We start from the raw sequence: 84,779 nt of genomic DNA on the forward strand, positions 1-84,779 counted from the left end.
CGCCCGCTTTGCCGGCCCTCCCTGCCATGAACGGAGGCTCCCGTGCTTGAGCTGCTGATCGTTGCCTTCCTGATCGTCATCAACGCCTTCTTCGCCTTGTCGGAGATGGCCCTGATGACCTCGCGCAAACTCAAACTGAAACAGATGGCGCAGGAAAGCCGCGGCGCCCGCGTCGCCCTGCACCTGGCCGAGCATCCGGACAACCTGCTGTCGACCGTGCAGGTGGGCATCACCGGCCTGGGCATCCTGACCGGCATGTTCGGTGGCGACGCCATCGGCCAGATGATCGCGACCTGGCTGTCCGGCATCTGGCCGGACGCGCAGCGCTACACCACGGCCATCGGTACCGCATCGGCGGTCACGCTGATCACCGCCAGTTCGGTGATCTTCGGCGAACTGATCCCCAAGCGCCTGGCACTGACCAATGCGGAGGTCATCGCGTCGGCGGTGGCCATTCCGCTGGACTGGCTGTCGCGCATCGCGCGGCCGGTGGTGTTCGTGCTGGGCGCGATCAACCGCGGCGTGCTGCGCATGCTCGGTATCCGCGACGACAACCGCAATGCCGTCACCGAAGAAGAGATCCGCATGCTGGTGACCGAGAGCCACGAGCAGGGCGTGATCGACGTCGACGAGCGCAACATGATGAACCGCGTGCTGCGCCTGGGCGACCGCACCGCCGACAGCCTGATGACGCCGCGCAAGAAGATCACCTGGCTGGATGTGGCCGCCAGCTACAGCGAGAACCTGGAAACGATGCGCGAATCGCAGTTCTCGCGATTCCCCGTCTATCGCGGCAGCGACCAGGACGTGGTCGGCGTGCTGGAGGTGAAGACGCTGCTGGACCGCTTCGCCGATCCGTCGCCGGAGATCTTCCGCGACCTGCGCGATCCGCTGTTCGTGTCCGAATCCACCCACGCGATGAAGCTGCTGGAGATCTTCCGCGAGGAACAGCAGTCGCTGGCGCTGGTGGTCGACGAGTACGGCGAGATCCAGGGACTGGTGACGCTGAGCGACCTGATGGGCGCCGTCGTCGGCCGCCTGCAGGCCAGCGAGAACACCGAGGACGCGCCGCTGGTGGTGGTGCGCGAGGACGGTTCGCTGCTGGTCGATGGCTCACTGCCCAACGACGACCTGCGCGAACTGCTGGGTGGCGTCGCGCTGCCGGACGACGACGAGTACAACACCGTCGCCGGCATGATGATCGAGCGCTTCGGCCGCATCCCGCATGTCGGCGAGCGCGTGGACTGGGCGGGCTGGCGCTTCGAGGTGGTCGACCTGGACGGCGCCCGCATCGACAAGCTGCTGCTGCAGAAGCTGCCCGAGACCGACGGCGAAGACCTGGCGGTCTGACATGCCCGTCGACGAAACACCCCACCACACCAGCACCGCCGCGCTGCTCGACGGCTTCGCGGCCGGCGATCCGGACGAAGTGCTGCGGATCGGCGACCTGCTGAAGGATTTCGGCCCCGCCGCCTTTGGCATGCTGCTCTTCATCGGCGTGCTGCCGGCCTTCATCCCCGTGCCCGGCGTCGGCGGCGCGATCGGTGGCCCCATGGTGGTGCTGGTGGGCGTGCAGTTGCTGCTCGGCATGCGCAAGGTCTGGCTGCCCAGGTTCCTCGCTCGGCGCGGTCCGCATCGCAGCTCCATGATCCGCTTCCGCCAGCGCATGGCGCCGTGGCTGCGCCGGCTGGAGAAGCTGGTGCGGCCGCGCATGGCGGGCTTCCTCGACAACCGCATTGCGCTCAGCTTCACCGGCCTGCTGCTGGTCCTGCTGGGCATCCTGCTGGCGCTGCCGATCCCGTTCACCAACTACGTGTTCGGCTTCCTGTTGCTGCTGTTCGCGCTGGCGCTGCTGGAACGCGACGGCGCGCTGCTGCTGCTGGCGTGGATCGCCGGCGGTATTGCCGTGGTGGTGTTCGGGTTCCTGTCGGGCAACCTGGTGGAAGCGACCAGTGCGCTGATTGCGCGGTGGTTCTAAGCCACCGCGTCCGGCGTCGGCAGGAATGTCGGGTGTGGGAGCGACGTAAGTCGCGATGAGGAGCCGGTGAGAAAAAGCTCGCGACTTACGTCGCTCCCACAGGCAGCATCCCGGATGTTTCAGGCCACCAGCTGCGCGAACTCGGCCGCGGTGACCGGGTAGCCCAGCCAGTAGCCCTGCGCCAGGTCGCAGCCGCGCTCGCGCAGCAGGTTGAACTGGCCTTCCTTCTCCACGCCCTCGGCAACGACGGTGATGCCCAGCGAGTGCGCCATTGCGATGATCGCGGTGGTCAGCGCCAGGTCGTCGGGGTCGCGCAGCATGTCGGCGATGAAACTGCGATCGATCTTCACTCCGTCCACCGGCACGCGGCGCAGGTGGCTGAGGCCCGAGAAGCCGGTGCCGAAATCGTCCAGCCACACCTTCACGCCGGTGCGGTGCAGCGTGGCGAGCAGCGCGCTGGCATGCGCCTCGTCGCTGATGACGGCGGTTTCGGTGAGCTCCAGGTGCAGGCGTGAGGCGGCCAGCCCGGTGTCGCGCAGGCACTCGGCCACCACGTCGGGCAGGTCGCCGCTGCGCAGCTGGCGCGGCGAGACGTTGACCGACACGAACAGCGGATCCAGCGCGTCGCGATCCGTGCCCCACCGCGCGGCCGCCGTGCACGCCGCCCGCAGCACGCGCGGACCGATGCTCTCGATCAACCCGCTCTGCTCGGCCACGTCGATGAACACCGACGGCGCCACCATGCCCAGCTCCGGATGTTGCCAGCGCAGCAGCGCTTCGGCGCCGACGATGCGGCTGTCGGCCATGCGGAACACCGGCTGGTACATCAGGCTCAGTTCGCCGCGCTCCCAGGCGCCGCGCAGTTCCTGCTCCATGCGCACGCGGCGCTCGACGGCCTGGTCCATCGCGCGGCTGTAGAAGCGGTAGCAGTTCTTGCCCGCCACCTTGGCCTGGTACATCGCGATGTCGCCGTTCTTCATCAGCGCGGTCGCGCCGGAGGCGTCTTCCGGGAACAGGGTGATGCCGATGGACGTGCCCAGGAACACCTGGCGGTCCTGCACCACGATGGGACGCCCCAGCTCGGCCACCAGCTTTTCCGCCAGGCGGGTGGCGCTGCCGCGCACGTCGCCGTCCTGGATCAGGATGACGAATTCGTCTCCGCCGAAGCGCGCCAGCAAGGCGTCGTCGCCGCCCATCAGCTCCACCGCGTCGCGGATGCGGTGCGCGAACTGCTGCAATACCTCGTCGCCGGCTTCGTGGCCCAGCGTGTCGTTGACGCGCTTGAAGTCGTCGATATCGGCGAACAGCAGCGCCAGCTGGCGGCCGGCGCCGCGCAGCATCATCAGCCGGTGGTCCAGGCTCTCGCGGAACGCCAGCCGGTTGGTCAGGCCGGTCAGCGAGTCGGTGTAGGCCATGCGCCGCACGTCGCGGTCGTGCCGCGCGATGCTGTCGCTCATGGTGCCGAAGGCGCGCACCAGTTCGCCGACTTCGTCCTGGCGCTCGCTGGACATGCGTTCGCCGTTGTAATTGCCCACTTCGATATCGTGCGCGGCGCGGGCCAGCTGGCGGATCGGCCGGACCAGCGTGCGCTGCGCGTACAGCATGATCGCCACGCAGACCGCCACCAGCGCCGCCAACAGCAGAGCGATCCAGCCCAGGTGGCGCGCACCCAGTTCGTTGAGGCGCTCGCGGGCCGCGGTGACCGCCTTCTCTTCGTAGGCACGCACCGACGCCACCGAATACCCCACGCGCACGCCGCCGATGCGCTCGCTGCCGATCATGATGGGTTCGGACACGTCCACGATCTGCGCCGACCACTGCGTGTGCATGCTGCGCGCGTTGACCGCTTCGTACGCCAGCGGATCGGTCATGGTCTGGCCGTACACCGCGATGTCGGCGGTGCCGTCGTGGATGATCCGGCCCTGGTTGTCGTACACCAGCACGTAGCTGACGTCGGGCTCCTTCTGCGCCGAACGCACGATGCTGCCGATCGTATCGAGGTCGAAGTAGTACAGCGGGTTGGCCAGCGCATCGCCCAACTGGTCCACCGTGGCTTCGCCGTGGCGGCGCAGGCTGTCCTCGACCATGCCGTGCATGGCGTCGCGGCCGAGGTCGGCGACCTCCTGCTGCATCACCTTCTGCCGGTGCAGCAGCGTGCCCAGCAGCGCGATCACCACCACCAGCATCAACGCCATCGCCGCCAGGAAGCGGGCCTGCAGGCCGAAGCGCATCGGCTTCATTCGACCAGCTCCCGGACGCGGGTCACGCCACCACGCAGCTCATCCAGTGCCGCCTGCGACGCCGGGTCCACCGGCAGGAAGCGGGTGGTGCGGAAGAACACGTTCAGCGCATCGCGCGCGGCGGGATCGCCGGCGGCCTCCATCAGCACCTCGCGCAGGCGCGCCTCGATCTTCGGGTCGAGGTCGCCCCGCACCATTTCCAGCGCGCGCGGGAAATCCTGCGTCTCGTGGATCACCCGGAAGTCGCGACGGAACGCCGGCGGCATGCGGCGCACGTCGTCCCAGTCCAGGTTGCTGACCACACCGGCATCGACCAGGCGCTTGTGCACCCAGGCGGCGATGTTGAGTTCGGAGCGGGCGAACACGTAGCCCACTGAATCGGCCGACGGCCGGTCCATCGGCGACAGCAGGATCTCCATCCGCTGGCCGGCGTCCAGCAACGCCACCGACGGCGCGAAGTAGGCGCTGGTCGAGGCCGTGTTCTGGAACGCCACCGTCCGTCCCTTCAGGTCGGCCAGCCGTTCCAGGCCACTGTCGCGGCGGACGAAGAACACGCCGTGGTAGCGGCTCACGCCACCGCGCTCGGTCAGCAGCATGGGGCGCGCGCCGGCGCGTTCCTGCAGCCGCATGCCGGTGCCGGCGGTCTCGGTGACCCAGTCCACCCGGCCGCGGCGCAGGTAGCTGGTCATCTGCTGCGCGTCGCGCGCCATCAGGATGCGGCCTTCGGTGATGCCGACATCGCGCATCCGCGGCACCACGTAGTCCAGCAGCGGCTTGAGCTGTTCGTAGTGCGCCTTGGGGTCGTCGCTGATGCGACCGAGGACCAGGACGCGTTCATCGCCGGCGGCGCTGGCCGGGGCGACGGCAGCGGCCAGCATGGCGGCCCCGAGGGCGAGCAGCGCAAGGCGGAACCAGGTTGTACGCAACGATAGGCGCCCGCCAGAACGATGGCGGCAGCCTATCGGAAAACGTGAGTTCAAGACAGTGATCCGTCCCCGCGACCGCCCGCCAGCCGGGCCATGCGCTGGGCATCGGCAAGGATGCCGCGCAGCAGCCGCACCTCCTGCTCGTTCAGGTCGGCCTTGGCGAACAGCCGCCGCAACTTGCGCATGGCCGAGTCCGGCGTGCGGCCCTTGTGGAAGTCGATCGCGTCCAGCGTGTCGCCCAACTGGGCGAAGAAGCCTTCCATGTGCGCATGGCTGGCCGGCACGTCGTCCGGGTGGACCGGCTCCGCCTGCACAGGCGCGACACCTTCCAGCAACGCGAGCCTCAGCTCGTAGGCCAGTACCTGCACGGCGGCGGCCAGGTTCAAGGAGCTGTATTCGGGATTCGCCGGGATATGCACGGCGGCGTGGCAGAGCTGCAGTTCCTCGTTGCTCAGGCCGGTGCGCTCGCGACCGAACACCAGCGCCACTTCGCCGCCGGCCGCGGCCCGCGCCACGGCCAGCGCGGCGGCCTGGCGTGGCGCATGTTCCTCCAACTGGACGCGGCGGCTGCGCGCGGTGCATCCGAGCACGAGGTGGCAGTCGGCCACCGCCTCGGCCAGGGTGGCCACCACGGGCGCGTCGCCGAGCAGGTCGTCGGCACCGGCCGCGCGCCGGAACGCCTCTTCGGCGGGATAGTCCTCGGGGGCTACCAGCACCAGCCGGGCCAGCCCCATCGTCTTCAGGGCGCGCGCGGCGGCGCCGATGTTGCCTGGGTGCTGGGTGCCGACCAGCACCACGCGCAGGCGGGCGGCGGTGGCCGCGGAGAGGGAATCGGTAACGGAAACGGGCGTGTTCATGGGGGCAAATGGTAAACTGCGCGGGCCGGCCTCCGCGCCGTGCCGCTCTTTTCCACTTGTTCGCCCTACCCCACGCCTGTCCGAGGTTCGTTCGCATGCAGAAGCCCGTCGTCACCGTCATGACCAAGGCCGCCCGCCTCGCCGGCAACGTGCTGTTGCGCAGTATCAACAAGCTGGATGCGCTGAACGTGGTGCAGAAGGAGCGGATGGACTACGCGAGCGAAGTCGATGCCGATGCCGAGAAGGTCATCATCAAGGAACTGCGCCGCGCCTACCCGGACTACGGGTTCGTGGGCGAGGAAAGCGGCGCCCAGATCAACGGCCGCTACACCTTCGTGATCGACCCGCTGGACGGCACCAGCAACTACCTGCGCGGCTTCCCGCACTACTGCGTCTCCATCGCCTTGGTGGACAACGGCGAGCCGACCGACGCGGTGATCTTCGACCCGCTGCGCAACGACCTGTTCACCGCCAGCCGCGGCGCGGGCGCCCAGCTCAACGAGCGCCGCATCCGCGTGGCCGACCGCAAGGACCTGGCCGGCACCGTCGTCACCACCGGCTTCCCGCCGCGCGAGCGCGCCCGCGCCGGGGCGCAGCTGGAATGCGTGCGCGAACTGCTGGTGCATGCCGAGGACATCCGCCGCACCGGTTCGGCCGCACTGGACCTGGCCTACGTGGCCTGCGGGCGCTCGGACGCCTACTTCGAAGCCGGTGTGAAGGACTGGGACATCGCCGCCGGCGTGCTGCTGGTGCGTGAGGCCGGAGGCAAGGTCTGCGACTTCCGTGGCGCCGCGCTCGGCAAGATAGACGGCCGCACCGCCCTGCCCCGCCAGATCGTCGCCGGCAACCTCAAGGTCGCCGAAGCGTTGCAGAAGACCATCGTGTCGTCGGGTTACGCCGCCTCGTTCAACGGCTGACCGATGCCTGTCGCTGTAGGAGCGACGTCAGTCGCGACCGGAAACCGGAACACGCAGGAACGGTCGGCCAAGCGCTCGTCTGGCCTGATCGACCGTCGCCAGATCATTTGATCCTGTCGACCTGATCGTGCGGTCGCGACTGACGTCGCTCCTACAGAATCGACGCCCCACAAAAAAGGCCACGCATTGCGTGGCCTTTTTCGTTCCCTGGCTGCCAGAGTTTACGGACGCCGCGCCAGCAGCGCTTCGTCCTTGGCCTTGGGCATCAGATCCTGCTTGGTGACCGTCAGGAAGCCGATGGTCAGCAGCGGGCAGGCCACGAAGATCGACGAGACCGTGCCCAGCACGATGCCGATCATCTGCGACAGCGCCATGCCTTCCAGCGAACCGCCGCCGTACAGGTACAGGGCGAACACGGTCAGGAAGGCGACGAACGAGGTGATGATCGTGCGCGACAGCGTCTGGTTGATCGAGCGGTTCAGGATCTCCATCGGCTCGGCGCGCAGGTTGCGGAAGTTCTCGCGCACGCGGTCGAACACCACGATCTTGTCGTTGATCGAGAAGCCCATCACCGACAGCAGGCCCGCCAGGATGGTCAGGTCGAACTCGATGCCGCTGGCAGCGAAGAAGCCGGCCACGATCAGCACGTCGGCCAGGGTGGTGACGATGGCCGAGACGGCGAACTTCCATTCGAAGCGCACCGCGATGTAGATCAGGAAGCCGACCACCACGAACAGCAGCGTGTACAGGCCATTGAGCGCGAGCTCCTTGCCGACCTGCGGGCCGACGAACTCGCTGCGCATCACGGTCGCGGCATTGCCCTCGCTCGACGCCAGGCGCAGCACGTCGGCCGCCGTGCGGTTGCTGGCCTCGGCGTCGGCGGCCGTACCGGCGTCCTCGCGGGGCTGCAGCCGCACCAGCAGGTCGCTGCCGGTGCCGAAGGTCTGCACCTGCGCACTGCCGTAGCCACCGGCCTGCAGGCGCTCGCGCACGGCGTCCACGTCGGGCGGCGCCTGGAAGCGCAGTTCGACCACGGTGCCGCCGGTGAAGTCCAGCGCGAAGTTGAAGCTCTTGAACGCGATGGCGCCGATCGCGGCGATCACCAGCAGTGCCGCGATGCCGATCGACACCCAGCGCACGCGCATGAAGTTGAAGTTGGTGGTGTGCGGAATCAGCCGCAACGGGAAAAGGCTCATCTTCTGTCTCCCGTCAGATGGCGATGGACTTGATCTTGCGGCGGCCGCCGTAGATCAGGGTGGCGATGCCGCGCGACACGGTGACGGCGGTGAACACGGAGGTCAGGATGCCGATGACCATCGTCACCGCGAAGCCCTTCAACGGGCCGGTGCCGAAGGCATACAGCGCCACGCCCGCCAGCAGCGCAGTCATGTTGGAGTCGAAGATGGTGCCCGACGCCTTGTCGTAACCGGTCGCGATGGCCGCCTGCGGTGGCACGCCCGCCCGCAGTTCCTCGCGTATGCGCTCGTTGATCAGCACGTTGGCGTCCACCGACATGCCGATGGTCAGCGCCAGGCCGGCGAAGCCGGGCAAGGTCATCGTCGCGCCGAACAGCGACATCACCGCCACCACCATCACCAGGTTGAGCAGCAGCGCGATGCAGGTGATCAGGCCGAACATGCGGTAGTACACCAGGAAGAACGCCAGCGCGAAGATGAAGGAGAACACCACGGCCTTGGTGCCGCGCTCCACGTTTTCCTTGCCCAGGCTGGGGCCGACCACGCGCTCTTCGATGAAGTCCATCGGCGCTGCCAGCGAACCGGCGCGCAGCAGCTTGGCCAGGTTGTCGGCTTCGGTCTTCTCCAGGCCGGTGGTCTGGAAGTTCTTGCCGAACACGCCGGCGATGCGCGTCGGCGACAATGCCTCTTCGCGCACGCGCACGCTGCGCACTTCCTTGCCGTCGACCATGGTCACGGTGGGCACGCGCTCGATGTAGACCACCGACATCAGCTTGCCGACATTGGCGCTGGTGTAGTCGAACATGCGCTGACCGGCGATGTTGTTGAGGGTCACGTCGACCGCCGGCAGGCCGTTGTTGTCCACGCCCACGCGGGCATTGACCATCTCGTCGCCGGACGCCAGCACGCGCTTGTTGAGCAGCACCGGGCCTGCGTTGTCGCGCAACTGGTAGACCTTGGCCTCCGGCGGGATGCGGCCGCTGGCCACGGCGTCGGCGGCATTGCCTTCCACCACGGCGCGGAATTCCAGCGTCGCGGTCGCGCCGATCAGGCGCTTGGCCTCGGCGGTGTCCTGCACGCCGGGCAGCTGCACCACCACACGGTCGTCGCCCTGGCGCTGGATGATCGGCTCGGACACGCCGATCTCGTTGATGCGGTTGCGCAGCGTGGTGAGGTTCTGCTCGATCGCCTCGCTAGCGATCTGCTCCAGCTCCGCCTGCGGCAGGCCGATGGTGATCTGCTGGCCGGTGGCCTGGTAGGTCAGGCCGGACCCCGTGGCCAGCGTGCCGGCATTGTTGCCGCGCGAGCTGAGGGTCTGCGCCAGCGCCTGCTGCGCCGCGGCCACGTCCTCACCGTCGGCCAGCGTCACCACGATGCTGTTGTTCGGACGGCGTTCGACCGAGGTGTAGCGGATGCGCTTGTCGCGCAGGGTGACGCGGGTGTCTTCCACGTAGCCGTCCACGCGCTTGTCCAGCGCCGCCTTCTGGTCGACCTGCAGCACGAAGTGCACGCCGCCCTGCAGGTCCAGGCCCTGCACCATCGGCCGGGCACCGGTCGCGCCCAGCCAGTCCGGCACGGTGGACGCCAGGCTCAACGCGACCAGATAGTCGTCGCCCAGCGCCTTGCGCAGCGCGTCGTTGGCCGTGGTCTGCGCTTCCAGGCTGGGCAGGCGCACCAGCATGCTGGCGGCCTCGGTGTCGACCTCCTTGGCCTGCACGCCCGCGTCCTTCAGCGCGGCATCGACGCGACCGCGCAGGGCGGCGTCGATGGCGAAGCCGCGGTTGGCGGTGATCTGCACGGAGGGATCCTGCGGGTACAGGTTGGGCAGCGCGTACAGCGCGCTCGCCAACACGACGATCAGGATCAGGGCGTATTTCCAGCGAGGGAATTCAAGCATCGTGGCGACCCGCGCAGGCCCTTCCCGGGCATGCGCTCAACAATGGTTCGGAAACAGCGGAATCCGCACCGCCACCGGGGCGGCGGCACGGAGGAGACGGATCAGGCGGACTTCAGCGTGCCCTTCGGCAGCACGTTGCCCACGGCGGCCTTCTGCACGCGCACGCGCACGTTGTCGGCCACTTCCAGGGTCACGAAGTTGTCGCCGATGTCGGTGACGGTGCCGGCGATGCCGCCGGAGGTGATGACTTCGTCGCCCTTGGACAGCTTGTCCAGCATGGAGCGGTGCTCCTTGGCGCGCTTCATCTGCGGGCGGATCATCAGGAAGTACATGATGGCGATCAGCGCGATCGGCATCAGCAGGCCGAAGCCGCCCATGCCCTGCTGGGCCGGTGCGGCCTGGGCGATCACGGGGGCAACGAAGAAATCAAGCAGATTCATGGACTTGTCCATTGGGTATGAAAAGCAGCCGGGGATTATGCCACGCGTCGGGAAGCCCCGCCCGGGCTTCCCCGCAGGCCCGGACCGGAAAAGACCGCATCGGCGCCGGATGGTTCCCGGCCGGGGGTGGAAACCGCCCTGCGCCGGGGCGCCGTGGACCCGTCTGCAATGCTCGTCTGTCTCCTGTAGGAGCGCCCCATGGGCGCGATGCTCTTTCCGCCGACTGCGGGAAAGGCATCGCGGGCATGGCCCGCTCCTACAAAGCCTCTCGGGTGACGCATCGAGGACGCGGCCCGGGTACGGCGACTATGGCGCGGGGTCGATCCCACGGGCCGCGTAAAAGGCGGTCCGGAAATCGGAGAACCGCCCCTCCGCGATGGCCGCCCGCATCTGCGCCATCACCTGCTGGTAGTACCAGAGGTTGTGCAGGGTGCCCAGCATCGGCGCCAACATCTCGTTGCAGCGGTCCAGGTGCCGCAGGTAACTGCGGGTGAAGCCGTTGCGGCACGCGTAGCAGCCACAGCCGGGCTCGATCGGCTGCAGGTCGTGCTCGTACTTCGCGTTGCGGATGCGTACCGTGCCGGCCGAGGTGAAGTAGTGGCCGTTGCGCGCGTTGCGGGTCGGCATGACGCAGTCGAACATGTCCACGCCGCGCGCCACCGCTTCCACCAGGTCTTCCGGCCGGCCCACGCCCATCAGGTAGCGCGGCTGGTCCGCAGGCAGTTGCGGGCAGGTGTGTTCGAGCGTGGTGTTGCGCTCCTGCTCGGTCTCGCCGACCGCCAGGCCACCGATCGCATAGCCGTCGAAGCCGATCGCCTTCAGACCCTCCGCCGAGCGCGAGCGCAGGTCGTGGTGTACGCCGCCCTGCACGATGCCGAACAGGGCGGCGTCGTTGCCTTCGTGCGCGCGCCTGGAGCGCTCGGCCCAGCGCAGCGACAGCTCCATCGAACGCTCGATGACGCGCGGATCGACCGGCTTGCCATCGATGTTCACCGGCGGGCATTCGTCGAAGATCATGACGATGTCCGATCCCAGCACACGCTGGATGTTCATGCTTTCCTCGGGACCGAGGAACACCTTGCTGCCGTCCACCGGCGAGGCGAACGTCACGCCCTGCTCGGTGATCTTGCGCCGGTGCGCCAGCGAGAACACCTGGAACCCACCGGAATCGGTGAGGATCGGCTTGTCCCAGCGCGCGAACCCGTGCAAGCCGCCATGCGCACCGATCACGTCCAGGCCGGGCCGGAGGTACAGATGGAAGGTGTTGCCGAGGATGATCTCGGCCCCCAGGTCCTCGACGTGTTCCGGCAGGATGCCCTTCACCGAGCCGTAGGTGCCCACCGGCATGAACGCCGGCGTTTCGATGGTGCCGCGCGGGAACGTCAGTCGCCCGCGGCGCGCAGCGCCGTCGGTGGCCAGCAGGTCGAAGGACATGCGGCTCATGCGGCCACCCTGCCGCGCGACCCATCCCCGTCATTCCGGCGAAAGCCGGAATCTATTTTGCTGTTGGTGTTGCGGCTGAAAGCCAAAATCAAAATGGTTTCCGGCTTTCGCCGGAATGACGATCCGATTTCTGGCGCGACACGGGCACGACTCACTTGGCTTCCTCCGGAAACAACAGCATCGCGTCCCCATAGGAAAAGAACCGGTACTGCTCGCGCACCGCATGCGCGTAGGCGGCCATGATCCGGTCCTTGCCGGCGAACGCGCTGACCAGCATCAGCAACGTGCTTTCCGGCAGGTGGAAGTTGGTGACCATCGCATCGACGCTGCGGATGCGGTAGCCGGGGAAGATGAAGATCTGCGTCTCGCCTGCGAACGGTTGCAGCTCGCCATCGCGCATCGCCGATTCAAGCGCGCGCACGACCGTCGTGCCCACCGCGATCACGCGGCCGCCACGGGCACGCGCGGCACGTACCTGCTCGACCAGCGCCGCACCGACGTTGAGCCATTCGCTGTGCATGCGGTGCTCGTGGATGTCGTCCACTCGCATCGGCTGGAAGGTGCCGGCGCCGACGTGCAGGGTCACGTGGCCGAAGTCCACGCCGCGATCGCGCAAGGTCGCCAGCAGTGCGTCGTCGAAATGCAGGCCGGCGGTCGGCGCCGCCACCGCACCCAGTTCGCGCGCGAATACGGTCTGGTAGCGCTCGTCGTCGTCCTGCCCGGGCGCACGCTGGATGTACGGCGGCAACGGCAACCGGCCCGCCTTCTGCAGCCAGCTTTCCAGCGCGCCGGGCACATGGAAGCGCAGCTGGTAGAACTCGCCATCGCGGCCGATCACCTCCGCTTCGCCGCCGGCGTCCAGCTGGATGCGGCTGCCCGGCTTGGGCGACTTGCTTGCGCCGACCTGCGCACGCGCGGCGTTGTCCGGCAGCAGGCGCTCGATCAGGATTTCCACCCGGCCGCCGCTTTCCTTCTGGCCGAACAGGCGCGCCGGGATCACGCGGGTGTCGTTGAACACCAGCAGGTCGCCCGGCTGCAGCCATTCCGGCAGGTCGCGCACGTGGCGATCGACGAACGGCGCAGCGCCCGGCGGCACCACCAGCAGCCGGCTGGCGGAGCGCTCCGGCAGCGGCGCCTGGGCGATCAGCGCCTCGGGCAGGTCGAAATGGAAGTCGGACTTCTTCACGGTCGGGGCCTTGCGGGGGCGTGCATTGTACGGGAGCCCGCCGGAGCGCTCCGTCGTCAGCGCTCGAACTTGGTCGACAGCACGATGGACGAGGTGGTGCGCTCCACGCCTTCGAGCGCACCGATGCGGTCGGTCAGCACGTCCATGTCGCCGACGGTCGGCACCGCGCCGACCGCGATCAGGTCGTGGCTGCCGCTGACCGAGTGCAGCACGCGCAGTTCCGGCATCGCGCGCAGGGCGGCGACCACCGAGGTCATCTGCTTGGGATGCACGGCGATCATGATGTGCGCACGCAGGTGGCTGCGGTCGTATTCGTCGTGCACGCGCACCGTGTAGCCGCTGATCACGCCCTCGCGCTCCAGCCGCTCGATCCGGCTCTGCACCGTGGTCCGCGACAGGTTCAGCCGCCGCGCGATCTGGGCGGTGGAGGCACGCGCGTTCTCACGGAGCATTGAGAGCAGTTGCTGGTCGGCGTCGGTGAGCTTCATTGAACAGGCGCAATTCGTCGAATCGACGAAATATCCTCCAAATTCGCGCAGTTCACAACTGTCAAACGACGAATTAATCCCGATAATACGGGTTTGCCGTTTCCTGCCGGAGGATTGCCATGGCCCTGATCGACCATCTCGCCCCGTTGCGCGCCCACCCGGGCCAGCGCCTGACCCGCGGCCTGGACGACACCGCCATCGAACGACTGGCGAAGGGCCATCCGGACCTGGTCGCCGTGATCGAAGCCGCCGCCGCCGAACACGCGCGCCTGCACGACGAGTTCTCCGAGCTGCTGGCGATGGACGAAGCCGAACAACTGCGCGTGGTGCAGTCCGGCTACGTCAACTTCTACGCCGACGACGCCATCAACCCCTACATCGCGCTCGCCGCGCGCGGCCCGTGGGTGGTCACGCTCAAGGGCGCCGTGCTGTACGACGCCGGCGGCTACGGCATGCTCGGCTTCGGCCACACGCCCGGCGCCGTGCTGGACGCGATGGCGCGCCCGCAGGTGATGGCCAACATCATGACCCCCAGCCTGTCGCAGCTGCGCTTCGACCGCGCCCTGCGCAAGGAGATCGGCCATACCCGCGGCGGCTGCCCGTTCGCCAAGTTCCTGTGCCTGAACTCCGGCTCGGAGTCCGTCGGCCTGGCCGCGCGCATCGCCGACATCAACAGCAAGCTGATGACCGATCCGGACGGCCGCCACGCCGGCCGCACCATCAAGCGCATCGTGGTGAAAGGCAGCTTCCATGGTCGCACCGAGCGCCCGGCGCTGTATTCGGATTCGTCCCGCAAGTCCTACCAGCAGCACCTGGCCAGCTACCGTGGCGAGGATTCGGTCATCGCCATCCCGCCGTACGACGTGGATGCGCTGAAGCAGGCCTTCGCCGATGCGGAGACCAAGGGTTGGTTCGTCGAGGCCGTGTTCCTGGAGCCGGTGATGGGCGAAGGCGACCCGGGCCGCTCGGTGCCGCCGGCGTTCTACGCCGCCGCGCGCGAACTGACCCGCAGCCACGGCAGCCTGTTCCTGGTGGACTCCATCCAGGCCGGCCTGCGCGCGCACGGCGTGCTGTCCATCGTCGACTACCCGGGCTTCGAGGGCATGGACGCGCCGGACATGGAGACCTACTCCAAGGCGCTGAATGCCGCGCAGTACCCGCTGTCGGTGCTGGCCGTGAACGAACGCGCCGCCGGCCTGTACCGCAAGGGCGTGTACGGCAACACCATGACCACCAACCCGCGCGCACTGGACGTGGCCTGCGCCACGCTGGCCCAGCTCACCCCGCAGGTGCGCCAGAACATCCGCAAGCGCGGCGCCGAGGCGGTGCAGAAACTGCAGCAGTTGCAGGGCGAACTCGGCAGCCTGATCACCAACGTGCAGGGCACCGGCCTGCTGTTCTCGTGCGAACTGTCGCCGGCGTTCAAGTGCTACGGCACCGGATCGACCGAAGAGTGGCTGCGCCAGCAGGGCCTGAACGTCATCCACGGCGGCGCCAACTCGCTGCGCTTCACCCCGCACTTCGCCATCGACGGCGAGGAGCTGGACCTGCTGGTCGGCATGGTCGGCAAGGCGCTGCGCGAAGGGCCGCGGATCAGCCAGGCCGCGGCGGCCTGATCCATTCGACCCGCGCGACGGAGAAGGCGAGCCCCGGCTCGCCTTTTTTGTAGGGTGGGCCTTGGCCCACCATCCACATGCCGGATCGACGGTGGGCCAAGGCCCACCCTACGGTTGTGTGAAGCGCTCCAGCGATTCGCGGATCAGCGCCTTCGCTTCCTTCGCATCGCCGTAGCCGTTGAGCTGCACCGGATTGCGGCCTTTCGGCAGATCCTTGTAAACCCGGAAGAAGGCCTCGATGCGATCGCGTTCGATCTGCGGCAGGTCGGCCAGGTCGCGGATGCCGGCGTAGGTCGGATCGACCTTGTCGGTGGGCACGCCGATGATCTTCTCGTCGTGCTTGCCGTCATCGAGCATGCGCAGCACGCCGATCGGCCGGAATTTCACCAGCACGCCGGGATGCAGCGGTTCGCGCGTCAGCACCAGCGCGTCCAGCGGATCGCCGTCGCCAGCCAGCGTGCGCGGCATCGAGCCGTAGTTGCCGGGATACGCCACCGGCATCGACTGGAAGCGGTCGACGAAGACCAGGCCTTCCTCGTTGATCTCGTACTTGGTCATGCTGCCAGCCGGGATTTCCACCGCCAGCAGCACCTCCTCCGGCGCGGCCTTGGGCTGCTGGGCGAGGAACGGATGGCGGATATGGGACTCGCGGGCATGTGCGGTGGTGCACACGAAGAGCAACGCGATGGCGAGAACACGCTTCATGAGGGATTCCTGCGTAGAGCGGAGCTTGCTCCGCTGCTTTTGAACGGATTGGCGATGCGTGAAGCCCGGCTCTACAACGAAGGACTTATTCCCAGCAGCGGTCGGTGCGGCCCTTGAGGGTTTCGGCACGGGTACACGTGCGTTCGTCGATACGGCCTTCCGCGTGCTCGACCAGTTGCTTGCCCGCCGCACCATCGTCGACGAGATCGAACGCATCGTACAAACGCCCCGTTGCCGTGCGCGCCTCGTAGCGCAGGCGCGCGCCATCGAAGCGCACCACCTGGAACAGCTGCGTGTCCTCGGCGACCGGCCGCATGGTCTTGCGCGCTTCGTCCGAGAGCCGGTACTGCTTGGCGCCGGTGACCGACACCACGAAGACCGGCGTCGGCACTTCGTTCTTCAGGCGGCCGTAGACGTGGTCATGCCCCTGCAGCACCAGATCGACCTTGCGCTTGCGGATCACCGGCAGCAGGTGCTGGCGCAGCAGCACGTTGTCGCGCCCTTCGCGCGGCGAGAAGAATGGCTGGTGGGTCAGCACGATGCTCCAGCGCTTCGGATTGGCGGCAAGCACGCCGTCCAGCCATCTCGCCTGCGCCTTCGCCGTGCCCAGGTCGAGCGCCGAGGTGCCGTCGATCACCACCACGCGCACATCCTGGTAGTCGAACCAGTACGTGGTCCGCTTCGCCTGCGTCACGCCGTTGCCAGGCAGTGCGAACGTCACCGGCCAGTGCGCGCCCAGCACGCGGCGCTCCTGCGGCGTGTCCTCGAACTCCTCGAAATACTCGTGGTTGCCCGGTGCCGGCGCGACGACCAGCGAGGTCGGCAGCCCTTCGTTGGCCTCGAACCACTCGCCCCACTCGTTGTCGTCCTCGCCATCGCCGCCACTGACCAGGTCGCCGGCATACAGCGCAAGCCGCGCGTCCGGCGCATGCCGCATCGCTTCGCGCACCACGCGCGTGGTCAGGCTGACGTTCTTGTTCTGGGTGTCGCCGAAATACAGCAGGGTCAACGGCGAACCCGCCGACGGCGCCGTGCGCGTGTGGTGCCATGCGCTCCAGGTGCGGTCGCCCTGCACGCGCCAGGCATACAGCGTGTCCGGCTGCAGGCCGTCGACATCCGCACGATGGTGATGGGCTTCGCCGTTCTCGGTGTTCAACGGCGTGCTGGTCGCGCCGACCGTGCGCGGCTCGCCCATGTCGGGCGAATCCCCCGCGACCACGACCTCCAGCCTGGGCGAACGGACCGTCGTGCCGGTACGCCACGCGACCGAGAAGCCGGTCGCCGCATCCTGCGCCGGCGAGGCCACGATGCGGTCCGGAAAACCGCTCGGCGCATAGCGCAGCACGCCCTGCGGCACGCGCGTGTTCGGCTCGTGCTGGCGTACCGTCGCTTCCTGCGCGAGTGTCGTCGCGCAGGTCCCCAGCAACAGCACCGCCAGCACGCACTTCATCACCGCATCCCCTGCATGCTTCATTCGACGCGGCACTCCGGCAGCGACAGGGCCTTGGCGATGTCGCGCCAGTCGAACGCCGCCACGGCCTGGTCGTCGTCGACCGCATAGAACGCGCCCTGCGGGAAGCGCGCATCGGCGCTCTGGTCCAGCCACACGCCATCGGTGTTCGCGGTCCGGTTGCCGGCGAACGCGCCCTTGTAGTCCAGCGTCAGGCGGTCGAACACGTGAAACACGCTGCGGTCCTTGAACTGGTCGGTGGCGATCCAGTAACCGCTGCCGGCCGCGCACTGCGCCAGCGCCATGCCCTCGGCCTGCGCCTTGAACAGGCCCGCGCCGATGTCGCGCCCGCGATACGTGCCGTCCAGCCCATACTCGCGCAGGCGCGTGCCGACGGCGACATCCTCTTCGGCCAACAGCAGGCGGTCGTTGGCCGCATCGCCGAACACGGATTCGGCGATGCGGATCGCCCCCGCCTCGCCGGTGTCGCCGAAGGTGCCGGCCGAGGTAGCTTTCCAGCCACCGTCGGCGCGCTGCAGGTGATAGCGTTTGAAGCGCTGGCCCAGTTCGGCCAGCGGCGGCGGCACGTCCTCGTTCTGCGGCGACATGTAGTTGTCGCTGACGATGACCTCGTACGCATCCTTCTGCGGACGCACCCACAGGCCGTACGGCTGCTTCAGCGCGTCGGCACCGAACACCAGCAGCGGCTTGAAGTCCGGCAGCTGGAAGACCTGCACGCGGCGGTTGTCGCGCTCGACCACCAGCACCAGGTCGTCGATCACGGCGATGCCGTTCGGCCGCTGCATCTGCCCCAGCTCGCTACCGGGGCCGGAGACGGTGCGCAATTGCTTGCCGGTGCTGCCGTCGTACACCACCAGGCGGTGCGTGTCCTTCGCGGTGGCGATCAGCCAGCGCGTGCCATCGGGCGAGCGCCAGCTGGCGGGCGAATCGACGTTCTCGGCCGGAGTGGCCGCGGTGATGAACGCTTCCGGCACCACCACGTGGGCGATCTTCGCCTCGCTCAGCAGCGGATCCTTCTCGACGTTCTCGTCAGGCTCTTTCTCGCGCACAGGTGTCTCCGCCACGGCAGCAGACGGCACGGGCGCATCGGGTTTGCCGCCGCAGGCGGCGAGCAGGAAAGGAATCGCAAGCAAGGCAAGGCGTGGTTTCACCGGGTTCCCCATGACATGAAGGCGTCAACAAACTGCCATGTTCTACGCAGCCGCCATGACATTTTCGTGTCAGCGCACTGCACGCGAATACCTGTCACCGCACGGGAACCTCGCTGTCATGTTGCCGCCATGTGACGTGCTTACAAAGTGCCGTTTACTTTCGTCACGGGGACGACACACGATGAAACGCAATGCCTTGGCCGCCTCGCTCTCGCAGGTGCTGTTCTGCGCTGCCCTGCTGCCGGCCAGCCTCGCCGCCACCGCCCAGAACCAGGCGCCGGACGCGGGCACCGCCGGCGATCCCAAGCAACTGGACACCGTGGTGGTGCAGGCCGAGATCGCCTACCGCGACCGCACCGACGACATCGCGCCCACGCTGGTCTACGACCTGGAATACTTCCAGCGCTTCGAGCCCAACACCGTTGGCGACATGCTCAAGCGCGTGCCGGGCGTGGGCTTCGTCGGCTCGGACATCATGGAATACGACGGCGTGCAGCTGCGCGGCCTCGGCGGCGGTTACACCCAGGTGCTGATCAACGGCAAGAAGGTGCCGGGCGCCGGCGACGACCGCTCGTTCTACGTCGACCGCATCCCGGCCGAGATGGTCGACCACATCGAGATCAAGCGCAGCGCCAGCGCCAACCGCAGCGGCGACGCCATGGCCGGCGCCATCAACATCGTGCTGCGCGACGCGTACGAGTTCACCGGCAGCTACATCCGCGTGGGCGTGAACCGCTGGGACGATGGTGAGGTCAACCCGACCTTCGGCGCGGTGACCTCGTTCGAGGCGCTCGGTGGCCGCCTGCTGGCCGGCGTCAACGTGCAGGACCGCTACCGCGCCAAGACCAAGCGTTCCGACCGTTTCACCGACAACACCCAGGAAGAGAAGGTCAGCTGGGAAGACCAGACCGAGGTGAAGGACGGACGCGACTACTCGGCCAACCTGTCCTACACCGCCGACGTGGGCGATACCGGCCGCTTCAGCGTCGACGCCTTCTACGTCAAGACCGATCGCGACGTGACCGAAGTGTCGTTCGAGGAGGAACTGGACGACGACGAAACCATCAACGTGCTCGTCCCCGGCCGCGACCCGTACGACCAGAAGAACTACGGCATCGGTGCCGAATACAGGTTCGACATGGGCGGCGGCACCACCGAGGTGAGCGTGGACCACGCGCGCTTCGAGAATTCGCAGGCCACCACCGAGGGCGAACAGGTCTACGTCAGCGGCGCGGAGAACTGGGACGACAGCTGGAGCATCCCGGCAGACGCCGAGTGGGACGAAACCGTCTATGAAGCCGAATCGGTGACCGCCAAGGACGCCGAAACCGGCTTCCGCCTGAGCCATGTGCGCCCGGTGGGTGGCGCCGAGCTGGAGTTCGGCGTGGACTACCGCACCAAGAAGCGCGAAGGTCTGCTCGTCAGCTACGAGTGGGAAGCCGAAGAGGAAGGCGAAACCCCGAACTCGCTGGCGGACTACGAGCTGGATGGCAGCGTCGCCTCGGTGATCGAGGAAAAGCGCCTCGACCCGTACATCATGCTCAGCAGCAAGGGCGAGGCCTTCTCGTGGGAAGCCGGCCTGCGTTACGAGACCACCAAGTCCGACGTGGAATACCTGGAGGACGAGGAAAGTGAAGGCCGCGTCAGCAAGGACTACAACGAGTTGCTGCCGTCGGTGAACCTGCGCTGGAACCTGGGCGACGCCGATCGCATCAGCCTGTCGCTGGCCAAGACGATCAAGCGCCCGAACTTCAACGAGCTGCTGCCGGCCCTGCTGGATGGCGAGTTCGGCGACAACGACTACATCGGCAATCCCGAGCTGGACCCTGAGACCGCCAACGGCCTGGACCTCGGCTTCGAGCACCGCCTGGGCCGCAAGGGCGTGGTCGGGCTGAACTTCTTCTATCGCGACGTCAAGGACCTCATCGAGATCGTCAACACCGGCGAGCCCAGCGAAGAGATGCAGGACGTCTGGGACGAGCTGATCGAGGACGGCGACGCGGTCGACCTGGCCGATGCGATGGCGCAGGAACCGGCCTCGAGCTTCCTGTACACCTCGGCCAATGTCGGCGACGGCAAGGTCTACGGCTTCGAGTTCGATGTCTCCACGCCGCTGTCGGCCATCGGCCTGGACAACACGGGCGTGTTCGCCAACTACTCGTGGGTGAAGTCCAAGGTCGATGACTTCCTGGGCGAACGCCGCTTCAACGACCAGGCCAAGTCGGTCTACAACATCGGTTTCATCCACGACATCCCGAGCTGGGGCGCGAGCTTCGGTGCGACCTACCGCAAGCAGGGCGACGCCTACACGCGCCTGCTGGCCGAGGAAGTGCTCATCCGCTACGGCGGTGAGCTGGACGTCTTCGTCGAGAAGCGCTTCGGCACCAGCCTGTCCGTGCGCCTGAGCGCCAACAATCTGCTGGATGCCAGCAAGGATGAGTTCTTCGACAAGTTCAACACCCTGCAGGACCAGATCGACCGCGACTACGACGAGTACGAGCTGGAGACCGAAGAGGCCGGTCCGAGCTACCAGGTGGTGATGCGCTGGGCGTTCTGATCGACGCCGTCGCCATGCTCCACGCGGGAAGCCGGCGCATGCCGGCTTCCTGCTTTGTGGGACCCCGGGGTTTGATGCAGACTTCCCGCATCTCCCCTCGCCGCGCCCCGCCATGAAGACCGTCGAAGTCCGCCACCCCCTCGTGCAGCACAAGATCGGCCTGCTGCGCAACGCCAGCCTCAACACGAAGGACTTCCGCGAACTTGTCACCGAGCTGGGCACGCTGCTCGCCTACGAGGCGACGGCGGACCTGGAACTGACCAGCGAAACGATGGCGGGCTGGGCGGGGCCGGTACAGGTGAAGAAGATCGCCGGCGCCAAGATCACCCTGGTGCCGATCCTGCGCGCCGGCCTGGGCATGCTGCCCGGCGTGCTGGCGCTGATCCCCACCGCCCGCGTCAGCGTGGTCGGCCTGCAGCGCGACGAGGAAACGCTGCAGCCGGTGCCCTACTTCGAGAAGCTGACCGGCCGGCTGGAAGAACGCGACGCCCTGATCCTGGACCCGATGCTGGCCACTGGCGGCACCCTGATCGCCACCATCGACATGCTCAAGCGCGCCGGCGCGAAGCGGATCAAGGGCATCTTCCTGGTCGCCGCGCCGGAAGGCCTGAAAGCACTGGAAGCCGCACACCCCGATGTCGAGGTCTATACCGCCGCCATCGACGCACACCTCAACGACAAGGGCTACATCCTGCCGGGCCTGGGCGACGCGGGCGACCGCATATTCGGCACGCGGGTGGGGTAACGTAGTTCGTAGAGTCGAGCTTGCTCGACCGCTTGATCCCAGAGCCCCCACATCGGCGACCGCAAGAACAGCGGAGCGAGCTCCGCTCTACAGGGTGAGGCGTGGTTTCTCACAGATCCTCTTCACCGCAAATCCAGGTGCAGATCCCGACCTCGTGCGGGCACAGACCTAAGCTTTTCGGAAGCAGCGCGCAGAGTCGAGCTTGCTCGACTCCTTGATCCCAGAGCCCCCACGCCGGCGCCCGCAAGAGCAGCGGAGCGAGCTCCGCTCTACAGGGTGAGGCGTGGTTTCTCACAAATCCTCTTCACCGCGAATCCAGGTGCAGTACCAGTACGGGTAATCCTCCAGCCGGGCGACCAGCCCACGACGGAGTGGATTGGCAACAAGGTAACGCGCTTGCGCGGCCAGGTCCTCGTCATGCCGAATCCGATGATCGTAGTAGCCGGCCTGCCAGACAGGACCAGAGGACATGCGCGCCTCGTTGAGGCGACGAGCGACGCGCGACTTGAATGCCTGTACAGACATCCCGAGAGCACCTTCGCGCAGCTGAAACAGCCAGTGGACATGATCAGGCATGACAACCCAGGCGAGATTCCCGACCCGCTGCTCGGCCTCGCAGCGAGCCAACTCCTGCATGACCAAGGTGGCGTTGCCGGCGTCGGCCAACAAGGGGACTCTTCCGCGGATGACCGACGTGATCGCGTAGATAGCACCACTGCAGGAATGGCGGCCGATCATGAGGCGAGGACTTGGCATGCGCTTTACTGTGCGCTGCCCGTGCCCGTACCTGTATCGGAGAACCCGCGGCCGGACTGTCGGGTTTCTCCATCCGACCAATCGAACGCTTTCATCCTACGTAGAGTCGAGCTTGCTCGACTCCGCCATGGCTCCGTCCCCATCCGGAAACGGACAAAGCAGCGGAGCAAGCTCCGCTCTACGCCGCCAACGGACGCGCGTGCAGTTCCGCGACTTCGTGGACCACGCCAAACTTGCCCTTCTCGTCGCGGGTGACTTGCGCCAGGGCGCAGCCGGGGTCGTGGGTGAAGAAAAGATGGACGTTGCGGGCGAGCTTGTCGTCGAGGAAGGCGCGCTTCTCGTCGATCAGCAGTTCGGCGTTGCGGTCGTAGCCCATGGTGATGGGCACATGCACCCAGGAACGACCGGGAATCAGGTCCGCGCAGAACACCACGCCACCGTGCGCCTGCCCGTCCACCACCTCCGGTCCGACGATTTCCGCCAGCATCAGGCCCGGCGTGTGGCCGTCGCTGAAGGTGAAGCGCACGGATTCGCCGAGCACGTTTGAGTGGTCGCCGGACACGAGCTCCAGTCGCCCGCTGGCTTCCAGCAATGGCTGCAGTTCGGGAATGAAGCTAGCGCGATCGCGGGGATGCGGCTTCAGGGCGCGCTGCCAGTGCTCGGCGCCGACGACGAACGTCGCGTTGGGGAACAGCAGTTCCGGCGCCCTGCCCTCCTGCCATGGCGCCAGCAGGCCACCGGCGTGGTCGAAGTGCAGGTGGCTGAGCACCACCACCTCGATGTCCTCGTGCGAGAAGCCGGCCGCCTGCAGCGAATCGAGCAGCACGTGGCAGTCTTCCTGCACGCCGAAGCGGGCGCGCATCTTCGGCTCGAAGAACGCGCCGATGCCGGTCTCGAACAGCACCGTCCTGCCGTTCAACGGTTGCGCCAGCAGCGCGCGGCAGGCCAGTTCGATGCGGTTCTCCGCATCCGGCGGCGACCACTTCTCCCACATGGCGCGCGGCGCGTTGCCGAACATCGCGCCCCCATCGAGTTTCTGGGAATTGCCCAGCAGCGACCAGAGTTTCATGGGGCCGATTCTACGCCCCGTTTTCTGTGGGAGCGACGTCAGTCGCGATGACGCTCCCGGGAAGCCTTTCGCGACTCACGTCGCTCCCACAAGACAGATTTCAGGGCTTCGCAGCGGATTCAACCACCTTCGCCGCCCCCACCGAATTGCGCGGATCGCTGCCACCCCGCAGCGTGTTGGTGGCCTTGTCCCACTCCACAGTCTGCAGGTTGCCCCAGACATGGCTGGAGCCGCGGCCGCCCTGCGCGCTGTTGCCGCGCACCTTGAACGCGTGGCCCATGGCTTCCAGCGCCTGTTGCGACGCAGGCGTCAGCGCGTCGGTCTCCATCTCGATCAGGTCGGGCATCCACTGATGGTGGAAACGCGGCAGCGCCGCGACCGCCTGCGGATCCAGGCCGGCGTCGTAACCCAGCACGCCCAGCAGCACCATGGTGATGATGCGGCTGCCACCGGGCGTGCCCAGCACCGCGACCTTGTCCGGCGATGCCAGGAAGGTCGGCGTCATCGAGCTGAGCATGCGCTTGCCCGGTTGCGGGGCATTGGCCTCGTAACCCATCACGCCGAACGCATTCGGCGTACCCGGCTTCAACGCGAAGTCGTCCATCTCGTTGTTCAGCAGCACGCCGGTGCCCGGCGGCACCAGGCCCGAGCCGAACAGCAGATTGACCGTCTGGGTACCGGCCACGCGGTTGCCTTCGGCATCGATGATGGAGAAGTGCGTGGTTTCTTCGTCTTCCAGCGGCGTCTGCCGGCCCGACAGCTGATCGCTGGGCGTGGCCTTGTCCGGATTGATCGTCGCGCGCAGGCCGGCCGCGTAGTACGGGCTGGTCAGCGTCTTCATGGGGATATCGACGAAGTCGGGATCGCCCAGATAGAACGTGCGGTCACGGAACGCGCGGCGCATCGCTTCCACCACCAGGTGGGTGCGCTGCGCCTCGTCCAGCTTCGACAGATCGTAGGCGTCGAGGATCTGCAGCATCTGCGCCAGCGCCACGCCGCCGGACGACGGCGGCGGTGCGGTCGTCACCTGCCACTCGTTGTACTTGAACGTCAGCGGTTCGCGCTCGCGCACGCTGTAGCCGGCCAGTTCCTTCGCCGTCCATTGACCGCCTTCGGCTTTCACGCCGGCCAGCAGCAGCTTCGCCGTCTCGCCGCGGTAGAAGCCGTCGAAACCCTGCGCCGCCAGACGTTCCAGCGTGCGTGCCAGGTCGGGCTGCTTGAAGACGTCGCCTTCCTTGATCGGCTGGCCATTGGCCAGGAACACCGAACGCGTGCCCTTGTAGCGCTCCATCACCTCGCGGCGCGCCTGATAACCGCGCGCCATCCGCGCGTAGACCGGAAACCCGTCGCGCGCCACCCGGATCGCCGGCGCCAGCGAAGTCTTCAGCGGCAGCTTGCCGTACTTCTCCGCCAGGTGGACGAACGCGGCGGGCAGGCCGGGAATGCCGGCCGCCCACGGACCGTTCTCGGCGCGGTCGCGGTTGAAGTCGCCGTTCGCCAGCAGGTACTTGTCCGGCGTGGCCGCAGCGGGCGCGGTCTCGCGCGCATCGATGAAGACCTCCTTGCCGGTCTTGCCGTCATGCAGCAGGAAGAAGCCGCCACCGCCCAGCCCGGAACTGATCGGCTCCACCACCGACAGCGTCGAGGACACCGCGATGGCCGCGTCGAAGGCGTTGCCGCCCTGCGCGATGACATCCAGCCCCGCCTGCGTGGCGAGCGAATGCGCACTGGCGATGGCGGCACCGGGCGGATGCGGAGGGGATGCAGGGGTGCGGGCGGCGTCGGCGGCCAGGGTGGCGGGCGCGAACGCGACAACGAACAACAGGGCGAACAGACGGCGATGGATCACGACTTCTCCTGGACAGCTACCGGGACGAAGCACGCGCCGTGGCGGAATCAGCCGACCTGCAGCCGGAGCATCTTCGCCAGCAGTACTTCGTGGGTCTCAGGATACGCCGGATCGGGGTCGATGCATTCCACCGGGCACACGACGACGCATTGCGGCTCGTCATGATGGCCGACGCATTCGGTGCAGCGCGCCGGATCGATCACATAGATCGTCTCGCCCATCGAGATGGCCTGGTTCGGGCAGGCGGGCTCGCAGACATCACAGTTGACGCAGAGTTCGTTGATCTTGAGGGACATGACTTCCATTGCTCCCGTCGAAACGGGACTCAGTGACGGCTAGAAGTCACTGGATCCCCGCCTTCGCGGGGATGACCTTTCCGCAAAGGCGTGGCCGCCACCGGCGGCCACGCGCGGAAAGGTCACTTGGCTTCGACGAAGACGTATTCGGCGCTGCTCGGGGTGACGGCGGCCTTGACCCGCTCGCTGTCCTCGGCCTTGCCGATGAACAGCACGCGCACGCCCTTGAACGAGTCGACGGCGGCGCCTTCAAACGCGGCCACGGCCAGGTCGGCGATCTTGGTGCTGTTCGGCGAGCCGAACGCGATCAGGTTGCCGCTGCTCACGCCACGGGCCACGGCGCCCTTGGCCTGCTCCAGCTGGCGGCCGTACTTGGCGTCGAACTCCGGGTCGGTCTCGGCCGGCAGGTAGTACACGTACGGGGTGCTGGTGATCGTGCCCATGTTGGCGTCGACCACCTTGCTCAGGTATTCCTTCCACGGACCGTCTTCGGCGGTGGTCGGCGCGACCAGCGCGACTTCGGCCGGCTCGGCCGGGGCTTCGTCCTGCTTCTTGCATGCCGCGAACGGCAGCACGAGGCAGGCGGTGAGCAGCATGCGGGTTGCGATCTTCTTCATGGGTAATCCCCCTCCTGGTGAAACGGTTGTCGAAACGGTGGGGCGCTCAGGCGCCCTGCTTGTCTTGCTGCCATTGCGCCTTGAGCGCCGCGGTGACCGCCGGCGGCACGAAGCCGGAGACGTCGCCGCCCAGCCGGGCGATCTCGCGCACCAGCGACGAGGAAATGAAGCCGTACTGCTCGGCCGGGGTCAGGAACAGCGTCTCGACCTCCGGGATCAGGTGGCGGTTCATGCTGGCCAGCTGGAATTCGTATTCGAAGTCGGACACCGCGCGCAGGCCGCGCAGCAGCACACCGCCGCCGACCGCCTTGACGAAGTGCGCCAGCAGGCCGTCGAAGCCCTGCACTTCCACATGCGGGTGCCGGGCCACGGCCTCGCGGGCCAGCGCGACCCGCTGCGCCAGCGGCAGCGCCGGTCCCTTGCCCGGGCTCTCGGCCACGCCGATGATCACGCGCTCGAACAGCGGCGCGGCCCGGTCGATCAGGTCGATATGGCCGTTGGTGATGGGGTCGAACGTGCCGGGGTACACGGCCGTCCGGGTGCGCGCCACAGTCATTCAGTCGTCGCCGGCGGGTCGTCGGGCCGAAGTGTAACAGCGGCGTGATGGCCCGGGGCGCGATACAGCGCGTAGCGGACCTCGCGCGTCCGGCCCTCCCGGTGCAGGGCCCAGTCCGGTGGAACCGCCGGCACGACGTCCACCGGCGATTCCACGTAGATCCAGGCCCCGGGCGCCAGCCGCGGCACCAGCGCCTCCAGCGCGCGGTCCCACAGGCCGTCGGCGAACGGCGGGTCCAGGAACACCAGATCGAAGGCCTCTTGGCGGCCGCCCAGCCAGGCCAGCGCATCCGCCGCATGCACCTCGGCCGGCGCGGCCAGCTTCGCCACCGCCTCGCGCAGCGCGGCGGCGAGGCCGGGGTCGCGTTCCACCAGCATCGCCTGCGCGGCCCCGCGCGACAGGGCTTCGAGCCCCAGCACGCCGGTGCCGGCGAACAGGTCGAGCACGCGCGCACCCGGCAGGGCCGGCATCAGCCAGTTGAACAGGGTCTCGCGCACGCGGTCGCTGCTGGGCCGCAGGCCGGGACGCTCCGGCACCGCCAGCTTCGTGCCACGCCAGCGCCCGCCGATGATCCGGACCTGGCCGGTACCGCGCGGGGCGGCGGCAGGCGCGGCAGGGGGGCGACGAACGTTGCGGGGCATCGGAAAGCCGGGAGCGGAAGGCTCCGCATGATACGACCCCGACGCGCCCTTCCTGCAGGACATCGCGGGTTGAAATCGGCCGCCCCACCCATATACCGGGAGCCATCGGCCGCGCCGGCGGCCCGCATGACGATCCAAGGAGCACGTCCACGATGACCACCGAAACCCGCAAGGAAACACTGGGCTTCCAGGCCGAAGTGAAGCAGCTGCTGCAGCTGATGATCCACTCGCTGTATTCGAACAAGGAGATCTTCCTGCGTGAGCTGGTCTCCAATGCCGCCGACGCCGCCGACAAGCTGCGCTTCGAGGCGCTGAAAGACCCGAAGCTGCTGGAGGAAGACCCCACCCTGCGCATCCGCATCGGCTTCGATGCCGCTGCGCGCACGGTGACCATCGACGACAACGGCATCGGCATGAGCCGCGACGAAGCCATCGCCCACCTCGGCACCATCGCCAAGTCGGGTACCGGCGAGTTCCTGCGCGCGATGTCCGGCGACCAGAAGAAGGACGCCAACCTGATCGGCCAGTTCGGCGTGGGCTTCTACAGCGCCTTCATCGTGGCCGACAGCGTCGACGTGTTCAGCCGTCGCGCCGGTCTGCCCGCCGGCGAGGGCGTGCACTGGTCCAGCGCCGGCGAAGGCGATTTCGAGGTCGCCACCGTCGACAAGCCCGAGCGCGGCACCCGCATCGTGCTGCACCTGAAGGACGGCGAGGAAGGCTTCGCCGACGGCTGGAAGCTGCGCGGCATCATCAAGAAGTATTCCGACCACGTCGGCCTGCCGATCGAGATGCCGAAGGAGCATCACGGCGAAGATGCGCCCGCAGCTCCCGAATGGGAAGCGGTCAACAAGGCCAGCGCGCTGTGGACGCGTGCGAAGTCCGAGATCAAGGACGAGGAATACACCGAGTTCTACAAGCACATCGCCCACGACTTCACCGACCCGGTGGCGTGGAGCCACAACAAGGTCGAAGGCAAGCTGGAATACACCTCCCTGCTGTACGTGCCCGGTCGCGCGCCGTTCGACCTGTACCACCGCGACGGCGCCAAGGGCCTCAAACTCTACGTGCAGCGCGTCTTCATCATGGACCAGGCCGAGCAGTTCCTGCCGCTGTACCTGCGCTTCCTGCGCGGCGTGGTGGATTCGTCCGACCTGTCGCTCAATGTCTCGCGCGAGATCCTGCAGTCGGGGCCGGTAGTGGACTCGATGCGCTCGGCGCTGACCAAGCGCGCGCTCGACATGCTGGAGAAGCTGGCCAGGGACAAGCCCGAGGACTACAAGGCGTTCTGGACCCACTTCGGCCAGGTGCTGAAGGAGGGCCCGGCCGAGGACTACGCCAACCGCGAGAAGATCGCCGGCCTGCTGCGCTTCGCCTCCACCCACGACGCCGCCGGCGAGCCAAGTGTCTCCTTGGCGGACTACGTGGGCCGCATGAAGGAAGGCCAGGACAAGCTGTACTACCTGACCGGCGACACCCACGCGCAGATCAAGGACAGCCCGCACCTGGAGATCTTCCGCAAGAAGGGCATCGAGGTGCTGCTGCTCACCGACCGCATCGACGAATGGCTGATGGGCTACCTGACCGAGTTCGACAGCAAGTCCTTCGTCGACGTGGCCCGCGGCGACCTGGACCTGGGCGCGCTGGACAGCGAGGACGACAAGAAGGCGCAGGAAGAAAGCGCCAAGGCGAAGGAAGCGCTGACCAGCCGCATCAAGACCGTGCTGGGCCTGGACGTGGCCGACGTGCGCGTCTCGCACCGCCTGACCGACTCGCCCGCCATCCTCGCCATCGGCCAGGGCGATCTCGGCCTGCAGATGCGACAGTTGCTGGAAGCCAGCGGCCAGCAGGTGCCGGAGAGCAAGCCGGTGTTCGAGTACAACCCCGACCACCCGCTGATCGCCAAGCTCGACGCCGAAAGCGACGCGAACCGCTTCGCCAGCCTCACCCGCGTGCTGTTCGACCAGGCCGCGCTGGCCGCCGGCGAAAGCCTCAAGGACCCGGCCGGCTACGTGAAGCGGCTCAACGCGCTGCTGCTTGAGCTGTCGGCCTGAGGGATCCCTTCTCCCCGCATGCGGGGAGAAGGTGCCCGAAGGGCGGATGAGGGGCGAGCGCAGCTCCGTAGCCCGGGTAGAGCGCAGCGAAACCCGGGGGCTGTTTGCGTAGAGGGCTTCGACAGCGCATCGGAGATCGCGTGGTCCCGGGTTTCGCTGCGCTCTACCCGGGCTACGGGGTGCAATTCAGGCGCTGACGTCCAGCAACCCGCCCAGCGTCTGGTCCGCCACCTTCAGCACGAACAGGTTGGCGCCGGCCATCGCCTTGTAGGTCAGCATCGCGGCGACGTCCTCGATCGGGGCGCCGGGATCGGCGGGCGCCGCGACCACGCGCGCGGACACACCGCCCACCTCGGCCGACAGCGCCACCGACTGCCGCGTGGCATCGGGCGTGGCCAGGTTGGCGATGTTGTGCGCCGCGGCCTGCATGCCGAGCGAGGCGGCGCGCAGGCCCGAGGTGGCGATGCCGGTGATGGCGTTCATGCGGGGACTCCGGGTTCTCCGCCCTCGATATCGGCCATCCCCGGCCCCACTTGAGTCCTGTGTCCAAGCGCCCGACAGCCGGGTGGTAGCATGTCGCCCTCTTCGAGATACCCCCTGCAATGATCGGTTTTTTCCGCCGCAAGAAGCCCCAGGACGGTGCCGACACCGCCCAGACCCGTCCCAGCATCGAGGAACTCGCCGCCGCCTTCCCGCGCGCGCCCAGCGAGTCGCTGCCGGAAGACACGGCTCCGCCTTCTGCCCCCTCGACGGGCGAGCACGTGCCGCAGGCGGATCAGGGGGAAAGCCAGGCAGCCGCGCCGGCGCCAGTGGCGGCGCCCGCCACCACGCCCGAGCCATCGCCCGCGCAAGCGCAAGCGCTGGACAGTGAGCCTGGAGTCGATGCCGCTCCTGCTGCCCCGGCCGGCAAGCCCGGCTGGCGCGATCGTCTGCGCCGCACCAGCGCCGCGCTGGGCCTGGCCGGCCTGTTCACGCGCAACCCGCGCCTGGACGACGACCTGCTGGATGAGATCGAGACCGCGCTGCTGACCGCCGACGTCGGCGTGCCGGCGACCACCGCCATCATCGAAGACCTGCGCAAGCGGATGAAGGCGCGCGAATTCGCCGACGCCCAGGCCTTGCTGAAGGCGCTGCGCGCCGACCTCATCGCGCTGATCGCGCCGGTCGCCAGACCGCTGGTCATCGATGCCAGCCGCAAGCCCTTCGTCGTGCTGACCGTGGGCGTCAACGGCGTGGGCAAGACCACCACCATCGGCAAGCTGGCGCGCCGCTTCAAGCAGGACGGCCACAGCCTGATGCTGGCCGCCGGCGACACCTTCCGCGCCGCCGCGGTCGCGCAGCTGCAGACCTGGGGCGAACGCAACGGCGTGCCCGTGGTCGCGCAGGGCCAGGATGCGGATGCCGCGTCGGTCGCCTTCGATGCCCTGCAGTCGGCCAAGTCGCGCGGCACCGATGTGCTGATCGCCGACACCGCCGGCCGCCTGCACACGCAGACCGGGCTGATGAACGAACTGGGCAAGATCCGCCGCGTGCTCGGCAAGATCGACGCAAGCGCACCGCACGAAGTGCTGATGGTGATCGACGGCACCACCGGCCAGAACGCGCTCTCGCAGCTGCGCCAGTTCCATGCCGCCGTCGGCGTCACCGGCCTGGTGGTCACCAAGCTCGACGGCACGGCGAAGGGCGGCGTGGTGTTCGCGCTGGCACGCGAGTTCGGCATCCCGATCCGCTACGCCGGCATCGGCGAGCGCGTGGAAGACCTGCGCGTGTTCGATGCGGAATCGTTCGTCGATGCGCTGTTGCCGGAAGCGCTGGGTGGCAGCTGACATCGGAGCCTCTGCTGTTGTGGGAGCGACGTCAGTCGCGATGACGCCATCGCAGTGGTCGATCGCGGCTGACGTTGCTCCCACAGGACGCTGCACGTGAGCGCTGACTCCTTCGCCTCCCGCCTGCTGGCGTGGTTCGACGATCACGGCCGCCACGATCTGCCCTGGCAGTATCCGCGCACGCCTTATCGCGTGTGGCTGTCGGAAATCATGCTGCAGCAGACGCAGGTGACCACCGTCATCCCGTACTTCCTGCGCTTCGTCGAGCGCTTCCCGACCCTGCCCGACCTGGCGGCCGCGTCCACCGACGACGTGATGGCGCACTGGGCCGGGCTGGGCTACTACGCCCGCGCACGCAACCTGCATGCCGCGGCGAAAGCCTGCGTCGCCGCGCACGGCGGCGAACTGCCGCGCGATTTCGACGCCCTGCATGCGCTGCCCGGCATCGGCCGCAGCACCGCAGGCGCGATCCTCTCGCAGGCGTGGAACGACCGCTTCCCCATCCTCGATGGCAACGTCAAGCGCGTGCTGACGCGTCTGCATGGCGTCGTCGGCTGGCCCGGCCTGCCGGCGGTGGAAAAGCGGTTGTGGACGCTGGCCGACGAACATCTGCACGACGTACCCGACGGTCGCCTGGCCGACTACACGCAGGCGCAGATGGATTTCGGCGCCACCCTGTGCACGCGCGCCAAGCCGGCCTGCGTGGTGTGTCCCGTGCAGGACGATTGCGTGGCGCGTCGCGACGGTCTTACCGCCGCGCTGCCGACCTCGAAGCCATCCAAGGTGTTGCCCGAACGCGAGGCCGTGGCGCTGTGGCTGGAGAACGCGGAAGGCGACATCCTGCTGCAGCGGCGGCCGGAGACCGGCATCTGGGCGTCGCTGTGGACGCTGCCGCAGGCGGATACCGATGCGGGCATGCGCGAGTGGTTCGCGCGCGAGGTCAAGGGAAACTACGACGCCGCGGAAGAACTGCCCGTCATCGTGCATACCTTCAGCCACTACCGCCTGCATCTGCAGCTGCAGCGCCTGCGCAAGATCGCCCTGCGCGACGTGGTGCGCGACAATGACGGTCTGCGCTGGGTGGCGCGTGGCGATTTGGCCGCGCTGGGCCTGCCGGCGCCGATCCGCAAACTGCTAGGGAATTGACCGATGCCGCGCACCGTCTTCTGCCAGTACGAACAACGCGAAACGGAAGGGCTCGACTTCGTCCCCTACCCCGGCGAGCTGGGCAAGCGCATCTACACCGATATCGGCAAGCCCGCCTGGGCGGCGTGGCTGGCGCACCAGACCATGCTGATCAACGAGAACCGGCTGTCGCCGCGCGATCCCAAGCATCGCGCCTTCCTGGAGACCGAACTGGAGAAGTTCCTGTTCGGCGGCGGCGCGGACAAGCCGGCCGGTTACGTGCCCACGCCGTAATCGGGACCGGCTTCGTTCTCAGCTCTTCGCTTCGCGCTCCACCGCGGCGGCTTCGCGCAGTTCTTTCTGGCTGGCGCGCAGGGCCTTCACGTCCAGTGGGCGGATGGTCTGGATACGACAGGGAACCTTGATGCTGGACGTGCCTGCGCCCAGCGGAATCACGTCGTCGAAGCGCGCCGAGACCCGACTGCCGAAGTGGGTGATGCGGATGGCCGCGGCGTAGTCGAGGTCCAGGCAAGGCCCGGACAGCTCCAGCAGGAAGGCCTCGCTGGGTTTGGTCCACACCGCCAGCGCGCCATCGCCCAAGGGGGACCAGCCATTGATGGCGCCGAAATAGCGGAAGTCCTTGACCGGCTCGCCGGCGTGGCTGCGGTAGAAGGCCAACTTTTCCGCATCCGTCTGCTGGGGGCCGGTGGCGCAGGCGGCCAGCATCGTCGCCATCAGCAGGGCAAGAAGCGTCGCGTGTTTCATGGTCGGTTACCTGTCGGTGCGTGGAGGGGCACACTTCCGGACGCATGATGCCCCCGCCCCGGCGGGCCCGCGGCAGCCCGAAGACCCGCCATTCAGCGCCTGTCCGGCTTGCCATCGCCCCGGGGGGTCCGTATCATTGCGCCTCTTCCCGCCGTACGTCCGTACCGCGAAAGACCTTGGCCTGGTAGCTCAGTTGGTAGAGCAGCGGATTGAAAATCCGCGTGTCGGTGGTTCGAATCCGCCCCGGGCCACCATATCGTTTACGGAAGGCCTGCAGCGATGCAGGCCTTTTTCGTGCCCGTCAGGAGCACCGCACTTGTCCATGCCCGAGCCCATCCGCCTTGCCAAGCGTGTCGCCGAACTGACGGGGTGTTCGCGCGCGGAGGCCGATCAGTACATCGAAGGCGGCTGGGTCACGGTCGACGGTGAGACGGTGGAAGCACCCCAGCACCCGGTCACCGACGAGCGCGTCGAGATCGATCCCGCCGCGAAACTCACCGCCAGCGAACCGGCCACACTGCTGCTGCACAAGCCCGAAGGCGTCGCCTGGCAGGACGCCGCCGCGCTGGCCGTGCCGGCCACGCACATCGCCGACGACGACAGTGGCGTTCGCCCGCTGAAGCGCCACCTGCAGCGGCTGACCGCGCTGATGCCGTTGGACACGGAGGCGAGCGGACTGATCGTACTCAGCCAGGATGGACGCGTGTGGCGTCGCCTGACCGAGGACTATGCGCAGATCGAGCAGGAATTCGTGGTGGAGATCCGCGGCGAGACCGGTCCCTACACGCTGAGCCGCATCGGCCATGTACCCACCTACCAGGGACGCGGCCTGGCGCCCTGCAAGGTCAGTTGGCAGAACGAGGTGCGGCTGCGCTTCGCGATCAAGGACGTGCAGCCCGGCGAGCTGCGCCACCGCTGCCGGGAAGGTGGACTGGACGTGGTGTCGATCCGGCGCCTGCGGGTGGGTCGTGTCGCCCTGTCCAAGATGCCCGCCGGGCAGTGGCGCTACCTGCCGACCGGTACGCGCTTCTAGGCCGACTACGGCGGACGCATCCGCTGTCCGCAGGGGAGTCCGCAAGCGGGCACAGCGTGGAGCGGCTGCCCACGCGCGCGCCACGCCGCTTCACATGCCTGTGCACGCATGACGACTAGGCTGGCCGCAGGTTTTCCGAGGATCGGCCATGCGACTGCCCACCCTGTTGTGCGTCTTCCTGCTCACTGCCTGCGGTAGCGGTGCCGCTGCGCGTGGCGGCGATGCGCCCACCTGTGCCAGTGTTGCCGCCAAGCAGCGGGCTGCCGAGAACGTGGACGAAGCCTACGAAGAGATCCGCCAGCGCACGGTGACGTCGCCTACCGAAAAGAACCAGCAGAAGCTGTCGGAAGCCGCGACTGAATCGGCCGCCGCCAATGCAGCACTGGAGGCGGCGAAAGCCGAGCAGGCGGCCGGACGTTGTCCGCCGGATTAACTGCCTGGCGCAGTAGCGGCGATGCGGGTCGTGCGCGGCGCCGCATCTTCCACCGTCATCGCGGCGTCGCGCGATGTCGCGTCCTGATGGCAGATTGAGCAGTCGTGCACTTCGTGGACCGAGCCGAGCGCCGGTTCACAGCCTGACCGACCCTGGTCCGGGCCTTTGCCATTGCCATGCAACCAGGTGGCCAGCAGCACGACGGCCACGACGCACCACCCGAGGATGGATCGGGAGTTTGAATCAAGCGGCATGATGGAAAGCTCGTTGTGGCGAATCTGCGCCCGCGACTGCACGGGGTGTGCATGGGCTGGGGTCGACATGTGATATCGCCGCGCGTGCATCAATCCGGACAACGGCGGGCGCGATGGACCGACAGACGGAATCGCGGACAGGGTCCATTCACTGGCAGCCGCACTTTGCCGCATCGGGCGAGTCGCGTTTCACGGCACCGCTCTCGCGGACACCAGGCATGCCCCTGCCTATCCTTCGGGATCCATTCCTGCAGGCCGCCCATGACGCACGTTTCCACTTCCTACGCGATTGGCCAACGCTGGCGCTGCCTCGGGCGCCATGCCGCCGAAACGCCGGTACTGACCATCAACCGCATCGATCAGCATCCGCTGGGCGGCGAGATCCTGCACGTCAGCGTCACCAATGCGCACATCCGCCACCCCGGCCTGCGCAATGGCGTCATCACCACCTTCGCCCACCTTCCGATCATCGGCCAGGTACTGGAGCGCAGCGATGCGGAACTGGTCGGCCAGGGCATGCCCGACCCCGCCTATCTGGACGGCTACCACCAATGGAAGCAGGCCTTCGACGCCGGTCATGCCGGGTCCTACGGCATACCGCTGGCCGAGATCCTGGATCTGATCGAAATGATGCTGGCCAAGCGCGATACCGGCCGCTGACGCTGCAGGGCACTCACGGGATCGCCGGTCGTGGTGCCGGTTTCGGTATGTCCGCCTTCGGTGCGCGACCGGAACCGATCATCGCCACCGCGCGCATTTCCACCACCGCCCCCGGCGCCAACAGCGCACTGGTACCCACGGCGCTCCACGCGGGGTAGTGCGTCGGGAAGAACGCGTGGTGGATCGGTGCGAAGCGGGCGAATTCGGCCTGGAAGCCCTGCGGGTCGGTGGGCCCGGTGTGGAAGGTGGTCAGTTCCACCACGTCGGCATAGGTGGCGCCCGCCTGCGCCAGTTGCTTGCCCAGCGCCTCGAACATGCGCCGCACTTTGTCTTCATAGGTGCCCGGGCCGGCCGCCGGAATGCCGGAGACGATCACCATGTCGCCCACCTTCACGACCGGCGTGTAGTGCCAGTCGTGGTAGGCGGCCTCGTGACCGGGCGGAGCGAAGTGCTCGCGCGTCGGCGCATCCTGCGCATGGATGACCGGTGCGGCCAGGCACAGCAGCAGGCAGGACGTCAGGCGGATCATGTCGGGCACCTCGGGTCGGAACCGCAGTCTTGCGCCACATGCTCCGCTCGCCATGTCCCATCCGTCACGTGGCCATGACGCCGGTCACCCTGCGCTGAATGCCGGGCGCAGTGAGCATCGGCCGCCGCATGCCTTGACGCTGCTTCGACGCGGCCTGCCGCAAGGTCGGCGCACTCCTTCTTTTCCGGAATCATCGAGTGAACATCGTCATGAAGACGGCATCGCATGTCCTTCCCGATCGCTTCACCTGGCTGCGCACGGATGTCGGCCACGACCTGTATGTGGACGACACGCTGATCGCCGAGATTCGCCCCGTCAACGCCGGCCTGATGTTGCGCGTGCGCGTGGACATGGGCGACATCGCCCCGTTCGAGATGGCGGTGCGCTGCGAGGAGCGCGCGATCGGCTGGGCCACACAATGGGCTAGGCAGCGCGCCGGCCTGTTGTGCCGCTACGCCGACCGCCGGCGTACTGCGGCGGCGCCCGCCGGGCTGGCGTTGGCCAGCTGAGCCGCGCTCACTTTGCGGAAGCAGGGTCCTGTGCCAGTCCCTGCAGGAAAGCGACGCTGCGCTCCATGGCCTGGCGCCCCGCTTCGTTGTCCAGGTTGAACTGGTATTCGTGCGGAAGTGCAGGCGTGTAGTCCTTCGGAAAGAACAGCGCATCCACCTTCACCCCCTTCGCTTCGAGCGCAGCAGCGAGCGTGCGCGAATGCGGCTCCAGCGGATCGGCATTGCCTGCACTGATGAAGGAAGGAGGAAACGCGGGGGTGACATGGCGCGCAACCGAGAATGCATCCAGCCGCGGCTCGTCGTGGAAATCCTTGCGGCCGAGATAGGACCACAGCACGGTGCGCATGAAGGCGGCGAAGGGGCTGTCCCACTGCACCAGGCCCGCATCGTACGGACCACAGAACAGCACCGTGCCGGCGAGCTGACCGGGTTGCAGTGCGGGCACCAGGCCGACACGCTCCGCGTGAGCTGGCGAGGTGGTGGCATTGGCCACTTCGGCCGCGATCTGTGCACCCGCCGAATCCCCGGCCAGGACGATGCGGTTGCCGTCGATGTTCAGTTCACCAGCGTGTGCCTGCAGGTAGGCGAGCGCGCCATTGATCTGACGCGCAGGCGTGGGCCAGGTCGCCCCGGGCGCAATGGCGTAGTCCACATTGACCACCACGAAGCCGCGCGCGGCCAGGATGCGCAGGTAATTGGCGATGTCGCCGCGGCGCCCGGAAACGAACCCGCCGCCATGTATCCAGACGACCGTGGTCAATCGCTGCGCACTGCCCTGCACCTGCGCGGGAAAGTAGACGTCCAGCAGCGCATCCGGGTCCGCCGCGTCATACGCAAGGCCGCGCCGCTCGGTGACGCCCGGCGGCAGGTGCTTGCGCAGGGCGTCGGAGGCCTCGGCCGCGCCCTTGTCGAACGCCCAGCGGATCAGCAGGACGGACGGCCACGGACTCAGCTGGAACGCCGCCCAGGTGCCGGCCCCCAGCACCGTCAGCCCAAGCAGCACGCGCAGCGCCCAGCGACGCCCTGTTCCGCCCCGCCTCGCCGTCGCCATCGCCGCCTCCCTCGCCCAGGAGCCTCTGTGCGTTGGTGGGTTTTACACCCGGCGCCCGGCAAAAGAAAAGCCACCGGGCCGGAGAGTGGCCCGATGGCTTGGAGGATGCGCGCCGCCCTCTCTCCGGCGCGCACCACACTCAGTGGCCGCTGCTGGCGGCGAGCTTGTCCAGGTCGATGCCCTGCTTGCGCAACGTGCGGGTGGCCGCGATGGCGTAGAACGCCAGGTAGGCGAAACACACCACGCCGACGATGAAGCTGAAATGCACGCCCACCTGATCCGCCAGTGCGCCCTGCGCAAGGCTGACAAAGCCGCCGCCCATGATCATCATGATCAGCAGGCTGCTGCCTTGGTTGGTCTTGTTGCCCAGGCCGGTGATGGCCAGCGCAAAGATGCACGGCCACATCGTGCTGCAGAACAGACCCACGCTGATGAACGCCACCACGCTTGTCCAGCCGGTGGTGAACATGCCGATCAGCAGCGCGGCAATGCCGCAGATGGCGAAGTACAGCAGCATGCGCGCCGGGTTGCCCTTGCTCGCCAGCGTGGCCAGGATCATCAGCACGATGACGGCGGCGTAGCCGAAGAACTGCGAGACCTCATGCTTCATGATCGCGTTGACGGCCAGGAACACGCCGAACGCGACGTACGGCAGCAGCAGCGTCAGCCAGCGCTTGGCACCGGAACCGACGTTGAACGCTCCGGCCGCGCCGCCCCAGCGGCCGATCATCAGGCTGGCCCAGTACAGCGACACGAACGGCGCGATCTGCGAAGTCTCCAGGCCCAAGCCCTCAGGCGATTCCAGGTAGGCCGGCAGGTTGCTGATGGTCGACACTTCCACGCCCACGTACACGAAGATGGCAATCATGCCCAGCACCAGCTGCGGATAGCCCAGTGCCGACTTCTTGTGGATGAGCTTGCTGGTGTCCTGCGCTTCCGACTCCGAAAGCTTCTCCAGGTCGATGTGATTAGGCACCGAAGAGAACTTCAGGAAGATCGCCACCAGAATGAAGGCCACGCCCAGCACCAGGTACGGCGTCTTGACGCTTTCGATGCTGGCTTCGGTGCCGCCCGACAGCACGCTGCCGAAGATCGCCACGCTGACCAGCAGCGGGCCGATGGTGGTGCCGAAGTTGTTGATGCCGCCGGCCAGCGTCAGCCGCTGCGCACCGGTCTTGGGATCACCGATGACAATGGCCAGCGGGTTGGCCGCGATCTGCTGCAGCGAGAAACCGAGGCCGACGATGAAGAGTCCCGACAGCATCAGGCCGAAGGAACCGCTGTTGGCGGCCGGGTAGAACAGCAGCGTGCCGAGCGCGGAGATCACCAGGCCCAGGCAGATGCCGTTCTTGTAGCCGATCTTGTTGAGCAGATCGAGACCGATGATCTTGGAGACCGCCACATAGATCAGCGACCCCACGGTATAGGCCACGTAGAAGGCCACGGCGACGTACTGGCTCTGCGCCTGCGTCAGGTTGAAGGCTTTCTTGAACACCGGGATCAGGATGTCGTTGCTGGCGGCAACGAAACCCCAGAAGAAGAACACGGTGATCAGCACGCCGAACTGCGACCATCGGGTCGTTTGGGTGGTCATGGATTGGTATGCCTGCTGGTATGGAATCCGGACGGAGCGGCCAGCCTACGGAGCCGCCGCGCGATTGCAACTTGCACTGCGTCAGCGCCCCGCGGTGTCGCCACGGGGCGCCGGTAAACCCTGGCTACTGCGCGCACCTCACCGCGTCGGGCGCATCGGCCGCGCCGGCCACCACCTGGATGTTGGTGAAGGCGGCGGCAAACGGCGTATCAGCGGTGATGCTGAAAGGCGTATCCACGCCACTCAGATCGGCGCCCAGCTTGCCGAAGCAGACCAGCGGCACCTTGACCGTCTGCTTCCTGCCGACAGCGTCGCCGGAGAACGTCGCGGTCAGATCCAGGCTGGCGCCGCAGTTCGCCCCGCAGCCGACGGTGAACTGCACCGGCCTGGTGGGCGCCTGCCTGACGATCACGTCGAACTGCACGGCACCGCGGGCGGCCGCCATCGAGGTGAGGTTGTTCTTCGACGGGTTTCGCGCGAAGAAGCGCGCCGGTGCCAGCCAGGTCACTTCCTTGGCGTCCTGCTGCGTGTTGACCTGCACCGTGGCGACCTGCAGCGCGGGCTTGGCCTGCGGCCAGCGCTGGATGGCGTTCATGTCCGAACCCACCGCCTGCTCTTCGCTGCCAGCGGCCATCTGCAACGTGAAAGGCGCGATATCGGACTGGTTGAACACGCCCATCGCGGTGGCGTCACCGCAGCTGGCCGTCGCATCTTCCGGCAACTTGCCGACGTTGCTGCGGTCGCCATAGCGCAGGCCGGTGTCCAGCGAGAACTGCGGCGTGCTGTCGGCCTTCGGACAGGCGACGGCCGGCCATGGGAAGGTCAGCTTGCCGCGGAAATCGTGCGCCGGCTTGCCATCGATACCGGCCACCAGCACGTCGGTGACGCCCTTGCCTTCCGTGCCCGGCAGCCAGGCAGCGACGAAGCTGCTGGACAGGTTGATCAGGTCGTTGGCGTACAGCGGGCGACCGGACAGGAACACGGTGACGACCGGCTTGCCGGTGGCGGCCGCCGCCTTCAGCGTGGCCAGGTCTTCCGGGTGGCGACGGCTGTGCGCCACGGTGTCGGACGGCACGATATCGCCGTTGGTTTCCGCATACGGGGTTTCGCCGATCGCGGCGACGATGACGTCATAACTGGCCGGATCCACGCCCTCGGCACTGTCGCGCAGCTGCACGTTCGCCTCGCCCAGCTGCTCGCGCAGGCCGGCGGCGATGCTGTCGGCGTTGGGGAAGTCGGCGTTGGTGTTGTCGGTGCCCTGCCAGGTCAGCGACCAGCCGCCGGTCTGGTTGGAAATGCTGTCGGCGCTCTTGCCGACCAGCAGCACGCGCTGCCCCCTCTTCAGTGGCAGTGCGCCACCGTCGTTCTTGAGCAGCACCAGCGATTCGCGCGCCGCGCGGCGTGCCAGGTCGCGATGCACCAATGCCTCCGGCTTGCCCGCATGCTGGCTGGCCGACGGCTTGTGTTCCCACAGACCGGCGCGCAGCTTGACGCGCAGGATGCGCATGACCGCGTCGTCGATGCGGGCCTGCGGAATTTCGCCGGACTTCACCTGGGCGATCGTGTTGGTGATGAAGGACTTCCACTTGTCCGGCACCATCACCATGTCGATGCCGGCATTGATCGCCTGCGCACAGTTGTCGTCGCTGCAACCGGCGACCTGGCCGATGCCGTTCCAGTCGGAGACGACAAAGCCGTCGAAGCCCATCTTCTCCTTCAGCGCGACCGTCAGCAGGTCGCGCGTGCCGTGCATCTTGCCGTAGTCCTTGGCGGCGGCCACGTCATTCCAGCTGTTGAACGACGCCATGACCGTCTGCACGCCGGCTTCGATCGCGCCGTAGTAGCCCTGGCCGTGGACGTTGATCATCTGCGACTGCGTGACCGTGGCGTTGCCCTGGTCCTTGCCGCCGTCGGTGGCGCCGTCGCCGATGAAGTGCTTGGCGGTGGCGACGACGTTGCCGTCCTTGTCCAGCAGGCCCTGCATGCCCTTGACGTAGGCGGCGGCGTACTCGCGGATCAGCGCCGGCTGCGAGGAATAGCTCTCGTAGGTGCGGCCCCAGCGCGCGTCCTGCGCCACGGCGACCGTGGGTGCGAAGGTCCACGACACGCCGGTGGCGCGGGTGGACTGGCCGGTGGCTTCGGCGATGCGCTCGATCAGTTCGACGTCGTGCGCGGCACCCAGGCCGATGTTGTGCGGGAAGATCGTCGCGCCGTAGACATTGCTGTGCCCATGCACGGCGTCCGTGCCCCATATCACCGGCACCGGTATCTTCGCATCGGTGGACATCGACGCGTCGTAGTAGGCATCGGCCAGCCTGACCCAGTCCTCGACCTTGGCGCGCTTGTTCATCGCCGGCCAGGAACCGCCACCGTTGAGCACCGAACCGATGTAGTACGTGCGCACCTCGGCCGGCGTGATCGACTTGATCTCCGGCTGCACCATCTGGCCGATCTTCTGTTCCAGCGTCATGCTGGCGAGGATCTCCGCGGCGCGCGCTTCGACGGCAGGATCCCGCGCGAAGCTGCTCTTCAGCGCCGGCCAGTCCTTCAGTTCGGCGGCATCGCGCGTGGCCGCAGCGGCGGGCGCCAGTTCGGGTTCCTTCTGGGCGCTACACGACAGGCAGGCCAGCAGGCTGGCCCCCAGCAGGGTCACTCGGATCGGATTCACTCACTTCTCCCTTTGGATGACGGCGCACTTCGCATCTTTGCGAAGCACGCCTGATGGATGCCGGGCGCATGCATCGTCCACGCGCGCTCCGGCACCGACAAAGACCTTCTGGAACCCCTCGGCCCGGGTCGGCGGCACCGACAACCGCGTGCAGACCTCCGTGGCCCCACTCGGTTGACAGCGCTGTCATATCCAAGCCACGGAAGGGTGTCAACCAAAATCCCGTTCCAGGCGCCGCGTCGGCGAGGCAAGTGGCGGATTGGCGGGATCGAGGCTCACCGCGATCTTCCGGATTCGCTGCATCGCAACATCCTCCTGCGTGACGATTCCGCCTCCGGCGCACCATCCCGCTCGCCATACGCCGTAGTATCCTGCCGCATCCCCTATGGAGCGGCGGCATGATGCGACGTACTTCCCTGCTGGCACTTCTCGCGGCGACGGCCCTGCTGGCCGGTTGCGGCGATGGCATGGTCCGGCGGGTCTCCGATCCCGCGGTGAGCGTGCAGCAGCTGACCGTGAAGGCCGATGGCCAGTGGGCGGTGGACCTGCGCCTGCAGAACTACAGCAGCATCCCGATGCGCTTCGACACCGTGGAGGTCGACGTGCAGGTCGGCGAGCAGGAGGCCGGCAAGCTGCGCGCCTCGCCCGGCCTGTCGGTCGGCCCGGAGTCGGCGGACGTGGTCACGGTCGCCTTCTCGCCCACCAGCGCCGGCCGCATCGCGGTGGCGGATGCGCTCGCCAGCCGCCGCACCCTGCCGTACACGTTGAAGGGCAGCGCCGGGGCGACGCCGGAAGAAGCCAAGCAGCGCACCTTCGACATCGACACCCGCAACACCCTCAACCCCGTCCCCGGCCTGGACGGCGTGCTGCGCTGAGCGCGGCGCCTCCCCTCATCCGCGATTCCGAGAACCCGCATGCCCGCGTCCTACAAAGCCCCCCTGACCGATCTCCGCTTCGCCCTGTACGACGTGCTGGGCGTCGAAGCCTTGTTCCAGCGCCTCGGCTACACCGAGGCCACCCGCGACATCCTCGATGCCGTACTCGACGAGGCGGCGCGCTTCACCGAAACCGTGCTCGCCCCCCTCAACAGCGTGGGCGACGAGATCGGCAGCCAGCTTGACAAGGCGACCGGCGAGGTCACCACGCCGCCCGGCTTCAAGGCCGCGTATGCGCAGTTCGTGGAAGGCGGCTGGACCGGCCTGACCTCGTCGCCGGACTTCGGCGGCCAGGGCCTGCCGCACACCATGGGCGTGCCGCTCAACGAACTGGTCAATGCCAGCAACCTGGCCTGGGGCAACTTCCCGCTGCTGTCGCATGGCGCGGTGGAAGCGCTCAAGCACCATGGCGAGGCCTGGCAGCAGGAGGTCTTCCTCAAGCCGCTGGTCGATGGCCGCTGGACCGGCACCATGTGCCTGACCGAACCGCATTGCGGCACCGACCTCGGCCTGCTGAAGACCAAGGCCGAGCCGAATGCCGACGGCAGCTACGCCATCACCGGCACCAAGATCTTCATCACCGCCGGCGAGCACGACCTGACCGACAACATCGTGCACCTGGTACTGGCCAAACTGCCCGACGCGCCGCCCGGCGCGAAGGGCATCTCGCTGTTCGTCACGCCGAAGTTCAAGGTCGCCCGCGATGGCACGGTGGGTGAGCGCAACGCGCTGGCCTGCGGCTCGATCGAGCACAAAATGGGCATCAAGGCCTCCGTCACCTGCGTGATGAACTTCGACGGCGCGGAGGGCTACCTGGTCGGCCAGCCGCACAAGGGCCTGCAGGCGATGTTCACCATGATGAATACCGCACGCCTCGGCGTGGGCCTGCAGGGCGTGGGCCTGAGCGAGCGCGCCTACCAGAACGCGCTGCGTTACGCGCGCGAGCGCCTGCAGACGCGCTCACTGAGCGGTCCGAAGTACCCCGACAAACCGGCCGACCCGATCATCGTGCATCCCGACGTGCGCCGCATGCTGCTGACGATGAAGTCGCTGATCGAAGGCAGCCGCCTGCTGGCGCTGCATGCGGGCAGCCTGATCGACGTGGCCACCCACGCCGAGGATCCTGCCGAACGCGAGCGCGCCGACACGCTGGTCAGTTTCCTCACGCCGATCTCGAAGGCGTGCCAGACCGAATGGGGCATCGAGAACACGTACCACGCGCTGCAGTGCTTCGGCGGCCATGGCTACATCCACGAGCACGGCATGGAACAGCTCGCGCGCGATGCCCGCATCACCACGCTGTACGAAGGCACCACCGGCATCCAGGCGCTCGACCTGATGGGCCGCAAGACCGCCGCCACGCAAGCCGCCGGTTTGAAGCTGTTCCTGGCCGACGTGCATGCATTCGTGCAGCAGCACAAGGACGATGCGTCGATGACCGAATTCGTCGACCCGCTGCAGCAGAAGGCGGCCGAGTGGGCCGGGCTGACCAAGAACATCCTGCAGCGCGCGGCGGCCAACCCCGAGGAAATCGGCGCGGCCAGCACGGACTACCTGTTCTACGCCGGCTACGTGGTGCTGGCCTACTGGTGGGCGCGCAGCGTGGCCGCCGCCGATGCCTCGTCGCATGGCGAGTCCTTCAAGCAGGCCAAGCGCGAAACCGCGCGCTTCTACTTCGCCCGCATCCTGCCGCGCACGCTGGCCCATGCCGCCGCCATCGAATCCGGCGCGGACACGCTGATGGCGATGGACGAGGCGCGCTTCGGCGAGGCGTAATCCGGTACCGGAGGAGTGCGGGCAGCGCGCTCCTCCGGTGAAAAGCCACACGCGATACACATTTCGTCAACATTTGGGTATAACCTGCTTCTCCATGGAAGCAGACAGAGCTCAGCTTCACCTGGTCCAGACCGGTTCCCGCCTTTCACCGGTCCCGTCGCCGTCGTCTCCCCGTCCCCACCCCGCCGCCCTGCGACTGCTGTCGCTGGATGCACATGGGCGCGTGCTCGACTGGATCAACTGGCAGGATGCGACCTGCCTGTACGCGCGTGGCGCAGTCGCCTGGACACTCGGCGATCCCTGCCTGCACGTGCACGGCGGCGTCTCGCGGCTGACCGGCGAACAGAGCCTGATCGAACTGCACCCCATCGTGGCCTCGCGCGGCCATGCCCGGGCGCATGCGCTGTCGCCCACGCCGACGCTCACCAACACCGCGCTGTTCGCCCGCGACGCGCACCTGTGCCTGTACTGCGGCCACGAGTACTCGCGCCCGCACCTGACCCGCGACCACGTGCTGCCGCTGTCCAAGGGCGGCAAGGACATCTGGGAGAACGTGGTGACGGCCTGCTTCCACTGCAATTCGCGCAAGAGCAACCGCACCCCGCAGCAGGCCCACATGCCGCTGCTCGCCGTCCCGTACCGGCCCAGCTGGATCGAACACCTGATCCTGTCCAACCGCAACATCCTGGCCGACCAGATGGCATTCCTGAAAGCCCAGCTGCCGAAGAAGTCCAAGCTCTCGGCCTGACCCGGGCCACGTCCCTTCACGCCGTTCCTGAACCGCCCCGGCCTACCCCACGCCGGCTTCACGCGCTTGCTTGCCCCGCTTCACATCGGGGGGGGACAATGACGGCCTAGAACACGCCTGCCGCCAATGATCGCCCCCGACCGCTATCCCCGTCTCTCTCGCATCCATCTCCCGGCCGACCTGCGCCAGTTCGACGAAGCCGAGCTGCCCGCCATCGCCGAGGAGCTGCGGGGCTATCTGATCGAGTCGGTCGGCAGGAGCGGCGGGCATTTCGGCGCGGGCCTGGGCGTGATCGAACTGACGGTCGCGCTGCACTACCTGTTCGACACTCCGCGCGACCGGCTGGTATGGGACGTCGGCCACCAGACCTACCCCCACAAGATCCTGACCGGCCGTGGCGACACCATTCACACGGTGAAGCAGAAGGACGGTGTGGCGCCGTTCCCGAAGCGCGAGGAGAGCGAGTACGACACCTTCGGCGTCGGTCACTCGTCCACGTCGATCTCCGCCGCGCTCGGCATGGCGATTGCGCTGCAGCAGCAGGGCGACGACCGCAAGGTGGTCGCGGTGATCGGCGATGGTGCGATGACCGCGGGCATGGCGTTCGAGGCGCTGAACCATGCCGGTGGCATGGAGCCGGAGCCGAACCTGCTGGTGATCCTCAACGACAACCAGATGTCGATCTCCGAGAACGTCGGCGGCCTGACCAAGATGCTCGGCCGGCTGAGCAGCAGCCGCACGCTCAACGCGCTGCGAGAGAGCGGCAAGAAACTGCTGGGCGACAAGAAGAAGCCGCCGGCGCGCTTCATGCGGCGCTGGGAAGAACACTGGAAAGGCATGTTCGTGCCGTCCACGCTGTTCGAGCAGATGGGCTTCCACTACACCGGCCCGATCGACGGCCATGATGTGGAGGCGCTGGTCGGCGCCCTGAAGACGCTCAAGACGCTGAAGGGTCCGCAGCTGCTCCACATCCTGACCACCAAGGGCAAGGGCTACGAGCTGGCCGAGGGCGACCAGATCGGTTACCACGCCGTCGGCCCGTTCGATCCCGAGAAGGGCCTGGTCAGCAAGGGCGGCGCCAAGAAGCCCACCTACACCGACATTTTCAGCGACTGGCTGTGCGACATGGCCGCCGCCGAGCCGAAGCTGCTGGGCATCACCCCGGCAATGCGCGAAGGCTCAGGCCTGGTGCGCTTCAGCAAGGAGTATCCGCAACGCTACTTCGACGTCGCGATCGCCGAGCAGCACGCGGTGACGCTGGCGGCGGGCATGGCCTGCGAAGGCAGCAAGCCGGTGGTGGCGATCTACTCGACCTTCCTGCAGCGCGGCTACGACCAGCTGGTGCACGACGTGGCGATCCAGAAGCTCGACGTGCTGTTCGCCATCGACCGCGGTGGCGTGGTCGGACCCGACGGCGCCACCCACGCCGGCAACCTCGACCTGAGCTACCTGCGCTGCGTGCCGCACATGGTGGTGATGGCGCCGGCCGACGAAAACGAATGCCGGCAGATGCTGAGCACCGGTTACCACTTCAACGGCCCGGCCGCCGTGCGTTATCCGCGCGGCACCGGCCCCGGCGTGGCGTTGCAGTCGACGCTGGACACGCTGCCGATCGGCAAGGCGGACCTGCGCGTGCGCGGCAACCGCGTGGCGCTGCTCGCGTTCGGCTCCACCGTCGCGGCCGCCGAGCAGGTGGGCCGCGAGCTGGGCCTGACCGTGGTGAACATGCGCTTCGTTAAGCCGCTGGACCGCGACCTGCTGCTCGAACTGGCGAAGACGCACCAGGGCTTCGTCACCATCGAGGACAACGTGGTGATGGGCGGTGCGGGCTCGGGTGTGGCCGAACTGTTCAACGAGGAAGGTCTGGTCATGCCGGTGTTGCACCTGGGCCTGCCGGACGAGTTCCAGCACCATGCCAGCCGCGAAGACCTGCTGGCGGAAGCCGGTATCGATGCGGCCGGCATTCGTGCCGGCGTGCTCAAGCGCTGGCCTGCGCTGGCGGCGCTGCAGGCGAAGACCGCCGCGGGCTGATCGCTGCGGCGGGTGGCCGGATCACTCCGGCGCTTCCACCTCGTAACCCCGGGCCTGCAGCGCGGCCAGGTAACCATCGGACTTGACCAGTTGCCAGACGGGCAACGTGGCGAAGGTGATCCGGTTCTTCTTCAGCGCGCCCTCCGCGATCTCCAGCCAGCGGGCCTGCATCCGGCCTTCGACGTCAGCGATGCCACGCTTGCGCGCGGTCTCGGTGTCGAACCACGCCGACGCGCAGGTCTGCTGCCAGTCCTGGCGGGCACCCGAGCGCAGCGCCGACCAGTCGCCCACGGCCCAGGCGTTCGCGCGCGCCGCCACCAGCGGTAGGTCGCGCTCGATGACGTCCAGTGTCTTGCCGAAGCAGGCCAGGTCGCCTGGCTTGAGGGTTTCCTTGCGGAAGTCCGCCAGCGCCGCACGCGGATCGTCCAGGGTGAGCTTCAGCAGCGTGGGCGTGCGCTTCATCTTGCGCTGCTTCAGGGCCGCGTTGATCACCGGATCGATCACGCCCCCTTCGCGCAGGCCGGCGTCCGACAGCGCCTCGACATAGAGTTGGTAGGCCGCGATCAGCGGGCGTTTCTTCTCGATGCCGCCATCGCGTCCCAGGTGACGCTGCTTGAGCACGCTCCAGCGCTGGTAAAGGTCGGCCGGCAGGACCTCGACCAGCTTCTGCCCATCCGGGTTCTTCGAGGCCTTCAACGCGGAGGGCAGCAGCGTCAGTCCGCGGAAGAATCCCACGTCGGCGTCGACGGTGATGCCGGGCGAGGCGAGCACTTCGTCGGCCAGCCCCAGCACCTGATCGACCTCGTCCGATCGCCAGCGGATGTTCTTCGGCAACGGCGACTGGGTGCCCAGAATGTAGAGCAGATGATCGCCATGCCGCACTTTCCACAGACCGGGACCGGGCTGCACACCGGCCACCACCACGGCCTCCATGTCGATCACGCCCTCTTCAGCGACCGCCGGTGCCGTGGACACGTCCTGCGCATCCGCAGGCAGGGAAAGGATCAGCAGGGATGCCCACAGCATCCCCAAGAACGAACGGCGCATCCCGGACACTCGGTGTGGAAGGATCGCGGAAGTGTGCCCGTGCGCGGGCGTTACGGCGCGCATGGCCGCGCCGCCATGGGGCGATCGGTTCAGGCGACCTTGCCGCCCGCTTCGCGCAATGTGCGCGCGACATCGCTGCCGCTCTGCATCAGCTCGAAGCCCTGCCAGCTGAAGCCGGGCGAGACCGAGCAGTCGACCAGCGTGAAGCCGCCCAGCGAACGCGCGCTCTGCCAGACACCGGCAGGCACCACCTGGTTCGATTGCCCGCCGCGTGCGGAGGTGTCCAGCTGCACGCGCGTGAGCGTGCGCTGCTCCGGATCGAACATCGACAGCTCCAGCGGGCTGCCGTCGTGCCAGTCCCAGACCTCGGTCGCGTCGACGCGATGCCAGCGCGTCACCACGCCCTCAGGCAGCAGGAACTTGATCGCGGTCAGCGCGGGCCGCTCTATCCCGTTGACCTCGGTGCGCTTGGCCGACTCGTAGACGCGACGGAAATACCCGCCTTCCGGATGCGGCGCCAGTTGCAGCTCGCGGACCAGCGCATCGGTAATCGGATTCATCGGGTTTCCTGTACGTGCCGCCGGAGATTATGGATCGTCGCCATTGGCGTACGACGGGCACAAAAAAGCCCACGCATCGGCGCAGGCTTGATGTCGAACCGCGATTGGTCGGGACGGCCGGATTTGAACCGACGACCCTCTGCCCCCCAGGCAGATGCGCTACCAGGCTGCGCTACGCCCCGAATCTCGCGGTTCGGCCCGCCTTGCGACGGGCCGCGCATTATAGCCGGAATTCCTCGGCGACTCCCAGCAGGAGCGCCGTGGCATATCAACGGCGGAGCAACTGGAGGATTTCCTCCAGCTCCATCCGCACCTGGCGCACGATCTGCGCGCTCATCGCCGATTCCTGCTTGGCGCCCTCGCCTTCCAGGCGCAGGCGGGCACCACCGATGGTGTAGCCCTGTTCGTACAGCAGGCCGCGGATCTGCCGCACCATCAGCACGTCATGGCGCTGGTAGTAGCGGCGGTTGCCGCGGCGCTTGGCCGGTTCCAGGCTGGGAAACTCGGTCTCCCAGTACCGCAGCACGTGCGGCTTCACGTCGCACAGCTCGCTCACCTCACCGATGGTGAAGTAGCGCTTTGCCGGAATCGGCGGAAGCTCGCGGTTACTGCCCGGATCCAGCATATGTTTCCACCCGCTCCTTGAGTTTCTGGCCCGGCCGGAAGGTCACCACCGTCCGTGCCGAGATCGGGATTTCCTCACCGGTCTTCGGATTGCGGCCGGGGCGCTGGTTCTTGCGCCGCAGGTCGAAATTGCCGAACCCGGACAGCTTCACCTGCCGGCCCTGCTCCAGGGCCTCGCGCAGCACGTCGAAGTAGGCGTCGACGAATTCCTTCGCCTCGCGCTTGTTCAGGCCGACCTCGTCGAACAGACGTTCGGCCATCTCCGCCTTCGTCAATGCCATGGATTACTGCATCCCCATTGCGGCCGTCACCGGCCGTGCCACTGTCTTCATACCGATCATCCGCGGATCTTCGCGCCGTGCGCTGCCTCGATCGCGGCCACGACGGCAGCCACGACCTGCGCTACCTCGACCTCGGTGAGAGTGCGTGAGTTGTCCTGCAAAATCAAGCCCATAGCGAGACTCTTTTGACCGGATTCGACCCCCTGCCCGACATAGCGGTCGAACAGCTGGACATCACGCAGCAGCGGGCCCGCGGCGTCCCTGGCGGTCGCGGCGAGGGCCGCCCAGGAGACCTCTTCGGCCACGACGAACGCGAGGTCCCGGCGGACGGACGGATAGCGGGACAACTCCGTCGCGCGCGGCAGTGCGCGGGCACTCAACGGCACCAGTTCCAGTTCGAAGGCGAATACATCGGCGTCCAGGTCCAGCGCGCGTTGCAGGCGCGGATGCAGTTGCCCGATCCAGCCGATGCAGGTGCCATCGCGGTAGACGTCGGCCGAACGCCCCGGGTGGGCATGGGCGGCGCGCGAGGGGCGGAACTCGAGAACGGCGCCGGCCAATGCCGCCACGCTTTCCAGATCGCCCTTGAGATCGTGGAAATCGGCCTTGCGCAACGGCACGCCCCACTGCTCGGCGACCGCGTCGCCGGTGATCGCGGCGGCGAGCCGCAATGACTCGACGGGCGCTTCGCCGGCCTGCGCCGGCGCATGGAACACATTGCCGATCTCGAACAGGCGCACGCGACCGGCCTGGCGCGCAGCATTGCGCTGCAGCGCCGCCACCACGCCGGGCAGCAGGCCGGTGCGCATGATCGCCAGCTCGGCGCTCAGCGGATTCGCCAACGGCACCGCGCCCTCGGCCGCTCCCCAGAGCGCAAGCCACTTGGCATCGACGAAGGCGAAGTTGACCGTCTCGAAGTAGTCGCGTGCCGCCAGTTGGCGGCGCACCTCACCGGGTTCGACGCGGGTCTCGCTCGGCGATGCGATGCGGGTGGCGCCGCCCGGCAAGGTGGTGGGCACGCGGTCGTAACCGTGGATGCGCGCCAGTTCCTCGATCAGGTCTTCCTCGATGGCGATATCGAACCGCCGGCTCGGCGCGACCACGCTCCAGCCCTCGGCGACCGCGGCGGCCTGCAGGCCCAGCGCGCGCAGGATGCGTTCGATCTCGGCGTCGGGAATCTCCACGCCCAGCACACGCGCCACGCGGGCGCGACGCAGCAGGATGGCGGTCGGCCTGGGCAGATGCTCGGGCAGCACCGCCTCGGTGGTCGGGCCGGGCACGCCGCCGGCGATCTCGAGGATCAGGCGGGTGGCGTACTCCACCGCGATGCGCGGCAGCTCCGGATCGACGCCACGCTCGAAGCGATGGCCGGCATCGGTGTGCAGGCCCAGCTTGCGGCTGCGCCCGATGATGGCGGAGGGAATCCAGTGCGCGGCTTCCAGGAAGACGTTGCGCGTGGCGTCGGTGACGCGCGTATCCAGCCCGCCCATGATGCCGCCCAGTGCCACGGCGCGCGCGGCGCGGCCGCCGCGGTCATCCGACACGACCAGGAAATCGTCATCGAGCGCCACGGTACGACCATCCAGCAGCGCGACGGTTTCATCCTTGCGCGCAGGACGCACGACGATGCCACCCTCCAGCGCATCCTTGTCGAAGGCATGCATCGGCTGGCCGAGTTCCAGCATCACGTACTGGGTCACGTCGACCAGGAAACTGATCGGGCGCACCCCACTGCGGCGCAGGCGTTCGGCCATCCACACCGGCGACGGCACGGTGGCGTCGACGCCCTCGATCACGCGGCCCACGAACCGCGGCACGCGTGCACCGGCCTCCAGTTCGACGGCCAGCGCGACCGGGCTCTGCGCCGGCACGGGCGCGGCGTCGAACGGCTTCACTTCGCTGCCCAGCGCAGCGGCCACATCGTAGGCGATGCCGCGCACGCTGAAGCAGTCGGCGCGGTTGGGCGTCAACTTGATCTCGATGCTGGCGTCAGGCAGTTGCAGATAGTCGGCGACCGCCGTGCCGACCGGCGCATTGGCCGGCAGCTCCAGCAGACCGGAGGCATCGGCGTCGATGCCCAGCTCCTTGGCCGAGCACAGCATGCCGTTGGACTCCACGCCGCGCAGCTTGGCCGCCTTGATGGCGATGCCGCCCACCTTGGCACCCACCATGGCGAGCGGCGCGATCAGGCCGGGACGCGCGTTGGGCGCACCGCAGACGATCTGCAGCAGCTCACCCTGCCCCGCATCCACCTGACAAACCTGCAGGCGATCGGCTTCGGGATGCCTGGCGCATTCGACGATGCGCGCCACCACCACGTTGGCCAGGCCATCGCCCAGCGCGGTGACCTCTTCGACCTCCAGACCGATCGCGGTGAGCGTCGCAGACAGTTCGTCGCGGGTGGCCTGGGCGGGGACGTGGCTGCGTAGCCAGTTTTCGGAAAATTTCATTTTTTGAAATTTCGGGAATAGGGAATGGGGAATGGAGAATCGTCAAGCAGCTTGGCGCGTGGTGATCGGCATGGAGTGGAAGGGCGCTTTTGCCGATTCCCCATTCTCCATTCCCGATTCCCGGCCCTCAGGCGAACTGCCTGAGGAACCGCACATCGTTCTCGAAGAACGCGCGCAGGTCGTTGACGCCGTAGCGGAGCATCGCGAAGCGCTCCACGCCCAGGCCGAAGGCGAAGCCGGTGTAGCGCTCCGGGTCGATGCCGCAGTTGCGCAGCACGTTCGGATGGACCATGCCGCAGCCCAGCACTTCCAGCCAGCGGGTGCTGCCGTCGGGCTGCTGCCAGGCGATGTCGACTTCGGCACCCGGCTCGACGAACGGGAAGTAGCTGGGGCGGAAGCGCATCTCGAAATCGCGCTCGAAGAACGCGCGCACGAACTCGGCCAGCGTGCCCTTCAGATCGGCGAAGGTCGAATGCTCGTCCACCAGCAGGCCTTCGACCTGGTGGAACATCGGCGAATGCGTCTGGTCGCTGTCGCTGCGGTACACCTTGCCGGCGGCGATCATGCGCAGTGGCGGCTGGTGGGCGTCCATGTAGCGCACCTGCACACCGGAGGTGTGCGTGCGCAGCAGGCGGCCGTCGCCGAAGTAGAACGTGTCGTGCATGGCGCGCGCCGGGTGGTGCGGCGGGAAGTTCAGCGCCTCGAAATTGTGGCGGTCGTCCTCGATTTCGGGACCGTCGGCCAGTTCGTAGCCCAGCCGCCCGAAGATCTCGGCGATGCGCTCCAGCGTGCGACTGATCGGATGCAGGCCACCACGTGCGCCGCTGCGACCAGGCAGGGTGACGTCGATGGTTTCGCCGGCCAGGCGCGTGTCGAGCGCTGCGTCTTCCAGCACGGACTTGCGCGCCGACAGTGCGTCGCCGATGGCGTCGCGTGCGCGATTGATGGCTTCGCCGACGGCCTTGCGCTGGTCGGCCGGCAGTGCGCCCAGTTGCTTCAGCTGCGAGGTCACGCTGCCGCTCTTGCCGAGCAGGGCGACGCGCAACTGCTCCACCACCTCGGGCGACTGCGCGGCGGCGATGTCGGCCAGCGCCTGGGTGGACAGGGATTCGATATCGCTCATTTCTTGATCGGGCCTCGTGTCGTCATCCCGGCGAAAGCCGGGATCCATTCTGCCGTTGCATCTGCTTCGCGTTTGGCGGCCTTGCGCACGAAGATCAAGATGGATTCCGGCTTTCGCCGGAATGACGGCAACCCACAAAAAACAATGGGGAAGGACTCGCGCCCTTCCCCACGTGTTGCCGGCGATGGATTGCCGGCGTGCTTTACGGTGGAGACGCGGCTTACGCCGCGAGTGCGCCCTTCGCCTTCTCAGCCAGGGCCGCAAAACCGGTCGCGTCGTGCACGGCGATGTCCGCCAGCACCTTGCGGTCCAGGGTGATGCCAGCCTTCAGCAGGCCGTTCATGAAACGGCTGTAGCTCAGGCCGTTGATGCGGGCCGCCGCGTTGATGCGGGTGATCCACAGCGAACGGAAATTGCGCTTCTTCTGCTTGCGGCCAATGTAGGCGTACTGACCCGCCTTGATGACCGCCTGCTTGGCGACGCGGAACACCTTGCGACGGGCGTTGTAATAGCCCTTGGCCAGGTGGAGGACCTTCTTGTGACGGCGACGCGCCGTCACGCCACGCTTAACTCGTGCCATGTCTCAGTCCTCAGAGGTAGGGAAGCATGCGGTTCAAACGGCCGCTGTCCTCGGCGCGAATGATATTCGTCGCACGCAGGCCGCGCTTACGCTTGGTCGCTTTCTTGGTGAGGATGTGGCTACGGTTGGCGTGGCCAGCCTTGAACTTGCCGGATGCGGTCTTGCGAAAACGCTTCGCCGCCGCCCGGTGGGTCTTGATCTTGGGCATTGCTATGTCCTTGACGGGTTTATGTCACTGATCCGGGCGGCGCCCTTCCGGTGCTGTGCGGCGTTGCCGCGAAGACCTGAAGGCCACTCTTTCCATCCATGCCCATATCGGCTTGTAAGTCATTGATTCCGGAGCGGAACCATAGACGGGTCCATCGGCTGCGAGCAGCCTCCCGGCGTACCGGGCCGCGTATTATGCCCGCTGCTGTTTTTTCTTGCAAATCCGGCTACTTAGCTCTGCGGCCAGAGGGCGGAAAAGCGAAAGGCGCCTTGCGGCGCCTCCCCTCACCCTTTGCCCTCTCCCCGCTTGCGGGGCGAGGGGAACGGCAGGCGTCAGCGGCTTGGCCGCTGACGTCACTTCTTCTTGGGGGCGATCATCATGACCATCTGGCGGCCTTCCAGGCGCGGGCGCGACTCGATGACGATCTCGTCGCCCAGCTCGGCCTCGATGCGCGCGGCCATCTCGCGGCCCAGCTCCTGGTGGCTCATTTCGCGACCACGGAAGCGGATGTTGACCTTGACCTTGTCGCCCTCTTCCAGGAAGCGGCGGATGTTGCGCATCTTGATCTGGTAGTCGCCCTCGTCGGTGACGGGACGGAACTTCAGTTCCTTGATCTCGACCTGCTTGGTCTTCTTCTTGGCCTCGTTGGCCTTTTTCTGCATCTCGAACTTGAACTTGCCGAAGTCCATGATCTTGCAGACGGGCGGCTCGGCGTTGGGCTGGATCTCGACCAGGTCCAGGCCCTCTTCTTCGGCTTTTGCCAACGCCTCGTCGCGCGAGAGCACGCCGATCATCTCGCCATCGGAACCGATCACGCGCACCCGCGGCACGCGGATCTCGTGGTTCTTGCGGTTTTGCTTGTTGTCAGGGGTGCTGATGTTGCAGTCTCCAGGGAGGGGTGTACCGGCCCACCAAGGGCCGGAACTTAGTGTGCAGCGTGCTCGTTACGCAAACGCTCGGCGAAGGCGGCAACGGACATGCTGCCCAGGTCTTCCCCGGAACGCGTACGTACGGCGATGGCGCCATTGTCCTTCTCGCGGTCTCCGACCACCAGCAGGTACGGCACCCGCTGCAGCGTGTGCTCGCGAATCTTATAGCCGATCTTCTCGTTCCGCAAATCGGCCGCGACCCGGAAGCCTTGATTTGCAAGGGTTTTCCTGACTTCGGCCACATAATCGGCCTGGGCGTCGGTGATATTCATCACCACGGCCTGCTGCGGGGCCAGCCAGGACGGGAATGCACCAGCGTGGTGCTCGATCAGGATGCCGATGAAGCGCTCCATCGAGCCCACGATGGCCCGGTGCAGCATGACCGGATGCTGCCGCTGGCTGTTCTCGTCCACGTACTCGGCGCCCAGGCGGCCCGGCATCATGAAGTCGACCTGCATGGTGCCCAGTTGCCAGGTCCGGCCGATGGCGTCCTTCAGGTGGTACTCGATCTTGGGGCCGTAGAAGGCGCCTTCGCCCGGCAACTCCTGCCATTCCACCCCGCAGCTGCGCAGCGCGGCGCGCAGGGCGGCCTCGGCCTTGTCCCAGGTGGCATCGTCGCCCAGCCGCGATTCCGGGCGCAGGGCGATCTTGATCTGGATGTCCTCGAAGCCGAAGTCCGCATACACCTTCAGCGCCTGCTGGTGGAACGCGGTGACCTCGGCTTCGATCTGGTCTTCCGTGCAGAAGATGTGGCCGTCGTCCTGGGTGAAGCCGCGCACGCGCAGGATGCCGTGCAGCGCGCCGGAGGGCTCGTTGCGGTGGCAGGCGCCGAACTCGCCGTAGCGGATCGGCAGGTCGCGGTAGCTGTGCAGGCCCTGGTTGAACACCTGTACATGGCCCGGGCAGTTCATCGGCTTGACCGCGTAGGTGCGATTCTCCGACTCGCTGAAGAACATGTTTTCCTTGTAGTTGTCCCAGTGGCCGGACTTCTTCCACAGGGCAACGTCGAGGATCTGCGGGCAGCGCACTTCCTGGTAGCCGCTGTCGCGGTAGACCTTGCGCATGTACTGCTCGACCACCTGCCAGATCGCCCAGCCCTTGGGATGCCAGAACACCAGGCCCGGTGCCTCTTCCTGCAGGTGGAACAGCTCCTGCTGCTTGCCGATCTTGCGGTGGTCGCGCTTCTCCGCTTCCTCGATGCGCTGGATGTAGGCCTCGAGCTGCTTCTTGTCCGCCCAGGCGGTGCCGTAGATGCGCTGCAACTGCTCGTTCTTGGCATCGCCGCGCCAGTAGGCGCCGGAGATGCGCGTCAGCTTGAACGCCTTCAGGAAGCGCGTGTTCGGCACGTGCGGGCCGCGGCACATGTCCACGTATTCCTGGTGGTAGTACAGGCCCATCGCGGTGACGTCGGTGCCCATGTCCTCGATCAGGCGCAGCTTGTAGTCCTCGCCGCGGGCCTTGAACACCTCGACGACCTCGGCGCGCGGGGTCATCTTCTTGATCACGTCGTAGTCCTGCGCGATCAGTTCCTGCATGCGCTGCTCGACGGCCGCCAGGTCGTCCGGGGTGAACGGACGTTCGCTGTAGATGTCGTAGTAGAAGCCCTCGGCGATGACCGGGCCGATGACCATCTTGACGTCCGGATACAACTGCTTCACCGCATGGCCGACCAGGTGCGCGCAGGAGTGACGGATGATCTCCACGCCCTCCTCGTCCTTGGGCGTGATGATGCGCAGCGATGCGTCATGGTCGATGACGTCGCTGGCGTCGACCAGCACACCGTCGACGGCGCCGGCGACGGTGGCCTTGGCCAGGCCGGCACCGATGGACTGCGCCACCTCCATGACGGAGACGGGATGTTCGAACTCGCGGCGGCTGCCGTCGGGGAGCGTAATGGTGATCATGTGAGGGCCGGGAATGGGGAATCGGGAGTGGGGAATCGGCAGCGGCGAAAGCAGGTGGGACTCGAAGGGAGCATCGGGACCCAGCGCAGTGGTTGCGGCGATTCCCTACTCCCCATTCCCGATTCCCTTGCCGTCCTGCGGCCAACAAAAAAGCGCCACGAGGGCGCCTACGGGATGCAGTGCCTCGGGCAGTACCGGATTCAGGCCTGGGTAGTGCTCATGTCGCACGCTCGGCCGGCGTTTCCGCGGGCCACCTCGTGATGAAGATGGCGCATCGGACTGGCCCCGGACGTCCGGAATCCACGCTGTGGAAGCGTGGTGGGCGGTACAGGGTTCGAACCTGTGACCCCTACCATGTCAAGGTAGTGCTCTACCGCTGAGCTAACCGCCCGGTCTGCCCTTTGCAGGGGCGCGAATTCTAGCCCGGAAGCGGGGTCGCCGACAACCGGGACGTGCTGCGGCCCGATCAGCCGCCCAGGCTGGCCTCCTTCAGCCGCTGGATCTGGTCGCGCAGGCGCGCGGCGTCCTCGAACTCCAGGTCGCGCGCGTGCTGGTACATCTGCTGTTCCAGCGCCTTGATCCTGGCCACCGCCTTGGCCGGATCCATCACCCCGTACTCGGCAGGATCCTCCGCCACGCGGCGCGACTTGCCCCGCCCGCCCTTGCCCTCATTGGCCGCCTCGCTGCGCGCGCCCTCCAGGATGTCCACGATGGGGCGGGCCACGGACTTCGGCGTGATGCCGTGCTCCAGGTTGTATTCCACCTGCTTCTCGCGGCGTCGGCCGGTTTCGTCGATCGCGGCCTGCATCGATCGGGTCATCCGGTCCGCATACAAGATGGCCTTGCCGCGCAGGTTGCGCGCGGCCCGGCCGATGGTCTGGATCAGCGAGCCGGTGGACCGCAGGAAGCCCTCCTTGTCCGCATCGAGGATCGCCACCAGCGACACCTCGGGCATGTCCAGGCCCTCGCGCAGCAGGTTGATGCCGACCAGCACATCGAACTTGCCCAGCCGCAGATCGCGGATGATCTCCACGCGCTCGACGGTGTCGACGTCGGAGTGCAGGTAGCGCACCTTGATGCCATGTTCGCCGAGATACTCGGTCAGGTTCTCGGCCATGCGCTTGGTCAGCGTGGTGACCAGCACGCGATCGCCCCAGGCCACGCGCTCGTTGATCTGCGACAGCAGGTCGTCCACCTGGGTGCCGACCGGACGGATTTCCACTTCCGGATCGATCAGGCCGGTGGGCCGGACCACCAGTTCCACTATCTCGCCATTGGACTCGCGCAGTTCGTAAGGGCCGGGCGTGGCCGACACATAGATGCTGCGGGGCGAGCGCGCTTCCCACTCCTCGAAGCGCAGCGGCCGATTGTCCAGCGCCGACGGCAGCCGGAAACCGAATTCCACCAGCGTCTCCTTGCGCGAGCGGTCGCCCTTGTACATGGCGCCGATCTGCGGAATGGTCACGTGCGATTCGTCGATCACCAGCAGCGCATCGGCGGGCAGGTAGTCGAACAGGGTCGGTGGCGGCTCACCCGGCGCCTTGCCGGTCAGGTGGCGGGAGTAGTTCTCGATGCCGGAACAGAAGCCCACCTCGGCCATCATCTCGACGTCGAACTGGGTACGCTGCGCCAGCCGCTGCGCTTCGACCAGCTTGTTCTGCGAGTACAGCTGCTCCAGCCGGTCCTTCAGCTCGACCTTGATGGTGTCGATGGCGGCCAGCACGCGCTCGCGGGTGGTCGCGTAGTGGGTCTTCGGGTACACGGTATAGCGCTGCAGCTTGCGCAGCGATTCGCCGGTCAACGGATCGAACAGGCTCAGACCCTCGACCTCACCGTCGAACAGCTCGATGCGCACCGCCTCGGCATCGCTTTCCGCCGGATGCACGTCGATGATCTCGCCACGCACGCGGAACGTACCGCGCTGCAGTTCGTATTCATTGCGGGTGTACTGCAACTGGGTCAGGTGGCGGATCAGTTCGCGCTGGTCGATGCGTTCGCCCAGCGACAGGATCAGCCGCAGCGAGAGGTAATCCTCCGGCGCCCCCAGGCCGTAGATGGCGGAGACCGTCGCCACCACCAGCGCATCCGGACGCGACAGCAGCGTCTTGGTCGCTGCCAGCCGCATCTGTTCGATGTGCTCGTTGATCGAACTGTCCTTCTCGATGAAGGTGTCGCTCGACGGCACGTAAGCCTCGGGCTGGTAGTAGTCGTAATAGCTGACGAAGTACTCGACCGCGTTGTGAGGGAAGAACGCCTTGAATTCGCCGTACAGCTGCGCGGCCAGCGTCTTGTTGGGCGCCATCACCAGCGTCGGCTTCTGCACCTGCTGCACCACGTTGGCGATGGTGTAGGTCTTGCCCGACCCCGTCACGCCCAGCAACGTCTGCTTCGCCAGCCCGGCCTCGAAATTCTCGACGAGCTTCTCGATGGCGCGCGGCTGGTCCCCGGCCGGCGAATAGGGGGACACGAGTTGGAAGCGGTCGGTCATGGCGCAAGCCCAGAGGTCAACCGGTGAGTATAGCCACGCGGATGTGACGGGCGCCGCGGCGAATTCCTACACGCGGACAGGAATTGACCTGATGGCGGACGGTGGCCACCGGCATGAACCTGTACGGGCTCAAGCATCCAAGGAGTCGTCGATGGCAAGGAAGCCTTCGCCTCCCCGCAAGGGAGGTCATGCCGGTGCGTGCAGGCGCGCAACCGGTTTCACGCTGGTCGAGATGTCGGTGACGCTGGCCGTCCTGGTGCTCATGGTCGCCATTGGTCTGCCGTCCATGCGCGAGTTCCGCGCACGACAGCAGGCCAGCGCGACAGCCAACCTGCTGGTGTCCCACTTCGCCTCGGCCCGCATGACCGCGATCAGCCACAACGTGCCGGTCGTGGTCTGCCCCAGCGACGGCGCCGGCGCCTGCCGCCACGGCACCGACTGGGGAGGCCACTGGCTGTCCTTCCGCGATCCGGACGGGAATCGCCAGCCCGACGACGGCAACGACTTCTACCGCAACGAGACCGTCCCCGACGAGCCCAGCATCCGCATCGTGTCCACCCAGGGCCGCCGTCATGTCCGCTATCAACCCACCGGCATGAGCTACGGCACCAACCTGACGATCCGGATATGCCATGACGGCCGCGTCGCCAGCAGCGTCATCATGAACAACACCGGCCGCGCCCGCACCGTGCGGGGCGACATGAAGACGCCCTGCTGACCCCGACAGGCGACGGGCGAAAGCTCCGCCAGCCGCACTTGAGCGGATCGACAAGGACAGAGGCTTGTCCCCGCCGGGACGGCTGGCTACAATACGCGCCCCGCCCGAATAGCTCAGCCGGTTAGAGCACTTGACTGTTAATCAGGGGGTCGTTGGTTCGAGTCCAACTTCGGGCGCCAGATGCAAAAGACAAAGGCCGCGAGCGATCGCGGCCTTTGTTGTTTACGCCAGTGCAATCCTTTACCAGCAGCCATCGGTGGCCGGTGACTTGGTACCTGTAGCATTGATCGTCAACGTACCGCAGCGCGTATCCTGCGTCGCCTGGGAGCTCTGCGGGATGGCCGAGAGTACATACGCCCTGGCCTCCACGTCCGAGACAGCCACGGTGTAGAACCTCGCGGCGTCGGGATCACAGGGAAAAACATCCGGTGATCCGTCAGCGTTGTAGGCAAGATTCGCGGTGTAGAAGCGCTCCATGCGCTGAGCCGCCTGCAGCAGACAGGTCTTGCCCGCCTCGCGACGTCCCTTGACGACATACTCCGCGTAACTGGGCCACGCGATCGCCGCGATGATGCCGATGATGGCCAGCACCACCATGATCTCGATCAGGGAGAAGCCCGACGCACTACGCTTGTTCATTCCGGTGTCCCTGTCTTCACTGAGATGCTCCATCGATCAGTCCCTCCTGACTTCGATCCACGACACACGCTCCCAACGCGGCCTGCCGCCACCGATGCCCACGCCGCCAGCGCTGCCGATCACGCTGGTGCCGCCCACGATGGTCAGGCCGCGCAGCAGGTTGGGCAGGGTCGGCATGCCAGCGCCCGTATTCACCGAACCCACGGGAAGGTTGTTGTTGCCCACCGTATCGTCCTTGGTGCCGTTCTGGTTGTTCAGGTCGAAGAACGAAATGCCCGCGCTGGTACCGGTGAACGCACTGAGTGCATTGATGTAGCCGGTGCCGTCGGCATCGCAGGCCGATCCGGTGGGCACCATGCTTGCGGTGACCAGGAATCCGGATGCCACCTGGGCATCCTGGACGATGCGTTCGCCACTGGCGGGAAGATTGACGTACCAGCCCTTGGAATCCGCCGGCAACGCGCTCTTCGCCTCGAACGCCCGCACCGGGAAACCACTGACCGTGTCCTCTGTGACGGCGACGGTGCGCTGGGTCAGGTCATCGCGATCGACCTCCTCGGACTCGTCGATGATGCCGTACATGCTCTGCACCGCCACGTTGGTGGCCTCGGCATCGGAAGACGTCAGGTAGCGTCCCGTTCCGAAGAACACCCAGCGCTTGCGCGTCAGGGGATGGGTGGCGATGGCGAGTTTGGACGTGATCGGCTGTGCGTTGCCGTCGGTATCTGTGGCGGTGAACAGACGCGTGGCCGTCCATGCCGCCGAAGACGCATTGCTCAGGTCGAACTTCCACACGTTGCCCTGCATGTCGCCCGCGAAGACGTACTTCAGCGTCTTGCCATCCGCTTCGTACGCGCCCGTCGGCGTCGACAAGCCGTTGGGTGCCGCCGCCGAGCCCACGCCCGTATCGATCTGCTGGATGACGGCGCCGGTCTCCGCATCGAGCACGATCAGCACCGCGCGTTCGCTGGTGCTGTTGATGCCATTGCCGAGCACCACAGCCGTGGAACCGCCCGCCTTGGCCAGGATGGGCTTGCCCAGCACCAGCCCCATGTGATTGCCCGGCGTCTCGGAACGTTCCCATTTGGCGACGTCGGTCGCCGCCAGGGCAGCCGCCTTGGGATTCGTCACATCCAGCGCATAGAGTCCCTTGCCACCACGCCCCAGCGTACCCACCAGAATGTGCTTGTTGGGCGTCAGTTCCTTGCTGCTGACCGTGATGGGGCCATCCACGAAGAACTTGTGGGCATAGTCGCCGCGACTGAGCGTGGCGAGATGGTTGAAGTTGAGGATGTTGGGAACGTAGCCGAACAGTTCCTGACCATTGCTGGCGTCGAAGGCGTGCAGCATGCCGTCGTTGGCGCCGACATAGATCGTGTTGGTGTCCTCGACATACGCGGGAGACGAACTGACGATGTCGCCCAGGACGCTGGTGCGGTTGCGCAGGCGCGCGCCCGTGCTGCTGCCGCTACGCTCTTCGAGCGAGGCATCGCCCTTGATGTAGTTGGCATTGTTGGCGCCAGACACTTCGTAGTTCGAAGGACCACCACTACGAGCCAGAGCTGCTGCCTGGTCGGTGGTTGGGAAGCTCTCGCCGCCGAGCGTGCCACGCGTGAACACCTTGCGTGAACCCCACGCGGGAATGGACGAGTTCCATTGAACCGCGCCCACGCCCGTGGCGCTGACGGCGCGTGCCGTCAACTGGCCCGTCCACGTTCCGGCCGTGTAGCTGGCGCTGTAGACGCGCGTACCGGTCTCGAGCGAGACGGAGTTCGATGCGATGTTGGAGTACGAACTGGTGCGGTTACTGATCTCCTCCAGCGCCGCCCGGAGGCCCTCGGTGAACTGCGTAGGGTTGCTTGCAGCCACAAAAGCGCCTCGCCCATTGACTGCGGCGTGCAGCAGGTCGTCGATGTTGGCCTGCCGGTTGTCCGCCGGCTCAGGCCAGGCGAATGCGCCGGCCGAACGCACTTCATCAACAGAAGAGTAAGGCAACGTGCCCTTGAGGCCAATCGAGATGCCGAACGTGACCATGTGCTGCCAGAATGCCGGATTCGCATCCGAGCTCGGCACGATGTTGTCGAGGTCCGTCCGGAGATCACGATTCCAGTAATACATCGCCACGTCGGCCAATGTATTGGAATGCCCGTCGTTGTAGGGCGCGCCTGGCGTATAGGTGAACGTCTGGTTGTTGGGTCCGGTAATTGCGCTACGAGCCGTGTCGTCAACATTTCCGGTGGCCGTCGATGCAGCGGCATCATTCCAATACCCATCCGTGGTCAGGATGGAGAAGTTCTGGCGGCACGCGTACTGGCTTACGGATTGGGGGCCGTAGGGACCGGTTGCATCCGTGTTCTGGAAGTACCGGCCCGCGTCGTCTAGCGCCCTACGCAACGGCGTACCGTTGTACCCGATCGCGTTTTGCATACGGCTATACCATGTCGTTCGACTGGTAGTAGCTTCGTTTGCGGGCGTTGCGGGATTGTCGGGGTTGTTGACGAACCTGCCGTCGTTGCCATCACCGACCGGAATGTTGAAGGTGTTTCGGCCCCAGATGGTGCGGAAACCTGCGCGAACCTTGCCATCAAGGCCGTCGAAGGCTTCGCTGGCACCAGCTTTCGCGGCCTTCATACGCGAACGATGATAGGAGAACCAAGTCGCGTAGTTCGACTGCTCGGCGCTGACCGTGCGTCCGGTGGGGGTCGTGTTGGTCTGGCAATTGATCCAACCGGAACCGCTCGTTGCTCCACTGCAACTATTGGTTTCGTATCTGATGGCGCTGACGCGATATGCGGTGCTGCGATTGTCATTACGTTGCACCCGCACCTGGTATTGACCCGAAACAGTCGGGTTCACAAAACAGGTGGTGTTATTGCCCTTGGTCAGCGAGCCACCGCAGACCTGCGCACCGCCCGGCGCATCGACGACGTAGTTCAGCGTACGGTTGTTGTTACCCGTTTCGGTATTGCTGATCGTGATTTCCAGGAAGAGATTCGCTGCAACGGACGTGAGTGGCAGGCTCACGACATTATTGTTTCCCAGTGTGCCGTTGTAAGGATTGGCCCCGTTGACATTCACACCCGCCTGGTTGATTCGAGCAACCGCGCCATACTCGCTTCGGATAACGTCATTGCCCGTAATCTGGTAGCGATAATAATTGGTGCCCGCGCCAAGATAGGCGGCGTCCGTACTCGCAGTATCCTTGGGGACATAGAACGTCTGCACACCACCACACACCTGCGTGCCGTCCGTGCCTGTAAGTTCGTCCGTATGATCGTTGTTGTTGTAATTGTATCGACGGCAACTAGCAGCATTCGCTAGATCGATGGTGCCTCCGCCTGCCCGGTTGAAACTTCCGTAAACCGCGTTGAAGCTGGTACCGCCTGTCATACGCGTACCGTCTGCACGCATCCAGGGCCGGTAGACGGTCGCAGGGTTGTAGTAGAGCGTATTGCGGGTATAGGCGTTGCTCGCCACATTGGGGGTAGACGTGTTCGGCACGCTGTCCGGCATGTAATTGAATGCCATCGAACCCGAGTCATCCAGGATGAACAGGATATTCGGCGCCACGCGCGCCTGCGTGGTCAGCGGATCATCGGGAATGCTGATGCCGGCATTGACCGGCAGGGCCAGCAGGGTTGCCAGGAAAGCAGCAAAAATGGCTCCCCACTTGCTCGGCGCTGCATGATGCTTGGAGGTGGTCTTCATATCAGAATCCTGCGGCCTGGGCGCTACCCACGATGTTGGCCTGGATGAGGACGTCCGCACGTCCCGCTGCGCGGCTGCGCACGGTGACGCGGTAGCTCAGCGTCCTGCAGTCCAGGTTCGGATTGTTCTTTTCTTCTTCGGACTTGCACTGGGCGTCGTCGTCGACCTTGTTGGCCACGTCCTGTCCCAGGTACTCGACCCAGTACTCCGGCGCTTCGGGCAGACGGCCCGCGTCGTAGGCTGTGTCGGGCGCTTCCTGCCAGGCGGGATCAGCCCCGCGCGGACACACGCCGTCATCAGTGCAATCGTCATTGGTGGGTGGCGTCTGTGCCCATGCACCAGAGGCCATCACTACCGTCTGCACATGCCGCAGCGTGGATTCGGCGGATTCAAAGGCCACGCTACGATCGCGCAGGTTGGCGCTCATGCGCTCCTGCATCGCGGCACTGCGCATCACGGCAACACCCAGCAGCGAGACCGCGATCAGCAGGACCAGCACGACCACCAGCGCGATGCCCTGCTGTCCAGTCCGGCCAGCGCCATTCCCATATCGAGCATGCGATGTCATGACGGGTTCAAGCTCCCTTTTCTCAGGCTGACGACATTGGAGGTCTGCCGCGTCAACTGGGCTCCATCGACATCCTGGCCGCGCAGGGTCATGGTGACGCGGACAGCCACGACCTCGGCAGGACGGGGCAGCGCGGCGGCGACGTAGTCCGCCGCACCGCTGTGCAGATACCCGATGGTGATGTCCTGGACACCCTCGGCGACTTCTTCGCGATCGCCGCCGTTGCGACTGACGTACAGCGAGTTGCCGAGCGCGCCACCCCGCCCGTTCGCTTCGACGAACCATTCCACGTCGCGCATACGCGCGATCATCGCCGTCGTCGGAGCGGCCGGCGATCCGGTGAGGGTGACGCCTGCCGGCAACGACGGCGTGAACGTGACGGTAGCGCCAGTGACATCGCCGCTCACTTCCACGACGAAGGTCCTGCCGGGATTGCACAGCAACAGCACATCACCGTCGTCGAAGACGTTGCCGCTGGCCGGCAGGTCGTCCTCGTCCAGCGTGATCGAATTGCTGGCAGCCGACACCACCCGATAGGCCACGTTGTCGCCGCCCACCAGCCGCATGCGCGTCGCATCGCCGCTGACATAGGTGTCGCGGATCAGCTCCGCCTCTTCGCTGGTGTCGTCAATGCCGACCTGTGCGTATTTGCTGCAGGAATTGCCACCCGCTCCCCGGATATCCTGCGAGACCAGCTCGAATGCCACGCGTGCGTTCTCCTGCATGCGGGCAAGGCCCTGATTCGACTGGTAGGTCATCTGGTTGGAATGGAAGATCGCGAACGCGGCACCCACCACCAGCAAGCCCAGCACCAGCGCCACCATCAACTCGATCAGGCTCAGGCCACGCTGGTGGTGGCGCCCCAACGGCGACCGCTGCGCGAGGAAGGAATTCATATCGCGCTCCTCGTCTCGATCGTGCGCTCGGCCTCGCCGCCGGCGCGCTCGTCGTTCCAGCGCACGCCAATCACGCAGGCATCCGGGCAACCGGATATCCGGCCACACGTGGTGTCGTCGTCGGCAGTGCCCATGGTGGTCTTCAGGCTGTCGATCCAGTCACGCATGTCGTTCTGGGCCAGCGTGCCGCCGGTCCCCGCCGTGCAGACCCAGTCGGCCGTGTTGTAGGACGCCGCGTTGGCGGCGTTGGTCCGCATGGACTCCAGGATCGAGGTGGTCTGGATGACTGCCTGACTGCTTTCCAGCGAGCTTTGCCCGCCACGCAGTGCGATGGACTGCATCGCGGCCACGCCCAGCAGGCCGATGCCGAGGACAACCACCGACACCAGCACCTCGATCAGGCTGATGCCGCGCTGGCGCGAAGGCGCACCAGGGCGACCGTGGCGCATCATGCGGACGGGATTCTTCAACATTCACCTGCTCCGTCGTTACGGGTTGTACGCGCAGCGCCACTGATCAGGACGGTGATCACGCGCTGGTTCTGTGCCGGCTTGGTGGTCGGGAGGCAGACCGTGATCGTGGCCTGCGCGGCACTCAATCCGGAAGGCCTGAAGGTGACGCCCGCAGCGGGCCCACTCATCTGCATGCCGGCGGGCAGCGTGACGTCGCGATAGACGCTGGTCACCTCGTCGCCGCCTTCCGATGCGAGATTGTCGCGGCCGCGGATGATCACGCGCGACCATTCGTCCGTGTCGGCGCAGGTGGTGCCGTCCTCACTGCCGCAGATCGTGACCGGGGCCGCCGTGCGGACAGCCTCCGACCGCGCCAGCTGGATGGCACTGGACAGCTCCTCTGCCTGACCATTGAGGCGGTTCGCATTGATCAACTGCTGCATGGCGGGCAAGCCGATTGCGGCGATGATGGCCGCCACCGCGAGCGTGACGATCAGTTCGATCAGGGTGAAACCCTGCCCATCCTTGCGGCGGCATGAGGCCTGTTGGCGGCTTCGACGGAAAACGGACATACCACTCCCCTTTTGCAGGGTGACAACGTAGGCCGTGGCCGGCCGCGATGCCACCGGTTACAGAATGAACGGCGTAATCAGGACCCTGAATGGCACGATGGCGCCTGTCAGCCCCCGGTCCGGGCAGGCATGATGCCCTGAACCGCAGAAGCTGAACATGACGCCGATCCCGCCCCCGACACGACTCAGTCCGCTGGACACCCTCTGGCAACCGCGCACGCTCATCTGGGTGCTGCTTGCCGGGGAAGCCGTGGCGGCGGTGCTGGCGGTGGCACCGGGAACCGACGGCGACCGCCTGACCTATTTCGGCGTGGCATCGCTGGCGATCCAGTGGATCTCGCTGACGGCGCTGTGTCTGCTCTACCTGCTGCGCCGGCAACTCGCAGGCCTGCGTCCCCCGGTGGTCGCCCAGGTCGGCCTGGGCGCGCTGCTGCTGAGCACCTGGATGGTGATCGGCCTGGCGTGGCTGACCTTGCGCGACTACGCCCTGCTGCCGCAGGACGGATGGTCGGGTTTCGCGCTACGGGTCACCGCCATCGCGCTGATCATGGGGCTGCTGGGTCTGGCCGCGTTCCAGGCGCAGTGGAACGCGAAGCAACTGGCCGTCAGCGCCGAGCACGCCAAGCTGCAAGCGCTTCAGGCCCGCATCCAGCCCCACTTCCTGTTCAACACCCTCAATACCGGCATCTCGCTGTTGCACGCCAAGCCCGACCTGGCCGAGCAGTTGCTGCTGGATCTGTCGGACCTGTTCCGGGCGGCGCTGTCGCAGCGTGACGCGCTCCTGCTGGAAGAGGACCTGTCGCTTGCGCGCCGCTACCTGGAGATCGAACAGCTCCGCCTGGGGGATCGCTTGCACCTGGACTGGGATGTCGCCGAGACGCTGCCCACGCTGCAGGTGCCCACGCTGTCCATCCAGCCGTTGGCCGAGAACGCGATCCGCCATGGCATCGAACCCTCCACCTCGGGGGGCGAAGTCGGCATCCGGGTCGAGACGGTCGACGGATACCTGCAGGTGTCCGTCTCCAATACCTTGCCGCCGGCTTCGTCGCGCGCTGCGGCAGGGCACCAGGTCGGCCTCAGTTCGGTGCGGGCGCGCATCCACGCCGCAACCGAGGGCCGCGGACGCGTGGATACGCGCATCGTGGATGGCCGCTACTTCGCCGTCATCCGCTTGCCGCTCGACACCTCTCCATAGCGCGAAGCGTCAGGTCACTACGCGATAGCAGGGCCGGTACTCGCCGGCGATCTTCATGCGCCGCTGCTCGACGAACGCGCGCAGCAAGGCGTCCAGCGCCTGCATCATGGCGGCGTCGCCATGGATCTCGAACGGACCGAACTCCTCGATCCGGCGCATGCCGTCCTCCTTGACGTTGCCCGCGACGATGCCGGAGAACGCACGGCGCAGGTCCGCGGCAAGGTCGTGGACGTCGCGGCCGGGCCGCAGCTGCAGCCCCGCCATCGCCTCGTGCGACGGAACAAACGGCTGCTGGTAGTCCTCGGGAATCTGGATGGCCCAGTTGAAGAAGAACGAGTCCTTGTGCTCGATGCGGTACTCGCGCACCTTGCGGATGCCGGCCACCATCTTCTTCGCCACCGCCACCGGGTCGCCGACGATGATCTCGTAGCGCTCGGCCGCCGCGTCGCCCAGCGTCAGCCGGATGAAACGGTCGATCTGCTCGAAGTACGGCGCCGCGATGGTCGGACCGGTGAGGATCAGCGGGAACGGCAGGTCCGCGTTGTCCGGATGCAGCAGGATGCCGAGCAGGTAGAGGATCTCTTCCGCCGTGCCCACGCCGCCCGGGAACACGATGATGCCGTGGCCGAGGCGGACGAAGGCCTCCAGGCGCTTCTCGATGTCCGGCATGATGACCAGATGGTTGACGATCGGGTTGGGCGACTCGGCGGCGATGATGCCCGGCTCGGTCACGCCGATGTAGCGCGTCTTGGCGCGACGCTGTTTGGCGTGGGCGATCGTCGCGCCCTTCATCGGCCCCTTCATCGCACCGGGACCGCAGCCCGTGCAGATATCCAGCCCGCGCAGGCCCAGCTCGTAGCCGACCTGCTTGGTGTAGAGGTATTCGTCGCGCGAGATCGAATGGCCGCCCCAGCACACCACCAGGTTGGGATCGCTGGGCTTGAGGATGCGCGCGTTGCGCAGCAGGCCGAACACCGCATTGGTGATGCCGGCGGAGGATTCCAGGTCGGCCGCATACTCCGGGCCGAGTTCGATCGCGGTATAGGCCAGGTCGCGGACCACGGCGAACAGCAGCTCGGCGATGCCGCGGATGATCTCGCCGTCGACGAAGGCCATGGCGGGCGCGTTGATCAGGTCGATGCGCACGCCGCGGTCCTGTTGCAGCACCTGGATGTCGAAATCCGGATACAGGTCGCGCGCCGCACGCGGATCGTCCGAGGCGCTGCCGCTGGTCAGCACGGCCAGCGCGCAGCGGCGCAGCAGCTCGTGCATGCCGCCGCTGGAGGCGTCGCGCAGGCGCGCCACTTCGGCGCGGGAAAGCACGTCCAGGCCACCGCGCGGGTAGATCCGCGCGTCCTGCACCGGCAACGCCCTCGATGCCGTTTCACTCATGGGAGTTTCCTGTCTTCGTTCGTCAGAGGCGGGACTTTAGCGCAGTCCCCGGGGCCTGAGGAGCCCGCCCAAAAGAAAACGGCCGGGTTTCCCCGGCCGTTCGTATTGCCTTCCGCGATGTGGCTGCGGATCAGAACTCGTACTTCAGACCCACCGACAGCGACCACTGCGAGATGCCGTTGGTCTGGCTGTCGGCGTTGGTCGGAATACCGAGGGCCGTCGACTGGCCGAACTCCGTGCCGCTACGGTAACCGTACACGTACTGGCCGTTGTAGATGCCGCGCAGCGAGGCGACCGCGTTGTTGGCGTTGAAGCCGTAGTCGATGATGTGGCCCCAGTCGTCGTTGATCAGGTTGCCGACGTTCTGGATGTCGAGCCAGATCTTGGACTTGTGGCCCTTCATGAAGCCGGGCAGTTCCTGGCTGATGCGGATGTCGAACGTGTTGACCCAGCCGGAGGTGAAGCCGTTCTCCGGCGCGTAGGTGCCTGCGTAGCGGCTCAGGCCATCCTGCTGCTCCAGCCACGTCCAGAACGCCTGCTCCATGACCGGATCGGCAGTGAACTGGCCGGTGGCGCTCAGGTTGCCGAACAGCACGTCGCCGCGGCCCGCCGGCACGTAGAACAGGTCGTTGAAGGTGCGGTTGTCGCCGTTCGCGTCGCCGTTGAAGATGTAGCTGTAGGGACGGCCGCTGCGGCCTTCGTAGAACAGGCCCACTTGGGTGGCGTAGTCACCGAAGAACTTGTGCGACCAGTTCAGCGAACCGCTGAAGCGGTCCTTGATCTCGTAACGCGCCGTGCTGCTGGTCGGCTCGTTGATGCTGACACCCAGCTGCGAACCATAGCCCGAACTCGCAGTGGAGCTGGTCAGCGCCGAGACTTCCTCGGCGTTGGTGCGGGTGTAGCCCACGGTCCACGACCAGTCGCTGTCTTCCGAGACCGGCTTGCTCAGCGAGACCGTCAGCTGCTGGCCCTTGCCCTTGTTGGTGTTCTCCAGCAGGAAGACATCACCGAAGTAGGTGTTGCGGCCGGTACGCGCGCCATTGGGCGCCAACGCGCCGGTGCCGGCGGCGGTGTTGCCGAAAGGACGCGTGCTGTTCGGGTTCCAGTACAGCACGCGGCCGTCCGGACCGACGTAGCCGGGACCCACGTTGAGCGTGCGGTAGAACAGGCCATTCTTGACGTCCGTCAGCAGCAGTTCGGCCGACGCCACGATGCCGTTCCACGGCGTCTCGACGTCGATCGCCAGGTTGGCCTTCCACACCGACGGCAGCTCGAAGTCGTCGCTGATGGCGTTGACGTTGCGCACGCCCGTGCCGCCTGCCGGCACGTTCTGGTTCAGGCCATCGGGGCTGAACGGGACCAGCGCCGGATTGGTGTTGTTCTGGAACGAAATGTAGTTCATGCCCGTGTTGCTGTAGGCATTGCCCACCCACACCTGCGGGGCGTCGCCCTGGAACAGGCCGATACCACCGCGCAGCTGGGCCGGACGCTCCCAGTCGAAGGTGTAGTTGAAGCCGAAGCGCGGCTGGATGATGTAGTCGCCGTTGTAGGTGTTGTTGTTGGCGATGCCGAAGCCGCCGGTGTAGGTGCCGCCGGTGCAGGCGGCATTGGTGGTGCCGGGTGCCGCAGCGAAGCACTCGTTGAACGGCGCGGCCGGGCTGGCGCTGGGCTTGTCGGCGCGCACGCCGAGGGTCAGCGTCAGGTTGGGCGTGACGTACCACGTGTCCTGCACGAAGAAGCCGAGGCTCTTGTTCTTGTAGCGCGCGGCGATCATGTCCGCGTTGGTCGGGTTGGTCTGCAGGTCGTAGTCGAAGTAGCGACCGTTGGTCAGGTTGCTGAAATCGGAGGTGCGGGTGCCGCCGACCAGCGGACGCGGGACATAGAAGCTGTAGTTGCCCCAGTAATCCTGCAGGAAGAAGTTGTAGATCTCGTTTTCGCTGTACTCGGCGCCGAACTTGAAGTCGTGATCGCCCACCGTCCAGGTGGCCGAGCCGAAGTAGTTCCACGTCTCGGTCAGCAGCGCGTTGCCCATCGAGCTGCGCTCGGTACCCAGGCGGATCGCGTCCAGGCCGCTGAAGCTGTTGCTGTTGGTGCCGATCGGGCTGTCGTTGCCGTTACCGGCTACGCCGTCGTCGAAGTACACCTGGATGGTCGGCGCGGTGGTCGGGCTGACGCGGACGGCCGAGTAATCGCGGTACGACACCTTGAACTCGGTCGAGAACGTGTCGGACCAATCGCTGAACAGCTGGCCGACGTAGCTTTCCACGGTCTTGACGTGGTTGTACCAGTTGGAGCTCAGCGACAGCACGTTGGCGGTCGACGCTTCCGGGCGAACGCGGTTCTGCTCGAGCTTGCTGTAACGCAGGCTGGCGCGGTGCGCATCGCTGATGTTCCAGTCCAGCTTCAGCGCGTACTCTTCCAGTTCGGTGTCGCCGGCGCCGGTCAGGTCGCCCGGCTCGAAGCCCCACACGTCGCGCGCGATGTCCTGCACGGCGGCCAGGTCGGCGGCGCTGAAGTCGGCGGTGCCGGCGGCCAGCGGGTTGGTGCCCTGGCTCTTGCCGGCCGGGCCAATGTTGGTCTGCTTGAACTTCTCGTAGTTGGCGAAGAAGAACAGCTTGTCCTTGACGATCGGGCCGCCCAGGGTCACGCCCCAGGTGGTCTCGTCGTCGTACTCGTCGAACGGCAGGCCGGTCACGTCGAGCGAGCTGCCGGCGATGCGCGCCGGGTAGTCGCCGAACCAGTCGCCATCACGGTAGCTGCCGTACACCGAACCGTGGAACTCGTTGGTGCCCGACTTGGTCACGGCGTTGACGTTGGCACCGGCGGCGCCGGCCATCGTCACGTCGTAGTTCGACAGGTTGATGTCGATGGCTTCGATGGCTTCCATCGAGACCGGCTGGCGCTGGGTCGGCATGTTGTTGCCTTCCAGGCCGAAGGTGTCGCTGGCCGACACGCCGTCGATGGTGATCTTGTTGAAGCGCGGGTTCTGACCGCCGGCGGTGATGCTGCCCGAGGCGCGGTCGCTGAAGGTCACGCGCGGATCGAGGCGCATGTAATCCTGGATGTTGCCGTTGACCGACGGCAGGTTCTCGATGGTGACGCGGTCGACGCTGGTGCCCGAGCCCATCTTGGTCGCGCTGAAGACTTCCGAACCGCCTGAGAAGCCCACCGCCGTGACCGTTTCCAGCGTCGCCATGTCGCCCGTCAGCGCGGCGTTGATCGTGCTGGTCTGGTTGAGCTGCAGGAACACGTTGTCTTCGGTCTTGGTGCCCGTGCCCGACTTGGTGATGGTCACCTGGTAGGGACCGCCCACGCGCAGGCCGCGCGCGTTGTAGCGACCGCTGGCATCGGTGGTGGCGCGGCTGACCGTACCGGATTCGACGTGGGTGATGGTCACCTCGGCGCCGACGACGGGCTGGCCGCCATTGTCGGTGACCAGGCCGCCCACACCGGCCGAGGTGCTCTGCGCGAAGGCGGGAGCGGCGGCGAGCGCGACGACGAGGCCAAGGCTGAGCTTGGACAGGCGAAGACGACGGGATTGGTTCATCGGATAAACCTCGGTACGGGAGTGATGTGGCGAAGCTGGCTGACAGGACGTGCGCGGAAGCGACCGTGGAGGTCGTTTCGAAGGGCGTGCTTAGGGGTTCCCATGGCCCACGCGGCGTCCGCGGAGGTTAATAACAGGTTAACACGATAGGACCATTTTGTGACCGCCGCATGACAAATTTCCGCAGCGCAACATGACAGCCGGCCCGCCTGCGGGCGGACCCGGCTGGCGCCCAGCCGGCTGCTGCCCCGCGACCGATGAGGCTCAGATGTTAGGGGGGGTCAGCTTGAGGTAGGTGCCGATGCCGTCCAGCACCATCTGCACGGAGATGGCCACCAGCAGCATGCCCATCAGGCGCTCGATGGCGGTCAGTACCCGCCGGCCCAGCCACTTGTAGAGCACCGTCGCCGAGAACAGGATCACCGCCGTGGCTCCCCAGGCCAGCAGCAGGGCCAGGCTCCAGTCGCCCAGCCGGGACGGGTCGTTGCTGCCCATCAGCATGACCGCCGCCATGCCGGAGGGGCCGGCCACCAGCGGAATGGCCAGCGGCACGATGAAGGGCTCACCGCCCGGCAGCTCGCCCATCAGCCCTTCCGGCCGGGGAAAGATCATCCGCACGCCGATCAGGAACAGCACGATGCCGCCGGCGATGGCCACCGACTCCTGCCGCAGGTGCATCATTTCCAGCGCGTACTTGCCGCCCCACAGGAACAGCATCAGCACGACCAGCGCGATCAGCAGTTCGCGCACCACCACGATGCGCTGGCGACGCGGCGGCAGCGGCTTGAGCACGCTGAGGAACACCGGGATGTTGCCCAGCGGGTCCAGGATCAGGAACAGCAGCAGCGCCGCCGACAGGACGGTCATGCCCGCACCTTCCATATCTGCCCCCTGTGCGTGGCGCCCGCAGATGACAGCAGGGTGACACAGGCGGCGGCGTAGTCGCCGGCATCACGCGCCTGCGCGTCGGTGTCGTCGGCGTAGGCCCGCGAACGCAGTGGCGTGCGCATCGGCCCGGGCTGCAGCGCGGAAACCCGCACGCTGCTGGTGGCCAGTTCGGTATGGAGCATGCCCACCAGCGACGCCAGCCCGTGCTGGGCCACGCCGTAGGCGCCCCAGTACGCCTGCCCCACCCGGCCAAGGTCGTCGACGGTGAAGACCAGGGCGGCGTCATCCGACTGCTTGAGCAACGGCAGGCAGGCCTGCGAAAGCCACCAGGGTGCGGTGAGGTTGACGTGCACGATGCGAGCAAAGGCCGCCGGATCGGTGTGCTCGAGCGGCGTCAGGCCCTTGAACTCGGCCGCGCAGTGCAGCACGCCATCCAGCCGGCCCAGCTCTGCCTGCAGGCGATCGGCCAGTTCGACGTAGTCGTCGGGCGTCGCGCCCTCCAGGTCGAGCGGATACAGCAGCGGCTCGGCACCGACCTTCGCGACGGCGTCGTACACGCGATTCAACTTGGGCAGCTTGCGCCCCAGCAGCACGACCGTCGCGCCAGCTTCGGCGCACGCGACCGCCGCCGCGCTGCCCAGGCCACCATGGGCGCCACTGACCAGCACGACGCGCTGGTCCAGCGCGCGAGGGGCGCGCGTCGGCAGGCCGACCAGGCTCACTGGGTGAACGCCTCGGTCACGATCCGCTCCAGCTCGCCGGATTCGTGCAGTTCCAGGGTGATGTCGCAGCCGCCGATCAGCTCGCCATTGATGAAAAGCTGCGGGAACGTCGGCCAGTTGGAGAAGCGCGGCAGGTTGGCGCGGATCTCGGGCTCTTCCAGCACGTTGATGGTGTGGAGGTGTTCGGCGCCCGCTTCACGCAGCGCGTGCACGGCACGACTGGAGAAGCCGCACATCGGGAACTGCGGCGTGCCCTTCATGAAAAGGACGATCGGGTGGCCATCCACTTCGGCCTGGATGCGTTCCATCACCGGCATGCTGATTTCTCCTTCCTTGACGGTTTGGCAACCACCGTCGGGTACACTTTCGGTCCGTTCCGCCGGCCTTGCCCGCGGATTGCATAGTGTAAGCCTTTGCATCGCCCGCCGATGCCGGCACTGCCCCTTCTACCCGCCTAGCGTAAGGAACCGAGCCATGGCCATCGAACTACCCCCCCTGCCCTACGACCGCACCGCCCTGGAGCCGCACATCTCCGGCGAGACCATCGATTTCCACTACAGCAAGCACCACAAGACCTACGTCGACAACCTCAACAAGCTGATCGAAGGCACCGAGTTCGCCGACGCATCGCTGGAAGAGATCGTGCGCAAGTCGCAGGGCGGCATGTTCAACAACGCCGCGCAGGTGTGGAACCACACTTTCTACTGGAACGGCCTGAAGCCCAACGGCGGCGGCGAGCCGACCGGCAAGCTGGCCGAGCTGATCAACAAGACCTTCGGCGATTTCGCCAAGTTCAAGGAAGAGTTCACCAAGACCGCCATCGGCACCTTCGGCTCCGGCTGGGGCTGGCTGGTGCAGCGCCCGGATGGCTCGCTGGCGCTGGCCAGCACCTCCAACGCCGCCACCCCGCTGACCGGCGAAGACAAGCCGCTGCTGACCATCGACGTGTGGGAACACGCCTACTACATCGACTACCGCAACGCGCGCCCGAAGTACGTGGAATCGTTCTGGGCGCTGGTGAACTGGGACTTCGTGGCCGGCAACCTGCGCTGAGCCCAGGTCCACGCACGACACACCACGCAAAACGGCCGGGGAAACCCGGCCGTTTTCTTTTGCAGATCGCGCGTGAGGGGCCGGGCTACGCGGACAGACGCGCCACCACCGGCGCCACCTGCGCGTCGCGCCCCAAGCCCGCGCCTACACGCGCCAGCGCCTGGGCCAGCGAAGACGCATCCTCCGCTCTCAGCGTGGCGTGGCCGACCTTGCGACCGGCGCGCGATTCCTTGCCATAGTCGTGCCAGTGCCCGCCGGCTTCCTGCAGCACGGCGCGCGCATCCGGCATCTCGCCGATCCAGTTGAGCATGCAGGCGTGGCCGAGTACCCGCGTCTCGCCCAGTGGCAGGCCGAGCACGGCGCGCAGATGATTCTGGAACTGCGACGTTTCCGCGCCTTCGATCGTCCAGTGGCCGGAGTTGTGCACGCGCGGGGCCATCTCGTTGGCGAGCAGTTGGCCATCGCGGTAGAACAGTTCCAGCGCGAACACGCCCACATAGTCCAGCGCCTCGGCCAATCGCCGCGCATGCGCGCACGCCGCCTCGGCCAAGGCGTCATCGACGCGCGCGGGCGCCAGGCTCGCCGACAACACGCCATCGACATGCCAGTTCTCGGTCAGCGGCCAGGTACGGAACTCGCCGTCGCGGCCCCGCACCGCGATCACCGACAACTCCCGCTCGAACGGAATGAAGGCTTCGACAATCAAGCCGACCGTCGCGGCCTGCGCGCCCAGCGCCTGCCAGGCGGCATCGACATCCGCCGGCGACTTGATGCGGAACTGGCCCTTTCCGTCGTAACCGAGCCGCCGCGTCTTGAGGATGCACGCGCCGCCCAGTCGCCCGACTTCGGCCTTCAACGCATCCAGGCTGTCGACATCCGCGAACGGCCCGACAGGGATGCCGAGTTCGCGGAAGAGGGTCTTTTCCACCAGGCGATCCTGCGCCACGGCCAGCGCGCGCGGATTGGGGAACACGGGGACGCGGCTGGCGAGCCACTCGGCGCTCTCCGACGGCACGTTCTCGAAATCGAATGTGGCCACGTCCACCTTCGAGGCGAATTCGGCCAGCGCGGCCTCGTCGCGATAGTCGCCGACCAGCAGCGGCGCGAACTGGCCCGCGCACGCGTCGGCGGCGGTATCCATCACCAGGAAGCGCAGGCCGAGCGGCGCGCCCGAGAGCGCGAGCATGCGGGCCAACTGCCCGCCACCCAAAATACCAACGGTAGTCATATCGATATCACTCCCGTCGTCGGGATCAGCGCAACACAGGCACCCGCTTGGCACCAACGCCTCCCTCTCCCGCGCGCGGGAGAGGGATGGGGTGAGGGAGACTCGCAGGCGCTTGGCGCATGCGAGTCGATGCCGACCGTCGTCATAGCGGCTGGCGGGGATCGTCGTGCGCCATGACATCGTCGGTCTGGCGTGTGCGGAAGGCATCGAGCGCGGCACCGATGGCCGGATACTCCGGCGCCAGCAGTGCGGCAGCGAACAGGCCGGCATTCGCGGCACCCGCGTTGCCGATCGCGAACGTCGCCACCGGGATGCCGGCCGGCATCTGCACGATGGACAGCAGCGAGTCCATGCCGTTGAGCGCCTTCGACTGCACCGGCACGCCCAGTACCGGCACTGCGGTCTTCGCCGCCAGCATGCCGGGCAGGTGCGCCGCGCCGCCGGCGCCGGCAATGATCGCCCGCAGCCCGCGCGATGCCGCTTCGTCCGCATACGCGAACAGCACGTCAGGCGTGCGATGCGCCGAGACCACCTTCACCTCGTAGGGAACACCCAGCGCATCCAGTTTCTGCGCGGCATGCTGCATGGTCTCCCAGTCGGAGCGGGAGCCCATCACGATGCCCACCACGGGGCTGGAAACGCTGGCGGTCATGGCCGTCCTCGGTCGCAAAGACGTATTCTACCCTCCTGACCGAATCGCTGAACGAGTCCCCATGGACCGCAAACTGCTGGACCTGCTCTGCTGCCCCACCGCCCGCCAGCCGCTGGCCATGCTCGATGCGCGCGGACTGGAAGCGCTCAATCGCGCCATCGCCGAAGGCCAGGTCAAACGCGCCGACGACACCGCGCAGACCGAGCCACTGCGCGAGGCACTGGTGACGCACGACCGCAAGACCGTGTACCGCGTTGAGGACGGCATCCCCGTGCTGCTCGCCGAGGAAGCGATCGCCACCGCACAGGCCGGCGACTTCCCCGCACGATGAACACGCAGCCGACGCCGCCGCCCGCCGACGTCATCGCTGCGGACGTCAACCGTGCGCTGGCCGAGGACGTCGGCGGCGGCGACGTCACCGCAGCGTTGCTGCCGGACACCGCCGACATCGCCTACCTGTTGTGCAAGGAAGAAGCCGTCATCGCCGGCCGCCCGTGGTTCGATGCCTGCCACCGCGCGCTCGATCCCGACGTGCGGATCGAATGGCGCGTGCAGGACGGCGACCGCGTGGCCGCCGGCACCGTGCTGGCCACGCTGGCCGGTCGCGCGCGCGCGCTGGTCACCGCCGAACGCGCGTCGCTGAATTTCCTGCAGACCCTGTCCGGCACGGCCACCGTCACCGCCGCGTACGTGGAGGCGGTGCGCGGCACCGGCTGCACCATCCTGGACACCCGCAAGACCCTGCCCGGCCTGCGGCTGGCGCAGAAGTACGCCGTGCGCTGCGGCGGCGGACAGAATCACCGCATCGGCCTGTACGACGCGGTGATGCTGAAGGAGAACCACGTCCGTGCCGCCGGCTCGCTGGTGGCGGCCATCCGCGCGGCCCGCAGCGCGCAGCCGTCGCTGCCGCTGATCGTGGAAGTGGAGACGCTGGCGCAGCTCGACGAAGCCCTGGCAGCGGGGTGCGAGCGCATCCTGATCGACGACTTCGATGCCGAGACCCGGCGCGAGGCCGTGCGCCGCGCCAGGGCCGCACCGTATGCCGGCCGCATCCCGCTGGAAGTCTCCGGTGGCGTCGACCTGACCACGCTGCGCGGCATCGCGGCCGACGGGGTCGACTTCGTCTCGATCGGCGGCCTGACCAAGCACGTCCGCGCCATCGACCTGTCGATGAAACTCGGTCCTGCCCCATGAACCTGTCGCCGCTCAGTGCGCTGTTGTGGCTGATCGCCGGCGGTGCGGCATTCGCGTACTGGAACGCCGCGCGAGCCGCCGCCGAACGCGCGGGCGCGCTGGGTCGGAACGCCTGCAAGGCCGCCGGCGTCATCTGGCTGGACCAGAGCGTCCATGCCAACGGCCTGCGCCTGGCCCGTGGCGAGGACGGCTGGCTGGGCTTCGAGCGCAGCTTCCGCTTCGAGTACTCGCACGATGGCATCGATCGCCACGTCGGGCGACTGGTGCTGCGCAAGGGCCAGCTGGTGTCGTTCGTCGGACCGGTGGCGCCGTCGACGACGCCTATCAATCTGGAACCTTAGCAGCGGCGCGCTCCCGCGACGCTGTCCTGGCGCGGACCGGAACGCATCGCGCCCGTGGGGCGCTCCTACTTCACCACGCGCAGGAACGGCGGGCGCTTGCCCGACGGAGGCGGTGCATCGTCGTCGGGCGGCGTGTCCTGGGACGCGGCCGCATCGTCGTCGCCACTGGCGTCCGTGTCGTGCGGCACGTCATCCGGCAAGGCCATGCCCTGCCCGGTTTCGCGCGAATAGATCGCCAGTACGGCACTGATCGGCACGTGCACCGCATGGCTGACGCCGCCGAACCGCGCGGTGAAGCTGACCGCGTCGTTGTCGATCATCAACCGCACCACCGCGCGCTCGGCGATGTTCAACACCACCTTGCCTTCCTTCACCGCGCTGGCGGGCACCTGCACGCCTGCCATCGTCGCGTCCACCAGCAGGTGCGGCGTCATGCCGTTGTCGGCAATCCATTCGTTCAACGCCCGCAGCAGATAGGGGCGATGGCTGGTCATGCGGGAAGAGGCGTCGGTCATGTCACTTCTCGGCGGTCCGGCGCGCAGGAACGCCCGCGCGTCTGGTCCGCAAGTCGGTCGGTCAGACCGGGATCTCGCGCAGTTTCTTCTCGGGATCCGTCAGGCTGCGGAGGAAGCCGGGATGCCGGAAGATGCGGTTGCCATAGTCCTCGATCGCCTTGCCGTCCTTGGGCAGCGGCACGTCCAGCGACGGCAGGCGCCAGATGATCGGCGCCATCGCGCAATCGGCCAGGCTCATCTCGGGATTGAGGAAGAACTTGCTCGCCTTGAACAGCGGCACCGAGGCGGTCAGCAGTTCCTTCAGGCGCTTGCGGCCGGCTTCGGCCTGCTGCTTGTTGCCCAGCTGGATGGCCTGCACCTGCGGCACCCAGTCGTGCTCGATGCGCAGCATGGCCAGGCGCAGGCGCGCGCGCGACAGCGGATCGACCGGCATCAGCGGCGGATGCGGATAACGCTCGTCCAGGTATTCGCTCACCACCGAGGCGGCATACAGCACCAGATCGCGCTCCACCAGCGTGGGCACGGAGTGGTAGGGATTCAGATCGATGAGGTCTTCGGGCGGATTCTGCGGATCCACCGGCACCAGGTCGTAGCTCACGCCCTTGGCGGCGAGCACCAGCCGCACGCGGTGGCAGAGCACGTCATCGGTGGAGGAAAACAACGTCAGTGTATTGCGCATACGTGGGCTCGCAGCCATTCACGGCTCTCCGACGACCGGAATCCGCCGATCGCACCGACGCCGCCAGCCCCTTGCTGACGGTCGCCACGGTCCCTGAGTGTGCAATCCGCGCCGGAAAAAGCCAAGCAACCCCAGCCTGGCACTTCCCGTGCCGACGCAGGCGTCACCGCCTGCACCGGAGCGCGGGTGCGCGACATCGCTTAGTGGACGTCCTTCCAGTACTCCTGCTTCAACAGGTAGGCCAGGAACGTCAGCGCCGACAGGAACAGGATCACCCACACGCCGATGCTCTGGCGCTTCAGGGCCGCCGGCTCGCCGACATACTCCAGGAAGTTGGTGATGTCGCGGGCCGTCTGGTCGAACTCGCGCGCATCCTGGCGCCCGGCCTGCGTCACCTTGAGGCTTTCCACGTGGCGCTCGCCGGTGGCCGCGTCGGGCTGGCCGAACTCGGCGTGCTGCAGGCCCTGCAGCTCCCACAGCGGATTGGGCATGGACGCGTTGGGGAACAGCTTGTTGTTCCAGCCCAGCGGACGCGATTCGTCCAGGTAGAACGACTTGAGATAGGTGTAGATCCAGTCGCTGCCACGCACGCGCGAAATGACGCTCAGATCCGGCGGCATCTTGCCGAACCACTTCTCGCCACCCGCGGCCGGCATGGACACCTGCACCTGCTCGCCGAACTTGGCGCCGGTGAAGTTGAGGTTGTTCATCACCTCGTCTTCGGTCAGGCCCAGGTCTTCGGCCATGCGCGAATAGCGCATGTACTTCAGCGAGTGACAGCCAGCGCAGTAGTTCATGTACAGTTGCGCGCCGCGCTGAAGCGATGCGCGGTCGCTCAGGTCGTTGCCGGCCTGGAGCGTGTCGCCGCCGCCGGCAGCGAAGGCGGTGAACGAGATCAGCAACCCGCTGGCGAAGACAGCTAGGCGAGAGGCGAAAGTCTTAGTCATGCGTCGTCACCCGGTCGGGCACTGGCTTGGTCTTGTCGATCCTGGTCCAGATCGGCATGGTCAGGAAGAACAGGAAGTAGAAGGCGGTCAGGAAGCGGCCGATGATCGTCTCCACCGGATCCGTACCCGGGCCGGCGCCGATCTTGCCCAGCCAGATGAAGCAGATGGCGAACACGCCCAGCAGCAGCTTGGACAGCAGGCCGCGGTAGCGGTAGGACTTGACCTTGGCGCGGTCCAACCACGGCACCAGGAACAGGATCGCGATGGCGCCGAACATCACCAGTACGCCGGACAGCTTGTGCGGCACCACGCGCAGCATCGCGTAGTAGGGCGTGTAGTACCACACCGGCTTGATGTGGGCTGGCGTCACCAGCTTGTTGGCCTCGGTGAAGTTGTCGTGCTCCAGGAACCAGCCGCCCATCGCGGGCGCGAAGAACACGATGAAGGCCGCGAAGATCAGGAACCCACCGACGTAGAAGCCATCCTTGACCGTGTAGTACGGGTGGAACGGCACGCCGTCGGCCGGTGCCGTCGGCGACCAGCGGTTGCCCTTCGGGCCCTTCTTGATCTCCACGCCGTCGGGGTTGTTCGAGCCGACTTCATGCAGCGCGAAGATATGCAGCACCACCAGCAGCAGCAGCACTAGCGGCAGCGCGATGACGTGCAGCGCGAAGAAGCGGTTGAGGGTGGCGTCGCTGGGCAGGTAGTCGCCCATGATCCACTCGGTCAGGCCGTTGCCGATCACCGGAATGGCGCCGAACAGCGAGATGATGACCTTCGCGCCCCAGAACGACATCTGGCCCCACGGCAGCACGTAGCCCAAGAAGGCTTCGGCCATCAGCACCAGGTAGATCAGCATGCCGAGGATCCACACCAGCTCGCGCGGCTTCTGGTACGAGCCGTACATCAGGCCGCGGAACATGTGGATGTAGACCACGATGAAGAACAGCGAGGCGCCGGTGCTGTGCATGTAGCGGATCAGCCAGCCCCACTCCACGTCGCGCATGATGTATTCGACCGAGGCGAAGGCTTCCGCCGCGCTCGGCTTGAAGTGCATCGTCAGGAAGATGCCGGTCAGGATCTGGTTGACCAGCACCACGATCGACAGCACGCCGAAGATGTACCAGATGTTGAAGTTCTTGGGCGCGTAGTACTCGCTCATGTGCTTGCGGTACACGGGCATGAAGCCCGGCGCGCGCGCGTTGAACCAGTCCACGACGCCATCGGCGGTACGGGTGATGATGTTCGCCATGGCTTATGCGCCCCCCTGCGGGTCGAGGCCGACGATGATGGTCGTGTCGTTCTCGTAGTAATGCGGCGGCACCACCAAGTTGGTGGGTGCGGGCACGCCCTGGTAGACGCGGCCGGCCATGTCGAAGCGCGACTTGTGGCAAGGGCAGAAATAGCCGCCCTTCCAGTCCGGGTCGTACGGCTCGGGCTTGATCTCGGCGGCCATTTCCGGCGAGCAGCCCAGGTGGGTGCACAGCCCGACCAGCACGGAGATCTCCGGCTTCAGCGAGCGCGCTTCACCGGTGATGTACGACGGCTGCTGGTCCTTGTTGGCCGACTGCGGGTCGCGCAGGTTGCCGTCCAGGGTGGGCAGCGCGTCCAGGATCGCCTTGGAGCGCTTGACGATCCAGATCGGCTGGCCGCGCCATTCCAGGATCAGGCGCTGGCCTTCCTGCAGGCCGGTCAGGTCGGCGGTCACCGGGGCGCCGGCCAGCTTGGCCCGTGCGCTCGGATTCCACGACTTGATAAAAGGTACAGCTGCAATACCGGCACCCACTGCACCCACCACCGCGGTGGTCGCAGTCAGGAACCGGCGTCGGCCCGTATTCACAGGCCCATTGACCCCATCGATGGCCATCCGGCACTCCGCAAAACAATCAGGTAGCTAAAAAGGCTGCCAAGGCCGCACCCCAGATACCGGTGCGGGCCGCAAAAGACGGCAAAGTGTAACGGATGGCTTAATGGGCCGACAACGGCTGCCGTGGAATCAAGGGCTTGCGTGCGCCCAGGGCGCCCGCCGCGACTCAGCGCGCGGCGACGGCCTGGCGGTAGCGGTCGGCCAGCACGGCCACGCGCTGCACGTAGCGCTGGGTTTCCTTGTACGGCGGCACGCCGCCGTGGCGGTCCACCGCGCCCTCACCGGCGTTGTAGCCGGCGGCGGCCAGCGTCAAGTTGCCGTTGAAGCGCTTCAGCAGCCAGGACAGGTACTGCGCGCCGCCGCGGATGTTCTGGCCGGCGTTGTAGGAGTCGGTCACGCCGAACCGGCGCGCCGTGGCCGGCATCAGCTGCATCAGGCCCTGCGCGCCGGCATGCGACAGCGCCATCGGGTTGTACGAGGACTCGGCGTGCATGATCGCGCGCAGCACGGCTTCTTCCACGCCGAACTCGCGCGAGGCCGCGGCGATCTCGGCCTGGTAGGCGGAGGTGTTGAGCCGCAGCCGGCCGAAGTCGACGCCCGGGTTGCCGCAGGCGAAGCAGGTTTCGATGTAGCTGTACTTGATGGTGCGCAGGCTGGCGACCTGGGTGCCGCCGCGCGGACGCGTGCTGGTGTAGTGGCGCACGCCGTCCTTGATGTAGGAGTAGACCTGCCCGCTGACCACGCGGCGCGGGCCGGTCGCGGCAGGCGCGGGCGTCGGCGCCGCGGCCGGGACAATGGCCGTGGCCGAATCGGACAGCGCGGGGGCATTGGCGGCCCCGATGGCCGGGGTGGTTTCGACAGGACGGGAGACCGAGGCGACCTGGGTCGGGCGGCTGCGGTCGGGCGTGTAGCGGCTCACGACTTCGCACTGGGAGCCGCTGACGCGCTTGCTGACGTACGCCGGCACACCGTCGGCGCCGGTGCACTTGTACAGCGTGCCCGCGCTGGCCGGCAGTGCGGTCAACGCGGCCAGCATGGCCAGAAACGTCAGAGTCCCCCTCATGCCGCGCAGTGTCCGGGATTCCCGGGTGATTGCCAAGTCCTTGTCCAACAAAGGTTTCCTCCAATCTGTGCCGGCGGTCGGAGTTCGACGCATCGGCGGCACGACGGCCCTGCCAGGGCCCGATATCCCCTATCAACGCCATCCGACCCGGCTACCGGCCGCGG

80 protein-coding genes and 4 tRNA genes are annotated in these 84,779 nt (G+C 66.9%); 26 read left to right on the forward strand and 58 right to left on the reverse strand.

Annotated elements, in window-relative coordinates; translation table 11 throughout:
- The first annotated feature begins 42 nt into the window (after nucleotides 1-42).
- Both MMG85_RS10460 and MMG85_RS10465 read left to right on the forward strand, forming a co-directional pair.
- Complete coding sequence (locus MMG85_RS10460; protein WP_241045993.1) at nucleotides 43-1,350, forward strand: hemolysin family protein; 1,308 nt, start codon at nucleotides 43-45, stop codon at nucleotides 1,348-1,350.
- A 1-nt stretch (nucleotide 1,351) separates the two neighbouring features.
- Nucleotides 1,352-1,978: an exopolysaccharide biosynthesis protein gene (locus tag MMG85_RS10465; RefSeq protein ID WP_241045994.1), complete on the forward strand. Its 627-nt coding sequence runs from the start codon at nucleotides 1,352-1,354 to the stop codon at nucleotides 1,976-1,978.
- Between the two features lie 119 nt (nucleotides 1,979-2,097).
- Here MMG85_RS10465 and MMG85_RS10470 read toward each other — a convergent pair whose 3' ends face one another.
- The 3 genes from MMG85_RS10470 to MMG85_RS10480 all read right to left on the reverse strand — a co-directional run bounded on the left by MMG85_RS10470 (nucleotide 2,098) and on the right by MMG85_RS10480 (nucleotide 6,001).
- Nucleotides 2,098-4,218, reverse strand: coding sequence for a GGDEF domain-containing protein (locus tag MMG85_RS10470; RefSeq protein WP_241045995.1), 2,121 nt, complete (start codon nucleotides 4,216-4,218; stop codon nucleotides 2,098-2,100).
- Nucleotides 4,215-5,096 carry a phosphate/phosphite/phosphonate ABC transporter substrate-binding protein gene (locus tag MMG85_RS10475; RefSeq protein ID WP_241046057.1) on the reverse strand — a complete coding sequence of 294 codons (882 nt, stop codon included), beginning with the start codon at nucleotides 5,094-5,096 and terminating at the stop codon, nucleotides 4,215-4,217. Before MMG85_RS10475 ends, MMG85_RS10470 begins: the two co-directional genes overlap by 4 nt.
- Nucleotides 5,097-5,194: 98 nt before the next feature.
- Nucleotides 5,195-6,001, reverse strand: a complete 807-nt coding sequence (locus MMG85_RS10480; RefSeq protein ID WP_241045996.1) for an RNA methyltransferase — start codon at nucleotides 5,999-6,001, stop codon at nucleotides 5,195-5,197.
- Nucleotides 6,002-6,096: 95 nt separating this feature from the next.
- Here MMG85_RS10480 and MMG85_RS10485 point away from each other — a divergent pair, with 95 nt between their 5' ends.
- The gene (locus MMG85_RS10485; RefSeq protein WP_241045997.1) at nucleotides 6,097-6,918 is read left to right on the forward strand and encodes an inositol monophosphatase; all 822 of its coding nucleotides are present in this window, start codon (nucleotides 6,097-6,099) and stop codon (nucleotides 6,916-6,918) included.
- Nucleotides 6,919-7,139: 221 nt separating this feature from the next.
- On the opposite strand, the gene secF is transcribed toward MMG85_RS10485, so the two are convergent.
- From secF to MMG85_RS10515, 6 genes are all read right to left on the reverse strand, one after another.
- Nucleotides 7,140-8,114: a protein translocase subunit SecF gene (gene secF / locus MMG85_RS10490; RefSeq protein WP_241045998.1), complete on the reverse strand. Its 975-nt coding sequence runs from the start codon at nucleotides 8,112-8,114 to the stop codon at nucleotides 7,140-7,142.
- Nucleotides 8,115-8,127: 13 nt separating this feature from the next.
- Nucleotides 8,128-10,011: a protein translocase subunit SecD gene (gene secD, locus MMG85_RS10495; protein WP_241045999.1), complete on the reverse strand. Its 1,884-nt coding sequence runs from the start codon at nucleotides 10,009-10,011 to the stop codon at nucleotides 8,128-8,130.
- Between the two features lie 101 nt (nucleotides 10,012-10,112).
- Entirely contained in the window at nucleotides 10,113-10,451 is a 339-nt protein-coding gene (gene yajC, locus MMG85_RS10500; RefSeq protein WP_241046000.1) for a preprotein translocase subunit YajC, read from the reverse strand.
- Between the two features lie 306 nt (nucleotides 10,452-10,757).
- Entirely contained in the window at nucleotides 10,758-11,894 is a 1,137-nt protein-coding gene (gene tgt / locus MMG85_RS10505) for a tRNA guanosine(34) transglycosylase Tgt (protein WP_241046001.1), read from the reverse strand.
- Nucleotides 11,895-12,045: 151 nt separating this feature from the next.
- The gene (queA, locus tag MMG85_RS10510; RefSeq protein ID WP_241046002.1) at nucleotides 12,046-13,080 is read right to left on the reverse strand and encodes a tRNA preQ1(34) S-adenosylmethionine ribosyltransferase-isomerase QueA; all 1,035 of its coding nucleotides are present in this window, start codon (nucleotides 13,078-13,080) and stop codon (nucleotides 12,046-12,048) included.
- Between the two features lie 56 nt (nucleotides 13,081-13,136).
- Nucleotides 13,137-13,568 carry an Lrp/AsnC family transcriptional regulator gene (locus MMG85_RS10515; protein WP_055935988.1) on the reverse strand — a complete coding sequence of 144 codons (432 nt, stop codon included), beginning with the start codon at nucleotides 13,566-13,568 and terminating at the stop codon, nucleotides 13,137-13,139.
- Between the two features lie 119 nt (nucleotides 13,569-13,687).
- Here MMG85_RS10515 and MMG85_RS10520 point away from each other — a divergent pair, with 119 nt between their 5' ends.
- The gene (locus MMG85_RS10520) at nucleotides 13,688-15,184 is read left to right on the forward strand and encodes an aminotransferase class III-fold pyridoxal phosphate-dependent enzyme (protein ID WP_241046004.1); all 1,497 of its coding nucleotides are present in this window, start codon (nucleotides 13,688-13,690) and stop codon (nucleotides 15,182-15,184) included.
- A 108-nt stretch (nucleotides 15,185-15,292) separates the two neighbouring features.
- On the opposite strand, the gene MMG85_RS10525 is transcribed toward MMG85_RS10520, so the two are convergent.
- The 3 genes from MMG85_RS10525 to MMG85_RS10535 all read right to left on the reverse strand — a co-directional run bounded on the left by MMG85_RS10525 (nucleotide 15,293) and on the right by MMG85_RS10535 (nucleotide 18,493).
- A complete protein-coding gene (locus MMG85_RS10525; RefSeq protein WP_241046005.1) occupies nucleotides 15,293-15,889 on the reverse strand; it encodes an inorganic diphosphatase in 597 nt (198 codons plus the stop codon).
- An 85-nt stretch (nucleotides 15,890-15,974) separates the two neighbouring features.
- Nucleotides 15,975-17,363, reverse strand: coding sequence for a metallophosphoesterase family protein (locus MMG85_RS10530; RefSeq protein ID WP_345778847.1), 1,389 nt, complete (start codon nucleotides 17,361-17,363; stop codon nucleotides 15,975-15,977).
- Nucleotides 17,360-18,493, reverse strand: a complete 1,134-nt coding sequence (locus MMG85_RS10535) for a phytase (RefSeq protein WP_241046006.1) — start codon at nucleotides 18,491-18,493, stop codon at nucleotides 17,360-17,362. The genes MMG85_RS10530 and MMG85_RS10535 overlap by 4 nt, the downstream gene beginning before the upstream one ends.
- Nucleotides 18,494-18,692: 199 nt before the next feature.
- On the opposite strand from MMG85_RS10535, the gene MMG85_RS10540 reads away from it, so the two are divergent.
- Together MMG85_RS10540 and upp are read left to right on the forward strand one after the other, a co-directional pair.
- Nucleotides 18,693-21,068: a TonB-dependent receptor gene (locus MMG85_RS10540; protein ID WP_241046007.1), complete on the forward strand. Its 2,376-nt coding sequence runs from the start codon at nucleotides 18,693-18,695 to the stop codon at nucleotides 21,066-21,068.
- 112 nt (nucleotides 21,069-21,180) lie between these two features.
- Nucleotides 21,181-21,813 (forward strand): uracil phosphoribosyltransferase, encoded by a 633-nt coding sequence (gene upp / locus MMG85_RS10545; RefSeq protein WP_241046008.1) that lies wholly within the window; start codon nucleotides 21,181-21,183, stop codon nucleotides 21,811-21,813.
- 291 nt (nucleotides 21,814-22,104) lie between these two features.
- On the opposite strand, the gene MMG85_RS10550 is transcribed toward upp, so the two are convergent.
- The 7 genes from MMG85_RS10550 to rsmD all read right to left on the reverse strand — a co-directional run bounded on the left by MMG85_RS10550 (nucleotide 22,105) and on the right by rsmD (nucleotide 27,597).
- Nucleotides 22,105-22,569: a transposase gene (locus MMG85_RS10550; protein ID WP_277399829.1), complete on the reverse strand. Its 465-nt coding sequence runs from the start codon at nucleotides 22,567-22,569 to the stop codon at nucleotides 22,105-22,107.
- Between the two features lie 178 nt (nucleotides 22,570-22,747).
- Entirely contained in the window at nucleotides 22,748-23,638 is an 891-nt protein-coding gene (locus MMG85_RS10555) for an MBL fold metallo-hydrolase (protein WP_241046010.1), read from the reverse strand.
- A gap of 100 nt (nucleotides 23,639-23,738) precedes the next feature.
- Entirely contained in the window at nucleotides 23,739-25,430 is a 1,692-nt protein-coding gene (gene ggt, locus MMG85_RS10560) for a gamma-glutamyltransferase (protein WP_241046058.1), read from the reverse strand.
- A 104-nt stretch (nucleotides 25,431-25,534) separates the two neighbouring features.
- Entirely contained in the window at nucleotides 25,535-25,783 is a 249-nt protein-coding gene (locus MMG85_RS10565) for a YfhL family 4Fe-4S dicluster ferredoxin (protein ID WP_241046011.1), read from the reverse strand.
- Nucleotides 25,784-25,905: 122 nt separating this feature from the next.
- On the reverse strand, nucleotides 25,906-26,400 hold the full coding sequence (locus MMG85_RS10570; RefSeq protein ID WP_241046012.1) for a hypothetical protein: 495 nt from the start codon (nucleotides 26,398-26,400) through the stop codon (nucleotides 25,906-25,908).
- Nucleotides 26,401-26,446: 46 nt separating this feature from the next.
- On the reverse strand, nucleotides 26,447-26,956 hold the full coding sequence (gene coaD / locus MMG85_RS10575; protein WP_055936008.1) for a pantetheine-phosphate adenylyltransferase: 510 nt from the start codon (nucleotides 26,954-26,956) through the stop codon (nucleotides 26,447-26,449).
- On the reverse strand, nucleotides 26,953-27,597 hold the full coding sequence (gene rsmD, locus MMG85_RS10580) for a 16S rRNA (guanine(966)-N(2))-methyltransferase RsmD (protein WP_241046013.1): 645 nt from the start codon (nucleotides 27,595-27,597) through the stop codon (nucleotides 26,953-26,955). The genes coaD and rsmD overlap by 4 nt, the downstream gene beginning before the upstream one ends.
- 152 nt (nucleotides 27,598-27,749) lie before the next feature.
- Between rsmD and htpG the strand changes: the two genes are divergently transcribed.
- On the forward strand, nucleotides 27,750-29,648 hold the full coding sequence (htpG, locus tag MMG85_RS10585; protein WP_241046014.1) for a molecular chaperone HtpG: 1,899 nt from the start codon (nucleotides 27,750-27,752) through the stop codon (nucleotides 29,646-29,648).
- A gap of 186 nt (nucleotides 29,649-29,834) precedes the next feature.
- Here the strand turns inward: htpG and MMG85_RS10590 are convergent, their stop codons facing one another.
- Nucleotides 29,835-30,131 (reverse strand): hypothetical protein, encoded by a 297-nt coding sequence (locus tag MMG85_RS10590; protein WP_241046015.1) that lies wholly within the window; start codon nucleotides 30,129-30,131, stop codon nucleotides 29,835-29,837.
- Between the two features lie 119 nt (nucleotides 30,132-30,250).
- Here MMG85_RS10590 and ftsY point away from each other — a divergent pair, with 119 nt between their 5' ends.
- From ftsY to MMG85_RS10605, 3 genes are all read left to right on the forward strand, one after another.
- Nucleotides 30,251-31,474, forward strand: coding sequence for a signal recognition particle-docking protein FtsY (gene ftsY, locus MMG85_RS10595; RefSeq protein WP_241046016.1), 1,224 nt, complete (start codon nucleotides 30,251-30,253; stop codon nucleotides 31,472-31,474).
- A gap of 90 nt (nucleotides 31,475-31,564) precedes the next feature.
- Nucleotides 31,565-32,620 carry an A/G-specific adenine glycosylase gene (gene mutY / locus MMG85_RS10600; protein WP_241046059.1) on the forward strand — a complete coding sequence of 352 codons (1,056 nt, stop codon included), beginning with the start codon at nucleotides 31,565-31,567 and terminating at the stop codon, nucleotides 32,618-32,620.
- Between the two features lie 3 nt (nucleotides 32,621-32,623).
- Entirely contained in the window at nucleotides 32,624-32,893 is a 270-nt protein-coding gene (locus MMG85_RS10605; RefSeq protein ID WP_241046017.1) for an oxidative damage protection protein, read from the forward strand.
- Between the two features lie 18 nt (nucleotides 32,894-32,911).
- Here the strand turns inward: MMG85_RS10605 and MMG85_RS10610 are convergent, their stop codons facing one another.
- Complete coding sequence (locus MMG85_RS10610) at nucleotides 32,912-33,364, reverse strand: DUF6491 family protein (protein ID WP_241046018.1); 453 nt, start codon at nucleotides 33,362-33,364, stop codon at nucleotides 32,912-32,914.
- Between the two features lie 178 nt (nucleotides 33,365-33,542).
- Here MMG85_RS10610 and MMG85_RS10615 point away from each other — a divergent pair.
- The 3 genes from MMG85_RS10615 (at nucleotide 33,543) to MMG85_RS10625 (ending at nucleotide 34,830) form a co-directional block, all read left to right on the forward strand.
- Nucleotides 33,543-33,618: transfer RNA gene (locus MMG85_RS10615), tRNA-Phe, on the forward strand.
- Between the two features lie 68 nt (nucleotides 33,619-33,686).
- Entirely contained in the window at nucleotides 33,687-34,397 is a 711-nt protein-coding gene (locus MMG85_RS10620; protein ID WP_241046019.1) for an rRNA pseudouridine synthase, read from the forward strand.
- Nucleotides 34,398-34,545: 148 nt separating this feature from the next.
- Nucleotides 34,546-34,830 carry a hypothetical protein gene (locus MMG85_RS10625; RefSeq protein WP_241046020.1) on the forward strand — a complete coding sequence of 95 codons (285 nt, stop codon included), beginning with the start codon at nucleotides 34,546-34,548 and terminating at the stop codon, nucleotides 34,828-34,830.
- On the opposite strand, the gene MMG85_RS10630 is transcribed toward MMG85_RS10625, so the two are convergent.
- Nucleotides 34,827-35,153 (reverse strand): hypothetical protein, encoded by a 327-nt coding sequence (locus tag MMG85_RS10630; protein WP_241046021.1) that lies wholly within the window; start codon nucleotides 35,151-35,153, stop codon nucleotides 34,827-34,829. The two genes, MMG85_RS10625 and MMG85_RS10630, sit on opposite strands and share 4 nt — an antisense overlap.
- Before the next feature lie 192 nt (nucleotides 35,154-35,345).
- Here MMG85_RS10630 and MMG85_RS10635 point away from each other — a divergent pair, with 192 nt between their 5' ends.
- Complete coding sequence (locus MMG85_RS10635; protein WP_241046022.1) at nucleotides 35,346-35,744, forward strand: hypothetical protein; 399 nt, start codon at nucleotides 35,346-35,348, stop codon at nucleotides 35,742-35,744.
- 13 nt (nucleotides 35,745-35,757) lie between these two features.
- On the opposite strand, the gene MMG85_RS10640 is transcribed toward MMG85_RS10635, so the two are convergent.
- Nucleotides 35,758-36,273, reverse strand: coding sequence for a Rid family hydrolase (locus tag MMG85_RS10640; protein WP_241046023.1), 516 nt, complete (start codon nucleotides 36,271-36,273; stop codon nucleotides 35,758-35,760).
- A 197-nt stretch (nucleotides 36,274-36,470) separates the two neighbouring features.
- Here MMG85_RS10640 and MMG85_RS10645 point away from each other — a divergent pair, with 197 nt between their 5' ends.
- The gene (locus MMG85_RS10645; protein WP_241046024.1) at nucleotides 36,471-36,782 is read left to right on the forward strand and encodes a hypothetical protein; all 312 of its coding nucleotides are present in this window, start codon (nucleotides 36,471-36,473) and stop codon (nucleotides 36,780-36,782) included.
- 7 nt (nucleotides 36,783-36,789) lie between these two features.
- Here MMG85_RS10645 and MMG85_RS10650 read toward each other — a convergent pair whose 3' ends face one another.
- From MMG85_RS10650 to MMG85_RS10660, 3 genes are all read right to left on the reverse strand, one after another.
- Nucleotides 36,790-37,785: an alpha/beta hydrolase gene (locus MMG85_RS10650; RefSeq protein ID WP_241046025.1), complete on the reverse strand. Its 996-nt coding sequence runs from the start codon at nucleotides 37,783-37,785 to the stop codon at nucleotides 36,790-36,792.
- A 187-nt stretch (nucleotides 37,786-37,972) separates the two neighbouring features.
- Nucleotides 37,973-39,427: an MFS transporter gene (locus MMG85_RS10655; RefSeq protein WP_241046026.1), complete on the reverse strand. Its 1,455-nt coding sequence runs from the start codon at nucleotides 39,425-39,427 to the stop codon at nucleotides 37,973-37,975.
- Nucleotides 39,428-39,551: 124 nt separating this feature from the next.
- Entirely contained in the window at nucleotides 39,552-42,095 is a 2,544-nt protein-coding gene (locus tag MMG85_RS10660) for a glycoside hydrolase family 3 protein (protein WP_241046027.1), read from the reverse strand.
- Nucleotides 42,096-42,496: 401 nt separating this feature from the next.
- On the opposite strand from MMG85_RS10660, the gene MMG85_RS10665 reads away from it, so the two are divergent.
- The 4 genes from MMG85_RS10665 to dxs all read left to right on the forward strand — a co-directional run bounded on the left by MMG85_RS10665 (nucleotide 42,497) and on the right by dxs (nucleotide 47,585).
- On the forward strand, nucleotides 42,497-42,970 hold the full coding sequence (locus tag MMG85_RS10665; RefSeq protein WP_055940818.1) for an LEA type 2 family protein: 474 nt from the start codon (nucleotides 42,497-42,499) through the stop codon (nucleotides 42,968-42,970).
- Between the two features lie 39 nt (nucleotides 42,971-43,009).
- On the forward strand, nucleotides 43,010-44,806 hold the full coding sequence (locus MMG85_RS10670; RefSeq protein ID WP_241046028.1) for an acyl-CoA dehydrogenase C-terminal domain-containing protein: 1,797 nt from the start codon (nucleotides 43,010-43,012) through the stop codon (nucleotides 44,804-44,806).
- A 94-nt stretch (nucleotides 44,807-44,900) separates the two neighbouring features.
- Nucleotides 44,901-45,554 (forward strand): HNH endonuclease, encoded by a 654-nt coding sequence (locus MMG85_RS10675; protein ID WP_082563054.1) that lies wholly within the window; start codon nucleotides 44,901-44,903, stop codon nucleotides 45,552-45,554.
- A 126-nt stretch (nucleotides 45,555-45,680) separates the two neighbouring features.
- Nucleotides 45,681-47,585, forward strand: coding sequence for a 1-deoxy-D-xylulose-5-phosphate synthase (gene dxs / locus MMG85_RS10680; RefSeq protein WP_241046029.1), 1,905 nt, complete (start codon nucleotides 45,681-45,683; stop codon nucleotides 47,583-47,585).
- Nucleotides 47,586-47,606: 21 nt separating this feature from the next.
- Here dxs and MMG85_RS10685 read toward each other — a convergent pair whose 3' ends face one another.
- From MMG85_RS10685 to uvrB, 13 genes are all read right to left on the reverse strand, one after another.
- Complete coding sequence (locus MMG85_RS10685) at nucleotides 47,607-48,632, reverse strand: TraB/GumN family protein (protein WP_241046030.1); 1,026 nt, start codon at nucleotides 48,630-48,632, stop codon at nucleotides 47,607-47,609.
- A gap of 89 nt (nucleotides 48,633-48,721) precedes the next feature.
- Nucleotides 48,722-49,192 (reverse strand): cupin domain-containing protein, encoded by a 471-nt coding sequence (locus MMG85_RS10690; RefSeq protein WP_241046031.1) that lies wholly within the window; start codon nucleotides 49,190-49,192, stop codon nucleotides 48,722-48,724.
- 105 nt (nucleotides 49,193-49,297) lie between these two features.
- Nucleotides 49,298-49,374 (reverse strand) — tRNA-Pro (locus MMG85_RS10695).
- An 86-nt stretch (nucleotides 49,375-49,460) separates the two neighbouring features.
- Nucleotides 49,461-49,817, reverse strand: a complete 357-nt coding sequence (locus MMG85_RS10700) for a MerR family transcriptional regulator (protein WP_055936060.1) — start codon at nucleotides 49,815-49,817, stop codon at nucleotides 49,461-49,463.
- Complete coding sequence (locus tag MMG85_RS10705) at nucleotides 49,798-50,097, reverse strand: integration host factor subunit alpha (protein ID WP_055936063.1); 300 nt, start codon at nucleotides 50,095-50,097, stop codon at nucleotides 49,798-49,800. The genes MMG85_RS10700 and MMG85_RS10705 overlap by 20 nt, the downstream gene beginning before the upstream one ends.
- A gap of 56 nt (nucleotides 50,098-50,153) precedes the next feature.
- Complete coding sequence (gene pheT / locus MMG85_RS10710; protein WP_241046032.1) at nucleotides 50,154-52,547, reverse strand: phenylalanine--tRNA ligase subunit beta; 2,394 nt, start codon at nucleotides 52,545-52,547, stop codon at nucleotides 50,154-50,156.
- Between the two features lie 127 nt (nucleotides 52,548-52,674).
- Complete coding sequence (pheS, locus tag MMG85_RS10715) at nucleotides 52,675-53,670, reverse strand: phenylalanine--tRNA ligase subunit alpha (protein ID WP_241046033.1); 996 nt, start codon at nucleotides 53,668-53,670, stop codon at nucleotides 52,675-52,677.
- Between the two features lie 220 nt (nucleotides 53,671-53,890).
- The gene (gene rplT, locus MMG85_RS10720) at nucleotides 53,891-54,250 is read right to left on the reverse strand and encodes a 50S ribosomal protein L20 (protein WP_055936072.1); all 360 of its coding nucleotides are present in this window, start codon (nucleotides 54,248-54,250) and stop codon (nucleotides 53,891-53,893) included.
- A 10-nt stretch (nucleotides 54,251-54,260) separates the two neighbouring features.
- Nucleotides 54,261-54,458, reverse strand: a complete 198-nt coding sequence (gene rpmI / locus MMG85_RS10725) for a 50S ribosomal protein L35 (RefSeq protein WP_014160066.1) — start codon at nucleotides 54,456-54,458, stop codon at nucleotides 54,261-54,263.
- A gap of 353 nt (nucleotides 54,459-54,811) precedes the next feature.
- A complete protein-coding gene (gene infC / locus MMG85_RS10730) occupies nucleotides 54,812-55,336 on the reverse strand; it encodes a translation initiation factor IF-3 (RefSeq protein WP_082563055.1) in 525 nt (174 codons plus the stop codon).
- A gap of 47 nt (nucleotides 55,337-55,383) precedes the next feature.
- Nucleotides 55,384-57,291 (reverse strand): threonine--tRNA ligase, encoded by a 1,908-nt coding sequence (thrS, locus tag MMG85_RS10735; protein ID WP_241046034.1) that lies wholly within the window; start codon nucleotides 57,289-57,291, stop codon nucleotides 55,384-55,386.
- Nucleotides 57,292-57,607: 316 nt separating this feature from the next.
- Nucleotides 57,608-57,682: transfer RNA gene (locus tag MMG85_RS10740), tRNA-Val, on the reverse strand.
- A gap of 75 nt (nucleotides 57,683-57,757) precedes the next feature.
- Nucleotides 57,758-59,779, reverse strand: coding sequence for an excinuclease ABC subunit UvrB (gene uvrB, locus MMG85_RS10745; RefSeq protein ID WP_241046035.1), 2,022 nt, complete (start codon nucleotides 59,777-59,779; stop codon nucleotides 57,758-57,760).
- A 151-nt stretch (nucleotides 59,780-59,930) separates the two neighbouring features.
- On the opposite strand from uvrB, the gene MMG85_RS10750 reads away from it, so the two are divergent.
- On the forward strand, nucleotides 59,931-60,497 hold the full coding sequence (locus MMG85_RS10750) for a GspH/FimT family pseudopilin (RefSeq protein ID WP_241046036.1): 567 nt from the start codon (nucleotides 59,931-59,933) through the stop codon (nucleotides 60,495-60,497).
- Between the two features lie 102 nt (nucleotides 60,498-60,599).
- Nucleotides 60,600-60,676: transfer RNA gene (locus MMG85_RS10755), tRNA-Asn, on the forward strand.
- A 61-nt stretch (nucleotides 60,677-60,737) separates the two neighbouring features.
- On the opposite strand, the gene MMG85_RS18470 is transcribed toward MMG85_RS10755, so the two are convergent.
- The 6 genes from MMG85_RS18470 to MMG85_RS10790 are packed head-to-tail and all read right to left on the reverse strand — an operon-like array spanning nucleotide 60,738 to nucleotide 67,332.
- Nucleotides 60,738-61,169, reverse strand: a complete 432-nt coding sequence (locus MMG85_RS18470; protein WP_277399830.1) for a type IV pilin protein — start codon at nucleotides 61,167-61,169, stop codon at nucleotides 60,738-60,740.
- Nucleotides 61,170-61,172: 3 nt separating this feature from the next.
- Nucleotides 61,173-64,844 carry a PilC/PilY family type IV pilus protein gene (locus tag MMG85_RS10770; RefSeq protein ID WP_241046037.1) on the reverse strand — a complete coding sequence of 1,224 codons (3,672 nt, stop codon included), beginning with the start codon at nucleotides 64,842-64,844 and terminating at the stop codon, nucleotides 61,173-61,175.
- Between the two features lies 1 nt (nucleotide 64,845).
- Entirely contained in the window at nucleotides 64,846-65,412 is a 567-nt protein-coding gene (locus MMG85_RS10775; protein ID WP_241046038.1) for a PilX N-terminal domain-containing pilus assembly protein, read from the reverse strand.
- On the reverse strand, nucleotides 65,409-66,308 hold the full coding sequence (locus tag MMG85_RS10780) for a prepilin-type N-terminal cleavage/methylation domain-containing protein (RefSeq protein ID WP_241046039.1): 900 nt from the start codon (nucleotides 66,306-66,308) through the stop codon (nucleotides 65,409-65,411). The genes MMG85_RS10775 and MMG85_RS10780 overlap by 4 nt, the downstream gene beginning before the upstream one ends.
- Nucleotides 66,305-66,781, reverse strand: coding sequence for a type IV pilus modification protein PilV (gene pilV, locus MMG85_RS10785; protein WP_241046040.1), 477 nt, complete (start codon nucleotides 66,779-66,781; stop codon nucleotides 66,305-66,307). The genes MMG85_RS10780 and pilV overlap by 4 nt, the downstream gene beginning before the upstream one ends.
- Nucleotides 66,775-67,332, reverse strand: coding sequence for a GspH/FimT family pseudopilin (locus tag MMG85_RS10790; RefSeq protein WP_241046041.1), 558 nt, complete (start codon nucleotides 67,330-67,332; stop codon nucleotides 66,775-66,777). The genes pilV and MMG85_RS10790 overlap by 7 nt, the downstream gene beginning before the upstream one ends.
- A gap of 157 nt (nucleotides 67,333-67,489) precedes the next feature.
- Between MMG85_RS10790 and MMG85_RS10795 the strand changes: the two genes are divergently transcribed.
- Entirely contained in the window at nucleotides 67,490-68,527 is a 1,038-nt protein-coding gene (locus MMG85_RS10795; protein WP_241046042.1) for a histidine kinase, read from the forward strand.
- 9 nt (nucleotides 68,528-68,536) lie between these two features.
- Here the strand turns inward: MMG85_RS10795 and ppnN are convergent, their stop codons facing one another.
- The 5 genes from ppnN to grxD all read right to left on the reverse strand — a co-directional run bounded on the left by ppnN (nucleotide 68,537) and on the right by grxD (nucleotide 75,393).
- Nucleotides 68,537-69,919: a nucleotide 5'-monophosphate nucleosidase PpnN gene (ppnN, locus tag MMG85_RS10800; protein ID WP_241046043.1), complete on the reverse strand. Its 1,383-nt coding sequence runs from the start codon at nucleotides 69,917-69,919 to the stop codon at nucleotides 68,537-68,539.
- A gap of 130 nt (nucleotides 69,920-70,049) precedes the next feature.
- Nucleotides 70,050-73,466: a TonB-dependent receptor gene (locus MMG85_RS10805; protein ID WP_241046044.1), complete on the reverse strand. Its 3,417-nt coding sequence runs from the start codon at nucleotides 73,464-73,466 to the stop codon at nucleotides 70,050-70,052.
- Between the two features lie 264 nt (nucleotides 73,467-73,730).
- On the reverse strand, nucleotides 73,731-74,333 hold the full coding sequence (locus tag MMG85_RS10810; protein ID WP_241046045.1) for a YhgN family NAAT transporter: 603 nt from the start codon (nucleotides 74,331-74,333) through the stop codon (nucleotides 73,731-73,733).
- Nucleotides 74,330-75,070 carry an SDR family NAD(P)-dependent oxidoreductase gene (locus MMG85_RS10815; RefSeq protein ID WP_241046061.1) on the reverse strand — a complete coding sequence of 247 codons (741 nt, stop codon included), beginning with the start codon at nucleotides 75,068-75,070 and terminating at the stop codon, nucleotides 74,330-74,332. The genes MMG85_RS10810 and MMG85_RS10815 overlap by 4 nt, the downstream gene beginning before the upstream one ends.
- 2 nt (nucleotides 75,071-75,072) lie before the next feature.
- On the reverse strand, nucleotides 75,073-75,393 hold the full coding sequence (gene grxD / locus MMG85_RS10820; RefSeq protein ID WP_241046046.1) for a Grx4 family monothiol glutaredoxin: 321 nt from the start codon (nucleotides 75,391-75,393) through the stop codon (nucleotides 75,073-75,075).
- A gap of 157 nt (nucleotides 75,394-75,550) precedes the next feature.
- Here grxD and MMG85_RS10825 point away from each other — a divergent pair, with 157 nt between their 5' ends.
- Nucleotides 75,551-76,129: a Fe-Mn family superoxide dismutase gene (locus tag MMG85_RS10825; RefSeq protein WP_241046047.1), complete on the forward strand. Its 579-nt coding sequence runs from the start codon at nucleotides 75,551-75,553 to the stop codon at nucleotides 76,127-76,129.
- Between the two features lie 85 nt (nucleotides 76,130-76,214).
- On the opposite strand, the gene MMG85_RS10830 is transcribed toward MMG85_RS10825, so the two are convergent.
- Together MMG85_RS10830 and purE are read right to left on the reverse strand one after the other, a co-directional pair.
- Nucleotides 76,215-77,357 carry a 5-(carboxyamino)imidazole ribonucleotide synthase gene (locus MMG85_RS10830; protein WP_241046048.1) on the reverse strand — a complete coding sequence of 381 codons (1,143 nt, stop codon included), beginning with the start codon at nucleotides 77,355-77,357 and terminating at the stop codon, nucleotides 76,215-76,217.
- A 142-nt stretch (nucleotides 77,358-77,499) separates the two neighbouring features.
- Nucleotides 77,500-78,009 carry a 5-(carboxyamino)imidazole ribonucleotide mutase gene (gene purE / locus MMG85_RS10835; protein ID WP_241046049.1) on the reverse strand — a complete coding sequence of 170 codons (510 nt, stop codon included), beginning with the start codon at nucleotides 78,007-78,009 and terminating at the stop codon, nucleotides 77,500-77,502.
- Between the two features lie 61 nt (nucleotides 78,010-78,070).
- On the opposite strand from purE, the gene MMG85_RS10840 reads away from it, so the two are divergent.
- The 3 genes from MMG85_RS10840 to MMG85_RS10850 are packed head-to-tail and all read left to right on the forward strand — an operon-like array spanning nucleotide 78,071 to nucleotide 79,544.
- Complete coding sequence (locus tag MMG85_RS10840; protein WP_241046050.1) at nucleotides 78,071-78,340, forward strand: Trm112 family protein; 270 nt, start codon at nucleotides 78,071-78,073, stop codon at nucleotides 78,338-78,340.
- Nucleotides 78,337-79,203, forward strand: coding sequence for a carboxylating nicotinate-nucleotide diphosphorylase (gene nadC / locus MMG85_RS10845; protein ID WP_241046051.1), 867 nt, complete (start codon nucleotides 78,337-78,339; stop codon nucleotides 79,201-79,203). Before MMG85_RS10840 ends, nadC begins: the two co-directional genes overlap by 4 nt.
- On the forward strand, nucleotides 79,200-79,544 hold the full coding sequence (locus tag MMG85_RS10850) for a DUF3301 domain-containing protein (protein ID WP_241046052.1): 345 nt from the start codon (nucleotides 79,200-79,202) through the stop codon (nucleotides 79,542-79,544). The genes nadC and MMG85_RS10850 overlap by 4 nt, the downstream gene beginning before the upstream one ends.
- A gap of 65 nt (nucleotides 79,545-79,609) precedes the next feature.
- On the opposite strand, the gene MMG85_RS10855 is transcribed toward MMG85_RS10850, so the two are convergent.
- The 6 genes from MMG85_RS10855 to MMG85_RS10880 form a co-directional block, all read right to left on the reverse strand.
- Nucleotides 79,610-80,059 (reverse strand): ClpXP protease specificity-enhancing factor, encoded by a 450-nt coding sequence (locus MMG85_RS10855; protein WP_241046053.1) that lies wholly within the window; start codon nucleotides 80,057-80,059, stop codon nucleotides 79,610-79,612.
- A gap of 61 nt (nucleotides 80,060-80,120) precedes the next feature.
- Entirely contained in the window at nucleotides 80,121-80,756 is a 636-nt protein-coding gene (locus MMG85_RS10860) for a glutathione S-transferase N-terminal domain-containing protein (RefSeq protein WP_055936130.1), read from the reverse strand.
- A gap of 182 nt (nucleotides 80,757-80,938) precedes the next feature.
- Entirely contained in the window at nucleotides 80,939-81,685 is a 747-nt protein-coding gene (locus MMG85_RS10865) for a cytochrome c1 (RefSeq protein WP_241046054.1), read from the reverse strand.
- Nucleotides 81,678-82,937 carry a cytochrome bc complex cytochrome b subunit gene (locus MMG85_RS10870; protein ID WP_241046055.1) on the reverse strand — a complete coding sequence of 420 codons (1,260 nt, stop codon included), beginning with the start codon at nucleotides 82,935-82,937 and terminating at the stop codon, nucleotides 81,678-81,680. The genes MMG85_RS10865 and MMG85_RS10870 overlap by 8 nt, the downstream gene beginning before the upstream one ends.
- 3 nt (nucleotides 82,938-82,940) lie before the next feature.
- A complete protein-coding gene (petA, locus tag MMG85_RS10875) occupies nucleotides 82,941-83,552 on the reverse strand; it encodes a ubiquinol-cytochrome c reductase iron-sulfur subunit (protein ID WP_055936139.1) in 612 nt (203 codons plus the stop codon).
- 166 nt (nucleotides 83,553-83,718) lie between these two features.
- On the reverse strand, nucleotides 83,719-84,615 hold the full coding sequence (locus MMG85_RS10880) for a lytic transglycosylase domain-containing protein (protein WP_241046056.1): 897 nt from the start codon (nucleotides 84,613-84,615) through the stop codon (nucleotides 83,719-83,721).
- Nucleotides 84,616-84,779 lie beyond the last annotated feature (164 nt).

The sequence above is a fragment of the Pseudoxanthomonas sp. LH2527 genome (genome assembly GCF_022539275.1).
GTDB lineage: Bacteria > Pseudomonadota > Gammaproteobacteria > Xanthomonadales > Xanthomonadaceae > Pseudoxanthomonas_A.

Bases quoted from the DNA above. Each gene is read 5' to 3' on its own strand.
- MMG85_RS10550 (WP_277399829.1), bottom strand. From the start codon at position 22,569: ATGCCAAGTCCTCGCCTCATGATCGGCCGCCATTCCTGCAGTGGTGCT.
- MMG85_RS10810 (WP_241046045.1), bottom strand. From the start codon at position 74,333: ATGACCGTCCTGTCGGCGGCGCTGCTGCTGTTCCTGATCCTGGACCCG.
- MMG85_RS10860 (WP_055936130.1), bottom strand. From the start codon at position 80,756: ATGGCTGCGAGCCCACGTATGCGCAATACACTGACGTTGTTTTCCTCC.
- dxs (WP_241046029.1), top strand. From the start codon at position 45,681: ATGATCGCCCCCGACCGCTATCCCCGTCTCTCTCGCATCCATCTCCCG.
- htpG (WP_241046014.1), top strand. From the start codon at position 27,750: ATGACCACCGAAACCCGCAAGGAAACACTGGGCTTCCAGGCCGAAGTG.
- upp (WP_241046008.1), top strand. From the start codon at position 21,181: ATGAAGACCGTCGAAGTCCGCCACCCCCTCGTGCAGCACAAGATCGGC.
- rplT (WP_055936072.1), bottom strand. From the start codon at position 54,250: ATGGCACGAGTTAAGCGTGGCGTGACGGCGCGTCGCCGTCACAAGAAG.
- ppnN (WP_241046043.1), bottom strand. From the start codon at position 69,919: ATGAGTGAAACGGCATCGAGGGCGTTGCCGGTGCAGGACGCGCGGATC.
- MMG85_RS10840 (WP_241046050.1), top strand. From the start codon at position 78,071: ATGGACCGCAAACTGCTGGACCTGCTCTGCTGCCCCACCGCCCGCCAG.
- yajC (WP_241046000.1), bottom strand. From the start codon at position 10,451: ATGAATCTGCTTGATTTCTTCGTTGCCCCCGTGATCGCCCAGGCCGCA.
- MMG85_RS10555 (WP_241046010.1), bottom strand. From the start codon at position 23,638: ATGAAACTCTGGTCGCTGCTGGGCAATTCCCAGAAACTCGATGGGGGC.
- MMG85_RS10705 (WP_055936063.1), bottom strand. From the start codon at position 50,097: ATGGCATTGACGAAGGCGGAGATGGCCGAACGTCTGTTCGACGAGGTC.
- MMG85_RS10880 (WP_241046056.1), bottom strand. From the start codon at position 84,615: ATGAGGGGGACTCTGACGTTTCTGGCCATGCTGGCCGCGTTGACCGCA.
- MMG85_RS10790 (WP_241046041.1), bottom strand. From the start codon at position 67,332: ATGTCCGTTTTCCGTCGAAGCCGCCAACAGGCCTCATGCCGCCGCAAG.
- MMG85_RS10775 (WP_241046038.1), bottom strand. From the start codon at position 65,412: ATGACATCGCATGCTCGATATGGGAATGGCGCTGGCCGGACTGGACAG.
- MMG85_RS10690 (WP_241046031.1), bottom strand. From the start codon at position 49,192: ATGAATCCGATTACCGATGCGCTGGTCCGCGAGCTGCAACTGGCGCCG.
- MMG85_RS10855 (WP_241046053.1), bottom strand. From the start codon at position 80,059: ATGACCGACGCCTCTTCCCGCATGACCAGCCATCGCCCCTATCTGCTG.
- MMG85_RS10515 (WP_055935988.1), bottom strand. From the start codon at position 13,568: ATGAAGCTCACCGACGCCGACCAGCAACTGCTCTCAATGCTCCGTGAG.
- MMG85_RS10620 (WP_241046019.1), top strand. From the start codon at position 33,687: ATGCCCGAGCCCATCCGCCTTGCCAAGCGTGTCGCCGAACTGACGGGG.
- MMG85_RS10540 (WP_241046007.1), top strand. From the start codon at position 18,693: ATGAAACGCAATGCCTTGGCCGCCTCGCTCTCGCAGGTGCTGTTCTGC.
- MMG85_RS10625 (WP_241046020.1), top strand. From the start codon at position 34,546: ATGCGACTGCCCACCCTGTTGTGCGTCTTCCTGCTCACTGCCTGCGGT.
- purE (WP_241046049.1), bottom strand. From the start codon at position 78,009: ATGACCGCCAGCGTTTCCAGCCCCGTGGTGGGCATCGTGATGGGCTCC.
- coaD (WP_055936008.1), bottom strand. From the start codon at position 26,956: ATGACTGTGGCGCGCACCCGGACGGCCGTGTACCCCGGCACGTTCGAC.
- tgt (WP_241046001.1), bottom strand. From the start codon at position 11,894: ATGAGCCGCATGTCCTTCGACCTGCTGGCCACCGACGGCGCTGCGCGC.
- MMG85_RS10780 (WP_241046039.1), bottom strand. From the start codon at position 66,308: ATGAATTCCTTCCTCGCGCAGCGGTCGCCGTTGGGGCGCCACCACCAG.
- MMG85_RS10675 (WP_082563054.1), top strand. From the start codon at position 44,901: ATGGAAGCAGACAGAGCTCAGCTTCACCTGGTCCAGACCGGTTCCCGC.
- MMG85_RS10630 (WP_241046021.1), bottom strand. From the start codon at position 35,153: ATGTCGACCCCAGCCCATGCACACCCCGTGCAGTCGCGGGCGCAGATT.
- MMG85_RS10700 (WP_055936060.1), bottom strand. From the start codon at position 49,817: ATGCTGGATCCGGGCAGTAACCGCGAGCTTCCGCCGATTCCGGCAAAG.
- pheS (WP_241046033.1), bottom strand. From the start codon at position 53,670: ATGAGCGATATCGAATCCCTGTCCACCCAGGCGCTGGCCGACATCGCC.
- MMG85_RS10520 (WP_241046004.1), top strand. From the start codon at position 13,688: ATGGCCCTGATCGACCATCTCGCCCCGTTGCGCGCCCACCCGGGCCAG.
- MMG85_RS10805 (WP_241046044.1), bottom strand. From the start codon at position 73,466: ATGAACCAATCCCGTCGTCTTCGCCTGTCCAAGCTCAGCCTTGGCCTC.
- rpmI (WP_014160066.1), bottom strand. From the start codon at position 54,458: ATGCCCAAGATCAAGACCCACCGGGCGGCGGCGAAGCGTTTTCGCAAG.
- MMG85_RS10475 (WP_241046057.1), bottom strand. From the start codon at position 5,096: ATGCTGGCCGCTGCCGTCGCCCCGGCCAGCGCCGCCGGCGATGAACGC.
- rsmD (WP_241046013.1), bottom strand. From the start codon at position 27,597: ATGCCCCGCAACGTTCGTCGCCCCCCTGCCGCGCCTGCCGCCGCCCCG.
- MMG85_RS10870 (WP_241046055.1), bottom strand. From the start codon at position 82,937: ATGGCGAACATCATCACCCGTACCGCCGATGGCGTCGTGGACTGGTTC.
- MMG85_RS10795 (WP_241046042.1), top strand. From the start codon at position 67,490: ATGACGCCGATCCCGCCCCCGACACGACTCAGTCCGCTGGACACCCTC.
- MMG85_RS18470 (WP_277399830.1), bottom strand. From the start codon at position 61,169: ATGGAGCATCTCAGTGAAGACAGGGACACCGGAATGAACAAGCGTAGT.
- grxD (WP_241046046.1), bottom strand. From the start codon at position 75,393: ATGCCGGTGATGGAACGCATCCAGGCCGAAGTGGATGGCCACCCGATC.
- MMG85_RS10665 (WP_055940818.1), top strand. From the start codon at position 42,497: ATGCGACGTACTTCCCTGCTGGCACTTCTCGCGGCGACGGCCCTGCTG.
- pilV (WP_241046040.1), bottom strand. From the start codon at position 66,781: ATGTTGAAGAATCCCGTCCGCATGATGCGCCACGGTCGCCCTGGTGCG.
- MMG85_RS10590 (WP_241046015.1), bottom strand. From the start codon at position 30,131: ATGAACGCCATCACCGGCATCGCCACCTCGGGCCTGCGCGCCGCCTCG.
- MMG85_RS10525 (WP_241046005.1), bottom strand. From the start codon at position 15,889: ATGAAGCGTGTTCTCGCCATCGCGTTGCTCTTCGTGTGCACCACCGCA.
- ftsY (WP_241046016.1), top strand. From the start codon at position 30,251: ATGATCGGTTTTTTCCGCCGCAAGAAGCCCCAGGACGGTGCCGACACC.
- MMG85_RS10640 (WP_241046023.1), bottom strand. From the start codon at position 36,273: ATGATCCGCCTGACGTCCTGCCTGCTGCTGTGCCTGGCCGCACCGGTC.
- pheT (WP_241046032.1), bottom strand. From the start codon at position 52,547: ATGAAATTTTCCGAAAACTGGCTACGCAGCCACGTCCCCGCCCAGGCC.
- MMG85_RS10750 (WP_241046036.1), top strand. From the start codon at position 59,931: ATGGCAAGGAAGCCTTCGCCTCCCCGCAAGGGAGGTCATGCCGGTGCG.
- MMG85_RS10850 (WP_241046052.1), top strand. From the start codon at position 79,200: ATGAACCTGTCGCCGCTCAGTGCGCTGTTGTGGCTGATCGCCGGCGGT.
- MMG85_RS10570 (WP_241046012.1), bottom strand. From the start codon at position 26,400: ATGAAGAAGATCGCAACCCGCATGCTGCTCACCGCCTGCCTCGTGCTG.
- MMG85_RS10685 (WP_241046030.1), bottom strand. From the start codon at position 48,632: ATGCGCCGTTCGTTCTTGGGGATGCTGTGGGCATCCCTGCTGATCCTT.
- MMG85_RS10825 (WP_241046047.1), top strand. From the start codon at position 75,551: ATGGCCATCGAACTACCCCCCCTGCCCTACGACCGCACCGCCCTGGAG.
- MMG85_RS10670 (WP_241046028.1), top strand. From the start codon at position 43,010: ATGCCCGCGTCCTACAAAGCCCCCCTGACCGATCTCCGCTTCGCCCTG.
- secF (WP_241045998.1), bottom strand. From the start codon at position 8,114: ATGAGCCTTTTCCCGTTGCGGCTGATTCCGCACACCACCAACTTCAAC.
- thrS (WP_241046034.1), bottom strand. From the start codon at position 57,291: ATGATCACCATTACGCTCCCCGACGGCAGCCGCCGCGAGTTCGAACAT.
- petA (WP_055936139.1), bottom strand. From the start codon at position 83,552: ATGGCCATCGATGGGGTCAATGGGCCTGTGAATACGGGCCGACGCCGG.
- MMG85_RS10865 (WP_241046054.1), bottom strand. From the start codon at position 81,685: ATGACTAAGACTTTCGCCTCTCGCCTAGCTGTCTTCGCCAGCGGGTTG.
- MMG85_RS10530 (WP_345778847.1), bottom strand. From the start codon at position 17,363: ATGAAGCATGCAGGGGATGCGGTGATGAAGTGCGTGCTGGCGGTGCTG.
- MMG85_RS10480 (WP_241045996.1), bottom strand. From the start codon at position 6,001: ATGAACACGCCCGTTTCCGTTACCGATTCCCTCTCCGCGGCCACCGCC.
- MMG85_RS10635 (WP_241046022.1), top strand. From the start codon at position 35,346: ATGACGCACGTTTCCACTTCCTACGCGATTGGCCAACGCTGGCGCTGC.
- MMG85_RS10485 (WP_241045997.1), top strand. From the start codon at position 6,097: ATGCAGAAGCCCGTCGTCACCGTCATGACCAAGGCCGCCCGCCTCGCC.
- MMG85_RS10605 (WP_241046017.1), top strand. From the start codon at position 32,624: ATGCCGCGCACCGTCTTCTGCCAGTACGAACAACGCGAAACGGAAGGG.
- MMG85_RS10610 (WP_241046018.1), bottom strand. From the start codon at position 33,364: ATGAAACACGCGACGCTTCTTGCCCTGCTGATGGCGACGATGCTGGCC.
- MMG85_RS10655 (WP_241046026.1), bottom strand. From the start codon at position 39,427: ATGACCACCCAAACGACCCGATGGTCGCAGTTCGGCGTGCTGATCACC.
- uvrB (WP_241046035.1), bottom strand. From the start codon at position 59,779: ATGACCGACCGCTTCCAACTCGTGTCCCCCTATTCGCCGGCCGGGGAC.
- nadC (WP_241046051.1), top strand. From the start codon at position 78,337: ATGAACACGCAGCCGACGCCGCCGCCCGCCGACGTCATCGCTGCGGAC.
- MMG85_RS10465 (WP_241045994.1), top strand. From the start codon at position 1,352: ATGCCCGTCGACGAAACACCCCACCACACCAGCACCGCCGCGCTGCTC.
- MMG85_RS10470 (WP_241045995.1), bottom strand. From the start codon at position 4,218: ATGAAGCCGATGCGCTTCGGCCTGCAGGCCCGCTTCCTGGCGGCGATG.
- MMG85_RS10565 (WP_241046011.1), bottom strand. From the start codon at position 25,783: ATGTCCCTCAAGATCAACGAACTCTGCGTCAACTGTGATGTCTGCGAG.
- MMG85_RS10770 (WP_241046037.1), bottom strand. From the start codon at position 64,844: ATGAAGACCACCTCCAAGCATCATGCAGCGCCGAGCAAGTGGGGAGCC.
- secD (WP_241045999.1), bottom strand. From the start codon at position 10,011: ATGCTTGAATTCCCTCGCTGGAAATACGCCCTGATCCTGATCGTCGTG.
- MMG85_RS10830 (WP_241046048.1), bottom strand. From the start codon at position 77,357: ATGACTACCGTTGGTATTTTGGGTGGCGGGCAGTTGGCCCGCATGCTC.